105 protein-coding genes, 1 tRNA gene, 1 pseudogene and 1 riboswitch (1 of these 108 cut by a window edge) are annotated in these 112,423 nt (G+C 71.9%); of the genes and pseudogenes, 53 read left to right on the plus strand and 54 right to left on the minus strand.

Annotated features, from left to right (window positions below; all coding sequences use genetic code 11):
* Positions 1-102: 102 nt before the first annotated feature.
* Entirely contained in the window at positions 103-1,623 is a 1,521-nt protein-coding gene (locus tag ACZ4TW_RS17265; protein ID WP_465544611.1) for a glycosyltransferase family 2 protein, read from the minus strand.
* On the minus strand, positions 1,620-1,904 hold the full coding sequence (locus tag ACZ4TW_RS17270; RefSeq protein ID WP_465544613.1) for a hypothetical protein: 285 nt from the start codon (positions 1,902-1,904) through the stop codon (positions 1,620-1,622). The genes ACZ4TW_RS17265 and ACZ4TW_RS17270 overlap by 4 nt, the downstream gene beginning before the upstream one ends.
* 41 nt (positions 1,905-1,945) lie before the next feature.
* On the opposite strand from ACZ4TW_RS17270, the gene ACZ4TW_RS17275 reads away from it, so the two are divergent.
* Together ACZ4TW_RS17275 and ACZ4TW_RS17280 are read left to right on the plus strand one after the other, a co-directional pair.
* Positions 1,946-2,923 carry a glycosyltransferase gene (locus ACZ4TW_RS17275; protein WP_465544616.1) on the plus strand — a complete coding sequence of 326 codons (978 nt, stop codon included), beginning with the start codon at positions 1,946-1,948 and terminating at the stop codon, positions 2,921-2,923.
* Between the two features lie 88 nt (positions 2,924-3,011).
* On the plus strand, positions 3,012-4,148 hold the full coding sequence (locus ACZ4TW_RS17280; protein ID WP_465544618.1) for a glycosyltransferase: 1,137 nt from the start codon (positions 3,012-3,014) through the stop codon (positions 4,146-4,148).
* Positions 4,149-4,190: 42 nt separating this feature from the next.
* Here ACZ4TW_RS17280 and ACZ4TW_RS17285 read toward each other — a convergent pair whose 3' ends face one another.
* The 3 genes from ACZ4TW_RS17285 to ACZ4TW_RS17295 form a co-directional block, all read right to left on the minus strand.
* The gene (locus ACZ4TW_RS17285) at positions 4,191-5,555 is read right to left on the minus strand and encodes an LCP family protein (RefSeq protein ID WP_465544620.1); all 1,365 of its coding nucleotides are present in this window, start codon (positions 5,553-5,555) and stop codon (positions 4,191-4,193) included.
* A complete protein-coding gene (purE, locus tag ACZ4TW_RS17290; RefSeq protein ID WP_465544813.1) occupies positions 5,552-6,019 on the minus strand; it encodes a 5-(carboxyamino)imidazole ribonucleotide mutase in 468 nt (155 codons plus the stop codon). The genes ACZ4TW_RS17285 and purE overlap by 4 nt, the downstream gene beginning before the upstream one ends.
* A 113-nt stretch (positions 6,020-6,132) precedes the next feature.
* Positions 6,133-7,263 (minus strand): 5-(carboxyamino)imidazole ribonucleotide synthase, encoded by a 1,131-nt coding sequence (locus ACZ4TW_RS17295; RefSeq protein WP_465544621.1) that lies wholly within the window; start codon positions 7,261-7,263, stop codon positions 6,133-6,135.
* 80 nt (positions 7,264-7,343) lie between these two features.
* On the opposite strand from ACZ4TW_RS17295, the gene ACZ4TW_RS17300 reads away from it, so the two are divergent.
* A complete protein-coding gene (locus ACZ4TW_RS17300; RefSeq protein WP_465544623.1) occupies positions 7,344-7,997 on the plus strand; it encodes a GtrA family protein in 654 nt (217 codons plus the stop codon).
* On the opposite strand, the gene ACZ4TW_RS17305 is transcribed toward ACZ4TW_RS17300, so the two are convergent.
* The 3 genes from ACZ4TW_RS17305 to ACZ4TW_RS17315 all read right to left on the minus strand — a co-directional run bounded on the left by ACZ4TW_RS17305 (position 7,964) and on the right by ACZ4TW_RS17315 (position 10,298).
* The gene (locus ACZ4TW_RS17305) at positions 7,964-8,821 is read right to left on the minus strand and encodes a DarT ssDNA thymidine ADP-ribosyltransferase family protein (RefSeq protein ID WP_465544625.1); all 858 of its coding nucleotides are present in this window, start codon (positions 8,819-8,821) and stop codon (positions 7,964-7,966) included. The genes ACZ4TW_RS17300 and ACZ4TW_RS17305 overlap by 34 nt on opposite strands.
* 84 nt (positions 8,822-8,905) lie before the next feature.
* The gene (locus ACZ4TW_RS17310) at positions 8,906-9,451 is read right to left on the minus strand and encodes a PH domain-containing protein (protein WP_465544627.1); all 546 of its coding nucleotides are present in this window, start codon (positions 9,449-9,451) and stop codon (positions 8,906-8,908) included.
* A 7-nt stretch (positions 9,452-9,458) separates the two neighbouring features.
* Entirely contained in the window at positions 9,459-10,298 is an 840-nt protein-coding gene (locus ACZ4TW_RS17315; RefSeq protein ID WP_465544628.1) for a biotin--[acetyl-CoA-carboxylase] ligase, read from the minus strand.
* Positions 10,299-10,409: 111 nt separating this feature from the next.
* On the opposite strand from ACZ4TW_RS17315, the gene ACZ4TW_RS17320 reads away from it, so the two are divergent.
* Both ACZ4TW_RS17320 and ACZ4TW_RS17325 read left to right on the plus strand, forming a co-directional pair.
* On the plus strand, positions 10,410-12,035 hold the full coding sequence (locus ACZ4TW_RS17320) for an acyl-CoA carboxylase subunit beta (protein WP_465544630.1): 1,626 nt from the start codon (positions 10,410-10,412) through the stop codon (positions 12,033-12,035).
* 10 nt (positions 12,036-12,045) lie between these two features.
* On the plus strand, positions 12,046-12,279 hold the full coding sequence (locus tag ACZ4TW_RS17325; RefSeq protein WP_465544632.1) for an acyl-CoA carboxylase epsilon subunit: 234 nt from the start codon (positions 12,046-12,048) through the stop codon (positions 12,277-12,279).
* Between the two features lie 341 nt (positions 12,280-12,620).
* Here the strand turns inward: ACZ4TW_RS17325 and ACZ4TW_RS17330 are convergent, their stop codons facing one another.
* Genes ACZ4TW_RS17330 through ACZ4TW_RS17345 form a run of 4 tightly spaced genes read right to left on the minus strand, consistent with a single transcriptional unit; the run spans position 12,621 to position 16,954 of the window.
* Positions 12,621-13,643, minus strand: coding sequence for a hypothetical protein (locus ACZ4TW_RS17330; RefSeq protein WP_465544634.1), 1,023 nt, complete (start codon positions 13,641-13,643; stop codon positions 12,621-12,623).
* Positions 13,640-14,875 carry a sensor histidine kinase gene (locus tag ACZ4TW_RS17335; protein WP_465544636.1) on the minus strand — a complete coding sequence of 412 codons (1,236 nt, stop codon included), beginning with the start codon at positions 14,873-14,875 and terminating at the stop codon, positions 13,640-13,642. The genes ACZ4TW_RS17330 and ACZ4TW_RS17335 overlap by 4 nt, the downstream gene beginning before the upstream one ends.
* Entirely contained in the window at positions 14,862-15,569 is a 708-nt protein-coding gene (locus ACZ4TW_RS17340; RefSeq protein ID WP_465544639.1) for a response regulator transcription factor, read from the minus strand. The genes ACZ4TW_RS17335 and ACZ4TW_RS17340 overlap by 14 nt, the downstream gene beginning before the upstream one ends.
* Before the next feature lie 50 nt (positions 15,570-15,619).
* Positions 15,620-16,954, minus strand: coding sequence for a class I SAM-dependent RNA methyltransferase (locus ACZ4TW_RS17345; RefSeq protein ID WP_465544641.1), 1,335 nt, complete (start codon positions 16,952-16,954; stop codon positions 15,620-15,622).
* Positions 16,955-17,025: 71 nt separating this feature from the next.
* Between ACZ4TW_RS17345 and ACZ4TW_RS17350 the strand changes: the two genes are divergently transcribed.
* Complete coding sequence (locus tag ACZ4TW_RS17350; RefSeq protein ID WP_465544643.1) at positions 17,026-17,664, plus strand: Maf family protein; 639 nt, start codon at positions 17,026-17,028, stop codon at positions 17,662-17,664.
* Between the two features lie 139 nt (positions 17,665-17,803).
* On the plus strand, positions 17,804-19,573 hold the full coding sequence (locus tag ACZ4TW_RS17355; protein ID WP_465544645.1) for an acetyl/propionyl/methylcrotonyl-CoA carboxylase subunit alpha: 1,770 nt from the start codon (positions 17,804-17,806) through the stop codon (positions 19,571-19,573).
* A gap of 283 nt (positions 19,574-19,856) precedes the next feature.
* On the opposite strand, the gene ACZ4TW_RS17360 is transcribed toward ACZ4TW_RS17355, so the two are convergent.
* Positions 19,857-20,744: a hypothetical protein gene (locus tag ACZ4TW_RS17360; RefSeq protein ID WP_465544647.1), complete on the minus strand. Its 888-nt coding sequence runs from the start codon at positions 20,742-20,744 to the stop codon at positions 19,857-19,859.
* Between the two features lie 253 nt (positions 20,745-20,997).
* Positions 20,998-22,428: an NAD(P)H-quinone dehydrogenase gene (locus tag ACZ4TW_RS17365; RefSeq protein WP_465544649.1), complete on the minus strand. Its 1,431-nt coding sequence runs from the start codon at positions 22,426-22,428 to the stop codon at positions 20,998-21,000.
* 127 nt (positions 22,429-22,555) lie between these two features.
* Here ACZ4TW_RS17365 and ACZ4TW_RS17370 point away from each other — a divergent pair, with 127 nt between their 5' ends.
* Both ACZ4TW_RS17370 and ACZ4TW_RS17375 read left to right on the plus strand, forming a co-directional pair.
* A complete protein-coding gene (locus tag ACZ4TW_RS17370; RefSeq protein ID WP_465544651.1) occupies positions 22,556-23,380 on the plus strand; it encodes a purine-nucleoside phosphorylase in 825 nt (274 codons plus the stop codon).
* A gap of 84 nt (positions 23,381-23,464) precedes the next feature.
* Positions 23,465-25,183 (plus strand): phospho-sugar mutase, encoded by a 1,719-nt coding sequence (locus tag ACZ4TW_RS17375; RefSeq protein WP_465544653.1) that lies wholly within the window; start codon positions 23,465-23,467, stop codon positions 25,181-25,183.
* A 40-nt stretch (positions 25,184-25,223) separates the two neighbouring features.
* On the opposite strand, the gene ACZ4TW_RS17380 is transcribed toward ACZ4TW_RS17375, so the two are convergent.
* The 11 genes from ACZ4TW_RS17380 to ACZ4TW_RS17430 form a co-directional block, all read right to left on the minus strand.
* Positions 25,224-25,508 (minus strand): PTS sugar transporter subunit IIB, encoded by a 285-nt coding sequence (locus tag ACZ4TW_RS17380; RefSeq protein WP_465544655.1) that lies wholly within the window; start codon positions 25,506-25,508, stop codon positions 25,224-25,226.
* A complete protein-coding gene (locus ACZ4TW_RS17385; protein ID WP_465544657.1) occupies positions 25,505-25,993 on the minus strand; it encodes a PTS sugar transporter subunit IIA in 489 nt (162 codons plus the stop codon). The genes ACZ4TW_RS17380 and ACZ4TW_RS17385 overlap by 4 nt, the downstream gene beginning before the upstream one ends.
* Before the next feature lie 16 nt (positions 25,994-26,009).
* Positions 26,010-27,131: an adenosine deaminase gene (locus ACZ4TW_RS17390; protein WP_465544659.1), complete on the minus strand. Its 1,122-nt coding sequence runs from the start codon at positions 27,129-27,131 to the stop codon at positions 26,010-26,012.
* Between the two features lie 52 nt (positions 27,132-27,183).
* Entirely contained in the window at positions 27,184-28,485 is a 1,302-nt protein-coding gene (locus ACZ4TW_RS17395) for a thymidine phosphorylase (RefSeq protein ID WP_465544661.1), read from the minus strand.
* Complete coding sequence (locus ACZ4TW_RS17400; protein WP_465544663.1) at positions 28,482-28,901, minus strand: cytidine deaminase; 420 nt, start codon at positions 28,899-28,901, stop codon at positions 28,482-28,484. The genes ACZ4TW_RS17395 and ACZ4TW_RS17400 overlap by 4 nt, the downstream gene beginning before the upstream one ends.
* A gap of 13 nt (positions 28,902-28,914) precedes the next feature.
* The gene (locus ACZ4TW_RS17405; protein ID WP_465544665.1) at positions 28,915-30,198 is read right to left on the minus strand and encodes an ABC transporter permease; all 1,284 of its coding nucleotides are present in this window, start codon (positions 30,196-30,198) and stop codon (positions 28,915-28,917) included.
* A complete protein-coding gene (locus ACZ4TW_RS17410; protein WP_465544667.1) occupies positions 30,195-31,583 on the minus strand; it encodes an ABC transporter permease in 1,389 nt (462 codons plus the stop codon). The genes ACZ4TW_RS17405 and ACZ4TW_RS17410 overlap by 4 nt, the downstream gene beginning before the upstream one ends.
* Positions 31,580-33,097 carry an ABC transporter ATP-binding protein gene (locus ACZ4TW_RS17415; protein WP_465544669.1) on the minus strand — a complete coding sequence of 506 codons (1,518 nt, stop codon included), beginning with the start codon at positions 33,095-33,097 and terminating at the stop codon, positions 31,580-31,582. The genes ACZ4TW_RS17410 and ACZ4TW_RS17415 overlap by 4 nt, the downstream gene beginning before the upstream one ends.
* Before the next feature lie 166 nt (positions 33,098-33,263).
* Positions 33,264-34,361 (minus strand): BMP family lipoprotein, encoded by a 1,098-nt coding sequence (locus tag ACZ4TW_RS17420; protein WP_465544671.1) that lies wholly within the window; start codon positions 34,359-34,361, stop codon positions 33,264-33,266.
* Between the two features lie 180 nt (positions 34,362-34,541).
* Complete coding sequence (locus tag ACZ4TW_RS17425; protein WP_465544673.1) at positions 34,542-35,603, minus strand: BMP family lipoprotein; 1,062 nt, start codon at positions 35,601-35,603, stop codon at positions 34,542-34,544.
* Positions 35,604-35,624: 21 nt separating this feature from the next.
* The gene (locus tag ACZ4TW_RS17430) at positions 35,625-36,743 is read right to left on the minus strand and encodes a mannose-1-phosphate guanylyltransferase (protein ID WP_465544675.1); all 1,119 of its coding nucleotides are present in this window, start codon (positions 36,741-36,743) and stop codon (positions 35,625-35,627) included.
* 138 nt (positions 36,744-36,881) lie between these two features.
* Between ACZ4TW_RS17430 and sdhC the strand changes: the two genes are divergently transcribed.
* The 8 genes from sdhC to ACZ4TW_RS17470 all read left to right on the plus strand — a co-directional run bounded on the left by sdhC (position 36,882) and on the right by ACZ4TW_RS17470 (position 44,538).
* Positions 36,882-37,304: a succinate dehydrogenase, cytochrome b556 subunit gene (gene sdhC, locus ACZ4TW_RS17435; RefSeq protein WP_465544677.1), complete on the plus strand. Its 423-nt coding sequence runs from the start codon at positions 36,882-36,884 to the stop codon at positions 37,302-37,304.
* A 10-nt stretch (positions 37,305-37,314) separates the two neighbouring features.
* The gene (locus tag ACZ4TW_RS17440; RefSeq protein ID WP_465544679.1) at positions 37,315-37,761 is read left to right on the plus strand and encodes a succinate dehydrogenase hydrophobic membrane anchor subunit; all 447 of its coding nucleotides are present in this window, start codon (positions 37,315-37,317) and stop codon (positions 37,759-37,761) included.
* Positions 37,762-37,771: 10 nt separating this feature from the next.
* Positions 37,772-39,577, plus strand: a complete 1,806-nt coding sequence (gene sdhA / locus ACZ4TW_RS17445; protein ID WP_465544815.1) for a succinate dehydrogenase flavoprotein subunit — start codon at positions 37,772-37,774, stop codon at positions 39,575-39,577.
* A gap of 1 nt (position 39,578) precedes the next feature.
* On the plus strand, positions 39,579-40,346 hold the full coding sequence (locus tag ACZ4TW_RS17450; RefSeq protein WP_465544681.1) for a succinate dehydrogenase iron-sulfur subunit: 768 nt from the start codon (positions 39,579-39,581) through the stop codon (positions 40,344-40,346).
* Positions 40,347-40,471: 125 nt separating this feature from the next.
* Entirely contained in the window at positions 40,472-41,824 is a 1,353-nt protein-coding gene (locus ACZ4TW_RS17455; RefSeq protein WP_465544683.1) for a YihY/virulence factor BrkB family protein, read from the plus strand.
* A gap of 44 nt (positions 41,825-41,868) precedes the next feature.
* Complete coding sequence (locus ACZ4TW_RS17460) at positions 41,869-42,705, plus strand: exodeoxyribonuclease III (protein WP_465544685.1); 837 nt, start codon at positions 41,869-41,871, stop codon at positions 42,703-42,705.
* Between the two features lie 22 nt (positions 42,706-42,727).
* Complete coding sequence (gene trpS / locus ACZ4TW_RS17465) at positions 42,728-43,738, plus strand: tryptophan--tRNA ligase (RefSeq protein WP_465544687.1); 1,011 nt, start codon at positions 42,728-42,730, stop codon at positions 43,736-43,738.
* Between the two features lie 53 nt (positions 43,739-43,791).
* Positions 43,792-44,538, plus strand: a complete 747-nt coding sequence (locus ACZ4TW_RS17470; RefSeq protein ID WP_465544689.1) for an HAD family hydrolase — start codon at positions 43,792-43,794, stop codon at positions 44,536-44,538.
* Positions 44,539-44,632: 94 nt separating this feature from the next.
* On the opposite strand, the gene glpK is transcribed toward ACZ4TW_RS17470, so the two are convergent.
* From glpK to ACZ4TW_RS17485, 3 genes are all read right to left on the minus strand, one after another.
* Positions 44,633-46,147: a glycerol kinase GlpK gene (gene glpK / locus ACZ4TW_RS17475; protein ID WP_465544691.1), complete on the minus strand. Its 1,515-nt coding sequence runs from the start codon at positions 46,145-46,147 to the stop codon at positions 44,633-44,635.
* Between the two features lie 66 nt (positions 46,148-46,213).
* A complete protein-coding gene (locus ACZ4TW_RS17480; RefSeq protein WP_465544693.1) occupies positions 46,214-46,972 on the minus strand; it encodes an MIP/aquaporin family protein in 759 nt (252 codons plus the stop codon).
* Positions 46,973-47,091: 119 nt separating this feature from the next.
* Positions 47,092-48,840, minus strand: a complete 1,749-nt coding sequence (locus tag ACZ4TW_RS17485) for a glycerol-3-phosphate dehydrogenase/oxidase (protein ID WP_465544695.1) — start codon at positions 48,838-48,840, stop codon at positions 47,092-47,094.
* A 123-nt stretch (positions 48,841-48,963) separates the two neighbouring features.
* On the opposite strand from ACZ4TW_RS17485, the gene ACZ4TW_RS17490 reads away from it, so the two are divergent.
* The 7 genes from ACZ4TW_RS17490 (at position 48,964) to ACZ4TW_RS17520 (ending at position 55,416) form a co-directional block, all read left to right on the plus strand.
* Positions 48,964-49,959, plus strand: coding sequence for a sugar-binding transcriptional regulator (locus ACZ4TW_RS17490; RefSeq protein WP_465544697.1), 996 nt, complete (start codon positions 48,964-48,966; stop codon positions 49,957-49,959).
* 49 nt (positions 49,960-50,008) lie between these two features.
* The gene (locus ACZ4TW_RS17495; protein WP_465544699.1) at positions 50,009-51,208 is read left to right on the plus strand and encodes a hypothetical protein; all 1,200 of its coding nucleotides are present in this window, start codon (positions 50,009-50,011) and stop codon (positions 51,206-51,208) included.
* Positions 51,209-51,256: 48 nt separating this feature from the next.
* Positions 51,257-51,402: riboswitch (FMN riboswitch) on the plus strand.
* A gap of 72 nt (positions 51,403-51,474) precedes the next feature.
* Positions 51,475-52,539: a bifunctional diaminohydroxyphosphoribosylaminopyrimidine deaminase/5-amino-6-(5-phosphoribosylamino)uracil reductase RibD gene (gene ribD / locus ACZ4TW_RS17500; RefSeq protein WP_465544701.1), complete on the plus strand. Its 1,065-nt coding sequence runs from the start codon at positions 51,475-51,477 to the stop codon at positions 52,537-52,539.
* 1 nt (position 52,540) lies between these two features.
* Positions 52,541-53,194, plus strand: coding sequence for a riboflavin synthase (locus tag ACZ4TW_RS17505; RefSeq protein ID WP_465544703.1), 654 nt, complete (start codon positions 52,541-52,543; stop codon positions 53,192-53,194).
* Positions 53,191-54,495: a 3,4-dihydroxy-2-butanone-4-phosphate synthase gene (gene ribB, locus ACZ4TW_RS17510; RefSeq protein WP_465544705.1), complete on the plus strand. Its 1,305-nt coding sequence runs from the start codon at positions 53,191-53,193 to the stop codon at positions 54,493-54,495. Before ACZ4TW_RS17505 ends, ribB begins: the two co-directional genes overlap by 4 nt.
* Positions 54,492-54,962: a 6,7-dimethyl-8-ribityllumazine synthase gene (gene ribH / locus ACZ4TW_RS17515; protein ID WP_465544707.1), complete on the plus strand. Its 471-nt coding sequence runs from the start codon at positions 54,492-54,494 to the stop codon at positions 54,960-54,962. The genes ribB and ribH overlap by 4 nt, the downstream gene beginning before the upstream one ends.
* Positions 54,963-55,050: 88 nt before the next feature.
* Positions 55,051-55,416, plus strand: a complete 366-nt coding sequence (locus ACZ4TW_RS17520) for a hypothetical protein (RefSeq protein ID WP_465544709.1) — start codon at positions 55,051-55,053, stop codon at positions 55,414-55,416.
* Here the strand turns inward: ACZ4TW_RS17520 and ACZ4TW_RS17525 are convergent.
* Positions 55,376-58,051, minus strand: a complete 2,676-nt coding sequence (locus tag ACZ4TW_RS17525; protein WP_465544711.1) for an AMP-binding protein — start codon at positions 58,049-58,051, stop codon at positions 55,376-55,378. The two genes, ACZ4TW_RS17520 and ACZ4TW_RS17525, sit on opposite strands and share 41 nt — an antisense overlap.
* Positions 58,052-58,323: 272 nt before the next feature.
* On the opposite strand from ACZ4TW_RS17525, the gene ACZ4TW_RS17530 reads away from it, so the two are divergent.
* Both ACZ4TW_RS17530 and ACZ4TW_RS17535 read left to right on the plus strand, forming a co-directional pair.
* A complete protein-coding gene (locus tag ACZ4TW_RS17530) occupies positions 58,324-59,823 on the plus strand; it encodes an MFS transporter (protein WP_465544714.1) in 1,500 nt (499 codons plus the stop codon).
* 99 nt (positions 59,824-59,922) lie between these two features.
* Positions 59,923-60,471: a four-helix bundle copper-binding protein gene (locus ACZ4TW_RS17535; protein ID WP_465544716.1), complete on the plus strand. Its 549-nt coding sequence runs from the start codon at positions 59,923-59,925 to the stop codon at positions 60,469-60,471.
* A gap of 58 nt (positions 60,472-60,529) precedes the next feature.
* Here the strand turns inward: ACZ4TW_RS17535 and ACZ4TW_RS17540 are convergent, their stop codons facing one another.
* From ACZ4TW_RS17540 to ACZ4TW_RS17555, 4 genes and pseudogenes are all read right to left on the minus strand, one after another.
* Entirely contained in the window at positions 60,530-60,880 is a 351-nt protein-coding gene (locus ACZ4TW_RS17540; RefSeq protein WP_465544718.1) for a hypothetical protein, read from the minus strand.
* Between the two features lie 96 nt (positions 60,881-60,976).
* A pseudogene (locus ACZ4TW_RS17545) lies at positions 60,977-61,796 on the minus strand (ABC transporter permease).
* Positions 61,793-62,686 (minus strand): ABC transporter permease, encoded by an 894-nt coding sequence (locus ACZ4TW_RS17550; RefSeq protein ID WP_465544720.1) that lies wholly within the window; start codon positions 62,684-62,686, stop codon positions 61,793-61,795. Before ACZ4TW_RS17550 ends, ACZ4TW_RS17545 begins: the two are co-directional and overlap by 4 nt.
* A complete protein-coding gene (locus ACZ4TW_RS17555; RefSeq protein ID WP_465544722.1) occupies positions 62,683-63,609 on the minus strand; it encodes an ABC transporter ATP-binding protein in 927 nt (308 codons plus the stop codon). Before ACZ4TW_RS17555 ends, ACZ4TW_RS17550 begins: the two co-directional genes overlap by 4 nt.
* Before the next feature lie 42 nt (positions 63,610-63,651).
* Here ACZ4TW_RS17555 and ACZ4TW_RS17560 point away from each other — a divergent pair, with 42 nt between their 5' ends.
* The 5 genes from ACZ4TW_RS17560 to ACZ4TW_RS17580 all read left to right on the plus strand — a co-directional run bounded on the left by ACZ4TW_RS17560 (position 63,652) and on the right by ACZ4TW_RS17580 (position 69,104).
* Positions 63,652-64,584 carry a pseudouridine-5'-phosphate glycosidase gene (locus tag ACZ4TW_RS17560; RefSeq protein ID WP_465544724.1) on the plus strand — a complete coding sequence of 311 codons (933 nt, stop codon included), beginning with the start codon at positions 63,652-63,654 and terminating at the stop codon, positions 64,582-64,584.
* Positions 64,568-65,491 (plus strand): carbohydrate kinase family protein, encoded by a 924-nt coding sequence (locus ACZ4TW_RS17565; RefSeq protein WP_465544726.1) that lies wholly within the window; start codon positions 64,568-64,570, stop codon positions 65,489-65,491. The genes ACZ4TW_RS17560 and ACZ4TW_RS17565 overlap by 17 nt, the downstream gene beginning before the upstream one ends.
* 133 nt (positions 65,492-65,624) lie before the next feature.
* A complete protein-coding gene (locus ACZ4TW_RS17570; RefSeq protein WP_465544728.1) occupies positions 65,625-67,652 on the plus strand; it encodes an ABC transporter ATP-binding protein in 2,028 nt (675 codons plus the stop codon).
* A 148-nt stretch (positions 67,653-67,800) separates the two neighbouring features.
* Complete coding sequence (locus ACZ4TW_RS17575) at positions 67,801-68,598, plus strand: hypothetical protein (RefSeq protein WP_465544730.1); 798 nt, start codon at positions 67,801-67,803, stop codon at positions 68,596-68,598.
* Between the two features lie 35 nt (positions 68,599-68,633).
* Positions 68,634-69,104 (plus strand): 2'-5' RNA ligase family protein, encoded by a 471-nt coding sequence (locus ACZ4TW_RS17580; protein WP_465544732.1) that lies wholly within the window; start codon positions 68,634-68,636, stop codon positions 69,102-69,104.
* Between the two features lie 25 nt (positions 69,105-69,129).
* Here the strand turns inward: ACZ4TW_RS17580 and ACZ4TW_RS17585 are convergent, their stop codons facing one another.
* A complete protein-coding gene (locus ACZ4TW_RS17585) occupies positions 69,130-69,540 on the minus strand; it encodes a DUF1622 domain-containing protein (protein WP_465544734.1) in 411 nt (136 codons plus the stop codon).
* Positions 69,541-69,709: 169 nt separating this feature from the next.
* Between ACZ4TW_RS17585 and ACZ4TW_RS17590 the strand changes: the two genes are divergently transcribed.
* Complete coding sequence (locus ACZ4TW_RS17590; protein ID WP_465544736.1) at positions 69,710-70,225, plus strand: CHRD domain-containing protein; 516 nt, start codon at positions 69,710-69,712, stop codon at positions 70,223-70,225.
* 150 nt (positions 70,226-70,375) lie between these two features.
* On the opposite strand, the gene ACZ4TW_RS17595 is transcribed toward ACZ4TW_RS17590, so the two are convergent.
* Positions 70,376-72,244, minus strand: a complete 1,869-nt coding sequence (locus tag ACZ4TW_RS17595; RefSeq protein WP_465544738.1) for a phosphoenolpyruvate carboxykinase (GTP) — start codon at positions 72,242-72,244, stop codon at positions 70,376-70,378.
* Positions 72,245-72,372: 128 nt separating this feature from the next.
* Between ACZ4TW_RS17595 and ACZ4TW_RS17600 the strand changes: the two genes are divergently transcribed.
* The 3 genes from ACZ4TW_RS17600 (at position 72,373) to ACZ4TW_RS17610 (ending at position 75,301) form a co-directional block, all read left to right on the plus strand.
* Positions 72,373-73,815, plus strand: a complete 1,443-nt coding sequence (locus ACZ4TW_RS17600; RefSeq protein WP_465544740.1) for a helix-turn-helix domain-containing protein — start codon at positions 72,373-72,375, stop codon at positions 73,813-73,815.
* 164 nt (positions 73,816-73,979) lie between these two features.
* Positions 73,980-74,321 (plus strand): PadR family transcriptional regulator, encoded by a 342-nt coding sequence (locus ACZ4TW_RS17605; protein WP_465544742.1) that lies wholly within the window; start codon positions 73,980-73,982, stop codon positions 74,319-74,321.
* Entirely contained in the window at positions 74,318-75,301 is a 984-nt protein-coding gene (locus tag ACZ4TW_RS17610; RefSeq protein ID WP_465544744.1) for a permease prefix domain 1-containing protein, read from the plus strand. Before ACZ4TW_RS17605 ends, ACZ4TW_RS17610 begins: the two co-directional genes overlap by 4 nt.
* Before the next feature lie 56 nt (positions 75,302-75,357).
* On the opposite strand, the gene ACZ4TW_RS17615 is transcribed toward ACZ4TW_RS17610, so the two are convergent.
* The 4 genes from ACZ4TW_RS17615 to ACZ4TW_RS17630 all read right to left on the minus strand — a co-directional run bounded on the left by ACZ4TW_RS17615 (position 75,358) and on the right by ACZ4TW_RS17630 (position 79,445).
* Positions 75,358-76,146, minus strand: a complete 789-nt coding sequence (locus ACZ4TW_RS17615; RefSeq protein ID WP_465544746.1) for an SDR family NAD(P)-dependent oxidoreductase — start codon at positions 76,144-76,146, stop codon at positions 75,358-75,360.
* Between the two features lie 108 nt (positions 76,147-76,254).
* Entirely contained in the window at positions 76,255-77,430 is a 1,176-nt protein-coding gene (locus tag ACZ4TW_RS17620; protein WP_465544747.1) for a thiolase family protein, read from the minus strand.
* Between the two features lie 30 nt (positions 77,431-77,460).
* A complete protein-coding gene (locus ACZ4TW_RS17625) occupies positions 77,461-78,966 on the minus strand; it encodes a glyceraldehyde-3-phosphate dehydrogenase (RefSeq protein ID WP_465544749.1) in 1,506 nt (501 codons plus the stop codon).
* Positions 78,967-79,142: 176 nt separating this feature from the next.
* Positions 79,143-79,445 (minus strand): hypothetical protein, encoded by a 303-nt coding sequence (locus tag ACZ4TW_RS17630; protein WP_465544751.1) that lies wholly within the window; start codon positions 79,443-79,445, stop codon positions 79,143-79,145.
* 138 nt (positions 79,446-79,583) lie between these two features.
* On the opposite strand from ACZ4TW_RS17630, the gene ACZ4TW_RS17635 reads away from it, so the two are divergent.
* Entirely contained in the window at positions 79,584-81,023 is a 1,440-nt protein-coding gene (locus ACZ4TW_RS17635; protein ID WP_465544753.1) for an aldehyde dehydrogenase family protein, read from the plus strand.
* 105 nt (positions 81,024-81,128) lie between these two features.
* Complete coding sequence (locus tag ACZ4TW_RS17640) at positions 81,129-81,716, plus strand: TetR/AcrR family transcriptional regulator (protein ID WP_465544755.1); 588 nt, start codon at positions 81,129-81,131, stop codon at positions 81,714-81,716.
* Between the two features lie 140 nt (positions 81,717-81,856).
* On the opposite strand, the gene ACZ4TW_RS17645 is transcribed toward ACZ4TW_RS17640, so the two are convergent.
* A complete protein-coding gene (locus ACZ4TW_RS17645; protein ID WP_465544817.1) occupies positions 81,857-83,926 on the minus strand; it encodes a primary-amine oxidase in 2,070 nt (689 codons plus the stop codon).
* 78 nt (positions 83,927-84,004) lie between these two features.
* On the opposite strand from ACZ4TW_RS17645, the gene ACZ4TW_RS17650 reads away from it, so the two are divergent.
* The gene (locus ACZ4TW_RS17650; protein WP_465544757.1) at positions 84,005-84,586 is read left to right on the plus strand and encodes a hypothetical protein; all 582 of its coding nucleotides are present in this window, start codon (positions 84,005-84,007) and stop codon (positions 84,584-84,586) included.
* 5 nt (positions 84,587-84,591) lie between these two features.
* Here ACZ4TW_RS17650 and ACZ4TW_RS17655 read toward each other — a convergent pair whose 3' ends face one another.
* Positions 84,592-86,130 (minus strand): APC family permease, encoded by a 1,539-nt coding sequence (locus tag ACZ4TW_RS17655; RefSeq protein ID WP_465544759.1) that lies wholly within the window; start codon positions 86,128-86,130, stop codon positions 84,592-84,594.
* Positions 86,131-86,339: 209 nt separating this feature from the next.
* On the opposite strand from ACZ4TW_RS17655, the gene ACZ4TW_RS17660 reads away from it, so the two are divergent.
* Positions 86,340-87,302: an AraC-like ligand-binding domain-containing protein gene (locus ACZ4TW_RS17660; protein WP_465544761.1), complete on the plus strand. Its 963-nt coding sequence runs from the start codon at positions 86,340-86,342 to the stop codon at positions 87,300-87,302.
* Positions 87,303-87,450: 148 nt separating this feature from the next.
* On the plus strand, positions 87,451-89,118 hold the full coding sequence (locus ACZ4TW_RS17665; RefSeq protein WP_465544763.1) for a thiamine pyrophosphate-binding protein: 1,668 nt from the start codon (positions 87,451-87,453) through the stop codon (positions 89,116-89,118).
* A 192-nt stretch (positions 89,119-89,310) separates the two neighbouring features.
* Here ACZ4TW_RS17665 and ACZ4TW_RS17670 read toward each other — a convergent pair whose 3' ends face one another.
* Positions 89,311-89,538 carry a hypothetical protein gene (locus tag ACZ4TW_RS17670; RefSeq protein ID WP_465544765.1) on the minus strand — a complete coding sequence of 76 codons (228 nt, stop codon included), beginning with the start codon at positions 89,536-89,538 and terminating at the stop codon, positions 89,311-89,313.
* 285 nt (positions 89,539-89,823) lie between these two features.
* Between ACZ4TW_RS17670 and ACZ4TW_RS17675 the strand changes: the two genes are divergently transcribed.
* The 3 genes from ACZ4TW_RS17675 (at position 89,824) to ACZ4TW_RS17685 (ending at position 90,803) form a co-directional block, all read left to right on the plus strand.
* Complete coding sequence (locus ACZ4TW_RS17675) at positions 89,824-90,159, plus strand: hypothetical protein (protein WP_465544767.1); 336 nt, start codon at positions 89,824-89,826, stop codon at positions 90,157-90,159.
* Positions 90,160-90,300: 141 nt separating this feature from the next.
* Positions 90,301-90,549 (plus strand): type II toxin-antitoxin system Phd/YefM family antitoxin, encoded by a 249-nt coding sequence (locus ACZ4TW_RS17680; protein ID WP_465544768.1) that lies wholly within the window; start codon positions 90,301-90,303, stop codon positions 90,547-90,549.
* A complete protein-coding gene (locus tag ACZ4TW_RS17685; protein ID WP_465544769.1) occupies positions 90,546-90,803 on the plus strand; it encodes a type II toxin-antitoxin system RelE family toxin in 258 nt (85 codons plus the stop codon). Before ACZ4TW_RS17680 ends, ACZ4TW_RS17685 begins: the two co-directional genes overlap by 4 nt.
* 241 nt (positions 90,804-91,044) lie before the next feature.
* Here ACZ4TW_RS17685 and ACZ4TW_RS17690 read toward each other — a convergent pair whose 3' ends face one another.
* Positions 91,045-92,424, minus strand: coding sequence for an MFS transporter (locus ACZ4TW_RS17690; protein WP_465544771.1), 1,380 nt, complete (start codon positions 92,422-92,424; stop codon positions 91,045-91,047).
* Positions 92,425-92,574: 150 nt separating this feature from the next.
* Here ACZ4TW_RS17690 and hpaH point away from each other — a divergent pair, with 150 nt between their 5' ends.
* The 8 genes from hpaH to ACZ4TW_RS17730 all read left to right on the plus strand — a co-directional run bounded on the left by hpaH (position 92,575) and on the right by ACZ4TW_RS17730 (position 100,008).
* A complete protein-coding gene (gene hpaH / locus ACZ4TW_RS17695; protein WP_465544773.1) occupies positions 92,575-93,360 on the plus strand; it encodes a 2-oxo-hept-4-ene-1,7-dioate hydratase in 786 nt (261 codons plus the stop codon).
* Complete coding sequence (locus ACZ4TW_RS17700) at positions 93,345-94,163, plus strand: aldolase/citrate lyase family protein (protein WP_465544775.1); 819 nt, start codon at positions 93,345-93,347, stop codon at positions 94,161-94,163. Before hpaH ends, ACZ4TW_RS17700 begins: the two co-directional genes overlap by 16 nt.
* 64 nt (positions 94,164-94,227) lie before the next feature.
* Positions 94,228-95,757, plus strand: coding sequence for a fumarylacetoacetate hydrolase family protein (locus ACZ4TW_RS17705; protein ID WP_465544777.1), 1,530 nt, complete (start codon positions 94,228-94,230; stop codon positions 95,755-95,757).
* Positions 95,754-96,452 (plus strand): GntR family transcriptional regulator, encoded by a 699-nt coding sequence (locus ACZ4TW_RS17710; RefSeq protein ID WP_465544779.1) that lies wholly within the window; start codon positions 95,754-95,756, stop codon positions 96,450-96,452. Before ACZ4TW_RS17705 ends, ACZ4TW_RS17710 begins: the two co-directional genes overlap by 4 nt.
* A 12-nt stretch (positions 96,453-96,464) precedes the next feature.
* A complete protein-coding gene (hpaE, locus tag ACZ4TW_RS17715) occupies positions 96,465-98,000 on the plus strand; it encodes a 5-carboxymethyl-2-hydroxymuconate semialdehyde dehydrogenase (RefSeq protein ID WP_465544781.1) in 1,536 nt (511 codons plus the stop codon).
* Between the two features lie 44 nt (positions 98,001-98,044).
* Positions 98,045-99,211, plus strand: coding sequence for a 3,4-dihydroxyphenylacetate 2,3-dioxygenase (gene hpaD, locus ACZ4TW_RS17720; protein ID WP_465544783.1), 1,167 nt, complete (start codon positions 98,045-98,047; stop codon positions 99,209-99,211).
* 263 nt (positions 99,212-99,474) lie between these two features.
* Positions 99,475-99,726, plus strand: a complete 252-nt coding sequence (locus ACZ4TW_RS17725) for a hypothetical protein (RefSeq protein WP_465544785.1) — start codon at positions 99,475-99,477, stop codon at positions 99,724-99,726.
* A 117-nt stretch (positions 99,727-99,843) separates the two neighbouring features.
* A complete protein-coding gene (locus ACZ4TW_RS17730; protein WP_465544787.1) occupies positions 99,844-100,008 on the plus strand; it encodes a hypothetical protein in 165 nt (54 codons plus the stop codon).
* Positions 100,009-100,065: 57 nt separating this feature from the next.
* Here ACZ4TW_RS17730 and ACZ4TW_RS17735 read toward each other — a convergent pair whose 3' ends face one another.
* The 6 genes from ACZ4TW_RS17735 to ACZ4TW_RS17760 form a co-directional block, all read right to left on the minus strand.
* Complete coding sequence (locus tag ACZ4TW_RS17735; protein ID WP_465544789.1) at positions 100,066-100,572, minus strand: MarR family winged helix-turn-helix transcriptional regulator; 507 nt, start codon at positions 100,570-100,572, stop codon at positions 100,066-100,068.
* Between the two features lie 26 nt (positions 100,573-100,598).
* A complete protein-coding gene (locus ACZ4TW_RS17740; RefSeq protein ID WP_465544791.1) occupies positions 100,599-101,369 on the minus strand; it encodes an alpha/beta fold hydrolase in 771 nt (256 codons plus the stop codon).
* Positions 101,369-102,031, minus strand: a complete 663-nt coding sequence (locus tag ACZ4TW_RS17745; RefSeq protein ID WP_465544793.1) for an isochorismatase family protein — start codon at positions 102,029-102,031, stop codon at positions 101,369-101,371. The genes ACZ4TW_RS17740 and ACZ4TW_RS17745 overlap by 1 nt, the downstream gene beginning before the upstream one ends.
* 103 nt (positions 102,032-102,134) lie before the next feature.
* Positions 102,135-103,658, minus strand: coding sequence for a D-alanyl-D-alanine carboxypeptidase/D-alanyl-D-alanine-endopeptidase (locus tag ACZ4TW_RS17750; RefSeq protein ID WP_465544795.1), 1,524 nt, complete (start codon positions 103,656-103,658; stop codon positions 102,135-102,137).
* A gap of 40 nt (positions 103,659-103,698) precedes the next feature.
* The gene (locus ACZ4TW_RS17755) at positions 103,699-104,901 is read right to left on the minus strand and encodes a M20/M25/M40 family metallo-hydrolase (RefSeq protein ID WP_465544797.1); all 1,203 of its coding nucleotides are present in this window, start codon (positions 104,899-104,901) and stop codon (positions 103,699-103,701) included.
* Positions 104,898-105,887 (minus strand): Gfo/Idh/MocA family protein, encoded by a 990-nt coding sequence (locus tag ACZ4TW_RS17760; RefSeq protein ID WP_465544799.1) that lies wholly within the window; start codon positions 105,885-105,887, stop codon positions 104,898-104,900. The genes ACZ4TW_RS17755 and ACZ4TW_RS17760 overlap by 4 nt, the downstream gene beginning before the upstream one ends.
* 105 nt (positions 105,888-105,992) lie before the next feature.
* On the opposite strand from ACZ4TW_RS17760, the gene ACZ4TW_RS17765 reads away from it, so the two are divergent.
* Both ACZ4TW_RS17765 and ACZ4TW_RS17770 read left to right on the plus strand, forming a co-directional pair.
* A complete protein-coding gene (locus ACZ4TW_RS17765) occupies positions 105,993-106,811 on the plus strand; it encodes an SGNH/GDSL hydrolase family protein (RefSeq protein ID WP_465544801.1) in 819 nt (272 codons plus the stop codon).
* Between the two features lie 12 nt (positions 106,812-106,823).
* The gene (locus tag ACZ4TW_RS17770; RefSeq protein ID WP_465544803.1) at positions 106,824-107,768 is read left to right on the plus strand and encodes an SGNH/GDSL hydrolase family protein; all 945 of its coding nucleotides are present in this window, start codon (positions 106,824-106,826) and stop codon (positions 107,766-107,768) included.
* Between the two features lie 70 nt (positions 107,769-107,838).
* On the opposite strand, the gene ACZ4TW_RS17775 is transcribed toward ACZ4TW_RS17770, so the two are convergent.
* From ACZ4TW_RS17775 to topA, 5 genes are all read right to left on the minus strand, one after another.
* A tRNA-Thr gene (locus ACZ4TW_RS17775) sits at positions 107,839-107,914 on the minus strand.
* A gap of 93 nt (positions 107,915-108,007) precedes the next feature.
* Entirely contained in the window at positions 108,008-109,537 is a 1,530-nt protein-coding gene (locus ACZ4TW_RS17780) for an alpha/beta hydrolase (RefSeq protein WP_465544819.1), read from the minus strand.
* A gap of 5 nt (positions 109,538-109,542) precedes the next feature.
* A complete protein-coding gene (locus ACZ4TW_RS17785) occupies positions 109,543-110,727 on the minus strand; it encodes a DNA polymerase III subunit delta' (protein ID WP_465544805.1) in 1,185 nt (394 codons plus the stop codon).
* Positions 110,728-110,777: 50 nt separating this feature from the next.
* Positions 110,778-111,398 (minus strand): dTMP kinase, encoded by a 621-nt coding sequence (tmk, locus tag ACZ4TW_RS17790; RefSeq protein ID WP_465544807.1) that lies wholly within the window; start codon positions 111,396-111,398, stop codon positions 110,778-110,780.
* Positions 111,395-112,423, minus strand: the 3' portion of a protein-coding gene (topA, locus tag ACZ4TW_RS17795; RefSeq protein WP_465544809.1) for a type I DNA topoisomerase. The gene runs 1,758 nt beyond the window's last position; only the last 1,029 of its 2,787 coding nucleotides appear in the window; the start codon falls outside the window, past its right edge; the stop codon is at positions 111,395-111,397. Before topA ends, tmk begins: the two co-directional genes overlap by 4 nt.

Raw genomic sequence — 112,423 nt, forward strand, 5'->3', positions numbered from 1 at the left:
CCCCCCCCCCCCCCCCCCCCCCCCCCCCCCCCCCCCCCCCCCCCCCCCCCCCCCCCCCCCCCCCCCCCCCCCCCCCCCCCCCCCCCCCCCCCCCAGGCCCCGTCAGAGCATCCGGGAGTAGAGCTCGATCTGCATGCGCCGCGCCCAGCGGGCCTGCAGCGTCGAGATGTCGGTGTCGAGGATCTTCGGATCGCGCGTCTTGGACTCGAAGTGGTAGAGCCGCGCCCACGGCGAGAAGACCGCCGACCGGCCCGTCGCGCGGATCTTCATGTTGAGGTCGACGTCGTTGTAGTTGCCGGGGAAGGCGAGGCTGAAGCCGCCCACCTCGAGGAACAGGTCGCGGCGCAGGAGCGCGCACGCGGCGGTGACCCCGGACACCTCGTGGTCGACCGCGAGGGACCTGATCGGGTCGTCCCGGCCGCCCTCCCAGCCGAAGGCCGCGTGCCCGGCCACACCGCCGGTGTACACCTGGCCGGAGTGCTGCAGCGTGCTGTCCTCGAAGTAGAGCTGCGCACCCACGATGCCGACGCCGTCGCGCTGGGCGAGGCCGAGCATCGTCTCGATCCAGTCGGGCGAGACGATCTCGACGTCGTCGTTGAGCAGGAGCAGGTACTCGCCGCGGGCCGCGGCGGCCCCGCGGTTCATCTTGCCGCTGAAGTTGAACGGCGCGTTCCACGCGACGAGCCTCAGGCGGTCCCCGCACAGCCGTTCGAGTTCCTCGATGACGCCGACCGGCGTCTCCGCATCGGCGACCACGACGACCTCGACGTTCCGGTAGGTCGACTGCTCGATCACCCCGCGGACGGCCTCGACGACGAGCACACGCTCGACGCCGCCGATCTCGGCGCTGCTTCCGCGCGTGGGGATGACGACCGAGACCAGCGGATCGCCCTCGACGGCGAAGCGCACGCGGCGAAGGAACGGCTCGACATCCTCGACCTCGGCCCGGATGCCCCGGGCCTCGAGCTCGTCGACGACCACGCGGTGCTGCGCCTCGGACGTGCCCGCGAAGTCGCCTTCGGCGAGGTGCTCCACCGCGAGTTCCTGCGGGAGCAGCGCAACCGGCTCACCGGCACGCTCGGCCCGGAGGACCAGGTCGAGCACGTGGGCACGCCGTGCCTCGGACCGGAAGCCGCCGATGCGCCGCAGCGCCTCGACGCGGAACGCGACCACCGGCCCGAGGTAGTCGTTCCCGAAGAGCCGGATCGGGGAGAACAGCGGTCGGAGGAGCGAGGCCACGCCGACGGTGCTGGAATCGCCGTACGCGATGGAGATGCGGGGATAGCGGTCCAGGAACTCGGCGATGCGATCGAAGGCCCCGGGCACGACGCGTCCTCCGCGGACCACCACGAGTTCCCGCGCGGCGGTCGCGTCCACTGCGGCGTTCAATTCGTCGGATGCGGCATCCATGGTCTGCACGCCCTCGTCGCGGGCGGCCGCGATGAGCTCGGCAGCGTCCTCGTGCGCGGTCGCGTCGACGACGACGCGGACGGCGGAGGCGGAGATGCCGGCCCCCAGCACCGACTGCACGAGCGCCCGCACCTCGGCCGTGGAGCCTCCCGCGGCGTCGATCCAGACCTCGTGGCGAGCGGGCGTCGCGGCCCCGTCGACCGCTGCGCTCATCGGAGGAACCGGCGCTTGAACACGCGGGCGGCGCGGATGGGAAGCGTCACGACGCGGCCGGCGCGCCACGTGAGCGAGCTCTGCATCGCCGCGATGTTCCGTTCGGCGGCGACGGTCTCGGACGGCCCGAGCAGGTTGTCGGACTTGAGCTCCCTCACCTGCTGCTCGAGCCCGATGACGCGGTCGAGCAGCTCGAGCTGCTGCTCGACCAGCTGCTCCTCGCGGCTGAGTACGGCACCGGGGCGTCCGTCGGACCAGTTCGCTTCGGGGGCGACGCTCACGCTCGACCTCTTCCTCTCCTCGACCGACCTAAACTAGCCTAATGCCCCGAACGAGACCGCCCCGAGCGCGCCTGTCGACGGTTCCGTCCGAGTCCTCGACGCTCCACGCCAGGGTGGTCGGCGTCGTCCCGATCTTCCATCCCGACGCCGAGGTCGTCGACAACATGCGCTCGCTCGCATCGCAGGTCGACGAGCTGGTGCTCGTCGACGACGGGTCCGGCGCCGCGGCCGACGCGGTCCTCGACCGGATCGCGGCGGAGTTCGACGGGGTGCGCATCATCCGGCTCGAGCGGAACTCGGGCATCGCCCGCGCGCTCAACGTCGGGGTGCGCGCCGCGCTCGACGACGGCGCCGACTTCGTCGTGAACACCGACCAGGACACCGACCTCCCGGCGGGCTATGTGCGCGCCTGCCTCGACACGTTCGCGCGGGCGAACCGCGTCACGCGCCTCGGCATCGTGTGCGCCGACCGCGTGAACGGGCAGCCCTCCATCCCCACGTGGTACTCGCCCGAGGGCATCGGGCTGGTCCCGGAGGCGATCCAGTCGGGCTTCGTCATCTCTCGCGAGTGCCTCGAGCGGGCCGGGCTCTTCGACGAGCGCCTGGTCATCGACTGCGTCGACACCGAGTTCTGCCTGCGGGTCCGCGATCGGGGATTCCGGATCGCGATCGCGGAGGACACCGACATCGCGCACGCGCTCGGCGAGATGGTCCCGTTCCGCCCGTTCGGCCTGCGGCTGACCCATCGCGACGGCGGTCACCTCTACCAGTACCACTCGCCGTTCCGGCAGTACTACATCACCCGCAACAACATCGACCTCGTCTTCCGCAACTTCGTGCGCCGGCGCCGCTGGACGCTGGCGGTGATCAAGCGCCAGCTCGGACCGAGCTTCGACGCGATCGTGAGCGGCCCGAAGCGCACACGGCACGCCGTCGCCATCCTCGTCGGCGGCGTGCACGGGTTCCTCCGCATCCGGGGACCGATCCCGCCCGGCCTGCGGCGCTTCCTGACGAGCTGACGAGAACCTGTGGACAGCGGCCTCCCACGTCCGCGCCGCAGCTAAGGTAAGCGGTGGCCGGAAGGGGGTCGGCCGCGGAAGGAGCGACGTGACCACCACGCTGCGTCTCATCGTGGATCAGATCATCGCACCGGTGCCCGGTGCGCTCGGCAGGTACACCCGCGACCTCGCGCGCGCGGTCGTCGCCACGACGCCGCGCGGGTGCGAGGTCGAGGGCGTCGTCTCCTCCTCGCTGCCCGCCGACTACGATCGCGTGCGCTCGGAGGTCCCCGGCCTCGCAGGGCTCTACAAGTCCTCGCTCGCCCGCCGCGAGCTCGCGGCCGCATGGCAGTTCAACCTCACGACCTCGCCCGGCGGCGGCATGATCCACGGCACGAGCCTGTTCGCCCCGCTGCGCAAGCACGAGGCCGGTGCCGGCGATCAGGTCGTCGTGACGGTGCACGACGTGCTCGCGTGGACGCACCCCGAAGCGCTCAGCTCCGCCTCCGTGGCCTGGCAGAAGGGCATGATGAAGCGGGCCCGCCGCCACGCCGACGCCGTCGTGGTTCCGACCCACGCGCTCGCCGAGCGCCTGCAGATGGTCGCCGACTTCGGCGACCGGGTCCGGGTGATCGGCACGGCGCCGCGGTCGGGGCTCGCGATCGGGCCCGACGCCCCCGAGCGTGCGGCTCGGCTGGGCCTGTCGGCCGGCTACATCGTGGTGCCCGGCACCCTCGAGCCCCGCAAGGGCCTCGTCGACGTGCTCACCGCGCTCGGTCGGAGCGACGCTCCCGACCTGTCCGTCGTGGTGCTCGGTCCCGAGAGCTGGGGCGACCAGCACCTCGCGGCCGTCGCCGAGGAGTGCGGGGTCGACTCGCGCCGCGTCCGCCACTTCGAGGAGCTCGAGGCCGCCGACCTCGCGGTGGTCATCGCGGGCGCCGCGGCGTTCGTCGCCCCCGCCCACGACGACGACTCGGTCACCGAGTTGATCGAGGCCTTCAGCCTCGGCGCACCCGTCATCCACTCCGACACCGCCGCGTACCTCGAGGTGTCGGCCGGGTCGGGTCTGGCGGTGCCGATCGGGGCCGACGGCGCGTTCGCCGAGCGCCTCGCGACGGCGATCGCGCGTGTCGTCGAGGATCGCGAGCTCGCCGGCAGGCTCGCCATCGCGGGCCAGGACCGCGCCCGCGCCTACAGCTGGCGCGACTCCGCCGAGCGCGTGTGGTTCCTGCACGCCGACCTCTGACGACGGCGGCCACCGCGTCACCGCCGCGGCGCGCTCGGCCGACTAGCCTTCGGCCGGCTCCGTCGTCGGCGGCACGAGCGCGGCCTGGATCATCTGCCGGATCGCCTCGTAGTCGGGCTCGAGCGGATCCACCCCGTTGTCGGGCACGAGGGGCACGTCCACGATCGGCAGTTCCCTCGTCTTGCCGGCCAGGTCGACGAAGTAGCCGAGCATCGACTGCGGGACATCCGTCTTCACGACCTGGGATCCCGCGGCGGCGACGTCCTGGAACTTCGACAGCACGTTGGCGGCGTTGAACTGCTGCAGCACCGCCTCCTGGATCTGCAGCTGTCGAGCCATCCGGTCGTAGTCGCTGGTGCCGTGGCGGGAGCGGGCGTACCAGAGCGCGTGGTTGCCGTCGAGGTGCTGTTCGCCCGCCGGGATCCACTCGAGGACCGTCGTGAAGGTCTCGTCGGCGTGGATCGGGACGTCGTGCGGCACGTTGACCGTCACGCCGCCGAGCGCGTCGATCAGCTGCTGGAACCCCGCCATGTCGATGAGCACGTAGTACTGGATGGTCAGACCGGTGATGCCCTCTGCGGCGTCGCGCATCGCCTCGATGCCCGGCTCGCTGCCCTGCGCCACCGCGTCGGGGTAGAGCTCGGGACTCTTCAGCTCGACCTCGGTGTAGATGGAGTTGAGCTGGCACACGTCGACGTCGCAGACGCCGTCGGCGCCGTAGCCGTCGGGGTAGGTCTGCCGGAGCGGCGAGGTCTCGTCGAAGGGCACGTAGGAGAGGTCGCGCGGCATGCCGATCGTCACGGCCTGGCCCGTGTCGGCGTCGATGCTGACGACGCGGATGCTGTCGGGCCGGAGCCCCTCGCGGTCGGGGCCGGCGTCGCCGCCGAGCAGGAGGATGTTGTACCGGCCGTCGACCGGCGGCTCGCTGGGCCCGGCGACGAACACCGACGACAGGAAGCCGCTCGCGGTGGTCGCCACGTACGCGCCGTACGCCGCGGTGCCCGAGACCGCCACGAGGACGAGCGCGGCGAGCGCCGCGATGCCCGCGCGCGCGGCCGGCGCGGTCCTGACGAGGCGCACGAGCCGCAGCGTGTCGAGCGTGAGCACCACCCACAGCACGGCGTAGAACACGAGCCCGAGCGCGATGATCCACAGCGCGACGCTGTTCGAGGCGATGGTGTACAGCACGGCCGGGGCGACGAACCACGTGACGATCGCCGCGACCACCAGCGTCCAGAGCACGAGCGTCGCGCCGAGCCCGAACCGGCCGAGCCTGCGGTTGCCCGCGAGCACCTGGGCGGAGCCCGGGATGAGCACGTTGAGCACGACGAGCCACCAGCCGCGCCGCGTCATCAGCGGGCGCGACTGCGTATCGGGGTACCGGATCGGGCTCTGGGCGAGGCTCATCGGCTCGACTTCAGACGCTCGTTCTTCTCCTCGACCAGTGCCGCGAGCGACGCGGCGTAGTCGGCGAGCGCGTCGCGCAGCGCATCGTCGGAGGTTGCGAGGATCTTCACCGCGATGAGGCCGGCGTTCTTCGCGCCGCCGATCGAGACCGTCGCCACGGGCACGCCGGCCGGCATCTGCACGATCGAGAGCAGCGAATCGAGTCCGTCGAGCCGCGAGAGCGGCACGGGCACGCCGACGACCGGCAGAGTGGTGACCGAGGCGAGCATGCCGGGCAGGTGGGCGGCTCCGCCGGCGCCGGCGATGATGACCCGGATGCCGCGGCCCGCCGCCTCCTTGCCGTAGGCGATCATCTTCTCGGGCGTGCGGTGCGCCGAGACCACCTCGACCTCATGCGGCACGCCGAACTCGTCGAGCAGGTCGGACGCGTCGCGCATGACGTTCCAGTCGGAGTCGGAGCCCATGACGACGCCGACGAGGGGGGTGGGGTTGCCTGCGATCACCCGATCGATATTAGGGCTGGCGGCTGGAAGATCTCGGAGGGCGCTCCGCGCCGGCCCTGCGATGCCCTCCGGGCTCAGTCCTGCAGCGCGGCCGCCGCGGCGCGGGCCTCGTAGACGGCCTCGTCGAGGTCGGGCCCGATCGCGGTGACGTGGCCGACCTTGCGGCCGGGGCGCGGGGCCTTGCCGTAGTTGTGGATCTTCACGGTCGGGTGCCCGCTCAGCGCGTCGGCGTAGCGGTCGGTGAGCGAGCCCTCGGCAGGACCGCCGAGCAGGTTGACCATCACCGACCACTCGTCGTGGCATCCGGTGCCGCCGAGCGGGAGGTCGAGCACCGCCCGCAGGTGCTGCTCGAACTGGCTCGTGGTGGAGCCGTCCATGGTCCAGTGGCCCGAGTTGTGCGGGCGCATCGCGAGCTCGTTGACGAGCACCCGGTCGTCGGTGGTCTCGAACAGCTCGACGGCGAGCACGCCGGTCACGCCGAGCCCCTCGGCGACCGCGATCGCGACGTCGGCCGCGACGTCGGCGAGCCGGCCGGCCGCGTGCGGGGCCGGCGCGATGACCTCGCTGCACACGCCGCCGACCTGCACGGTCTCGGCGAGCGGCCACGCGGCGACCTCCCCCGAGGGGCGGCGGGCGACGAGCTGCGCGAGCTCGCGGCGGAAGTCGACGAGCTCCTCGACCAGAAGGGCTGGGTCGCGACCATCCTCCCCGGCCGCAGCGAACCACTCGGCGACCTCGCCCGCCCCGCGGACGACGCGGACGCCCTTGCCGTCGTACCCGCCCCGCGGCGTCTTGACCACGGCCGCGCCGCCGTGCTCGGAGATGAACGCGTCGAGCTCAGCCGGCGTGACGACGCGCGCCCACTCGGGCACGGGCAGGCCGAGCTCGTCGAGCCGGGCGCGCATGAGCAGCTTGTCCTGTGCGTAACGCAGGGCATCGGGCCCGGGCCGCACGGGCACGCCCGCGTCGACGAGGGCGCGCAGCACGTCCTGCGGGACGTGCTCGTGGTCGAAGGTGACCACGTCGACCTCGCGCGCGAATGCGAGCACGGTGCCGGCATCGGTGTAGTCGCCGACGCGGTCGGCGGCGATCGCCGCGGCCATGCCCTCGCCCTCGGCGAGCACCCGGAGCTCGACGCCGAGCTCGATCGCCGCGGGGATCATCATTCGCGCGAGCTGCCCTGCGCCGATCACTCCGACTCGCACCGGTCCGAACCGTCCGTTCCCGCAGCACCCCGTGCGCCGCGACACCCCAGTCTACGGCGCACGGTCGCTAGGATCGGGGGGTGTCCGCCACCCTCCGCACGCTCGCGTCCCGGGCCTGGCACGGGTTCCTGGCCTACCTCGTCAAGTTCGGGGTGGTCGGCCTCATCGGCTTCGTGATCGACATCGCGCTCTTCAACGCGCTGCGGGTCGGCGTCTTCGGCGAGGGCACGTGGGCGCAGAGCGCGATCGGCGCGAAGACCATCTCGACGAGCGTCGCGATCGTGTTCAACTGGCTCGGCAACCGGTACTGGACCTTCCGGCGGCACCGGCGCCGGCACGCCCTGCGCGAGTTCGCCGAGTACGCCATCGTCTCGGTCGGCGGCATGGCGATCTCGCTCGCGTGCCTCTGGATCAGTCACCACCTGATGGGGTTCACCAGCCTGCTCGCCGACAACATCTCGACGAACGTGGTCGGGCTCGCGCTCGGCACGGCGTTCCGGTTCTTCCTCTACCGGTACTGGGTCTTCGGCCACCACCGCGCCGACGGGCTCTCGAACCTCGCCCGGGTCGAGGAGGCCCAGCGCGCGCTGTTCGAGGAGCCGCCGCTCGAGCAGGCGCCGCTCGACCACGAGGCCCGGCGCGGCGACGCCCGGCCCGGCGACGCCGACCCGACCGACGCCGATCCCGCCCGTGTCGACGGCTACTCGGTGCCGCCGAGGAACCACGGCGGGTAGACCGCCACGCGCACCTTCGCCCCGACAGCCTGCAGCGCGGCCCGCACCCGATCGCGCACGCGATCGTTCGCGACCGCGATGAGCGCGATGCGCTCGAGGGGCACGCTGCCGCGCACCAGCACCTCGGCGGTGCGGAGGCCCGCGCCCTCGTCGGCGAGCGTGAGCCGAACGATCGCCCGCTCGGCCTCGGGCCACGTCGCGGCGAACGCGGCGCCGCCGACCGCGGCATCCGTCTCGCTCACCGCGACCTCGCCCGGCGCGTGCAGCCGCGCGCCGGCCGCGGCGGCGACCGAGGTCACGAGCAGCACGTGGTCTGCCGCGGCCCGGCGCACGGCCTCCTCGGCCAGGCGCGGGTCGGGCGTGCCCGTGCGGATCGCGTCCCACACGTGCGCGTCCGTGGAGAGCAGGAACGGCACGTACTCGGCCACGTGCGCGCCCGAGTCGCCCACCGTCGCGGTCCGGCGGTAGGCACGGGCGGCGGGCGCGGCGAGGTCGACCACGGGCGAGGCGGGCGGGTCGCCCGCGTCGGCGAGGAGCGCACCCGCGCCGAGGATGCGGCCGAGGTTCTCGATGTGCGTGACGTGGTAGAGGCGCGTGGCACCCGCGTCGACGGGCGGGGCCGAGGCGCCGGCGACCCGCGGCGAGCGAGCGGATGTCGCGGCGCGCGTCGCGCGCGCCGCGCCGGCCGGACGCGTCGCCGTGGTTGCGCTCGGGGCGCGGGCCGCCCTCGTGCGTGCGGCGCGGGGCGGCGCCTGGGGCTCAGGCGGCGGGGAGCAGATCGCGCAGAGACCCTCGTCGAACCCGTGGATGCATTCCTCGCCCAAGTGGTGGTGCCTTTCTCGCCCGACGCGCCGGGAGCGCGCCGCCCGACTACAGTACGCGCTTCGGCTGGTGCGGTCGTGCGCTCCTCAGCGCCCGCCCCACACGACGGTGTCGCCGTCGCCCGCCGCCGACGGCCCGACGGCCGGCCCGCCGAGCGCGTGCGCCTCCGCCATGAGCTCGTGGAGGGCGGCCTGCACGGCGAGCGGCGCGGGCACGTCGGGCACGACGACGGGCACCTCGTGCCCGGTCTCGAGGCGCACGTCGCCCGAGCCGATGACGCCCTGCAGCCACGACCGGCTCACCTGCACGTCGTACCCGCGACGGTGCCACAGCTCGCGGCGGACGCGCACGAACAGCCCGCGACGGACGATGACGCGCTGCGTCGTGATGGTCGTGCGCGAGGTCAGCCACGCGAGGTACGGCAGGGCGCAGCCGAGGACCACCACGAGCGCGGCGGCGATCAGGACCGCCAGTCGGGGCCAGCCCTCGAGCGCCGGCATGAGGTAGGCGACACCGCCCGCCGTGGCGACCAGCAGCAGCACGGGCAGGATGAGCGCGCGGCCATGGCGACGCAGTCGCGCCACGACGCGTTCCTCGGGTCCCGTCACGGGCGCGGTGCTCGCCTCCCCCATAGGCCCATTAATACCGCAGGTGCGTGACGTCGCCCGCGGCGACCGCCTGCTCCTCGCCGGTCTCGTGGTCGCGGACGACCAGCCGGCCGTCGGCGTCGAGCCGTTCCGCGGTTCCGAGGAGCTCCGCGCCCCCCGGCAGCTCGACCCGCACGTCCTGGCCGAGCGTGCCGCACGCGGCGTCGACCCGCGCGGCCACCCCGCTCGCGACGGCGTCGCCCCCGGCCGCGATGAAGCCGTCGACGAGGTCGAGCAGCCGCGACAGGTAGTCGGCGAGCACCGCGTCGCCGTCGGGACGCCGACCGGTGACGAGCAGCAGGGACGTCGAGGTCAGGGTGGGCAGGTCGTGCTCGTCGAGCGTCAGGTTGAGCCCGGCGCCGATGACCACCGTGCCGTCGGCCACGAGCTCCGAGAGGATGCCGCAGACCTTGTAGCCCGACACGAGCACGTCGTTCGGCCACTTGAGCTCGACCTCGAACCCGCCGGTGCCGTCGTCCTCGTCGTCGGGTTCGTCGGATCCCGCGGCGACGGCCTCGTGCACCGCCTCCGTCATCGCGACGCCCGCGATGAGCGGGAGCCACCCGTACGCGTCCAGCGGCAGCGCCGCGCCGGGAGCCCGCCCGGGACGCAGCAGCACGGAGATCGCGAGGGTCTTGCCGGTCGGAGCGAGCCAGGTCCGGCCGAGCCGCCCGCGCCCCCTCGTCTGGTCGTCGGTGACGACGGCCGCGCCGTGCGGCCATGCCGCGGCATGCGCCCCGGTCGCCGCCTCGCGCAGCACGTCGTTGGTGGACCCGGCGGTGTCGAGCCACTCGAACCGCGGCACGACCGCCCGCGACCGCTCCCACTCCATGCCGACCTCCCGTCCGTCGCCCTCAGGCTAGTGTCCGAGCGCTCGTCCGCGTGGCGATCACCACCACGAGCCGACGCCTTTTTGTGGGAATCCGTCAACGAACCGGCCCGGATGGGCGCCGGTAGAGTGAACCGCGTGACCGAATCGACGACCGACGGCCCCGACCTCTCGACCACCGCGGGCAAGCTCGCCGACCTCAAGCAGCGCTACCACGAGGCCGTGACGGCCTCCGGCGAGGCCGCCATCGAGAAGCAGCACGCCAAGGGCAAGATGACCGCGCGCGAGCGGATCGCGGAGCTGCTCGACCCGGGCTCGTTCGTCGAGCTCGACGAGTTCGTACGGCATCGCACGCACGCGTTCGGCATGGACTCGAAGCGCCCCTACGGCGACGCCGTCGTCACCGGCACGGGCACCATCCACGGCCGGCAGGTCGCGGTGTACTCGCAGGACTTCACCATCTTCGGCGGCTCGCTGGGCGAGGTCGCCGGCGAGAAGATCATCAAGGTCATGGAGCTGGCCCTGAAGACCGGGGTGCCGATCATCGGCATCCTCGACTCCGGCGGGGCGCGCATCCAGGAGGGCGTGGTCGCGCTCGGCAAGTACGGCGAGATCTTCCGCCGCAACACCGCGGCGTCCGGCGTCATCCCGCAGATCTCGATCGTGTGCGGACCGGCCGCCGGCGGAGCCGTGTACTCTCCCGCGCTCACCGACTTCGTGATCATGGTCGACAAGACGAGCCAGATGTTCGTCACCGGGCCCGACGTGATCAAGACCGTCACGGGCGAGGACGTCGGGATGGAGGAGCTCGGCGGCGCCCTGACGCACAACACGATCTCGGGCGTGGCGCACTACCTCGCGAGCGACGAGTCCGACGCGCTCGACTACGCGCGCACGCTCGTCTCGTTCCTGCCCGATAACAACATGTCGGAGGCCCCGGTCTACGACGCCGAGATCGAGCTCGAGGTCACCGACGACGACCGCAGGCTCAACACGGTCATCCCCGACTCGCCCAACCAGCCGTACGACATGCACTCGGTCATCGAGGGCATCGTCGACCACGGCGACTTCCTCGAGGTGCAGCCGCTGTTCGCCCCGAACATCGTCGTCGGCTTCGCCCGCGTGGAGGGCCGCTCGATCGGCATCATCGCGAACCAGCCGAGCCAGATGGCGGGCACCCTGAACATCGCGGCCGGCGAGAAGGCCTCGCGCTTCGTACGCTTCTGCGACGCGTTCTCCATTCCGATCGTCACCCTGGTCGACGTTCCCGGGTACCTGCCCGGCACCGACCAGGAGTGGACCGGCGTCATCCGCCGCGGCGCGAAGCTGCTCTACGCGTACGCCGAGGCGACCGTCCCGCTCGTGACGGTGATCACGCGCAAGGCGTACGGCGGCGCGTACATCGTCATGGGCTCCAAGCAGCTCGGCGCCGACATCAACCTCGCATGGCCGACGGCCGAGATCGCGGTCATGGGCGGCCAGGGCGCCGTGAACATCCTGTACCGTGGCGAGATCAAGCGTGCAGAGGAGGCGGGCGAGGATGTCGCGGCGGTGCGCACCAGGCTCGCGAACGAGTACACGTACAACGTCGCCTCGCCGTTCCTCGCCGCCGAGCGCGGCGAGCTCGACGGCGTGATCGAACCCGCGGCCACGCGCGTCTCGGTGACCAAGGCGCTTCGGGCCCTGCGCACCAAGCGCGCGAGCCTCCCGCCCAAGAAGCACGGCAACATCCCGCTCTAGGAGGCACCCGATGACCACCTCACCGGGCGAGCCGAACGGCGCCGAATCGCTCGACCTGAAGTTCCTGACCCGCAACGTGTCGGCCGAGGAGGCCGCGGCGGTGACCGCCGTGCTCGTCTCCGCGGTGCGCGAGGAGCAGGCGGTTCCGCCGCCACCCGGTCGCAGCGAGTGGGCGCACCCGCGGGGGGCGGTGCGCCCTGCCGTCGAGGTCGGGCCGCGGCGATGGGCGTTCTCCGCGCGCTGATCGCGACGCGTGTCCCCCGATCGCGGGACGCTCTGGTGGTCCGGGAGGCCCGATCCGGCTTCTCCGCGCTCCGTCGGTCCGCATCGGGTCCCCCGACTGTCCCCCGAAATGCTGACTTCGCCGAACGCGGCGGAGCCGTACCATGGTCGTACGGTCCTCTTCAGGAGGCCGTCTCGTCACCGGCTGGGTAACCGGTGGCGCTCTGGGGGCGAGTCAGGGCGATATTCGGGTTGTCGCCGTGACTCGGGCTTGCTGGGGGGTCGGTAGGGGCCGACCCCCCGCTTCCCTGTCCGGGCCGTCGCTGCCGGTCTGGGCCGTCGCGCCGCTCGGCCGTGAGCCCGTCAGCCCGTCCTCGGGATCTCCATCCAGAGCTCGACCTCGGCGTCCTCCGACATGGCCACCTCGTCGGCTCCGCGGCCCCGGAGCCCGACCACCGTGACCGCGACGGGCGAGCTCTCGGCCGCCGTCCGCGCGATCACGCGGTCCGCGCTCGTCGCGTCGAGCGCGTCGGCGAGCTGGGAGAGCACGCGGTCGCGGGCCGCCTCGTCGAGGTCGTCGATCCCGCCCTCGTCGAGCAGGGTCACGGTGGCCCCGCGGTCGCGGGCCCGCTTGACCGCCTGTCGCACGGCGTCGGTCAGCAGCATCCGCCCCCGGATCTCGTCGCGGATGGCCGCCTCGAGCGTGCGGCACTCGCGACGTTCGCCGTCGGTGAGCTCGCGGCCGGCCTCAGTGCCCGAGTCCGCGATGCGGCGAAGCATGGGCGCCGCGATGCGCTGGGTCTGGGCGAGCCGCATGCGGCCCTCGAACAGGTGCGCGTCCTGGGCGGCCTGCCAGGCCGCCGCCTCCCGCTCGGCCTGCGCGTAGCGTCGGGTGGCGCGCGCGGCGTTCGCGAGTGCGGCGGAGAGCATGTGCGCGATCGCCACCCACACGATGCTGCCCACGACGCCGAGCGTGCCGAGCGCGAGCGGGCCCGCCCACGCGACGGTCTGGACGGCGAGGGCGATGACACCCAGCCACGCCGCGACGAGATGGCGGCGGGCGGCGGTGATGGTCATGAGCGTGCCCACCGCGGCGACGTACCACGTGGCGTAGCCGAGGTCCTCATCGGTGGGGTCGAGCTGGCTCGTCACCAGCAGCGGCAGCACGATGCTCACCGCGAGGTTCGCCGCAGCGAGCCAGTCGGGCATCCGCGCATGCCCGGCGGGCCAGAGGCTGAGCGCCGTGGCGACGGCGTACAGCGCGAGGGCGACCAGGGTCGGCCACGGCGACCTCGGGGTGGCGAGCGAGTAGATGCCGAGGATCACGTGGTACGCGGAGAACATCGCCGCGAGGACCAGCAGCAGCCACCGGGGGACGGAGATCATGCGGGCCCCGCATCCGCACCGGCCGGCCAGGCCAGCGTCACGCGGGTCCCGCGCCCCGGCGTCGACTCGATCCTGGCGGAACCGCCCGCGTTGGCGACGCGCTCCTCGATCGAGACGCGGAGCCCGAGCCGGCCCGGCGGGACCTCGGAGGGCACGAAGCCCCGGCCGTTGTCGGAGATCTCGATCACGCAGCCGCCCGCGCCGACGCCCCGGATCTCGAGCTCGCGGCGAACGCGCCCGACGGGGCCGTCGGCGTGCTGCACGCTGTTGACCATCGCCTGGAGTGCGGCGGACGACAGGGCGTCCACGGCCTCGACGGGCAACTCCACGCCGCTCGTGTCGGCCACGTGCACGATGAATGGAGCCGAGAATCCGGTCACCGCCGAACGGAGCCTGCGCGCGAGCACGGACAGGTCGGCGCGGTCGGCCACGCCGGGCACCTCCACCGCGGCCTCGTCGAGCCGGCGCAGCGCGTCCGCCGCCATGCGGGACGCGAGCGCCCGCTCGGGTTCGGTCCTCGCCGCGGCCGCGGACAACAGCGTGGTGAGGACGCTGTCGTGCACGAGCGAGTCGACCTTGACGCGCTCGATCTCGTTCGCGTGCTGCCGCGCGACCAGGTCGTAGCGCTGCAGCGCCGCCTCCTGCGCGGCATCCACGGCCGCTGCGGCCTGTCGGAGCATCGTGATGATGATCAGCGTGACCGAGCCGAGGATGACGGCGTACAGCGTGTCGAGCACCGCGAGCAACGGCTCAGCCCCGCCGCCCGACGGGGTGAGCCGCACCATCCCGTACATCGCGGGCACGGCGATCGTGTACGCCGCGGCCGGCACCGTCGGCAGGCCGATCACGGAGGCCGTCGTGGCGACCGTGCAGAGCACGTAGAGCCACGGCGCCTCGCCCGCCATCGCGGCCTCGTCGACGACGAGGAACGGCCAGAGCGCGAGGGCGATCGCATACAGAGCCGCGAACGCGATCGAGGCGCCGCGCACCGCGATGCGCGTGAACGCGGCGGCCGCGAGCGTCGCGATGGCGCCGTACAGGACGGCCATCATCGCGACGCCCGCGCCCGGGACGAGCGCCTCGGACTGCGCGATCGCGTCGGGCACCGTCTGCGCGCCGAACACGAGCCCGAATGCGCCGACGGCGCGGCCCGAGACGGTCTCGACCTGAGCCCGGCTCACCGCCGTGCGACGTGGGACGAGCTGCCCCGCCGTCCAGTCAGCGGCGGCCATCACCGGCCTCGGCGTCGAGACCCGGCAGGATGCCGTCCTCCACCGCCCGGCGGAGGAGGTCGACCTTCGTCGGGGCGGGACGACCGACCTCGACGTACTTGGCGCGGATCCGGTCGAGGTACTCGCGCGCGGTGGAGTGCGCGATGCCGAGCTGTTGGGCGACGAGCTTGAGCGGCAGTCCGGACGCGTACAGGTGCAGCACGTCGCGCTCGCGCCGCCCGAGCTGCGCCTTCGCGAAGTCGCGGTCGGCCTCGATCGCGCTCGCCCACTCGACGTTGTTCAGCGCCTCGCCGCGGGCGACGGTCGCGATCGCGGCGATGACGGCCGAGGTCGGCGAGGACTTCGGGATGACGCCCGCCGCGCCCGCGGCGAGCGCCTCGCGGACCGCGGCGACCCGGTCGGCGATGCTGTGGACGAGCACCTGGCTGCCCGACGCCAGCACCGCCCGCACGTTGTCGGTCACGCTCGACCCGTCGCCGAGCGAGAGGTCGAGCAGGACGACCCGCGGCGGTTCGATCTCGGGGTCCTCGAACGCGGCCAGCAGCGTCGGCACGTCGGCGGTGTCGGCGACGACGTCGTAGCCGGCGTCGCGGCAGGCCGCGCGCAGCCCCAGTCGCACGGCCTCGTGGTCGTCGACGATCGCCACGCTCGTGCGCGGCCGGTCGACCTCGGCGGCTTCGGCGTGCTCGGTCACTCGGCCTCCCCCGTCATCGGCTCCAGGTCCATTCGGCTTCCCCGCCGTCCTCACACGATAGCCGCCAGTCGGGCGACCGCCTCGACGTGGTGCGTGTTCGGGAACAGGTCGAACGCCCGCAGCGCCTCGAGCTGGAAACCGTGCGCGCGGAACAGCCCGACGTCGCGGGCCAGCGCGACCGGGTCGCACGCGACGTAGACCACCTGCGCCGGCCGGAGCCCGGCGATCCGGTCGACCACGGCGCGCCCGGCGCCCGACCGCGGCGGATCGAGCACCACGGTGGCACCGCGGAGACCTCGTGTCGCGGCATCCGGCGCCGCCGCGAGGTCGTCGAGGTGACGGTCGACGCGGGCGGTTCGCGCGCGGGCGCCGACCCACTCGGCGAGATTCTCGCCGGCGTGCTCGGTCGCACGGGCGTCGGCCTCGACGGTCGTGATGCGCACCGACGGGCCGAAGCGGTCGCCGATGGCGGCCGCGAGCAGGCCGACGCCGCCGTAGAGGTCCTGGTTCTCGGCTGCCGGGTCGAATCGCGAGGGGTCGACGAGGTCCTGGACGGCGGCGGTCAGGGTCGCGGCCGCCCCGCGGTGCACCTGCCAGAAGCCGTCGCGATCGACGGTGAACCGGCGCTCGCCGACGATCTCGACGACGGTCGGGATGGCGCCGCGCTCCCGGCGATCGCCGACCGAGCGCACGACCGCCTGCGGCGCTCCCTCGGATGGCGCGACGAGGTCGACGGCCGTCGCCCCCTCGAGGGTGCGGTCGAGTGGCGCGATCGCCTCGAGCTCCGCGACGGCGAGCGGAAGCGAGGCCACCGGCACGACGGTATGGCTGCGCGCCGCGTACGGGCCCACGGTGCCGTCGGGCGCGACGTGCAGGCGCACGCGGGTGCGCCAGCGGGTGCCCGCATCGAGGTCGACGCCGGGCGAGACCGCCGCGTCGACCGGCTCCACGACCACGTCGACCTCGACCCCGCCCATGCGTGCGAGTGCGTCGCGCAGGACGTCGGCCTTCAGCGCGCGCTGCCGGACCATCGCGATGTGGCCGAACTCCGCGCCGCCGACCCGGTGCTCGGGTGCGCGGTCGACGGATGCCTCGGGCCAGACGTGGTCGCGACGGTCCGGGGAAGCCCGCAGCACGTCGACCGTCTCGGCGCGCCAGAAGCGCTCGCGACCCGCGTCGACGACCTGCGCCGCCACCCGCTCGCCGGGGATCGCGTCGGCGACGAACACGACGCGCCCCTCGTGGTGCGCCACGGCCACGCCGCCGTGCGCGATCCGCTCGACCTCGAGCTCGAGCCGGGGGCCAGGCTGGGCCGGCCGGGCAGCGGGACGGCGGGCGCCGGCCCCGGGACGGCGCGCCGGGCGGCCTCGACGTGTCTGTGCCATCACCCGAGCATCCCACACCGGGTCACCGTGGCCGGCAGGCGCGAGCGCCGCGGGGGCGGCAGGATGGGAGGATGCGCCTCTACCTCGCGTCCACGTCACCCGCGCGCCGCCAGCTCCTGCGACAGGCGGGCGTCGAGCCGGTGCTCGTCGCGCCGGGGGTCGACGAGGAGGCGGCGGTCGCCGAGCACGAGGCCGAGCACGGCCCGCTCGCGCCGCACGAACTCGTGCAGCTGCTGGCGCGCCGCAAGGCCGAGGCGATCGTCGGGCGCGAGGTCGACGGGGGGCCGATCGACGGGCTCGTGCTCGGTGGCGACTCGGCGTTCCTCGTCGACGGCGAGCTGTTCGGCAAGCCGCACCGGCCCGAGGTCGCGCGCGAGCGCTGGGACCGGCAGAACGGCCGGTCCGGGGTGCTCTGGTCGGGACACTGGGTCATCGACCACCGCGGCGGGGCGCCGCGCGCGGCCGCGGGTCGCCCGTCGTCGGCCGTCGTCGAGTTCGCCCGCCTCGACGACGCCGAGATCGACGCGTACGTCGCGACCGGCGAGCCGCTCGCCGTCGCCGGCGCGTTCACGGTCGACAGCCTCGGCGGACCGTTCATCCGCTCGGTGACGGGCGACCCCTCGACGGTGGTCGGGCTGTCGCTGTCGACGCTCCGCGAGCTCGTGCACGAGCTCGGGGTGCGCTGGACCGATCTCTGGGACCTGCGCTGACCGTCGCGGGAACCGCGCCGCGACCGGCCGAAACGCGCGGCGCGACATCCGCCCCTTGTCGCTGAACGACACCCTCTTCCCCCTTTTTTGTGGACCGCCCCCAAAGGCCGCTGGGAATCCGCCAATAGGCTTGGGGATCATGCGTCGCATCACGAAGGTCCTCATCGCCAACCGTGGAGAGATCGCCGTCCGCGTCATCCGCGCGGCACGCGACGCGGGTATCGGTTCGGTCGCGGTCTACGCCGATCAGGACCGCGACGCCCGCCACGTCAAGCTCGCCGACGAGGCGTACGCGCTCGAGGGCACCACGAGTGCCGAGACGTACCTCGTCATCGACAAGCTGCTCTCCGTCGCCCGCAGGTCCGGCGCCGACGCCGTGCACCCGGGTTACGGCTTCCTCGCCGAGAACCCCGACTTCGCCCGCGCCGTCATCGCCGCCGGCCTCGTGTGGATCGGGCCCTCCCCCGACGCGATCGAGCGCCTCGGCGACAAGGTCTCAGCGCGACACGTCGCCGAGAAGGTCGGCGCCCCGCTCGCGCCCGGCACCCTGAACCCGGTGGCGGATGCCGCGGAGGTGCTCGAGTTCGTCGACGAGCACGGCCTGCCCGTCGCCATCAAGGCGGCATTCGGCGGCGGCGGTCGCGGCCTCAAGGTCGCCCGCACGCGCGACGAGGTCGCCGAGCTCTTCGACTCCGCCACGCGCGAGGCCGTCGCGGCGTTCGGCCGCGGTGAGTGCTTCGTCGAGAAGTACCTCGACAAGCCGCGCCACGTCGAGACGCAGTGCCTGGCGGACGAGCACGGCAACGTCGTCGTGGTCTCGACGCGCGACTGCTCGCTGCAGCGCCGTCACCAGAAGCTCGTCGAGGAGGCGCCCGCGCCCTTCCTCACCGAGGCGCAGAACCGCCTGCTGTACGAGGCGTCGAAGGCCATCCTCAAGGAGGTCGGCTACGTGGGCGCCGGCACGTGCGAGTTCCTCATCGGCCAGGACGGCACCGTCTCGTTCCTCGAGGTGAACACGCGCCTCCAGGTCGAGCACCCCGTCTCCGAGGAGGTCACGGGCCTCGATCTCGTGCGCGAGCAGTTCCGCCTCGCCGAGGGCGGCGTGCTCGACTATCCCGACCCCGAGACGACCGGGCACTCCATCGAGTTCCGCATCAACGGCGAGGACCCGGGCCGCAACTTCCTGCCCGCACCCGGCCCGATCCACCAGCTGCGCTTCCCCGGCGGCCCCGGCGTCCGCATCGACTCGGGCGTCACCAGCGGCGACGAGATCTCGGGCGCGTTCGACTCGCTGCTCGCCAAGCTCATCGTGACCGGCGCGACCCGCAAGGATGCGCTCGAGCGGGCCCGCCGCGCGCTCGACGAGTTCGACGTCGCCGGACTTCCGACGGTCCTCCCCTTCCACCGCGACATCGTGCGCCACCCGGCCTTCGCCCCCGCCGGCGACGAGCCGTTCTCGGTCTACACGCGGTGGATCGAGACCGAGTACGACAACTCGCTCGAGCCGTGGACCGGCGAGCTCGAGCAGTCCAAGGGCCCCGCCGCGCGCACGAGCGTCGTCGTCGAGGTCGACGGGCGGCGGGTCGAGGTCTCGCTGCCCAAGCGCCTCGCCGGCGTGCCCTCGGGGTCCGCGACCGCGGGCCCGGCGCCGCGCCGCCGCGCCGTGCACCACTCCGTCGACACGGCCACGGGCGACGCGGTGACGGCGCCGATGCAGGCGACGGTCGTCAAGGTCGCCGTCGCCGAGGGCGACAAGGTCGTCAAGGGCGACCTGGTCCTCGTGCTCGAGGCCATGAAGATGGAGCAGCCCATCGTCGCCCACAAGGACGGCGTGATCGGCCTCGTCAACGCCGAGCCGGGCACGACCGTCTCGAGCGGCCACCTCCTCCTCTCCATCGCCGACGCCTGAGCCGGCCCCCTCCCCCTCCCCTCGTCGGGCTTTTCTCAGGCGTTATTCGGCGGGTCGCGCCATCCGTCGGCGTGTCGGCCTGAGAAACCGGCCACTGCAGCCGCTGGGGCCTGAGAACCGGTGCGGGTGTGGCTCCGGTCGGGCAGAGAGCGGATGGCGCGAGGCCGGGCAGAGAGCGGATGGCGCGAGGCCGGGCAGAGAGCGGATGGCGCGAGGCCGGGCGGGCGCACGCGGTGCCGGACGGGTCCGGTACGGGCGTCCAGGGGGTTCCGATCGTCCGTCGTCAGCCGAGCGCGCCGAGGGCGATGACCACCCGGAGCGCGGCTCCGCTCGGATCGGCGAGGACATCTGCCGCGGCCAGTCGCAGCGTCGGGATGCCCTGACGCAGCAACTCCTCGTCGCGGCGTCGATCCCGAACGAATGCCGCCGGGTCGGAGTGGTACGCGTAGCCGTCGGTCTCGACCGCGAGCCGGCCGGCCACGAGGAAGTCGATGGAACCGACCCGGTCGAAGAGTACCTGCTGGACGAACGGGACGCCGAGCGCCCGGAGCTCGACAGCGAGCAACGTCTCGACGCCCGACCCGTCGCGGCCGCCGAGCACGATCGGCAGGATCCGCTGTGGCGCGCTTGCATCGAGGAGTCGTTGGGCGGCACGGAGCTCGAGCAGCCCGAGCGTCACCGCGGATTCGAACGCGGCGATCACCTCGATCCGAGGACGGCACCGGGCCAGCTCCGCGAGGGCCCGCTCGGACGGCACCCGCCATGCGCACTGGTCGCTCCTCGCCCCGAACGGGACGTCACCCCAGTGGAGCTGCACGCGGTGAGCCGAGCGATCGGACGTGAGCGGTTCCTCGGTGTCGATGAGGACGCGGTTGGTGCGCAGGCGCGCGGCGTTGCCAGGGAGTGAGACGTGCACGACGGTCGCCGTCGTCGTCCAGATGCCGAAGGTGGCCGCCGCGCTCCCGCATCCGAGGCGACCGCCGACGCGGACCGCGCTCAGGGCATCGCCGGGTGCGTCGGGAAGCGCGTAGTGGGCCCGACGCACCCGTGAGAGCTCTCCCGTGCGGACGGCCCTCGAGATCTCGACGCCGCGCACGCCGGCCTCGATGATCTGACCGCGAGTCGCGATGCCGCCCATCGTGGCGACGGCGCTCGCCGGAGAGACGTTCATGCGTCGAGTCTGAATCGGACTCGGTCCGCCGCGCCGAGGGACCGGCGGGTCGGGCAGCACGCGCCGACACCCCCCTCGGTGGAGGACAGGTCGCAGCACGCGCCGACACCCCCCTCGGTGGCGACGCGCGCGACACGCGCCCATGCCCCGTTCTCAGGCGCCCCCGGCGGATTCCGGCGTTGCTCAGGCGGACACGCCGCGGAACGCGGCGACCCGCCGAATAACGCCTGAGAAAAGCAGAGGGGGGCGAGGGTCAGCGGACGATGTGCAGGGCGCGGGCGGCGTCGGTCAGGGAGCCGGAGAGCGACGGGTACACCGGGAACGCCTCGGCGAACTGGTCGACCGTGAGCCGGTGCTCGACCGCGAGCGCGAGCGGGAAGATCAGCTCGGACGCCTTGGGCGCCACGATGACGCCGCCGATGATGGCGCCAGACCCGCTCGAGGCGAACAGCTTCACGAAGCCGTCGCGGATGCCCATCATCTTCGCGCGCGGGTTCGACGACAGCGGCAGCTTGTACACGACGCCGGGCACGACGCCCTCGTCGATCTCGCCCTCGGTCCAGCCGACGGTGGCGATCTCGGGCTGCGTGAAGATGTTCGACGTGATGTTGCGGTTCTCGGGCGGGTTCACGATGTCGCCCATGGCGTGGAACACCGCGGTACGCCCCTGCATCGACGCGACCGACGCGAGCGGCAGGAAGGTCGTGCAGTCGCCCGCCGCGTAGATGTTCGGCATCGACGTGCGCGCGACCCGGTTCACGCGGATGTGCCCGGAATCGGCCAGCTGCACGCCCGCCTCCTCGAGCCCGAGGTCGCGCGTGTTCGGCACCGACCCGACCGCCATGAGGCAGTGCGAGCCGCGCACCTCCCGCCCGTCGGTGAGCGTCGCCGTCACGCCGTCGGCGTCGGCGACGACCGACTCGGCGCGGGACTTGTTCATGACCTTCATGCCGTTGCGCTTGAAGACCTTCTCGATGACGGATGCCGCATCGGCATCTTCGCCCGGGAGCACCTGGTCGCGGCTCGAGATGAGCGTGACCTTCGCGCCGAGCGCGCGGTACGCCGACGCGAACTCGGCCCCGGTGACACCGGAGCCGACGACGATGAGGTGCTCGGGAACCTGCTTGAGGTGGTACAGCTGCGTCCACGTGAGGATCCGCTCGCCGTCGGGCACGGCGGTCGGCAGCACGCGCGGCGTGGCGCCGGTCGAGATCACGAGCGTGTCGGCCTCGATGCGGTCGAAGTCGGTGCCGCCCTTCGCGGTCGCGACGATGATCGCGTTCGGCCCGTCGAGCCGGCCCTCGCCCTGCACGAGGTGCACGCCCGCGTCGATGAGGTTCGAGCGCATGTCCTCGGACTGCTGGGCGGCGAGGCCGAGCAGGCGCTTGTTGACGGCCTGCAGGTTGATGGCGACCTGCGGCTTGACCGCCTTGTCGTGCTCGCCCTTCGCGAAGAACTGCACGCCGAGGTCGGCCGCCTCCTTCACCGCGTTCGAGGCCTCGGCGGTCGCGATGAGCGACTTCGACGGCACGACGTCGGTGAGCACGGCCGAGCCGCCGACGCCGGCCCGCTCGACGAGCGTGACCTCGGCGCCCAGCTGGGCGGCGGCGAGCGCGGCCTCGTAGCCGCCCGGTCCACCTCCGAGAACGGCGATCCTCTGCGTGCGCTCGAACTCGGTGACCATGCGGACCATTCTTCCCCACGGGTGGCTGCCCGCGCGAACGCGAGCGGGCGAGCGGATGTCGCGCGCACGCGAGCACGGACGTGCGCGCGCCGCACCGAGGCATCCGCCCCTTGCGTACCATGAGGGGATGCAGCAGCAGAACCCGCTCGACGACCCCGCCGCCGACCCGTTCGCCATCGCCCGAGACGCGGCCGCGCGCATCGCGGAACTGACCGGCGTGGAGCGTCACGACCTCGCCCTGACCCTGGGCTCCGGCTGGGCCGGCGCCGCCGAGCTGATCGGCGAGACGACGCACACGATCCCCGCGTCCGAGGTGCCGGGCTTCTCCAAGCCCGCGCTCGAGGGCCACGTCGGCACGCTGCGATCGGTCGCGCTGCCGAACGGCAAGCGAGCGCTCGTCATCGGCGCGCGCACGCACTACTACGAGGGCCACGGGGTGCGCCGGGTCGTGCACTCGGTCCGCACCGCGGCGGCCGCGGGCGCGTCGACCATGATCCTCACCAACGGCGCCGGCGGCATCAAGGAGCACTGGGCAGGCTCCCCCGTCCTCATCAGCGACCACATCAACCTCACCGGCGACTCGCCGCTCGAGGGCGCCACGTTCGTCGACCTCACCGACCTGTACTCGTCGCGCCTGCGCGACCTCGCCCGTGGCATCGACCCGTCGCTCGACGAGGGCGTGTACGTGCAGTTCCGCGGCCCGCACTACGAGACGCCGGCCGAGGTGCAGATGGCCAAGATCATCGGCGGGCACATCGTCGGCATGTCGACCGCGCTCGAGGCCATCGCCGCGCGCCAGGCCGGCATGGAGGTCCTCGGCATGTCGCTGATCACGAACCTCGCCGCCGGCATCCAGACCACGCCGCTCAGCCACGAGGAGGTCATGGAGGCCGGCCGCAACGCCGAGGCGAAGATCTCCGACCTGCTCGCGAAGGTGGTCGCGGCCATCTAGGCCGGCCCCGCCGAGCGCAGCACCAGCACCCACCGGCACTCGCGGCGCATCGCAGCGCCGCCGCATCGAGAGAGAAGGCAACGGATGCCGCAGCCCACCGACGCCGACCGGATCGCCCTCGCCGAGGCGTGGATCGCGCAGGACCCCGACCCCGAGACCCGTGCGGAGCTGTCCGCGATCGTGGCGAGCGCGCGCTCGGGCGACGCCGCGGCGACGGCCGACCTCGCCGACCGCTTCGACGCGCGCCTCGCGTTCGGCACCGCGGGCCTGCGCGGTGAGATCGCGGCCGGCCCGAACCGCATGAACCGCGTGCTCGTGTCGCAGGGCGCCGCGGGGCTCGCGGCGTACCTGCTCGAGCGCGCGGCGGTCGGCACGACGCCGAGCGTCGTCGTCGGGTACGACGGCCGCCGCAACTCCGAGGCGTTCGCGCACGACGTCGCCGAGGTCATGGCCGGCGCCGGCGTCCGCGCCATCCTGCTGCCCCGGCTGCTGCCGACGCCGGTGCTCGCATTCGCCGTCCGCCACCTCGACACGAGCGCGGGTGTGATGATCACGGCCTCGCACAACCCGCCGAACGACAACGGCATGAAGGTCTACCTCGGCGGCGACCACGGGGGATCGCAGATCGTCGCCCCGGCCGACGCCGAGATCGCCGCGCACATCGGGCGCGTCGCCGCGACCACCACGGTGCCCGACCTGCCGCGCGGCGCCGTCGAGACCGCGGCGGAGTCGGTCGTCGACGCCTACGTCGCCGAGACGGCCGCGCTCGCCCCCACGCCGACGGCGCAGCCGCGCGTCGTCTACACGGCCATGCACGGGGTCGGCTGGGAGACCATGCGGCGCGTGCTCGAGACGGCCGGCTTCGACGTGCCCGCGCTGGTCGCAGCGCAGATCGAGCCCGACGGGCGCTTCCCGACCGTGGCGTTCCCCAACCCCGAGGAGCCCGGTGCGATGGACCTGTCGTTCGAGGCCGCGCGCGAGGCCGGTGCCGACCTGGTCATCGCGAACGACCCCGACGCCGACCGGCTCGCGATCGCCATCCCCGACCCGTCCGACGCGTCGGGGTACCGGCGGCTGTCGGGCAACGAGGTCGGGCTGCTGCTCGGCTGGCAGGTCGCCGAGCAGGTGGCCGGCGCGGATGGCGCGGCTCGCGGGTCCGGCGACGAGGCCGGTCGCGGCACCCTCGCGTGCTCGATCGTCTCCTCCCCCGGCCTCGAGGCCGTCGCCCGCGCCTACGGCCTCGGATTCGCGGCGACGCTGACGGGCTTCAAGTGGATCTCCCGGGCGCCCGGGCTCGCGTTCGGCTTCGAGGAGGCGCTCGGCTACCTCGTGAACCCGCGCACGCTGCGCGACAAGGACGGCATCTCGGCCGGGCTCGCCTTCCTCTCGCTCGCGGCGCGGGCCGCCGACGACGGCCGGACGGTCGCCGACCTGCTCGACGAGTTCATCGAGCGGTTCGGCTGCTTCGCCTCGTCGCAGGTCTCGATCCGCGTGACCGATCTCTCGCGGATCGCCGCGGTGATGGCGCGCCTGCGCGCCGAGCCGCCGACCGAGGTCGGCGGGGTCCCCGTCGAGCGCATCGACGACCTCGCCCTGGGCGTCGACGGCCTGCCGCCGTCCGACGTGCTCCGCATCGTCCTCGAGGGCGGTGCGCGCGTCATGGTCCGGCCGAGCGGCACCGAGCCGAAGCTCAAGGTGTACATCGATGCGGCGGCGACCGACGGGTCGGTCGAGGAGCGCCGCGCGGCGGCATCCGAGGTCGTCGCCCGTCTCGATGCGGGCATGCGGGCGCTCGTCGCCTGATCGGAGGCGGGGCCGCGCCGGCGCGCCGGCGCGACGAGGCTCAACCCAGGGACGCCTCGAGCTTGCGGCCGATCTCGTCGACGTCGAAGTAGTTCTCGACCTCGACGATCTCGGCCCAGGTGCGGCCGAGCGCCGTGCGCACCTGGCCGGCGAGTTCGGTCGAGGTGAGCACGACCTGGACGTCGGCGGCGGCCTCGCGCACTCCGGCGAGGTCGCTCGCGCTCACGTCGGCCTCGAGTCCGAGCCGGTCGAGCGCGCGCTCGGCGTTGGCCTTCAGGATGGCCGAGGTGCCCACCCCGAGCCCGCACACCGCGACGATCCTCATGCGCCGGCTCCCCCGGAATCGGTCGCGCCCGCGTCCGGACGCCCCGCCCCGTCGAACACGGCTCGCACGTCGTCGACCGAGTTCGCGCTCGCGAGGCGATCGATCGCGCTGCGCTCGTTGAAGACGTTGGCCAGGCCGGCGACGCTCGCCACGTGCTCCTCGGCGTTGGAGACCGCGAGCCCGACGACCACGCGCACGGGGTCGTTGTGCGGGTGGCCGAATGCGACCGGCTCGGCCAGCGTGACCACCGCGAGACCGCTGCGAAGCACGTCGGGGCCCGGCCGGGCGTGCGCGAGCGCCAGTCCGGGTGCGATGACGATGTACGCCCCGAACTCCTCGAGCACCTCGATCATGCGGTCGGCGTAGCCCTCGCGCGCGGCGCCGGAGCGCGCGAGCGCCCGGCCGGCCTCGCGGACGGCGGCGCGCCAGTCGGCCGCATCGGCCCGGAGGGCCACGGCGGTATCGGGGAGCGGAGGAAGCGTCATCGTGAGGCGGGGCCGATCAGGCTTCGTCGAAGCCGTCCTGGATCTGCTCGACCAGGTCTTCGCGGTCGTCGAGCGGGACGAACGCGGCGGCCGCGGCGTTGAGCTGGAAGACCTCGAGGTCGTCGACGTCGTAGCCGAACGCGTCGGCGAGCAGCAAGAGCTCGCGCGTGAGGCTCGTGGACGACTGGAGGCGGTTGTCGGTGTTGACCGTGACGCGGAATCCGAGCTGGTAGAGGAGGTCGAACGGGTGGTCGACCAGCTCGTCGCCCCACGCCGCGATCGCACCGGTCTGGACGTTCGAGGACGGACTCGTCTCGAGGGCGATCTCGCGGTCGCGCACCCACTGCGCGACGGGCCCGAGCGAGACGTAGGTGTTCTCGTCGTCCTGACGCTCGATCGTGAGGTCTTCGGCGAGGCGCACGCCGTGCCCGAGCCGCAGCGCGCGCCCATCGAACAGGGCGCTGCGGATCGAGTCGAGCCCGTCGGCCTCGCCGGCGTGCACCGTCACGGGCATGAAACGCGTGGCGAGGAAGTCGAACGCGGTGCGATGGCGGCTGGCCGGGAACCCGGCCTCGGCGCCGGCGATGTCGAACCCGACCACGCCGCGATCGCGATGCCGCACGGCGAGCTCGGCGATCTCGAGCCCGCGGTCGGCGTGCCGCATCGCGGTGATGAGCTGGCCGACTCGGATGCGACGCCCCTGGCGCCGCACGTCGTCGACCCCCTCGTCGAGGCCGGCCTGGACCGCCTCGACGACCTCGTCGAGCGAGAGGCCGCGCGTGAGGTGCTGCTCGGGCGCCCAGCGCACCTCGCCGTAGATCACGCCGTCGTCGGCGAGGTCGAGCACGAACTCGCGGGCGACCCGGGCCAGGCCGTCGCGCGTCTGCATGACGGAGGTGGTCAGGTCGAACGTCTTGAGGTACTCCACGAGCGAACCCGAGTTCGACTGCTCGGAGAACCAGGCGCCGAGCGACTCGGCGTCGGACGCCGGCAGCTCGAGGCCGATCTCGTCGGCGAGTTCGATCAGGGTCTGCGGCCGCAGGCCGCCGTCGAGGTGATCGTGCAACGAGATCTTGGGCAGCGACCGGATGTCGGTGCCGTCCCCCTCGAGTCGGTATTCGGTCGCGTGCGTGTCCACCCCACCACGATACCGGCGCGGGACCCGCCCGTCTCGGCGATTTCGCCCGGCGTCAGCGGCCGATGCGATCGGCGATGAGCGGGCCGCCGTCCTCGACCGGTGCGCCGGGGTCGGCGATCGTCCAGGCGCCGTCGACGGCCTCCAGCGCACGCGCGAACCGCGCCGGCTCATCGGCGTGCAGCGTGAAGAGCGGATCGCCCTTCCGCACGGCGTCGCCCGGCTTGGCGTGCAGGTCGATGCCGGCGGCGTGCTGCACCGGGTCCTCCTTGCGCGCGCGGCCCGCGCCCAGCCGCCACGCGGCGATGCCGAAGGGCAACGCCTCCTGGCGAACGAGCACGCCGTCGCGGTCGGCCGACACGACGTGCTGCTCCTTGGCGACGGGCAAGGGCGCATCGGGGTCGCCGCCCTGTGCGCGGATGGCGGCGCGCCAGGTGTCCATTGCGCGCCCGTCGTCGAGCGCGGCCTCGACGTCGGCATCGGGACGGCCCGCGAGCGAGAGCATCTCGCGCGCCAGCGCGATGGTCAGCTCGCGGATGTCGGCGGGGCCGCCGCCCGCGAGGACCTCGACCGATTCGCGCACCTCGTTGGCGTTGCCGATGGTGAGACCGAGCGGGACGTTCATGTTCGTGAGCAGGGCGGATGTCGCGACGCCGGCATCCTCGCCGAGCTCGACCATCGTGCGTGCGAGTTCCCGCGAGCGCTCGATGTCCTTGAGGAACGCGCCCGAGCCGAACTTCACGTCGAGCACCAGCGCGCCGGTGCCCTCGGCGATCTTCTTCGACATGATCGAGGAGGCGATGAGCGGGATGGCCTCGACGGTGCCCGTGATGTCGCGCAGGGCGTAGAGCTTCTTGTCGGCCGGCGCCAGGCCGGCGCCCGCGGCGCAGATCACGCCGCCGACCTCGCGAAGCTGGGCGAACATCTCGTCGTTGGTCAGCTCGGCACGCCAGCCGGGGATCGATTCGAGCTTGTCGAGCGTGCCGCCCGTGTGGCCGAGCCCGCGCCCGGAGAGTTGGGGCACGGCGACCCCGAAGGAGGCGACGAGCGGCATGAGCGGCAGCGTGATCTTGTCGCCGACGCCGCCGGTCGAGTGCTTGTCGCTCGTGGCTTTGCCCAACCCCGAGAAGTCCATCCGCTCGCCCGAGGCGATCATGGCCATGGTCAGGTCGCGGATCTCGCGCCGCGTCATCCCGTTGAGGAAGATCGCCATGGTCATGGCCGACATCTGCTCGTCGGCGACGTAGCCGCGCGTGTAGGCGTCGACGAGCCAGTCGATCTGCTCGGTCGACAGCTCGCCCCGGTCGCGCTTGGTGTGGATGATATCGACGGCGTCGAAGGCCTCGACGGCGCTCATGCGGACTCCCCCCGGAACTCGGCGAGCTGGCGCGGGCCGAACGCGTCGGGCAGCACGTCGTCGATGGTCTTGATCCCCGACACGGTCTCGAGGAGCATGCCGTCGGCCGAGTGCTCGTAGAGCAGCTGACGGCAGCGCCCGCACGGCATGAGCACGTTGCCGTGCCCGTCGACGCAGGTGAACGCCGTCAGCTTGCCGCCGCCCGACATGACGAGCGCGGAGACGAGCGAGCACTCGGCGCACAGCGTGACGCCGTACGACGCGTTCTCGATGTTGCATCCGCTGACGACGCGCCCGTCGTCAGCGACGGCGGCCGCACCGACCGGGAACTGCGAGTAGGGGACGTACGCCTTCGCCATCGCCTCGCGGGCGAGCTCGCGGAGGTGGTCCCAGTCGATCTCGTGCTGGGCGGTCATGGTGCTCCTCGGGTCAGGACTTGATGTACGGCTTGCCGGCGGCCGCTGGGCCGCGCACCTTGCCGACGAACCCGGCGACGGCGAGGATCGTCACGACGTACGGCAGCATGAGCATGAACTCGCTCGGGACGGGCGAGCCGATCACCGACAGCGTGTTCTGGAGGTTCGACGCGAAGCCGAACAGCAGCGCCGCGAGGGTGGCCTTGATCGGGTCCCACTGGCCGAAGATCACGGCGGCGAGCGCGATGAAGCCCGCACCGGCGGTCATCTCCTTGTTGAACGCGATGCCCGAGCCGATGGTGAAGAAGGTGCCGCCGAGGCCCGCGATCGCGCCGGCGAGCGCGACGTTCCAGAACCGGGTGCGGTTGACCTTGATGCCGACCGTGTCGGCGGCGGTGGGGTGCTCGCCGACCGCGCGGAGTCGCAGGCCCCACTTGGTGTGGAACAGGCCGATGTACACCAGCGCGATGACGACGTACATGATGTACACGACGAGCGTCTGGCGGAACAGGACCGGCCCGATGATCGGGATCTCGCTGAGCACCGGGATCGGCAGGCGGTCGAATCGCGGCGGCGTGTTGAGCGTGGCCGCGTTGGGCGCGAGCACCTGCGAGAAGAAGAAGCTCGTGAGGCCGATGACGAGGACGTTCAGCACGACACCGACGATGACCTGGTCGACGAAGTACTTGATCGCGAAGGCCGCGAGCACCATGCCCACGAGCATGCCGGCGATCATCGCCGCAACGAGGCCGAGGAGCGGCTGCCCGGTCACCGAGGCGACGATGGCCGCGGTGAACGCGCCGGAGAGCAGCTGGCCCTCGATCGCGATGTTGATGACGCCGACCCGCTCGCCGATCACGCCCGCGAGCGCGCCGTAGATGAGCGGCACCGCCAGGCTCAGCGAACCGAACAGCAGGCCGATCATCGGGATGGTGCCGCCGGCCGCAGCCCAGGTCAGGAAGCCGATCATGAAGAGGATCGCGAACACGACGACGAGCCAGAGCGGCACGCGACGCTTGCGCGACACGAGCCAGGCGGAGTAGGCCGTCGCGGCGGCGAGCAGCAGGATGACGACCCAGAGCGTGGGCAGGGCCGGAACGGTGATCTCCGGGAGCTGGATCACGTCGGCCTGCGTCGACAGGCGGAACGTCGTGTCGCCGTCGCGGGGCGCGAACACCGCCAGCGCGAGCGCGATCACGGTGAAGACCGCGAACGCGATCGGGCCCTTCCAGCTGGTGACCACCGTGGTGTCGAGCGCCTGGACCTCGGGCGCGGGGGTCTGGACGGTTGCGCTCACTTGGCCGTCACCTCCTTCGTCACGATGGGTCGCGGTCGCCTGGGGCCCGCCGTCGGATCGGGCAGGCGGAAGATCGTGCGGACCAGCGGCGGCGCGGCGATGAAGAGCACGATCAGCGACTGGACGACGAGCACGATCTCGATCGGCACGCCCTCGGCGGCCTGCATCGAGAATCCGCCGGCCTTGAACGCGCCGAACAGGATGCCCGCGATGAAGATGCCCCACGGCGTCGAGCGGCCCAGGAGCGCGACCGTGATGGCGTCGAAGCCGATGCCGGCGTCGATGCCCGCGGTGAAGCCGGTGGTCACGGTGCCGAGCACTTGGCTGACGCCCGCGAGCCCCAGGAGGGCACCGGCGATGAGCATGGCGTAGACGTACATCGACGGCACGTTGATGCCCGCGACCCGCGCCGCGTTCGGGTTCTCGCCGACGGCGCGGAACCGGAAGCCGAGGCTCGAGCGGTTGAGGATCCACCAGACCACCACGGTGGCGATGATCACCAGGATGAATCCGAAGTGCAGGTTGAACTGCGGCCCGAGCAGTGCGGGGAAGATCGCGGTGTCCTTCATCGCGGGCGTCTTCGGGTTGCTGGACCCCGGCGCCTGGAGCAGGCCGGGCGTCCGCAGCAACCAGGAGACGAGGTAGAACGCGATGTAGTTCAGCATGATCGTCACGATGACCTCGTGCGCGCCGGTCCTCGCCTTCAGCACGCCGGCGATGCCCGCCCACAGCGCGCCGCCGATCATGCCGCCGATGAGGGCGACGAGCATGTGGATGCCCCACGGCAGGTCGAACCCGAACGCGATCCATCCGGCCACGGAGGCGGCGATGAGCATCTGGCCGCGGCCGCCGATGTTGAACATGCCGACGCGGAAGGCGAGCCCCACGCCGAGGCCGCCCGCGATCAGCGGCGTGGCGAACGTCAGCGTCTCGGTCAGGGGCCGGATCCCGGCGATGAAGTCGTCGCGCCGGAAGTTGTAGACCGCGCCCTGGAAGAGCGCGGCGTAGGCGCCGCCCACCGATTCCCAGACCGCGATCAACATGTCGGACGGCCGAGCGAAGAAGTAGGCGCTCGTCTCCTGGACGCGCTCGTCGGTGAACGCGATCATGATGGCGCCGACGAGCAGCGCGAGCAGCACCGCGAACACCGAGATGATCGCGTTGCCGGTCGCGATCTGGTGCAGCATCGTGTGCCACCGCGACGGCGGGGGCACATCGGCCGCACCGCGGGCGTCGCCGGGCCCGCCGGCGGTGGCGCGCGCGTCGACGGCGGCATCCTGCGTCTCGGGCGAGGCGGCGCCGGGTTCCTCGATCGCGACGTCGGCGTCGAGCTCGCCGGACCCGCCGGTCGCGCCGGTGGCCTCGGGCTTCTGGGGGTCGCTCATGCCGCGGCTCCTTCTCCGGGGTGTTCTCCGGCCATCATGAGGCCGAGGACGTCGCGCGGCGTGTCGCCCGGCACGATGCCGACGATGCGCCCGCGATACATGACCATGATCCGATCGGCGAGTGCGGTGACCTCGTCGAGCTCGGTCGAGACCACCACCACGGGGACTCCCGTGTCGCGCGCCTCGACGATCTCCTTGTGGATGAACTCGATCGACCCGACATCGACGCCGCGAGTGGGCTGCGCTGCGACGAGCAGCCGCAGGTCGCGGCTCAGCTCGCGGGCGAGGACGACCTTCTGCTGGTTGCCCCCCGACAGCTGGCGTGCCTTGGAGTCGATGCCCTGGGTGCGGACGTCGAACTCCTTCACCTTCTCGCGGGCGAACTGCTCGAGCACGCCGCGCTGGATGTTGCCGGCACGCACGAAGGGCGCGCCGCTGCTGCGGTCGAGCATGAGGTTCTCGGCGATGGTGAAGTCGCCGACGAGCCCATCCTCGGTGCGGTCCTCGGGGACGAAGCCGATCCCGGCGTCGAGTCGCTGCCGCACGCTCGCCGAGGTGAGGTCGCGGCCGTCGAGTCGGATCGAGCCCCGCACCCTCGGCTGCAGGCCGAGGAGCGCCTCGGTGAGCTCGGTCTGTCCGTTGCCCTGCACGCCTGCAACGGCGAGGATCTCGCCGCGGCGGACGGTGAAGCTCACGTCGTTCACGACGAGCTGGCCGATGTGGTCGATCACGGTGAGGCCCTCGACGACGAGGGCGGGGTCGCCGAGCGTCGCCTCCTCCTTGTGCACGGTGAGCTCCACGGCGCGGCCGACCATGAGCGAGGCCAGCTCGGCGTTCGTGGCGGTCGGCGACGCCTCGCCGACCACCTTGCCGAGGCGGATGACCGTGATGCGGTCGGCGACCTCGCGCACCTCGCGAAGCTTGTGCGTGATGAACACGATCGAGGTGCCGGACTCCTTGAGCTGGCGCATGATGCCCATGAGCTCGTCGGTCTCCTGCGGTGTGAGCACCGCGGTCGGCTCGTCGAACACGATGACCCGGGCGTCGCGGGAGAGCGCCTTGATGATCTCGACCCGCTGCTGGACGCCGACGGGCAGGTCGTCGACGAGCGCGTCGGGGTCGACGTGGAAGCCGAAGCGGTCGGAGATCTCCTTCACCTTGGCGCGCGCCGCCGCGAGGTCGAGCACGCCGCCCGTCTTCGTGGCCTCGTGGCCGAGCATGACGTTCTCGGCGACCGTGAACACGGGGATGAGCATGAAGTGCTGGTGCACCATGCCGATGCCTGCGGCCATCGCGTCGCCGGGACCGGCGAAGTGCTGCACCTCGCCATCGAGGAGCACCTCGCCCTCGTCTGCCTGGTACAGGCCGTAGAGCACGTTCATGAGCGTCGACTTGCCTGCACCGTTCTCGCCGAGGAGGCAGTGGATCTCTCCTGCCTCAACGGTGAGGTCGATGTGGTCGTTGGCGACCAAGCTGCCGAATCGCTTCGTGATGCCGCGAAGTTCGAGCTTCATGTTCCCGATCCTACTGAGATGGCTGCATCCGTTGGAGGTGCTGCGCGTATGGTGAAGCGGCCGGGCGGAGCATGCTCAGATGTTGACGCACGCGCGCCTGTGCGCACCCGAACGCCGATCGGGGAGGCCGGCAGTCGCCGACCTCCCCGATCATGGTGTCCCGCCCTTACTGGGCCAGGTAGGACTCGACCTCGATGTCGCCGGCGATGATCGCGGCCTGGAGCGCCTCCAGCTCGCCCGCGAGCTCAGCCGGGACCTTGTCCTCGAAGTCGTGGAACGGGGCGATGCCCACGCCCTCGTTCTCGAGCGTGCCGACGAACGGGGTGTTGTCGAACTCGCCGTTGCCCGCGGCCAGCACGGCCTCCTCGGTGCCGACGTCGATGCCCTTGAGGATCGACGTGAGCATGAGGTCGGCGACCGACGGGTCGGTCTCGGTGAAGTCGGCGTCGACGCCGATCATCGCGATCTCACGGCCGGCCTCGCGGATGGCCGCAGCCGCCGACTGGTAGATCGGGCCGCCGACCGGCAGCAGCACGTCGACGTTCTGGTCGATGAGGGCCTGCGCCTTCTGGCGGGCGGTGTCGTTCGCCTCGAAGCCGCCCGTGAACTCGCCATCCTGTGCCGCGCGGTCCCAGCCGAGGACCTGGACGTCGGTGCCCTTCTCCTGGTTGTGGTACTCGACGCCCTGGGCGAAGCCGTCCATGAAGATCGAGACGGTCGGGAAGTTCTGGCCGCCGAAGGTGCCGACGACGCCGGTCTGCGAGTAGGCCGCTGCCGCGTAGCCGGCGAGGAAGGCCGCCTGGGCGGTGTCGAAGATGATCGGCTTGATGTTCTCGAAGTCGGTCGTGCCGTCGAAGTCGAGGTCGACCGTGTCGTCGATCGAGACGTACTCGACGTCGGGGTTGGCCTCGGCCGACTCGCCCGCAGCCGCGGCGAGCGCGAAGCCGACGGTGACGATGAGGTCGCAGCCCTGGTCGACGAGGTTGGTCAGGTTCGGGGCGTAGTCGGTCTCGGAGTCGGACTGCACCGTGACCGGCTCGACGCCGAGCTCGTCGGAGGCCGCGGTGAGGCCCTCGAAACCGAGCTGGTTGAAGGACTTGTCGTCGAAGCCGCCCGCATCGGAGACCATGCAGGGCAGGAAGTCGAGCGCCTCGCCGCCGCCGTCCTCGGTCTCCTCGGGGGCCGAAGCGCAACCCGCGAGCAGCGCGACCACGCCGACCGTCGCGAGGCCGCTGACCGCGGCCTTCTTGAACGTGAACGTCACAGTGTCCTCCAAACGACTGCACCCCGACCATGACCCGGGGATCGTGAGGTCACGTTACCCAAAGTTGCGCCGGTCGCCACCGGACCTTGGCCCCCCGTCGGGCAATGGTTATGAAGCCGCGACATTCTGCTCACATGAGCAGGCATCGTCACCCCCGAGCGGGGGTCGCGGCATCCGGGGTCAGGGCGCCGACGGCGAATCCACGACCAGCTCGCCGGCGATGATCGCCTGCCGCAGCCCCTCGATCTCGCCCTGCAACTCGGGGGGCACGAGGGACTCGAGGTCGTGGTACGGCGCGATCTCGACCCCGCCGTTCTCGAGCGTGCCCACGTACGGCTCGTTCGCGAACGCGTCGTCGACGACCTCGCCGACGATCTCGACCATCGCCTGCTGCGTGTTCTTCAGCACGCTCGTGAGCAGCACCGGCCGGAACTCCTCGGGGAGCGTCTCGTACCCGTCGCTGTCGACCCAGATGACCGAGGTGGCGCCTCGTTCCAGTGCGGCGGCGGCGGCGCCCTCGCCGACCTGCCCGGCCACGGGCAGGATGACGTCGGCGCCCTGGTCGATGAAGCCCTCGGTGAGCACCTTGCCCTTGTTGACGTCCTCGAAGTCGCCGGTGAACGAGCCGTCCTGCGCCTGCTTGTCCCATCCGAGCGCGCGCACCGCCGTGCCGTGCACCTCGTTGTACTTCGCGACGCCGTCGACGAAGCCGTCCATGAACAGGGTGACCGGGGGCTGGTTGCCGCCGCCGAACGTCGCCACGGCGCCCGTCCTGGAGACGCCCGCGGCCAGGTAGCCCGCGAGGAACGACGCCTGCGCGGTGTCGAACACGACCGGCTTCACGTTCTCGGCCTCGACCACCTCGTCGACGATCGCGAACGCGAGGTCGGGGTTCGCCTCCGCCTGCTCGCGCGTGGCGTCGGCGAGCTCGTAGCCGACCGTCACGATGAGCTCGCACCCGGAGTCGACCGCCTGCTGCACGTTCGGGACGAGATCGGTCTCGCCGGTCGACACGATCGCCTCGGCCTCGATGCCGTACTCCTCCTCGGCCCGCTGGAGGCCCTCCCAGCTCGACTGGTTGAAGGAGCGATCCTCGAGGCCTCCCGAGTTGGTGACCATCCGGACGCAGCCCTCGGCCTGCGCCCCGTCGTCGCCGCCTTCGGGCGCCTGCCCGCAGCCCGCGAGGGCGAGGGATGCCGCGACGAGCGCGACTCCGAACGTGAGTGGCCTGCGCACCGGCATCCGTCGACCGCCTTCCCGTGCCTAGAGCACGTCGCTGGATCCGCCGAGACGCAGTGCGTCGACGACGGCCTTCACCCGCTGGGCGTGCTCGCTCGTGGTGACGAGCAACGCGTCGGGCGTGTCCACCACGACGATATCGGTCACCCCGATGAGGCTGATGACCCGATTCGCACGGCTCACGACGATGCCGCTCGACGCGTCGGCGAGGACTCGCGCGTGCTCGCCGAGGATCGCCAGCTCGCCCGAGCGGCCGGCGGTGTTGAGCTTGGCGAGCGAGGCGAAGTCGCCGACGTCGTCCCACTGGAAGTGCCCGCGGACGACCGCGAGCCGGCCCCGCTCGGCGGCGGGCTCGGCCACGGAGTAGTCGATCGCGATCTTCTCGAGCGTCGGCCAGATCCGGTCGACGGCCGGTCCGCGCGTGGCGGGATCGTCCCACGCGGCGGCGAGCTCGACCAGCCCGGCGTGCAGCTCGGGCTTGGTCAGCGCGAGCTCCTCGAGCAGGCGATCGGCTCGCGCGATGAACATGCCCGCGTTCCAGAGGTGCCGGCCGCCCTCGAGGTAGCCCCTGGCCGTCTCGAGGTCGGGCTTCTCGACGAAGCTGGACACCGACGAGGCGTGCTCGGCACCGGGGATCTCGAGCGGCTCGCCGCATTCGATGTACCCGAACCCGACCGCGGGCTCGGTGGGCGTGATCCCGATCGTGGCGATGTACCCCGCGTCGGCGGCCGCCACGGCACCCGCGACGGCCTCGCGGAACAGCGTCGAGCCCGAGATCACGTGATCGGCCGCGAACGAGCCGATGATCACGTCGGGCTCGCGCCGGTGGAGGATCGCGGCGGCCAGGCCGATCGCCGCGGTGGAGTCCCGCGGCTCGCTCTCGAGCACGATGTTCTCGTCGGCGAGCTCGGGCAGCTGCGCCTCGACGGCCGCACGGTGCGCCCGTCCGGTGACGACCATGATGCGCTGCTCGCCCGAGAGCGGGGCCAGGCGGTCCCACGTGTCGCGCAGCAGCGTCTGCCCCGAGCCCGTGAGGTCGTGCAGGAACTTCGGGGCATCCGCCCTCGAGAGCGGCCAGAGCCGGGAGCCCACGCCGCCGGCGGGGATCACGCTGTAGAAGCGGTCGAGGGGAGCCTGTGCCATCCAGTCAGGATAGCGGTGGCCCGTACCCTCGCCACGGCGGCGAACGGAGCACCCTCGCGGCCGGGATAGACTCGGAGCCGGGCCATCGGTCCCGTCACGCCCACAGTCGGGCGACGCACACCGCCAGGAGGGTTGTCCATGTCCGCAACGACGACACGGACCCCGACCGCACCCGAGCAGCCGGCGAAGCAGAAGCCGGGCGGCACGCTGTACCGCGGCCGCGAGGGCATGTGGTCGTGGGTGCTGCACCGCATCACCGGGGTGGCGATCTTCTTCTTCCTCCTCGTGCACATCCTCGACACGGCGCTCGTGCGCGTGAGCCCCGAGGCGTACAACGCGGTGATCGGCACGTACCAGACGCCCATCATGGGCCTCGGCGAGGTGGCGCTCGTGGGCGCGATCGTCTTCCACGCCTTCAACGGCCTGCGCATCATCCTGGTCGACTTCTGGTCGTGGGCCACGCGCAACCAGAAGGTCCTCTTCTACGTCGTCGTCGTGCTCTGGGTGATCACCATGCTGGCCTTCACCCCGCGGCACCTGATCAACGTCTTCAGCCACTAGGAGCGCCGAGATGACCGCCATCGAATCCCCGCGCACCCCGGCCCGACCCGCGCCGCGGAAGGGCGTCAACCTCGAGAAGTGGGGCTGGATCTGGATGCGCGCCTCGGGCGTCCTGCTCGTCGTGCTCATCTTCGGCCACCTCTACGTGAACCTCATCGACGGCGAGGGCGTGAAGGCCATCGACTTCGGCTTCGTGGCCGGCAAGTGGGCGAGCCCCTTCTGGCAGGTCTGGGACCTCCTGATCCTCTGGCTGGCGCTGATCCACGGCGCCAACGGCATGCGCACCATCGTGAACGACTACACGGGCCCCGGGGCGGTGCAGAAGGTGCTGAAGGGCGCGCTGCTGCTGTCGACCGTCGTGCTGCTCGTGCTCGGCACGCTCGTGATCTTCACCTTCGACCCGTGCCCCGCCGGCTCGCCGGCTGAGCTCCTCCCCTCGTTCTGCCCCGCCGCATAGGAGACACGTGATCAGCGAGAACCACGTCGAGACGACGGTCGTCGACGGCGTCCACCACCACCAGTACGACATCGTCATCGTCGGCGCGGGCGGTGCCGGCATGCGCGCGGCGATCGAGGCCGGCCCGGGCGCGCGGACCGCCGTCATCTCGAAGCTCTACCCCACACGTTCCCACACGGGTGCGGCGCAGGGCGGCATGGCCGCCGCGCTGGCGAACGTCGAGGAGGACAGCTGGGAGTGGCACACCTTCGACACCGTCAAGGGCGGCGACTACCTCGTCGACCAGGATGCGGCGGAGATCCTCGCGAAGGAGGCCATCGACGCGGTCATCGACCTCGAGAACATGGGTCTGCCCTTCAACCGCACGCCCGACGGCCGGATCGACCAGCGCCGATTCGGCGGGCACACGCGCGACCACGGCAAGGCGCCGGTGCGCCGGGCGTGCTACGCGGCCGACCGCACCGGCCACATGATCCTGCAGACGCTGTTCCAGAACTGCGTGAAGCTGGGCATCGAGTTCTACAACGAGTTCTACGCGCTCGACCTGGTGATGACCGAGGTCGACGGCGTGCCGCAGCCTTCCGGCATCGTCGCGTACGAGTTGGCCACCGGCGAGCTGCACGTCTTCCAGGCCAAGGCCATCATCTTCGCCACCGGCGGCTTCGGGAAGATCTACAAGACCACGTCGAACGCGCACACGCTCACGGGCGACGGCGTCGGCATCATCTGGCGCAAGGGCCTGCCGCTGGAGGACATGGAGTTCTTCCAGTTCCACCCGACCGGGCTCGCCGGGCTCGGCATCCTCCTCACCGAGGGTGCGCGCGGCGAGGGCGCCATCCTGCGCAACGCCTCGGGCGAGCGGTTCATGGAGCGCTACGCCCCCACCATCAAGGACCTGGCCCCGCGCGACATCGTCGCCCGGTGCATGGTCCAGGAGGTCGCCGAGGGCCGCGGCGCCGGCCCGCACAAGGACTACGTGCTGCTCGACTGCACGCACCTCGGCGCCGAGGTCCTCGAGACCAAGCTCCCCGACATCACCGAGTTCGCGCGCACCTACCTCGGCGTCGACCCGGTGTACGAGCCCGTGCCGGTGATGCCGACCGCCCACTACGCGATGGGCGGCATCCCGACCAATGTCAACGCCGAGGTGCTGCGCGACAACACCACGGTCGTGCCCGGCCTCTACGCCGCCGGTGAGTGCGCCTGCGTCTCGGTGCACGGTTCGAACCGCCTCGGCACGAACTCGCTGCTCGACATCAACGTGTTCGGCAAGCGAGCCGGCCGCAACGCAGTCGAGTACGTCAACTCCGGCGTCGACTTCACGCCGCTGCCGGCCGACCCCGCGGGCGACGTGCGTCGCATGCTCGAGATGCTCCGCGACTCCGCCGGCACCGAGCGGATCGCCGCGATCCGCAAGGAGCTGCAGGACGAGATGGACAAGGGCGCGCAGGTGTTCCGCACGGCCGAGTCGCTCGCGCACGTGGCATCCGTCATCGCGGGCCTGCGGGACCGATACCGCAACATCGCCGTGCAAGACAAGGGCAAGCGGTTCAACACCGACCTGCTCGAGGCGGTCGAGCTCGGGTTCCTGCTCGACCTGGCCGAGGTCGTAGTCGAGTCCGCCGCGAACCGCGAGGAGAGCCGCGGCGGCCACATGCGCGACGACTTCCCCGACCGCGACGACGCCAAGTTCATGCAGCACACGATGGCCTACCTGTCGGGCGACCCGCAGTCGTCGATCGCGTCCGACCACATCCGGCTCGACTGGAAGCCGGTCACGATCACCCGATACCAGCCCATGGAGAGGAAGTACTGACGTGACGACCGCCACCCTCGAGACGTCGTCGACCGCGACGGCGGATGCCGCCACGCAGTCGTTCACGGTCACGTTCCTGATCCGCCGCTTCGACCCCGATGTCGACACCGAGCCGCGATGGCAGGACTTCGACGTCGAGATGTACGCGACCGACCGCGTGCTCGACGCGCTGCACAAGATCAAGTGGGAGCAGGACGGCTCGCTGACGTTCCGCCGCTCCTGCGCGCACGGCATCTGCGGCTCCGACGCGATGCGCATCAACGGCCGCAACCGCCTGGCCTGCAAGACGCTCATCAAGGACCTCGACATCTCGAAGCCGATCTACGTCGAGGCGATCAAGGGCCTGCCGCTCGAGAAGGACCTCGTCGTCGACATGGAGCCGTTCTTCGCGAGCTACCGCGAGGTCCAGCCGTTCCTCCAGGCGAGCACCGCGCCCGAGCCCGGCAAGGAGCGCGTGCAGGATGTCGCGTCGCGCGCTCGCTTCGACGACACGACCAAGTGCATCCTGTGCGCCGCGTGCACCTCGTCGTGCCCCGTGTTCTGGACCGACGGGCAGTACTTCGGCCCCGCCGCCATCGTGAACGCGCACCGCTTCATCTTCGACTCGCGCGACGATGCGGCCAAGGTGCGCCTCGACATCCTCAACGACAAGGAGGGCGTCTGGCGCTGCCGCACGACCTTCAACTGCACCGACGCATGCCCCCGCGGCATCGAGGTCACCAAGGCGATCGCCGAGGTCAAGCAGGCGATCCTGCGCGGCACGCCGTAGGCCCGCCCGTCTTCCGCGGAGGGGTCGGCGCCTGGTGCCGACCCCTCCGCCGTTGTGGTGACGACATGCGGATGCGGGCCCTTCGCCCCGTCGGTGTCGGCGCCTCCGCTCGCTAGGGTGAGCGTGTGAGCGAACGCGATCGGGGGCGCGGGAACGGAACGCCCGACGGTGCGCCGCGCGCGCCCGCCGCCGGAGGGTCGCCCGAGGCATCCGACGGCGAATCGACGGACCGGCCGCGGGAGACCGCCGCCGATGTCGCCGCAAGCATGCGCGAGCGCTTCGACGAGCCGATCGCGAAGGTGACCGAGCTGACCTACCGCACCATGGAATTCTTCCCGATCCGGGTCTGGCGCCACTTCCTCTCCCGGAACGGGTTCCTCCTGACGGCGGGCATGAGCTACCAGTCGTTGTTCGCCGTGTTCGCCGCGGTGTACGTGGCCTTCGCGGTGGCGGGGATCTGGCTGACGTCCAACCAGGAGACCCTGGAGGCGCTCATCACGCTCATCAACACGTATGCGCCGGGGCTCGTCGGGCCGAACGGCATCATCTCCACCGAGGAGCTCAACGAGGTCGCGACGACGAGCACGAGCCTGTTCGGCCTGACCGGTGCGGTCGCCCTCGCCGGCCTGATCTGGACGGCGACGGACTGGATCACCTACACCCGGCTGGCGGTCCGAAGCACGTTCGGCCTCCCGCGCGACGACCGGTCCTACGTGCTGCTGAAGACCCGGGACTTCCTCGCCGCGCTCGCGTTCGGCGTGGTGCTGCTGATCGCCGCGGCGCTGTCGATCGTCGCCACGACCCTGTTCGAGACCATGCTGGGCTGGTTCGGCGTCTCGGGCAACTCCGGTTCCGCCATCGCGTCCGACACGATCCGGGCGGGCTCGATCGCGGTGGTGTTCGTGATCGACACGCTGGCGCTCGCGGTGCTGTTCCGGTTCCTCTCCGGCGCCGCCGTGCCGTGGCGGCGGATGTGGGTCGGATCGCTGCTCGGTTCCGCCGCGCTGTCGGTGCTCCAGCTGCTCGGAGGCACCCTCGTGGGGCTGGCCACGCAGAATCCCCTCCTCGCGACGTTCACCGTCTTCATCGGCCTCCTGCTCTGGTTCCGGATCGCCAGCATCATCATCCTGGTCGCCGCGGCGTGGGTCGCGGTCGAGACCGAGGATGCCGCGGAGACCCTGCGGCTCGTGACCGACGCACAGCGCCAGGCGGAGGCGTCGCTCGCGCGCCGCCGGGCCGACACCTCGGAACGCCGGAGCGACGTGCGGGCCGCGGCCGATGCCCTCGAGAACAGCCCGTGGTACCAGCGCTACCAATCCCAGCGGCGGGTCGCTCGGGCGAAGGCCGCGCTCGCTGACGCCGAGCTGGCGGAGGCCGACGCGGAGCGCGACCTCGAGCGGGCCAATGCCGCCGCGGGGCAGCGCCCGCCGGGAACACGGCGTCCGCCGCGGCGGAACGCCGGCGGTCCGAGTACCTGACCGACCGGCGGGCGAGGTCGGAGGGCTCGCCTAGGATCGAAGGCATGCCCTCGACCTCCCCGCTCCGCGTCGCCACTGCCAACGTGAACGGGATCCGAGCGGCGTTCCGGCGCGGCATGGGCGACTGGCTCGCCTCGCGCGACGTCGACATCCTCGCCATGCAGGAGGTGCGAGCGTCGACCGACGACGTGGCGGCGCTGCTCGGCGACGAGTGGAGCATCGTGCACGACCCGGCCACCGCCAAGGGCCGGGCGGGCGTGGCGATCGCGAGCCGAGCGGGCGCGCACATCCACCGGGTCGAACTCGGCACCGACGACCACGACACCGCCGGTCGCTGGCTCGAGGCCGACTACGAGGTCGGCGACCGCATCGTCACCGTCGTGAGCTGCTACGTGCCCTCGGGCGAGGCCGACTCGCCCAAGCAGGATGAGAAGTACCGGTTCCTCGATGCCATGAGCGAGCGGATGGCGGAGCTCGCCGACCACGAACTGGCCGTGGTGGTGGGCGACCTCAACGTCGGCCACCGCACGCTCGACATCAAGAACTGGAAGGGCAACGTCAAGCGCGCCGGGTTCCTGCCCGAGGAGCGCGCGTACTTCGACCGCTTCATGGGCGCCGAGGGCGACGAGCGGTACAACGCCGGCGCCGGGTTCGGCTGGGTCGACGTGGGCCGTCGCGTCGCGGGCGACGTGCCCGGCCCGTACACGTGGTGGTCGTGGCGCGGCAAGGCGTTCGACAACGACAGCGGGTGGCGCATCGACTACCAGCTCGCCACGCCGAAGCTCGCCGACGCCGTGGCCTCGTACGTGGTCGATCGCGCCGACGCCTACGACCGGCGATGGTCCGATCACGCTCCCGTCGTCGTCGACTACGCCATCTGACCCCCCAAGGACACGAAACCGCATGAACTCCGCACGCCCCGTCGTCTTCTCCGGCATGCAGCCGTCGGGCGACTCGCTCCATCTCGGCAACTACCTCGGCGCCCTCGTGAACTGGGTCGCCCTGCAGGAGGACCACGACCCGATCTACTGCGTCGTCGACCTGCACGCCATCACCGTGCCGCAAGACCCCGCGGCCTTGCGCGATGCCACGCGCCGCACCGCCGCGCAGTACCTGGCGGCCGGCGTCGACCCCGAACGGTCCACGCTGTTCGTGCAGTCGCACGTACTGGCGCACACCGAGCTCGCCTGGGTGCTCGGCACGCTCACGGGCTTCGGCGAGGCGAGCCGCATGACGCAGTTCAAGGACAAGTCGGCCCGCTACGGCGCCGAGGCCACCACGGTCGGCCTCTTCACCTACCCCGTGCTCATGGCCTCCGACATCCTGCTCTACGGCACGCAGCTCGTGCCGGTCGGCGACGACCAGCGGCAGCACCTCGAACTCACCCGCGACCTCGCCGGCCGCTTCAACTCGCGCTTCGGCGACACCTTCGTCGTGCCTGATGCGCTCATCCCGAAGGAGTCCGCCCGCATCTACGACCTGCAGGATCCGACGGCGAAGATGTCGAAGTCGGCGTCGAGCCCGAACGGGCTGGTCAACCTGATGGACGATCCGAAGGTCATCGCGAAGAAGATCCGGAGCGCCGTGACCGACACCGAGCGCGAGATCCGCTACGACCTGCAGGCGAAGCCCGGCATCGCGAACCTCCTCGACATCTACGCGACGGTCTCCGGGCGCACGATCCCCGAGCTCGAAGCCGAGTACGACGGTCGCGGCTACGGAGACCTGAAGAAGGATCTCGCCGAGGCGGTGGTCGAGCGCGTCGCACCCATCCGCGAGCGCACGCTCGAGCTGATGGAGGACCCGGCCGAGCTCGACCGGCTGCTCGCGATCGGCGCCGACAAGGCGTCCGAGCGTGCCGAGCGCACGCTCGCGACCGTGTACGAGCGCGTCGGATTCCTGCGCCGCCGGTGAACGGCGAGGTCGCGGGGCCCCCGACCCGCGGGGCGTCCGATGATCGCGCCATCGTGCTGTTCGATCTCGACGACACGCTCATGGCGCATCGCGAGGCGGTGGCCGCCGGCATCGTGCTGCACCTGCGGGAGCGCGGCTACGACGCCGAGATCGCGGCGGCGCAGCGGCTGTGGCACGAGCTCGAGGAGCTTCACTACCACTCGTACCTCGCGGGCGAGCTGACGTTCGAGGAGCAGCGGCGGGCGCGCGCCGCCGACTTCGCACTCGCGCACGGCGAGGTGCTCGACGACGACGCGGCCGGCGCGTGGTTCGCCCGCTACTTCGAGCGGTACCGCGAGTCGTGGTCGCTGCACGACGATGTCGAGCCGGCGCTCGATGCGCTCGAGACCACCCTGCCCGGTGTGCGGTTCGGCATCATCACGAACGGCGAGGAGGAGTTCCAGCTCGCCAAGCTGGTCCGGCTCGGGCTCGAGGTCGGCCATCCGGGCCGGATCGAGCACCTGATCGCCTCGGCGTCCGAGGGCGTGATCAAGCCCGATGCGCGCATCTTCGAGGCCGCGGTCTCGCGGTTCGCCTCGGGTGCGCCGGTGTCGCGCGCGGCGTACGTGGGCGACCGGCTCCGCACCGACGCGATCGGGGCGGCTCGCGCCGGCCTCGTCGGCGTCTGGCTCAACCGAACAGGCGAGCGACCGGCCGAGGCCGAGGCCGCCGACGCCGCGGCGGCCGGTGTGCTCCAGATCCGCACGCTCGCCGAGCTGCCCGCCCTGCTCGCGGAGCGGCTGGGCCCGGTGGTCGAGTAGCGCGGCGGAGCCCGCACGCGGATCGAGACGCGCTGTGCGCGGGTTTCGATCCGCTCGGGCCCGCGACCGGTGCTCCTCGACCACCGGAGTGGAACTAGCTGACGTCGTCGTCGACCCAGTCGAGCGTCTTCGTGACGGCCTTCCTCCAGTTGCGGAGCAGCCGGCCCTGCTCGCCCGCGTCCATGGCGGGCTCCCAGCGGCGGTCCTCCTGCCAGTTCTTCGCGAGGTCGTCGAGGTCGGCCCAGAACCCGACGGCGAGGCCGGCCGCGTACGCGGCGCCGAGCGCGGTCGTCTCGGCGACGACCGGTCGGACGACCGGAACGCCGAGGATGTCGGCCTGGAACTGCAGCAGCGTGTCGTTGGCCGTCGCCCCGCCGTCGACGCGCAGTTCCGTGAGGTCGATCCCCGCGTCGGCGTTCACGGCGTCCACGACATCCCGGGTCTGGAACGCGATGGCCTCGAGCGCCGCCCGCGCGATGTGCCCCTTGTGCACGTAGCGGGTCAGGCCGACGAGCGCGCCGCGCGCGTCGGGACGCCAGTAGGGCGCGAACAGTCCGGAGAAGGCGGGCACGAAGTACGCGCCGCCGTTGTCGTCGACGGTCTTGGCGAGCTCCTCGACCTCGGCGGCCGAGGAGATGAGGCCGACGTTGTCGCGCAGCCACTGGATCAGCGACCCGGTGACCGCGATCGAGCCCTCGAGCGCGTAGTGCACGGGCTGGTCGCCGAGCTTGTAGCCGACGGTGGTGAGCAGGCCGTTCTTCGAGTGGACGATCTCCTCGCCCGTGTTGAAGATGAGGAAGTTGCCGGTGCCGTAGGTGTTCTTCGCCTCGCCGGCGGCGAAGGCCGCCTGGCCGAACGTCGCCGCCTGCTGGTCGCCGAGGATGCCCGCGATGGGCGTCTCACGGAGCAGGCTCGAGGGCTCGACCGTGCCGTACACCTCGGAGGAGGAGCGGATCTCGGGCATCATCGAGCGCGGCACGCCGAAGATGCCGAGGATCTCGTCGCTCCACTGGAGCGTCTCGAGGTCCATGAACAGCGTGCGGCTCGCGTTCGTGACATCCGTCGCGTGCACGCCGCCCTCGGTGCCGCCCGTGAGGTTCCACAGCACCCACGTGTCGGTCGTGCCGAAGAGCAGGTCGCCGGCCTCCGCCTTCTCACGTGCGCCGGGCACGTTCTCGAGGATCCAGACGATCTTGGTGCCCGAGAAGTAGGTCGCCAGCGGCAGCCCCACGGTGTGCTTGAAGCGCTCGACGCCGCCATCGGCGGCGAGGCGGTCGACGATCGGCTGCGTGCGCGTGTCCTGCCACACGATCGCGTTGTAGACCGGCTCGCCGGTGTTCTTGTCCCACACGACCGCGGTCTCGCGCTGGTTCGTGATGCCCACGGCAGCGATGTCGTGCCGGGTGAGGTCGGCCTTGCCGAGCGCCTGCCCGATGACCTCGCGCGTGTTGCGCCAGATCTCCATCGGGTCGTGCTCGACCCAGCCGGCCCTGGGGAAGATCTGCTCGTGCTCGAGCTGCCCGGTCGAGACGATCGAGCCCTTCTTGTCGAAGATGATCGCGCGCGACGAGGTGGTGCCCTGGTCGATCGCGAGGATGTGGTCAGCCATCTGAGAACTCCGTTGCTTCAGTGATTGGGTGAGGGGATGTCGGGGATCGGGCCGGATGCCGCGGCGTCAGCCGAGCAGCGGCAGCAGCGGGATCGCGGCCCAGCCGGCGAGCACGCCGCCGATGATCGGGCCGACGACGGGCACCCACGAGTAGGACCAGTCGCTGCCGCCCTTGCCCGTGATCGGGAGGATGGCGTGCGCGATCCGGGGGCCGAGGTCGCGGGCCGGGTTGATCGCGTATCCGGTCGGGCCACCGAGCGAGGCGCCGATGCCGACCACGAGGAGGGCGACGGGGAGGGCGCCGAGCGCCGCGAGGCCGGAGGCGTCGCCCTGTCGGCCGAAGCCGATGACGACGAAGACCAGCACGAACGTGCCGATGATCTCGGTGACGAGGTTCCAGCCGTACGAGCGGATGGCGGGACCGGTCGAGAACACGCCGAGCTTGGTGGCGGGCTCGGGTTCGGCGTCGAAGTGCTGCTTGTAGGCGAGCCAGGCGACGATCGCGCCGAGGAAGGCGCCGAGCAGCTGGGCCGAGATGTAGGTGAGCACCGAGACCGCGTCGACCGGCACGCCCTGCCCGAACTCGGTCGCGCCGTTGGCCACCAGTCCCAGCGTGACGGCGGGGTTGAGGTGCGCGCCGGAGGCGTACGCGACGATCACGCCGGCGAAGACCGCGAGGCCCCAGCCGAAGTTCACCATCAGGAAGCCACCGCCGTGGCCCTTGTTCTTCGCGAGCGCGACGTTGGCGACGACGCCGCAGCCGAGCAGCACGAGCATGGCCGTGCCGACGAGTTCCGAGAGGAACACGACACCGAGATTGTCCACATTGACCTTCTTTCGTTGAAGCGGGGATGCCGCATCCGCGCGGCCCCGATGAAACGTACCCGCGGAATCGGCCGGAAAGCGGCGGTCCGCGGTGCACGTCTGTGCAAGTTGGCAGCGGGTTACTCGACCAGCGCCGTCGCCCCGAGCACGACGCCGTGGCGGTCGGCGAGCACGCGCCGCGTCGCCTCGATCTCGGCGCGGCGGGTCGCGGCATCCCACCCGAGCTCGTCGCCGACGACCTCCGCGAGCTCATCGAGCAGCAGGGGCGTGAGCGCGCCGGTGAACGCGAGGCTCGTGCGACGGAGCACCAGGTCGGGGAGGTGCACGACGCGCTCGTTCCGGGCCAGCCACTCGATCTCCTCGCGGCTGTAGCCGTCGTGCCCGGCGAGCGGCGTCTCGGGTCCGCCCTCCACCTCGCGGACCAGCGCCTCGGCTCGGGTGCCGTACCGATCGAGCAGCGCCTCGGCGCGGGCCCGCCCGACCCCGTCGCCGTGTCCGGCGATCCACACGAGCCGCGCGTCATCCGTCGTCGGGTATCCGGCGCCGCCGCCGATCGCCAGGCCCTTCGTGGAGCGCACGCGCGGGCGGCCGAGGAGTTCGAGGACCTCGTCGGCGAGGTGCTCGGCGAGCGCGCGGAACGTGGTCCACTTGCCCCCGACGAGGCTCAGCAGCGTCGTGCCCGGGCGCTGCGCGACATCCGCTCGCTCGATGCGGTAGTCGCGGCTCACGAAGCCCGGCTGGGTGTCGTCGTGGCGCGGCAGCGGCCGCACGCCCGAGAAGCGGTAGACGATCTGCGTGCGGTCGACGCGGATGCCCGGGAAGACGTGCGCGACGAGGTCGAAGAAGTAGTCGACCTCCTCCTCGGTGCACACCGCGGGCTCGCGCATGTCGTGCTCGAGGTCGGTCGTGCCGACCATCACGCGTCCCTTGAGCGGGTAGATGAGCACGATGCGGCCGTCCTCGTGCTCGAAGAAGATCTCGCGGCCGCCGGTCGCCTCGAGCAGCTCGGGGTGGTCGAGCACGATGTGGGAGCCCTTGGTGCCGCCCATGAAGCGGGTCTCCCGGCCGAGCTGCCCGTTGGTCAGGTCGGTCCACGGGCCGGAGGTGTTGACGACGACGTCGGCGGCGAGGTCGAACTCGTCACCCGTGACCGCATCGCGAACCCGCACGCCGTGCGCACCGAACCCGACCGCCTCGAGGTGGTTCGCCGCGCGGGCGTGCGGGCCGGCCGCGAGCCCGTCGAACAGCACGTCGAGGGCGAGCCGCTCGGGATCGTGCATGCTCGCGTCGTAGTACGTCGCGGTGTACTTCAGGTCGGGATTCAGCGCGGGCAGTTCCTGGAGCGAACGCGTGCGGCCGAGGAACCGATGGCGCGGCACGCTGCCGCCGTCCCGCGAGAATGCGTCGTAGATCGTGAGGCCGGCCTTGATGAGGGCCGCGCCGCGCTCGGTGGGCGCGCCCTGCCGGTGCGTCAGGAACCGCAGGGGCGCGGAGAGGACGCCCGAGAAGGTCGAGAAGATCGGCACGGTCGTGCGCAGCGGCTTGACGTAGTGCGGCGCGATCCTGAGCAGGCCGTTGCGCTCCTGCACCGACTCCTGCACGAGACGGAACTCGCCGTTCTCGAGGTAGCGGATGCCGCCGTGGATCATGTGGCTCGACGCCGACGAGGCACCCGAGACGAAGTCGTCGCGCTCGACGAGCACGACGTCGACGCCCTGCAGGGCGAGGTCGCGGAACGTGGCGATCCCGTTGATGCCACCCCCGATGATCACGACCTCGGCGGTGGGTCGGGCGCGCAGCGCCGACACCTCGGCACGCGCGCGAGGCCGGCGGTTCGGGTGGGTCGTCGTCGACGTGGTGGGCGACATCGCTGTCCTTTCGAGCTTCGATCACGCCGGCTTGCGGAGGCGGGCCGGCTGTGGATGAATACATCGTGGGCATGAGCGCACATGCTTGCAAGCCGATTGAACATATGTGCAGAGGAGTCGACGATGACGGTGACGGATGCCGCGGGGCCGGCGCTCGACGGCGAGCTGCCCTCGGGCAAGACCCGCGACGCGCTGCGAGCGGCGCACCTCTACTACCTGCAGGACCTCACGATGGACGCCATCGCGAAGGAGCTGCACACCTCGCGTTCCTCGGTGTCGCGCCTGCTGAGCCACGCGCGCGCGACCGGGCTCGTCGAGATCTCGATCCACTCGCCGCTCGACCTGCCGAGCCGTCTGGAGCAGGAGATCCTGGAACGCCACGAGGTCTCGGGGCACGTCGTGCCCGTTCCCGACCACGCGAGCGACGTCGATCGGCTCGAGCGGGTCGCGCTCTCGGCTGCACGGATTCTCAGCCGCTTCATCGACTCGAACCAGACCATCGGCGTCGCGTGGGGCTCGACCATGAGCGCGATGAGCCGGCACCTGGCACCCAAGGCGACGCACAACTCCGAGATCGTGCAGCTCAACGGCGCCGGCAACCTGCGCACGACCGGCATCCTGTACGCGTCGGAGCTGCTGCGCCGGTTCGGCGACGCCTTCGGCGCGCGCGTGCAGCAGTTCCCCGTGCCCGCGTTCTTCGACGACCCCGCCACCAAGCAGGCGTTCTGGCGCGAGCGCAGCACGAGGCGGCTGCTCGACCTGCAGGCGGCGATGGATGTCGCGATCTTCGGCATCGGCTCGCCGTTCGCCGAGGTGCCGAGCCACGTGTACCAGGGCGGCTACCTCGAGCGGGCGGACTACGAGGCGCTCTCCCGCGACGGCGTCGTGGGCGACGTCGCGACCGTCTTCTACCGGGCGGACGGCTCGACCGACGGCATCGCGATGAACGCCCGCGGCACGGGGCCCGACTTCGCGACGCTGCGGCGGGCACCTCGACGCATCTGCGTGGTCTCGGGGCGGGCGAAGCTGCCGGGCCTGACCGGGGCGCTCGCGGCGGGACTGGTCACCGACCTGATCGTCGACGAGGGCACGGCGCGCGGCCTCGTCGATGCGGCGTGACGCGATCGTGACCCCGGCGCCGGGCGGCGCGAGGTAGCGTGACGGTCGGATGACCGACCTGCTCCGCCCGACCGCACCGGACCCCGCGCCGGCGTCCCCTCCTGCGCCGGCACCGGCGCCGCCCCGCCTCGGCACGGGCCCGATCGCGGTGATCGCGGTCGTCATCGGAATCCTCGTGGCCGGGATCGGGCACCACGTCCTCGCGGCCGAGCTGCACCGGCAGCTCTGGCCGGCCTGGGTCGCGGCCGACGCGCGGCACGACGGCGCGTCCGCGGCGCACGACGAGGCGGTCGCGAGCGGGACGTCGGCGGTCGCCGGCACCGAGGCGCTCGAGGCGGTGCTCACGCCCGACCTCGTGCGCGAGGAGGACCGCATCGCGCTGGCGGGAGCGCTCGAGGGGCTCCGGGCGGCGCTCGAGCCGGGCACGGCCACGGGCGCGGGCGCGGCGCCGCTCGGCATCGTCGACCTCGCGGCGCCCGACGCCGTCGTGCCCGCGTGGGAGCGCTACGCCGACCTGTGGGAGATCTCCGAGCTCGTGCCGGAACGCATCGCGGCCGCCGTCTCGAGCGAGGCGGCGACCGACGCCGTCGAGGACGCCCGCGACGAGGTCGACGCGGCCACCGCGACCCTCATCGACGGCGCCCGCGAGGTCGCGCGGGCCGAGCTCGCCGCGAACCCGTCGGCGACGTTCGACACCCGGCAGGCGCTGCAGCAGCTCGTCGACGGCACGGGCACGACCGGCGTGCCGACCACGGGCGCCGGCGGGTTCACCGCGCTCGCGACCGCGGTCGCCGACGTGCGGGCCTCGCACGCCGCCGAGGTCGCACGTGCGGCCGAGCACCCGGTCCGGGCCGAGATCGAGGCGTTCGCCCGGTCGATCGCGAACGGCGTCGCCCTCGACTTCGCATGGGCCTACGAGGTCGCCGGCGTGACGAGCGACGCCTGGTACGCCGGAACCGCGGAGTTCGGGGTCGACGGCGCGGAGTGGGGCCTCATCACGCTGAGCGAGAGCATCGAGGCGGCGTGGGCGTTCGACCCGAACGCGAAGGCCGTCGTCGTCCACGAGGTGGGGCACACGCAGGTGGTCCGCGAGGCGTGTCGAGGCCTCTTCGCCGAGTCCGGATCCGACCACGAGGCGTGGGCCACGGCGTGGGCGATCGGCATGGGGTACGACCTGCCCGGAGCCGGGATCGAGGCGTACGGTCGGCCGTCCGACGCGCAGATCGCCGTCGCGGCCCAGTGCCGCTGACGGCGGGAATACGTCCGACCGTTCGGCGTTGACCTAGAATCGAACACGAAACGTGCTCCGGGGTCGGTGCAAGTCCGAACCGGCGGTGAAAGTCCGCGAGCCGGGAGCGCGTGGCCGTCCGGTCGCGCGCGAGCGGTTGAACCGGTGGAACTCCGGTACCGACGGTGAAAGTCCGGATGGGAGGCGGCACGTGTCGGCGACGCCGTGGGCGTCGTCGGCGTTTCCGGCGCTGCCGGGAGTCCCGGAGCCTGGAAGGCAGGCGACCGATGTCCACGGCGACGCAGGCGGCGACCGACGCCGCGGTGATGCGCCGGGCGCTCGAGCTGGCCGAGCGCGGCCCGGCTCGAGGCGTGAACCCGCGCGTGGGATGCGTCATCCTCTCCCCCGCCGGCGAGGTGCTCGCCGAGGGCTGGCATCGGGGCGCGGGCACGCCGCACGCCGAGGTCGACGCGCTCTCGACGCTGCCGCCGGGCGCGGCGCGCGGAGCGACGGCGATCGTCACGCTCGAGCCGTGCAACCACGTGGGTCGCACCGGCCCGTGCGCCCACGCCCTCGTCGAGGCCGGCGTCGCACGCGTCGTGTACGCGGTCGACGATCCCGGCGACCACTCGTCCGGCGGCGCTCGCACGCTCCGCGCCGCGGGTGTCGACGTGACCGGCGGAGTGCTCGCCGACGAGGTCGAGGCGTTCCTCGAGGACTGGCTGTTCTCCGCCCGCAACCGGCGTCCGCGCATCACGGTGAAGTGGGCGTCGAGCCTCGACGGCCGTGCGGCGGCGGCGGATGGCACGAGCCGGTGGATCACGGGCGCCGAGGCGCGCGCCGACGTGCACCTGCGCCGCGCGGCATCCGACGCCATCGCGGTGGGCACGGGCACCGTGCTCTCCGACGATCCGGCGCTCACCGCGCGCGACGCCGACGGCGAGCTCTTCGACACGCAGCCGATCCCGGTCGTCTTCGGCCGCCGCGACGTGCCCGCCGGCGCCGCGATCGAACGGCACCCGCACGAGGCGATCCGGATGCAGGGGTCCGACCTCGCGGCCGACCTCGCGGAGCTCCAGCGCCGAGGCATCCGCTCGCTCTTCATCGAGGGCGGCCCGACGCTCGCGAGCGCGTTCCTGAAGGCCGGCTACGCCGACGAGCTGCTCGTCTACCTCGCGCCCGCGCTGATCGGCGGCCCGCGGACCGCGATCGACGACCTCGGCATCGCGTCCATCGCCGACGCGCTCCGCTTCGACTTCACCGACCTGGTGCGACTCGGCGACGACCTGCTCGTCGTCGCGCGGCCGCGCGCCGCCTCGCACGACGACATCCCCACCTCAGGAAGGGCCTGACATGTTCACCGGAATCATCGAGGAGCTCGGCGAGGTCGCGCGCGTCGAGTCGCTCGCCGACGTGCTGCGGCTGACCGTGCGCGGGCCGAAGGTGGTCGAGGGCGTCCGGCACGGCGACTCGATCGCGGTCTCGGGCGTGTGCCTGACCGTGGTCGACTCCGACGCCGCCACCTTCACCGCCGACGTGATGGCGCAGACGCTGCGGATGTCGACGCTCGACGAGGTCGCCGAGGGCCGACCGGTCAACCTGGAGCGCGCGGCGCTCGTGGGCGACCGGCTCGGCGGGCACATCGTGCAGGGGCACGTCGACGGCACCGCCGAGGTGCTCGAGGTGCGTCCGGGCGAGCAGTGGCGCGTCATCCGCTTCTCACTGCCCGACGCGCTCGCGGCGCTCGTGGTCGACAAGGGCTCGATCGCGGTCGACGGCGTCTCGCTCACGGTGTCGGGCCTCGGCGACGAGGCGGATGGCTCGTGGTTCGAGGTGTCGCTCATCCCCGAGACGCTCGCGGCGACGACCCTGGGCCGGCTCGAGCCGGGCGACCGGGTCAACCTCGAGACCGACGTGCTGGCGCGTCACGTGCAGCGGATGCTGCGCCTGGACGCGCACCACTCGTTGCCGTCGTCCGTGGCCGAGCCGATCGGGGGTGCCCGATGAGCCTCGCGACGATCCCCGAGGTGCTCGACGCGCTGCGCGCGGGCAAGCCCGTGATCGTGGCCGACGACGAGGGCCGCGAGAACGAGGGCGACGCGATCATGGCCGCCGAGTTCGCGACCCAGGAGTGGATCGCGTGGATGGTGCGGCACACGAGCGGCTACCTCTGCGCGCCGATGCCGAACGCGATCGCCGACCGGCTGGGCCTGCCGCTCATGGTGGAGCGCAACGAGGACTCGCGCGGCACGGCGTACACCGTGTCGGTGGACGCCGCGGATCGCATCTCGACGGGCATCTCGGCGTCGGATCGCGCGCACACGCTGCGGATCCTCGCCGACCCGGAGGCGACGCCCGAGCAGCTTATCCGCCCCGGCCACATCCTGCCGCTGCGCGCGGTCGAGGGCGGCGTGCGCGAGCGCGCGGGGCACACCGAGGCCGCGGTCGATCTCATGCGCCTGGCGGGGCTCTCGCCCGTCGGCGTCATCGGCGAGCTCGTCGACGACGACGGCGAGATGATGCGCCTTCCCCGCCTGATCACGTTCGCCGAGCGCGAGGGCCTGCCCGTCACGACGGTCGAGGCGCTCATCGCGTGGCTGCACGAGTGGCACGCCGGCCAGGACCTTGGCGCGGGCGAGGCGCCCGAGCCGATCGCGGAGTCGCCGCGCGTGCAGTTCGAGGTCGAGACGAACCTGCCGACGGTGCACGGCACGTTCCGGGTCCGCGCGTACCGCGACCGCAACACGGGCGCCGACCACCTGGCGATCATCGCCGGCGATCCGGCGAACGACCCGGCCGGCGCGATCGCGCGCGTGCACTCCGAGTGCCTGACGGGCGAGGCGATCGGGTCGCTCAAGTGCGAGTGCGGGCCCCAGCTCGACACGGCGCTCGCGACGATCGCCGAGCGGGGCGGCGTGGTCGTGTACCTCCGCGGCCACGAGGGCCGCGGCATCGGGCTCATCAACAAGCTGCGCGCGTACCGGCTGCAGGAGGGCGGGCTCGACACGCTCGACGCGAACCTCGCCCTGGGCCTGCCGATCGACGCGCGCGACTACACGGCCGCCAGCGCCATCCTCGACGACCTCGGCGTCGAGCGCGTGCGCCTGCTCACGAACAACCCCGAGAAGGTGCGCCAGCTCGAGTCGCACGGCATCCGCGTGGCCGACCGCCTGCCGCTCGTCGTGGGCGTCGGCGCAGTGAACGCGGGCTACCTCGAGACCAAGCGCACCCGCATGGGACACGCGATCGACGACGGGCAGCTCACCGAGGCGGCTGCCGACGAACTCCTGAGAGGACACGCATCATGAGCGGAGCCGGATCCCCCGAACTCGACGTCGACGGGCGCGGCCTGCGCGTGGTCATCGTCGCCGGCAGCTGGCACGACGAGATCACGAACGGGCTCATCGCGGGTGCGACCCGCACGCTCGAGTCGGCCGGCGCCTCGTTCGAGCTCGTGCGCGTGCCGGGCAGCTTCGAGCTGCCCGTCGTCTCGAAGGCGACGCTCGAGGCGGGCGCCGACGCGGTCGTGGCGCTCGGCGTCATCATCCGCGGCGGCACGCCCCACTTCGAGTACGTGTCGTCGGCGGCGACCGACGGCCTCACGCGCGTCGCGATCGACACCGGCAAGCCGGTGGGCTTCGGCGTGCTCACCCTCGACGACGAGCAGCAGGGCCTCGACCGCGCCGGCCTGCCGGGCTCGAAGGAGGACAAGGGTCGCGAGGCGGCCGAGGCCGCGATCGCGACGGCGAACCTCCTGCGCGGCCTGCGCGCCTGAGTCGCGGCATCCGACTTTCGATGGGTTTCCGCGGCAGAAGGGGCCTGCGGTTGGCGCCGGATGAGGCGCGACTCGTAGGCTCGGGGGCATGACCGCCTTCGACGTCCTCCGGACCATCCTCGTCATCCTGCACTTCGTCGGGCTCGCCTCGCTGCTCGGCGGGTTCCTCGTGCAGGTCAAGGCGGTGGCGGCGGGTCAGGGCAAGGTCGTGCCCGCGATGGTGCACGGTGCGCTCACGATGCTCGTGACCGGCGTCCTGCTGGTCGGCACCATCCAGCTCGGCGACATCTACGACGTGAACAACGTCAAGATCGCGGTGAAGCTCGCGGTCGCGATCGTGATCACCGTGCTCGTGTTCGTGTTCCGCAAGAAGGAGCCGGCGCCGTCGTGGGCGCTGTGGAGCATCGGCGGCCTCACGCTGCTGAACGTGATCCTCGCCGTCGCCTGGCGCTGAGCCATCCGCTCGCCCGGCCCCACGCCCACCACGCGGCGAGGCCCACGGCGAAGGACGCGGCGATCGCGAGCGGCGGGGACACCTCCTCGATCGGCGGGTACACCTGCCAGTGGGTCAGGTAGACGAACAGCGACGCGGATGCCACGGTGCCGACCGCCCCGGCCAGGAACGCCGGGACCGGCAGGCTCGCGACCCAGATCAGCAGCACCATCCCGACGATCACGATCGACTCGCGGACCGGGTCGCCGAAGAATCCCGGCACGGTCGCGAGCACGATCGCGGTCGCCGCGACGCGGCGGGTGGTCGTGGTCGATCGGGCGACGAGCCAGCCGAGCGCGATGAGCCACGCGATCGCGGGAAGCGAGTAGCGCAGCGGCGACGACGGTGCGATCCCGCCCGAGACCGCATACCGCCACGCGAGCGCGGCGCCCAGCACCGCGACGGCGAAGACGTACGGATACCGCCGCTCGAGCGCGTCGATGCGGGGCACGGCGAACAGCGCGGCCAGGCCGAGGATCGACCAGACCAGCGCCTCGAGGAACCAGAACTGCCACTGCTCGCTCCACGCGTCGGCGCCGGGCACGAGCCAGTTCGACAGCGCCACGGTGACGGGATCGTACGTGCCGGCGATGAGCGCGACGCCGCCGATCCACAGCACGGCGGGCACGACGAGCGCGGTGGCGCTCCGCAGGAGCCCGCGGACGCGGCGGGCGCGCGCGGCGCGCGCATCGGCGGACGGCGCACCCCTCCCGGTGAGCCGGAATCGCGCGAGGTTGAAGCCGGCGACCGCCAGCAGCAGGTGCGCACCGCCCTTCAGCTGCACCACGTCGGCGTGCGTGGCGACGATGAGCAGGATCGCGACGGCGCGGAGCACGACCGAGGTCTCGAGGCGGGCGATGCGTCGGCGAGGTCGCACGGGTTCCGGCGGGTCGAGGAGGACGTCCGTCCGTCTCGAGCCCGGCGGGTCGGGTCTCGAGGCGGCCGCGGCGGGCCTCCTCGACCCACCCAGTTCGCGGATGGGACGGCTCGGCCAGTCGGCGGGGAGCGCGCCGATGCGCGCCTCGAGTTGCAGTGCCAGCTCGACGTAGTTCAGCGAGTCGCCGTCGAGGCTGGTGAAGCTGTCGTCCTCGGTCGCGTCGGGACGGCCGAGCAGTTCGGCGTAGAGGTCGCGGAGGTCGGAGGCCGAGGTCCCGGCGTGGGATGACGCGCTCGACGCATCATCCGTCGCCGTGGCCCGCAGCAGCGATGCGTGCGCGCGCAGCGCCGCGTGATCGGGCTTGCCGTTCGCGGTGCGCGGGAACTCGGCGAGCGCGTGCACGTCGAACGCGTGCGGCGGCAGTCCGGTGTGCCGCTGCACCGCCTCGCGGGCGGCCGCCGCGAACCGGTCGTGCCGCACGAACACGGCGAGCCGCTCGTCGACGCCGACGGTGCGCGCCTCGAGGCCGTCGTCGGCGAGCAGCCGCTCGAGGCGGTCGAGGTCGAGGCGCAGGCCGAAGCTCTTCACGAACCGGCTCAGGCGCCCGGTGATCTCGTACAGGCCGTCGTCGCGTCGCCGCGCGAGGTCGCCGGTGCGCAGCTCGTCGAGCTCGGGTCCGCGCGAGAGGTCGTCGGGCTCCTCGGCGTAGCCCATCATGACGTTCGGGCCGGAGTAGACGAGCTCGCCCTCGCCCGGCGCGTCGCCGCCGACGGTCGTGTCGATCCGGAACGAACCGCCGGGGATCGGCACGCCGATCGCCCCCGCCGCACTCTCGGCGAGCGAGGGCGGCAGGTACGCCATGCGCGCGGTCGCCTCGGTCTGCCCGTACATCACGAACACGTCGAAGTCGCGCTCGCGTCCGAGCGCGGCGAGCGCCCGCACGCGGTCGGGCGCGAGCCGTCCGCCGGCCTGCGTCACGTACCGCAGCGTCGTCGGCGGACGCCGGGCGAACTCGGTCGACTCGAGCAGCTCGTACGTGTAGGGCACGCCTGCGAAGGAGGTCGCGCGAGCCTCGTCGAACTCGCTCCAGAACTCGGGTTCGACGACCGAGCGGTCGGTGAGCAGCAGGCTGCCGCCCGCCACCAGGTGGCTGTTGACGACCGAGAGCCCGTAGCAGTAGTGGAGCGGCAGCGTCGTCGCGGCGCGGTCATCGGGCGTGAGGCGCAGGTACTCGGCGATGCTGCGCGCATTGCCGAGCACGTTCGCGCGCGAGAGGCGCACGAGCTTCGGCGAACCGGTCGAACCCGACGTGCTCGCGAGCAGCGCCAGCTCGGGATGGAACGTGTGCCGACTCCCCGCGGCATGGTGCTCGATCGACGGCGAGGCGCCGTCGGCACCGGCCTGCACGATGACGTCCGGCCGGTACCGGGCGATCATGCCGTCGAGGCCGGCCGCGCCATCCGCCCCGCCCGCCTGCAGCAGGACCGGATGCCCGCCCGCGAGCGCCGCGAGATACGTCACCACTGTCTCGAGGGTGTTCGAGCCGGCGAGGAACACCAGGCGCCGACCCGTGCCGAGCTCGGCCCGTCGGTCGGCGACGCGCTCGGCGAGCTCGCCGTAGTCGAGCGACGAGCCGGGCGCCACGATCGCCGGTGCCCATGGCTCGCCGCCGAGCAGGTCGAGCGCGGCGGGCTCGGTCCTGGTCAGGATGGTGCGCATGCGGGGTGGACTCCGGTGTGTCAGCGGAAGGTTAGGCTTACCTTAGGCGACATCCGCTCGCCATCGAAATCGGATGTCACGCTCCGCATCGCACCCGGCCGACCGTTCGTCGCACGACCGGCACCGCTCGTCGCACCCGGCTCGCGAGCGCAGACCGGGCTGCGTAAGGTGTGCAGGTTGCCACAAGCAGCGGTTCCATCCGCCGACGCGGTGCGGCGCCCCACCGAGGCGCCCCGCGCCGGCCACGTCCATACCGGAAGTCCCGCCCTGCCATGACTGCAACCTCCTCCCCCGCCGGCCCGACCGCCACGGCGCCCGCCGCCCCCGCGAACTCGCGCGGCCGCGTCATCCTCGCCAGCCTCGTCGGCACCACCATCGAGTTCTACGACTTCTACGCGTACGCGACCGCGGCGGTGCTCGTGTTCCCGATCCTCTTCTTCCCGACCGGCAACGACACGACCGCGCTGCTGTCGTCGTTCGCGGTGTTCGGTGCCGCGATGGTCGCCCGCCCGATCGGCGCGATCGTCTTCGGCCACTTCGGCGACAAGCACGGCCGCAAGGCGACGCTCGTGGCCTCGCTGCTCACGATGGGGATCGCGACGTTCCTCATCGGCCTGCTGCCGACGCACGAGCAGATCGGCTGGTTCGCCGCACTGCTGCTGCTGGTCATGCGCCTCGCGCAGGGCTTCGCGCTCGGTGGCGAGTGGTCGGGCGCCGCGCTCGTCGCGACCGAGAACGCACCGAAGGGCAAGCGCGCCTGGTACGGCACGTTCCCGCAGCTCGGCGCGCCGATCGGCTTCATCATCGCCAACGGCGTGTTCCTGGCGATCAACCTGCTCGCGCCCTCGCGCGAGTGGTTCTTCGAGTGGGGATGGCGCGTGCCGTTCCTCTTCTCGGCCGTCATGGTCGTCGTCGGCCTGTGGGTGCGCCTCAAGCTCGTCGAGTCGAGCACGTTCACGAAGGCCGCCGAGAAGGGCGCCATCCGCAAGCTGCCGCTCGGCACCGCGTTCCGCCACAACTGGCGCGAGCTCATCCTCGGCACGTTCATCATGCTGGCGACGTACGTGCTGTTCTACCTGATGACGAACTTCACGCTCTCGTACGGCACGAAGGCCGCCGACCTCGAGACGGCGAGCGCCGCCGCCGAGGCCGCGGCGACCGCCTCCGGCCAGCCCTTCGACGCCGACGCGTTCGCCGCGGGCTTCTACCCCGGCCTCGGCTTCACCTACGCCGACTTCGTGACGATGCAGATCATCGGCGTCGTGTTCTTCGGCATCTTCACCCTCCTGTCGGGCCCGATCGCCGACGCGATCGGCCGTCGCCGCCTGCTCATCTGGGTGACCGTCGCGATCATCGTGTTCGGCCTGAGCTTCAACCTGTTCCTCATGCCGCAGCTCGACCCGAAGTTCACGGGCGCGCTCGTCCAGGCGTTCCTCGTCTTCGGCTTCCTCCTCATGGGCTCGACGTTCGGGCCGATGGGCGCGGTGCTGCCCGAGCTGTTCCCGACCAACGTGCGCTACACCGGCTCGGCCGTGGCGTACAACGTCTCGTCGATCCTCGGCGCCGCGGTCGCACCGCTCATCGCGGTCGCCCTGTGGGCGGCGGCCGACGGCCAGCCGTGGCCGGTCGGCATCTACCTCTCGGCGATGGGCGTGCTGACCCTGGTCGCGCTCCTCATCTCGAAGGAGACGAAGGACGTCGACTACGACGACGCCGGCGTCGGCGGTCGCGATCAGCTCGCCGAGGCCGAGGCCGAGGCGGCCTCGCTCTAGACGCGGTCGCGGTCACCGTCGACGGGGCGGATGTCGTGGGCTCACCTGCCCGACGGCATCCGCCCTGTTCCGTCTGCGTTCCACGCCCGTTCCAGGCCGATGACGGATGGCGCGACCCCCTTCTGGCGGCGCGGGGCGCGGCGTAGCATGTCGCCGACAAGGGTCGCCGGGTCCTCAGCCGGCAACGTCGACGCCCGGCCCCGAAGACGGCGAGGTGCGCGGATGAACATGACGATGGACATGATGAAGGGCGCGATGTCCGCGTCCGACATGCCCATGAAGGACATGGACATGTCGATGATGCAGGAGTGTATGGAGGCCCTCTCCGCGTGCATGCAGGCGTGCGTCATGTGCGCCGACGCGGACGCGGGCGAGGGCATGGGTCGGTGCGCGGCCATGTGCTCCAACTGCGCCGACGTGTGCGACACGATGATGCGCATGATGCTCCGCACGACCGGCTACGACATGCAGGTCATGATGTCGATGATGCAGACCTGCGTGATGATGTGCCGCGCGTGCTCGGCCGAGTGCATGATGCACGCCGAGATGAGCGAGCACTGCCGCATGTGCGCCATGGCGTGCGACCAGGCGGTCATGGCCATGGAGAAGATGATGGGCGCGATGAAGGAGATGATGCCCGCGAGCTGACGATCTCCTGATCACGTCGACGCGGCCGGCTCGGCCGCGTCACGTGCGTCCGGGCGCGTCAGACGGCCGCGACGCTGTACCGGTCGTCGCCGCGCGCGAGCACGCCGTACACGCCGTGCAGCGCGACGGGGTCGCCGACCGCGAGCCGCCCGGTGAGGGCACCGTGGTGCCAGACGCGGTGCACCAGGCCGTCGAGGTCGAGGAGCTCGACGAAGCCGTCGGCGCCCGACGCCGTCACGACCGCGTCGACCCACCGGCTCGCGGCGATGCGCGACAGGCGGTCCTGCATGGGGTGCAGCCCGTGGCCGGGTCGGTCGCTCGCGCAGGACTCGCCCTCGACGCAGCCGCGCATGCCCATCGCGAGGCCCGTGCGGGACTCGGCGGCGGCGTGCGGCTGGTGACTCGACATGGCTGGCTCCTGACGTGGTTCGTACCGTGCAGGCGACGATACGCCGGGGCCGAGCGGATGTCGCGGCGAGCCGTCACACGCGGAAACAGTCGACCGTCAGGCGAGGAAGAGCGCGCGGAGCCGCTTCGTGGTGAAGAACATGCCGAGCGCGATCATCACGACGTAGTAGCCCACGTGGACGAGCATGGCCGGGCCGACGGCGCCCGTCGTCAGCCCGCGCACGAGCTCGACCCCGTGCCACAGGGGCAGCGCCTGGATCACCCACTGGATCGGCTCGGGGTAGACCGTGAGCGGGTAGAAGGTCGCCGAGAACAGGAACATGGGCAGCATCACGAAGTTGATCCAGTCCATCTCCTGGAACGACTTCAGGTAGCTCGTCACCGCCATGCCGAGGCTCGCGAACCCGAAGGCGATGAGCAGCACCGCCGGGATCGCGAGCAGTGCCCACCACGAGAGCGCGAGCCCGAGCACCTGCATGACCGCCATGAAGCTGACCGCGTAGAGCCCGCCGCGCAGGAGCGCGAGCGAGATCTCGCCGAGCGCGACGTCGAGCGGGCCGAGCGAGGTCGCGAGCATGCCCTCGTAGAGCTTCGCGAACCGGATCTTGAAGAACACGTTCCACGTCGAGTCGTAGATCGCGCCGTTCATCGCCGCGACCGCGAGCAGCGCGGGGGCGATGTACGCCGCATACGGTACCTCGCGACCGTCGACGCTGACGGTGCCGACCCGCGCCGAGCCCGATGCCGAGCGAGAGCAGGTAGAAGATGGGCTCGAACACGCCGCTGAGCATCACGAGCCAGTTCGTCGAGCGGGTGGCGCGCCATCCGCGGTACATCACCGCTCGCGCGTTGCCGGCGTAGAGCGCCCCGACGCCGCGGCGGGTGCGGTGCTCGACGGCGTGGTCGACGACGCTCATGCGGTCAGCCTCCGCAGCGCGATCCGCCGGGCCCACAGCCATCCGGCCACGGTCATGCCGACGAGCACGACGACGTGCACGACCGTCAGCCAGATCGGCTCGGGGTAGCCGAAGGTGAGCACGCGCGAGAGCTCGGTGCCGTGCCACAGCGGCGAGAGCCATCCGATCCACTGGAGGAACCACGGCAGCTCGGAGAGCGGGAAGAAGGTGCCCGAGAACAACGTCAACGGCACCACGATCAGGCGCTCGACCATGGCGAGCTGTCCGGTGTCGTCGCGGATCGTCGAGGCGTAGGCCATGAGCAGCGTGCCGAACGCCATACCCGTGAGCGTCGCGACGAGGATCGCGAGCCACCCGGTCGACGACGGCACCGCACCGAAGAGCAGCATGAAGCCGAAGTAGACGACCATCGTCGCGACGAGCCGGATCACGACCGAGATCACGAGCCCGTCGACGATCTGGCCCGGGCGGATCGGACCGGCGTGCATGCCGCTGAACGTGGGATTCCACTTGTAGCCGAGCAGCACGGGGTACGAGAACTCGATGGTCGCCGTGGTGAGCCCGGCGCTGCACAGCAGTGCCGGAGCGACGTAGACGAGGTAGCCCACGCCCCCGGCCTCGACGCCGAGGTTCTGGTCGACGAGCGTCGCGAGGCCGACGCCCATCGCGTAGAGGTAGATGAGCGGCTCGCCGAACCCCGTCGCGAGGATGGTCTGCGCATACGACCACATGACCCGCAGCCGGTGCTCGGCGACGTACCACGCGCCGAACCGGCGCGGACGGGAGCCGCCCGCGAGCGCGCGGCGGGCGTCGTCGGTCGGCGGAGCGGATGTCGCGGGGGTCTCGAGACGGCCCTCCGGGCCTCCTCGCCCCGCGGAACCGTCGTTCATTCAATGAGGCTCCGTCCGGTCAGGCGCAGGAAGACGTCCTCGAGACTGGAGCGGCGGACGAGGCTCGTGAGCGGACGCATCCCCGCGTCGGAGATGCGCTCGAGCTCGGCCTCGCCGTCGGCCGTGTACACGAGGATGCGGTCGGGCAGCACCTCGATGCGGTCGCCCGAGCCCTCGAGGGCGCGCGCGACCTCCTCGTTGCGGTCGGAGCCGAACCGCAACTCGAGCACCTCGCGCGACGAGTGCCGCCTGATGAGCTCGGCGGGCGTGCCCTCGGCCATGATGCGTCCGTGGTCGACCACGATCAGCCGGTCGCAGAGCTGCTCGGCCTCGTCCATGTAGTGCGTCGTGAGCACGAGCGTCTTGCCCTGCTCCTTCAGCCGGAAGAGGCGATCCCAGAGGATGTGCCGGGCCTGCGGGTCGAGACCGGTGGTCGGCTCGTCGAGCAGCAGGATGCGCGGGTCGTTGATGAGGGCGCGCGCGATCGTGAGGCGACGCTTCATGCCGCCGGAGAGCGCGTCGACCTTCGTCGTCGCGCGGTCGGCGAGCTGGGCGAACCCGAGCAGCTCGTCGGCGCGTTCCGCGACGAGCCGCCGCGGCAGCCCGAAGTAGCGGCCGTAGACGAGCAGGTTCTCGCGCACCCGCAGTTCGGCGTCGAGGTTGTCGGCCTGCGGCACGACCCCCAGCTGCGAGCGGATGTCGGGACCGTGCCGGTCGGGATCGAGCCCGAGGATCGACAGCTCGCCGCCCGTGCGGGCGGACACGGCGCCGACCATGCGCATGGTCGTGGACTTGCCCGCGCCGTTGGGCCCCAGCAGGCCGAACGACTCGCCCGGCGCCACCTCGAACGAGAGCCCGTCGACGGCGGCGAACTCCCCGTAGCGCTTGACGAGCTGCTTCGCGACGATCACGGGCTGCGGCACGCTTCCCCACCCTAGACCCGGGCCCCGACATAGCATGGCGCCATGCAGCCCGACCCGTCCCGCGGCGCCGTGGGCGCCATCCGCATCGCCGACCGCGTCCGCGATGCCGTCGCCGCCGGCCGGCCCGTCCTCGCGCTCGAGTCGACGATCCTGACGCACGGCCTGCCGCGCCCGCGCAACCTCGAGGTCGGGCTCGAGGCCGAGGCGATGGTGCGCGAGGCGGGCGTCGAGCCCGCGACGATCGGCGTGCTGGGCGGCATCCCGGTCGTGGGACTCGACGACGGCGACCTCCGGCGCCTCTGCGCGGGCGAGGGTGTCGTGAAGGCGAGCACCCGCGACCTTCCGGTCGCCCGCGCCCAGGGCCTCGACGCGGGCACGACGGTCGCGGCGACCGCGTGGCTCGCGCATCGCGCCGGCATCCGCGTGTTCTCGACGGGCGGGCTCGGCGGCGTGCACCGCGGTGCGGGCTCGACGTTCGACGAGTCCACCGACCTGCCGACGCTCGCGGTCACGCCGATCACGCTCGTGAGCGCGGGCGTGAAGTCGATCCTCGACATCGCCGCGACGCTCGAGCGGCTCGAGACGCTCGGCATCACGGTCGCCGGGTACCGCACCGACCGCTTCCCCGGCTTCTACGTCGCCGATTCGGGATTCCCGGTGCCGGCGCGGATCGAGCGTGCCGCGGACGGCGCGGCCCTCGCCCGCGCGCGCGACGAGCTCGGCCTCGCCTCCGCGGTGCTGATCGCGAACCCGATCGCCGAGTCGGAGCAGCTCGACCCCGTCGTGCACGACCGCGTCCTCGTCGAGGCGCTGCGGGCGGCGGATGACGCGGGCGTCACGGGCCACGACACGACGCCGTTCCTCCTCGACTTCGTGCAGCACGCGACCGGCGGCCGAAGCCTCGAGGTGAACCTCGCGGTGTACTTCGGCAACGCGCGCCTCGGTGCGGAGATCGCGCGTGAGCTCGCCGGCTGACGCGCCGGGCGAGTCGCCCGTGACGGCGGTCGCGCCGGGCGTCCTCGTCGTCGTCGGCGACCTGCTCGAGGACATCGTCGTCTGGGCGACCGAGCCGATCCGCGCGGCGACCGACTCGGCCGCGCAGGTGTTCCGGTCGCGGGGCGGGAGTGCCGCGAACGTCGCGGCGCACGCGGCGGCGCGCACGTCCACGCGCTTCATCGGGCGGATCGGCGACGACGGTGCGGGACGCGCGCTCGAGTCCGCGCTCGCGGCGACCGGCGTCGACGTGCGCGTGCAGCGCAGCGGCCGAACCGGTGCGGTCGTGCTGATCGTCGCGCCCGACGGCGAGCGGACCATGTTCCCCGACCGTGCGGCCGCGGCCGGGCTCGACGGCGTCGACCCCGCCTGGCTCGACGGGGTCGCATGGCTGCACGTGCCGAGCTACGGCTTCGAGCACGAGCCCATGCGCGGCGAGGTGCGCCGGCTCCTGGCCCTTGCGCGCGAACGCGGCGCGCACGTGTCGGTCGATGCGTCGTCGACGGGCCTGCTCGACGGGCTCGGCGTCGAGCGGGTCGTCGGCTGGTACTCGGAGCTGCGGCCCGACATCCTGTTCGCGAACGAGACGGAGGGCCTGCTGCTCGGGGTCTCAGGCGGCGGCGAGCCCGCGGCATCCGTCGCCCGTCGGGTCGTGGTCAAGCGCGGATCCGAGCCGACCGAGGTGTTCGACGACGGAGTGCTGGTGGCGCGCGTGCCGGTGGCGCCGGTCGAGGGAGTGCGCGATCTCACCGGCGCGGGCGACGCGTTCGCCGCGGGCTACCTCGCCGCGGCACTGGCCGGTGCGGATGCCACGGCGTGCTGCCTCGCGGGGCACCGGCTCGCGGCATCCGTCATCGCCTCGCCCGGCGGCGACGTCGCATCCCGCTGAGCTCTCCGCGGCGTCTCTCCACAGCCCGGGTCGCACCCGGGCGCGGCTCCCAGCCGGGCGACGTATGCTGCATGGCGGCCCGCGAGCGCCGCGACGGATGCCGGCGACGTGGGCCGTGCGACAGGAAGACGACATGAGCGACATCGAGACCCGCCCGGCGACCCGTTCGGCGGCCCGCGCCGCGGAACGCGAGGCCGCGCGCGCCGCCCGCACCGGCGGCATCCCCTTGCCCGGCCGTCGTCCCGCGACGGGCGACGCATCGAAGCCCTCCGGCGGGCGGCCCGAGAACACCGCGCGCCGCAGCCCCTTCAGCCGTCGCGGCGAGACCCCGCCCGGCCCCCGTGCGACCTTCCGCCAGCTGCTCCCCTTCATCTTCGAGCACCGGCCCGTGCTGATCTGGGTCGCCGTGCTCTCGGTCGTGGGCGCGATCGCGAGCCTCGCCCAGCCGCTGCTCGTCGGCCGCGTCATCACCATCGTCGAGGCCGGCGACCCGCTCGACGGGATCGTCTGGGCGCTCGTCGCGCTCGTCGTCGTCAGTGCGATCATCACGGGCTACCAGCACTACCTGCTGCAGCGCACGGGCGAGGGCGTCGTGCTCTCGAGCCGCAAGCGCCTCATCGCGAAGATCCTCCACCTGCCGATCGCCGAGTTCGACACGCGCCGCACGGGCGACCTCGTCTCGCGCGTCGGCAGCGACACGACGATGCTGCGCGCCGTGCTCACGCAGGGCCTCGTCGAGGCGATCGGCGGCGCCGTCACGTTCGTCGGCGCGCTCATCGCGATGCTCATCATCGATGCCGCACTCCTCGGGCTCACCGCCCTCGTCATCGCCATCGCGATCACGACCGTGACCCTGCTGTCGGCCCGCGTGCGCGAGGCGTCGCACGCGGCGCAGGCTAAGGTCGGCGACGTCGCGGCCTCCGTCGAACGCGCGATCACGTCGGTGCGCACCATCCGTGCCGCCGGCGCCACCGAGCGCGAGGTCGCCGCGGTCGAGCGCGAGGCCGAGGGCGCGTGGAGCATGGGCGTGCAGGTCGCGAAGATCTCGGCGCTCATCGTGCCGATCGCCGGCATCGCGATGCAGGTCTCCTTCCTCGTCGTGCTGGGGGTCGGCGGGTTCCGCGTGGCGTCGGGCGCGATCACGGTGGCCGACCTCGTCGCGTTCATCCTGTTCCTCTTCATGATGATCCTGCCGCTCGGCCAGGCCTTCGGCGCGATCACCTCGGTCAACCAGGCGCTCGGCGCGCTCGGCCGCATCCAGGAGGTCCTCGACCTGCCCGACGAGGATGCGCACGACCGGCAGCTCGCGGCGCGGGCCGTCATCGTCGGCCCGGCCAACGAGGGCCTGCTGCCGGATGCCCCGGCGATCGAGTTCGACGACGTGCACTTCGCGTACGCGCTCACGCGCCCGTCCGACCCGGCCGACCCCGGCAACGACTCGCCCGACGAGCACCTGCCCGAGCCCGACGTGACCGATCGGCAGCCCGTGCTGCGGGGCGTGTCGTTCCGGGTCCCGCGCGGGCAGCGCATCGCCCTCGTCGGCCCGTCCGGAGCCGGCAAGTCCACGATCCTCGCGCTCATCGAGCGGTTCTACGACCCGAGCGTCGGCACCGTCCGGCTCGGCGGGCTCGACGTGCGCGCACTCGAGCGCGCCGAGCTGCGGGCGCAGATCGGCTACGTCGAGCAGGATGCGCCGGTGCTCGCCGGCACCATCCGCGACAACCTCAAGCTCGGCAGCCCCGACGCGACCGATGCCGAGTGCGAGCACGTGCTCCGCGCCGTCAACCTCGGCACCGTGCTCGAGCGCGACCCCGCCGGACTCGACGCGCAGGTCGGGGAGAACGGCATCATGCTCTCGGGCGGCGAGCGCCAGCGGCTCGCGATCGCCCGCGCGCTGCTCGCCGCGCCGCCCATCCTGCTGCTCGACGAGTCGACGTCCTCGCTCGACGGCGTCAACGAGCGCATGATGCGCGAGGCCATCGACGCCGTCGCGGCCGGGCGGACGCTCATCGTGATCGCGCACCGGCTGTCGACGGTCGTCGACTCCGACCGCATCGTGGTGCTCGACGAGGGGCGCGTGATCGGCGAGGGCACGCACCGGCAGCTCGTGGAGGCCGTGCCGCTCTACCGCGAGCTCGCCGAGCACCAGCTGCTGGTCTGAGTTCGCCGGTTCCGAACCCCACCACCGGATTCAGGGTTTTCCCCCATCCCGCCCCGGGGCGCACGCGGATGTCGCGTCGCCGTCACGTGCATAGCGTGGCCTCCATCGCAATCCCGGCGCGCTCGCGCCGCCCAGACGGAGGACCACCATGACGCTGCTCGATTCCCCCCGGACCGCGGGCCCCGCGGCACTCTCCGCGCGCGACCTCGTCGCGGCACTCGACGCCCCGCCCACCGACGACGCCGCGGTCGCGGCGCGCCCCGGGTTCGATGAACTCCGCAGCCGCCTGCAGACGTGGCTGCGCGAGTGGGACACCCAGCGCCTGCCCGCCTTCGAGCAGGCCCGCACCGTCAACCCCGACGGCGAGCGCACCAGCCCGCTGCGCGCGGCCGCCACCCGCGCCGACGGCGCCGTGCGCCTCACCGCGAGCCTGTACGACCCGCCGAACCGGCAGGGCGATGCGCTCTCGTGGTCTCGCAACTGGGTCACCGCCGCGGTGCTGCCCGCCGCGCCCGTCGACGGCCGCCTCTTCTACCGCTTCCGCGCCGGGAGCCGCCTGGTGCTCGACGGCCGCGCCGAGACCGCGCTCGCCTCGACGAGCGTGCACGTGGGCGTGTCCGCGGATGCCTCGACATCCAGCCCCTTCGACGCACCCGGTTTCGGCACGCCGGTGTGCCGGCCCCTGGTCGGGGTCGAGGCCCGCGACGACGTCGACGCGCGCGCCGAGCACGACATCGAGGGCTCGATCGACCTGCGCGCAGGCGACGCGCCGGCGATCGCCATCGTCATCGGCGCCGCCGTCGTCTTCCGCGACGGCTGGATGCGCATGCACGAGGGATCCGGCCTGTGGATCGGTTCCGCCGGCGGCGGACCCACCGGCTCGATCGAGGTGCGCTTCGCGCCGTCGGCCCTGCTCGACCTGTTCGGCCAGGCCGGCATCGCCTGATCGCCGCGGCGTCCCGTGCGGCGTACGCTCGCCGCATGGGACGCTTCGCGGTCGTGCTGCCGCTCGAGCCGCTCGCCGCGGGCGAGGCGTTCCCGGTCTCGGCGTGGCCGCTGCACGTGACCGTCGTCGAGCCGTTCGAGACCCGGCACGACGCCGCGTGGGTCGGCGACCTCATCACGCCCGTGCTGCACGGCCGTCGGCCGATCGAGACGCTCGCGTTCGACCGCGCGATGTTCGGCCCGAAGCGCGACGTGCCCGTCACGCTCATCCGCGATGACGGACCGCTCGGTGCGATGCGCACGCGCCTGCTCCGCGCCCTGCGCGACGCCGACGTCGATGTCGCACGGGCCCGGATCGACTATCGCCCGCACGTCACCGACGGCGTGCACGGCTCTATCCCGCCGGGACGCGCCATCCGGCTCGCCCAGGCCGCACTCGTCGACCTGCGACCGCCCGAGGGACGGGCGATGCGCACGGTCGTGGCGGTCTGGCCGCTCTCGGCCTGACGGCATCCGCTCGCGCCGGTCGGACCTACACGCGCTCGGCGGTCGGCGGGGGCTGCGGGGCGTCGGCCCCCGCGTCGGCGTCCTCGTCGATGGCGCCCGCGCGCGCCTTCTGCCACGGCCAACGCCCCGAGATCTCGACCTCGAGCGACCAGCTCAGGAACGTCCGGATGAGCACGATGAGGGCGAGCACGCTGACCGACTCGATGGTCGGCGTCACCGCGACGGTGCGGATGATGTCGGCCGCGACGAGCAACTCGAGCCCGATCAGGATGCCGCGGCCGAGCACCCGACGGAACCGGGTGTAGACCGGGCCGGTCCGCCGGAGCCGACGCACCGCCGCATCCACCATCGCGTAGAGCACGCCGACGACGATCGCGACCACGCCGATGATGTCGATGATCTCGCCGACGCGGGTGATGGCCGTCCCGAACTCCATGTGCCCTCCACGGCCCACGGTAGCCCCGCGGGACGATCCGGTAAGCGTGGCGGCGGGCGTGGCGTGAACGTGCCCCGGCCGGGGTCTTCCGGCGCCGGGCGCACGGGACGAGAATGCGGGCATCGGCCGACGACGGCGCCGGCCGAGCGTATCGACGAGGGGGTCGATCATGAGGTTTTCCAATATCCTGCTCGCCGCAATCCTGGCGGTCGGCGGGTCGATGGCCGCGGCTTTGCCCGCCCAGGCGGCCGGCACGACCTACACCGCCCACCTGACCGGGGCGAATGAACTGCCGGCCAACGAGTCACTGGCGCAGGGCCAGACGATCTTCAAGCTCTCAGCCGACGGAACCGAGCTCGAGTACCGCCTCATCGTGGCGAACCTCGACAACCCGTTCGCGGCGCACATCCACCTCGGCGCAGCTGACGAGAACGGACCCGTGGTCGCCTTCCTCTACGGGCCGGAGGCACCCGACGCCGGACGGACCAGCGGCGTGATCGCCACCGGCACGATCACCGGGGCTGACCTCGTCGGGCCGCTCGCGGGCCAGCCGCTGAGCGCACTCGTCGAGGCGATCGAGGCCGGCGACGCGTACGTCAACGTGCACACGAACGACGGCGACCCGAACACGACCGGCGGTCCCGGCGACATCCCGGCTGGCGAGATCCGCGGCCAGATCGACTGATCCGCTCGCGCGAAGAAGGGCGACGGATGCCGCGGGCGAGGCGCGCCTTCCCGTGCACGCCGCGCCCGCGGCATCCGTCGCCTTGCGCGCACCCCCATGCGCGCTGCGGCCGGCCGCCCCCGCCCGGGACGACCGGCCGACGAGCGGCCGCTACGCCACTTGCTGCTGCAGGTGGTAGCGGAGGCTGGAGAGCTCGGCGCGCAGCGCCGCAGGCACCCGGTCACCGAACTGGCCGAAGTACTCCTCGGTGAGGTCGCACTCGGCGAGCCACGTCTTCGGGTCGACCTCGAACAGGTGGCCGATGGTGTCCTGCGAGATGTCGAGCCCGTCGAGGTCGAGCGAGCCGTCGGCCGGCAGCAGGCCGATCGGCGTCTCGCGCACGTCGGCGGTGCCCTCGATGCGGCCGACGATCCACTCGAGCACGCGCGAGTTCTCGCCGAAGCCCGGCCAGAGGAACTTCCCGTCGTGGCCCTTGCGGAACCAGTTGACCTGGAAGATCTTCGGCGCGTTCGTGCCGAGGACGCGGCCCATCTTCACCCAGTGCCCCCAGTAGTCGGCCATGTTGTAGCCGCAGAACGGCAGCATGGCGAACGGGTCGCGGCGGAGCTCGCCGACCGTGCCCTCGGCTGCGGCGGTCTGCTCCGACGAGATCGTCGCGCCCATGAAGACGCCGTGCTTCCACGAGCGGGCCTCGGCGACGAGCGGCACGTTGGTCGCGCGGCGGCCGCCGAACAGGATCGCGTCGATCGGCACGCCGTCGTGGGCATCCCAGTCGTCGGAGATCTGCGGGCACTGCGCGGCGGCGACCGTGAACCGCGAGTTCGGGTGCGCGGCCGGGCGCCCGGAGTCGGGCGTCCAGTGGTTGCCCTCCCAGTCGGTGAGCTCGGCGGGCGGCGTGTCGGTCAGGCCCTCCCACCACACGTCGCCGTCGGGCCGGAGCGCGACGTTCGTGAAGATGGTGTTGCCCCACAGCGTCTGGACCGCGGTCGGATTCGTCGACTCGCCGGTGCCCGGCGCCACGCCGAAGAAGCCGGCCTCGGGGTTGATCGCGTAGAGGCGGCCGTCCTCGCCGGGGCGCATCCACGCGATGTCGTCGCCGATCGTCTCGACCTTCCAACCGGGGATCGTGGGCTGCAGCATCGCGAGGTTCGTCTTGCCGCACGCCGACGGGAACGCCGCGGCGACGTGGTACGCCTTGCCTTCGGGCGAGGTGATCTTGATGAGCAGCATGTGCTCGGCGAGCCATCCCTCGTCGCGGGCCATGACGCTGGCGATGCGCAGCGCGAACGCCTTCTTGGCGAGCAGCGCGTTGCCGCCGTAGCCCGAGCCGTACGACCAGATCTCGCGCGAGTCCGGGAACTGCACGATGTACTTGGTCTCGTTGCAGGGCCACTCCACATCCTCACGGCGGTGGCCGACGCCGTCGACGAGCGGGTAGCCCACCGAGTGGATGGTGCGCACCCACGGTTCGCCGGCCTCGATGAGCCGGTACACCTGCTCGCCCATGCGCGTCATGATGCCCATGGACAGCACGACGTACGGAGAGTCGGTGATCTCGACGCCGAGCTGGCTGATGTCGCCGCCGAGCGGGCCCATCGAGAAGGGCACGACGTACATCGTGCGGCCCTTCATCGAGCCGTCGAACACGTGCGCGAGCTCCTCGCGCATGGCGTGCGGGTCGCGCCAGTTGTTGGTGGGACCCGCGTCCTCTTCGTACGTCGAGCAGATGAACGTGCGGTCCTCGACGCGCGCGACGTCCGACGGGTCGGTGCGGGCGAGGTAGCTGTTGGGACGCCATTCGGGGTTGAGCTTGATGAACTTGCCCTCGGCGACGAGCTGCTTGGTGAGCACGTCGGCTTCGTGCTGCGAGCCGTCGCACCAGACGATCTCGTCGGGCTTGGTGAGGGCGGCGATCTCGGCGACCCACGCGCGCAGGGCGGGGTCGGTGGTGCCGCGGGGGCGGTCGCCCTCATCCGATGCGGATCCGGAGGCGCTGACCGAGAAGTCGGAGATGGTCATCGTCGTCCCTTTCGTGGAGGTTCGGGAGGCCCCTGTTCGGTGGCGTGTTTCCAGTGTGCGAGAAGACGAGCCATCCATTCGGCGATTTCTGGCGTTAAGATTCTGCGATCTTTCGATATTCTGAAGGCATGAAGCTCGGAAGCCCCGACCTGGCCACGCTCGGCCACCGCATCCGCCACTATCGCGGCGAGCGCGGCCTGACGCTCGACCAGCTCGGCGAGGAGGTGGGCCTCGCGGGCAGCCAGCTCTCGCTCATCGAGAACGGCAAGCGCGAACCGAAGCTGTCGACGCTCGACGCGCTCGCCGGCGCGCTCGACGTCGACCTGGCCGACCTGCTCTCGCGCGAGGCGCCGAGCCGCCGCGCCGCGCTCGAGCTCGAGCTGGGTCGCGCGCAGTCGAGCCCGCTCTACGCGTCACTCGGACTGCCGCACGTCAAGCCCACGCGCGGCATGACCGACGAGTCGCTCGAGGCCATCGTCGGCCTGCACCGCGAGCTGCAGCGACGGGCGAGCGAGGCCATCGCGACGCCCGAGGAGGCGCGGCGGGCGAACACCGAGCTGCGCGAGACCATGCGCGAGCGCGCCAACTACCTGCCCGAGATCGAGCAGCTCGCCGAGGAACAGGTGCGCGCGTCGGGCCACCGCTCGGGTGCGCTCACGCACCGCGAGGTCAGCGTCATGGCCGAGCGGCTCGGGTTCCAGCTGATCTACGTGAACGACCTGCCCGATTCGACGCGATCGATCACCGACCTCGCCAACGGCCGCATCTACCTGCCGCCGGCGTCGATCCCCGGGGGCCACGGCCTCCGGTCGATGGCACTGCAGGCCATGGCGCATCGCCTGCTCGGCCACACTCCCCCGGCCAGCTACGACGAGTTCCTGTGGCAGCGGCTCGAGATCAACTACTTCGCGGCGGCGTGCCTCATGCCGCAGGAGGCGTCCGTGGCCTTCCTGCAGGAGGCGAAGAAGGAGAAGCGACTCGCGATCGAGGACTTCCGCGACGCGTTCGGCGTCACGCACGAGGCCGCGGCGCTGCGCTTCACGAACCTCGCCACGACGCAGCTCGACATGACCGCGCACTTCCTGCGCGTCAACGGCGACGGGGCACTGCTGAAGGGCTACGAGAACGACGACCTGCCGCTGCCGACCGATGTCACGGGGTCGATCGAGGGCCAGTGGGTGTGCAAGAAGTGGAGCGCGCGCACCGCGTTCGAGCACACCAACCGTACGACCGAGAACTACCAGTACACCGACACCCCGGCGGGCACGTTCTGGTGCGCCACGCAGACCGGGCGAACGGATGCCGCGGAGTTCTCGATCACGGTCGGCGTGCCCTTCAACCAGGCGAAGTGGTTCCGGGGCCGCGAGACGACGCTGCGCGCGGTCTCGACGTGCCCCGACGAGGCGTGCTGCCGCCGCGCTCCCGCGGGGCTGGCCGAGCGGTGGGCCGGCCAGGCGTGGCCGAGCGCGCGGCTGCACGCGCACGTGCTCTCGCCGCTGCCCTCGGGCACCTTCCCCGGCGTCGACGACGTCGAGGTGTACGCCTTCCTCGAGGCCCACGCCGACGAGTAACCCCGTTCTCTTCTCAGGCGTTATCCGGCGGGTCGCGTCATCCCACGGCGTGTCGTCCTGAGAAACGGGCGGGATTGCGCGCGGCACCTGAAAACAGGATCAGCGGCGGGGGAACGTCGATGTGCGTCTTGCGATAGTGTGTGACACACAGTAAAGTGCATCACATGAGCATGGATGACAGCACTGCCGGCCACCTGCAGGAACTGCGGCGCGGCACGGTGGTGCTCGGTTGCCTGATCCGCCTGCGCGAGCCCGACTACGGGTACGCCCTGCTCGAGGCGCTCAACGGCATCGGCATCACCGTCGATGCGAACACGCTGTACCCGCTGCTGCGGCGCCTCGAGAAGCAGGGCCTCCTCACGAGCGAGTGGAACACCGACGAGGCCCGGCCCCGCAAGTTCTACCGCACCAGCCCCGCGGGCGAGCAGCTCGCGGGGGTCCTCACCTCCGATTGGAAGAACATCGACCGGGCGCTGACCCGGCTCACCTCTGGAGACGAACGATGAGCGCACCGACGCCCACCCTCACCGACCGCTACGTCTGGGCCGCCGCCCGCCAGATGCCCGAGACGCAACGCGACGACTTCGCGCGGGAGCTGCGCGAGCGGATCGGCGACGAGGTCGACGCCCGCCTCGCCGACGGCACGGCCCCGGCCGACGCCGAGCGCGCGGTGCTCGTCGAGCTCGGCGACCCCGGCGCCCTCGTCGCCGAGTACGCCGACCGGCCGATGCAGCTCATCGGCCCGCGCTACTTCCTCGCCTGGAAGCGGCTGCTCACCCTGGTCTACGCGATCGTGCTGCCGATCGCCGGCGCCGGCCTGCTCCTCGCCCAACTGCTCGCGGGAGCGACGCCCGGCGAGATCGCGGCGACCGTCGTGTCGACCGTGCTGGCCCTCGTCGTGCACCTCGCGTTCTGGGTCACGCTCGTGTTCGCCATCCTCGAGCGATCGCCGCGCCCGCAGGCGCTTGCCGCCTGGACTCCCGAGCAGCTGCCCGAGGTGCCCGACGCGGGCCGGTCGAGCCGGCTCAGCGACCTCATCGCGTCCCTGGTCTTCCTCGCCCTGTTCGCGGTGGTGATCGTGTGGCAGCAGGCCGAGCCGTTCACCTTCGGGTCGTTCGAGTCGATCCCCGTGCTCAATCCCGACCTGTGGTCGTTCTGGCTGCCGTACTTCCTCGTGCTGATCCTGCTCGAGATGCTCTTCGCGATCGCGGTCTACGCGTGGGGCTGGAACTGGTGGCTCGCCGCGGCGAACCTCCTGCTCAACGTCGCGTTCGCCGTGCCGGCGCTGTGGCTGTTCGCCACCGGGCAGCTGTTCAACCCCGAGTTCCTCGAGGTGATCGGCTGGCCGTGGGGCGAGGCGTCGGGCGTGACGACCACGATCTTCGTCGTCCTGTTCGTCGGCGTCACCGTCTGGGATGTCGTCGACGGCGTCATCAAGACCGTCCGCGGCCGCGGCGGCTCGGCCCTCGCGCTCGGCCGTATCTGACCGGGCCAGCGGATGTCGCGGGGTGCGTCGCCCCGCGACATCCGCTCGTCGCCGGTCTACTTGGGCTGCATGCGGATCGCACCGTCGAGGCGGATGACCTCGCCGTTCAGCATCGGGTTCGCGATGATCGAGCGCACGAGCGCCGCGTACTCGGCGGGGTGGCCGAGGCGCGACGGGTGGGGAACCTGCTCGCCGAGCGAGGCGCGCACCTCCTCGGGCATGCCTGCCATCATCGGGGTCTCGAAGATGCCCGGCGCGATCGTGACCACGCGGATGAGCAGCTTCGAAAGGTCGCGCGCGATCGGCAGCGTCATCCCGACCACCCCGCCCTTCGAGGCCGAGTAGGCCGCCTGGCCGATCTGCCCGTCGAACGCCGCCACCGAGGCGGTGTTGACGATGACGCCGCGCTCGGGCGTCGCCGGACCGCCGGGCACGCCCGCCGAGACCGGTTCGGTCACGGCCATCGCGGCGGCCGCGAGGCGCAGCACGTTGAAGGTGCCGATGAGGTTCACCCGGATGGTGCGCTCGAACGCCTCGAGCGGAGCCGGACCCTCGCGGCCCACCGTCCGGTTCGCGGTCACGATGCCCGCGCAGTTGACGGCGACCCGCAGCGGTGCGAGAGCGGATGCCGCGGCGACCGCCTCGGCGACCTGCGCCTCGTCGGCGACATCGGCCGGCACGAACCGCGCGCGCTCCCCGAGCTCGGCTGCGGCCTCGTCGCCGCGGGGACCGGGCAGGTCGACGAGCACGACGTGCGCGCCGCCGTCGACGAGGGCCTGCGCGGTCGCGCGCCCGAGGCCCGACGCGCCGCCCGTGACGATCGCGGATGCACTGCTGAGTTCCATGTGGGTCCTTCCTGTGAGGGTTTGGACGAGCGTTCCCGTTCGTCGCGTGGGCGGCCGCCCGAGCAGCCCGGTTCGCGTCGAACGGGACCGCTCGCGGCACGGCGCGGCTCAGAGCCGCTCGATGATCGTCGCGTTCGCCATGCCGCCGCCCTCGCACATGGTCTGCAGGCCGTAGGTGCCGTCGGTCGCCTCGAGCTGGTTCACGAGGGTCGTGAGCAGGCGCGTGCCGCTCGAGCCGAGCGCGTGCCCGAGCGCGATGGCGCCGCCGCGCGGGTTGAGCTTCGTGACGTCGGCCCCCGTGTCGGCGAGCCAGGCCAGCGGCACCGACGCGAACGCCTCGTTGACCTCGTACGCGTCGATGTCGTCGTGCGTGAGGCCGGCGCGCTCGAGCACCCGCTCGGTCGCCGGGATCACGCCGGTGAGCATGTACAGCGGGTCGCTGCCGACGACCGAGAAGGCGCGGAAGCGGGCACGCGGCTCGAGGTCGAGCTTCTCGGCGGCGTCGGCGCTCATGATGAGCGCGGCCGACGCGCCGTCGGTGAGCGGCGAGGAGTTGCCCGGCGTGACGTTCCACGCGACATCGGGGAACCGCTCGGCGAGCGCATCGGTGCGGAACGCCGGGTTCAGGCCCGCGAGCGAATCCACCGATGTGCCGGGACGCACGGTCTCGTCGACGAGACGGTCGACTCCGGGCACCGGCACGAGCTCGGTCGCGAACGCGCCCGACTCCCCCGCCTCGGCCGCGAGCGCATGCGAGCGCGCCGCGTACCCGTCGAGTTGCTCGCGCGAGAAGCCCCACTTCGCGGCGATGAGCTCGGCCGAGACGCCCTGGTTGACGAGCCCGTCGGGATACCGGGCTCGCACACGGGAGCCGTACGGGTCGGCGCCGGCCGCGCTCGACCCGAGCGGCGCCCGGCTCATCGACTCGACGCCGCACGCGATCACGATGTCGGCCTGACCGGCGAGCACCGCCTGCGCGGCGAACGTCGCGGCCTGCTGGCTCGACCCGCACTGGCGGTCGATCGTGGTGCCCGGGACCGACTCGGGGAAGCCGGCGGCGAGCACCGCGTTGCGGGTGATGTTGTACGACTGCTCGCCGACCTGGCTGACGCACCCGCCGATCACGTCGTCGAGGAGCGCCGGGTCGAGGTCGTTGCGGTCGACGATGGCGGTCAGCACCCCGGCGAGCAGGTCGACGGGGTGCACGCCCGAGAGCATGCCACCGGGCTTGCCGCGCCCCACGGGGGTGCGGATCACGTCGATGATCACGGCGTCGTGGCTCATGCCCTCAGCCTACGACCGCCGCCGACCGACTCAGCCGACCTCGGCGACCTCGGGCACGGCGGCCGCGACGACCTGCTCGACGCGCACCGGCTGCCGCTCGGGCAGCACGAGGGGGTGCGTGCCCGCCATGGCCTCGATCACCCGCACGACCTGGCACGAGTAGCCGTACTCGTTGTCGTACCAGACGTAGAGCACGACGTCGGTGCCATCCGCGATGGTGGCCAGTCCGTCGACGATGCCGGCGCGGTTCGAGCCGACGAAGTCGGTCGAGACGACCTCTGGCGACTCGATGTAGTCGACCTGCTGGCGCAGCGGCGAGGTGAGCGAGACCTTGCGCAGGTACGCGTTCAGCGTCGGCTTGTCGGTCGGCCGCGTCAGCTGCAGGTTCAGGATGGCGAGGCTCACGTCGGGCGTCGGCACCCGGATGGCGCTGCCGGTGAGCTTGCCCTCGAGCGCGGGCAGCGCCTTCGACACGGCCTTCGCGGCGCCGGTCTCGGCGATGACCATGTTGAGCACGGCCGAGCGGCCGCGACGGTCGCCCTTGTGGAAGTTGTCGATGAGGTTCTGGTCGTTCGTGAACGAGTGCACGGTCTCGACGTGGCCGCGCGCGATGCCGTAGGCGTCCTCGATGGCGGCGAGCACCGGCGTGATGGCGTTCGTGGTGCACGAGGCCGCCGAGAGGATGCGGTCGTCGGGGGTGATGGCGTCGTGGTTGATGCCGTGCACGATGTTCTTGATCGCGCCCTTGCCCGGCGCGGTGAGCAGCACGCGCGCGACGCCGGTCGACTCGAGGTGACGGGAGAGCCCGGCCTCGTCGCGCCAGCGACCGGTGTTGTCGACGACGATGGCGTCGGAGATGCCGTACGCGGTGTAGTCGATCGTGCCCGGGTCGTCGGAGTAGATCACCTGGATCAGCGTGCCGTTCGCGAGGATCGTGTTCGCCTCCTCGTCGACGGTGATGGTGCCCTGGAACGGGCCGTGCACCGAGTCGCGGCGCAGGAGGCTGGCGCGCTTCTGCAGGTCGTTCTCGGCGCCCTTGCGTACGACGATCGCGCGCAGGCGCAGGCCCTGGCCGCCGCCCGCATGGGCGATGAGGATGCGGGCGAGCAGGCGGCCGATGCGGCCGAAGCCGTAGAGCACGACGTCGGTGCCGGATGCCGCGGGCTGGGCGCCGTCGACGAGCACCGGCGCGAGCTCGGACCGCAGGAAGTCGACGAGCTCGGTGCCGGGCTCGGCCGTGTGGAAGCGCGCGACCAGGCGGGCGACGTCGATGGACGCGGGGGCCGGCTCGATCTCGGCGAGCGCCTCGAGCACGCGCATCGTGTCATCGAGCGCGAGCTCGACGTCGCCGGCCTGCCGGGCGAAGCGGTGCGCCTTCAGCAGGTCGACCGCGGAGGCGTTGATGAGCCTGCGGCCGTGGATGGAGGTCACCACCCCGTGGCGTCGGTAGAGTCCGCCGATGAGCGGGATCATCCGCTCGGCGAGCTCCTCTCGGGCGATCCATTCCTCGCGACGGGATTCGAACTCGTGGCTCACATCAGGCCCTTCCCGGCCGCGCGCGATGGTGGGCAGCGTCGACCGCACTCAAGTTGGGGGGTGTTCAGCATGGTATCGGCCCCAGTGAGCGGGAAGGGCGTACACGGTGGTACCTCGGGCCGCTGCCAGTGTACTCGACGTCGACGGGCCGGGCCGGCCCCGCGACGCGAGCCGGCTCAGCCGACGGCGTCGTCGACGAGCGCGATGTCGTAGATCGCGACGCGCTGCGGCACGCCGTCGAAGGCCGCCGCCCGGGCGTCCGACGTGAGGTACTCCTGCTCGCGCACGCGGAACGCGTCGGCGTCGCCGGGCGCGCTGACGGCCCACACGAACTGATCGGCCTCGCGGATGCCGTACGCGAACTCGATCGTGAAGCCCGCCTCGGAGCGTACGCGCGGCATCCACTCCTGCCACCACGCCACGAAGGCGTCGTATTCCCCGTCGACGAGCGTGTACCGGCGCAGCTGGATGGTCCTCACCCAGCCATTCTGCCGTGCGACGTCGTCGGATGACGCGGTGCATCCCTGCGCGGTCGGTCAACCGCGGCGCGCACCGCGACAAGCCCGCGCGAGCCCTCGTCCATAGCGTGGATGGCCACGACTCGATGTGGAGGAGACATGACCATCGACACCCCGACCGGCGTCCTCGAGGCGCCGTACGCCGACCTGCTCGACGCGATCACGCCCGAGGCGGGCGAGGTCCGCGACATCCTCGACCCGGCGACCGGCGAGGTCATCGGCCGGGCGCCCGTGCAGACGGTCGAGGACCTCGACCGCGCGGTCGCCACGGCCAGGGCCGCGCAGCAGGCCTGGGCGGCGCTGGGGCACGAGCGCCGCAGCGAGCTGCTGCTCGCGGCCGCCGACGCGATCGACGCGAACGCCGAGGCGCTCGCGCACCTGCTGTCGCGCGAGCAGGGCAAGCCGCTGAACGGCCCGAACGCGCGCTTCGAGGTCGGCGGGGCCTCCGGATGGATGCGCGCCGCCGCCGCGACGCCGCTCGAGACCGAGGTGGTCTTCGACGACGGGCAGACGCACGCCGAGCTCACCTACCGCCCCATCGGCGTCGTCGGCGCGATCGGCCCGTGGAACTGGCCGCAGATGATCACGGTCTGGCAGATCGCCCCGGCGCTGCGCATGGGCAACACGGTCGTCGTCAAGCCGTCGGAGTTCACGCCGCTCAGCGTGCTGGCGCTCGTGCACGTGGTCAACAGCGTGCTGCCCGAGGGCGTGCTCCAGGTCGTCAGCGGCGGCCGCGAGGTGGGCGCCGCGCTCTCCTCGCACCCCGAGGTCGGCAAGGTCATGTTCACGGGCTCGACCGCGACGGGCAAGGCGATCATCCGCAGCTCGGCCGACACCGTGAAGCGCCTCACGCTCGAGCTCGGCGGCAACGACGCCGGCATCGTGCTGCCCGACGTCGACCCGAAGGCCATCGCCGAGGGCCTCTTCTGGGGCGCGTTCATCAACAACGGGCAGACCTGCGCCGCGCTGAAGCGCCTCTACGTGCACGAGGACGTCTACGACGCCGTGTGCGACGCGCTCGTCGACGTCGCGCGCAGCATGCCGATGGGCGTCGGCCTCGACGAGCAGAACGTGCTCGGCCCGCTGCAGAACCGGCAGCAGTTCGACATCGTCGACCGCCTCGTCGAGTCGGCGAAGGCCTCGGGCGCCCGCGTGCTGCTCGGCGGCAACCCCGATCGCGAGCAGCCCGGCCACTTCTACCCGACGACGTTGGTCGCCGACATCCACGACGGCGCCCCGCTCGTCGACGAGGAGCAGTTCGGCCCGGCGCTGCCGATCATCCGGTACCGCGACCTCGACGAGGTGATCGAGAAGGCCAACGGGACCGACGTGGGCCTGGGCGCCTCGGTCTGGTCGTCCGACCGGGACCGGGCGCGCGCCGTCGCCGCGCGCATCGACGCCGGCACGGTGTGGATCAACTCGCACGGCGCGGTGCACCCGATGGTGCCGTTCGGCGGCGCGAAGCAGTCGGGCTACGGGCTCGAGTTCGGGGTCGAGGGCCTCAAGGCGCTCGGCGTGCCGCAGGTGATCAACGGCTGACGATCCGTCCGTTCCGACACGGCGGCCGCCCGGGATCCACCGGGCGGCCGCCGTCGTCGTTCGCCGTATCGTGGAGGCGAGCGCACCGACATCCGGGAGAGGCCAATGCCGAAGATCGTCGACCACGATGAGCGCCGTCTCTCGATCGTGCACGCGACGTGGCGGCTCATCGCCGCGAAGGGGTTCCGCGCGACGACGATGCGCGAGATCGCGAAGGCGTCGGGGGTCGCGAACGGCGGGCTGTTCCCCTACTTCCGCAACAAGGAGGAGTTGATCGGGGCGACGTTCGAGCACGTCTTCGAGGCGACCAACGAGCGCTTCGCCGCAGTGCGCGCCGACCTCGAGGGCCTCGCCGCGCTGCGCGCCCTCATGCTGCAGATCTTCCCGCTCGACGAGGAGCGGCTGCTCGAGGCGCGCATCGTCATCCCGTTCTGGGAGTACGCGGCCAACGAGCCCGAGCTGCTCGAGCTCCACGAGCGCACGATGCAGCAGTGGCGCGGCGAGATCGCAGACCACCTCGAGACGGCCAAGCGCCTCGGCGAGATCCGGGACGACGTGGATGTCGCGCGCGTGACCGACCTCTTCATGGCGCTGCTCGACGGCGTGCAGGTGGTCGCCGTGGTCTCGCCCGGCACATCGTCGCCCGAACGCCTCACGAGCCTGCTCGACGGCTACCTCGACCTGCTGCGCTGAACGCGGCGAGGGGCGGATGGCGCTCCTCGCGCCATCCGCCCCTGGTTCATCTCCGCGGATATACGATCCGGCGCACCGGTGATCCCTGCCGGGGACCGGCGCGCCGGATCGTATCTCCGCCGTGCTGGACGGGCGGGTGATCAGTGCCCGTGTGAGGAACCGCCGTAGGTCGGACCGTAGCCGTGATGCTCGTGCCCGTCGTGCCCGTGCCCGTGGTCGTGCGAGCCGTGCCCCGCGCCATCCGCGTGGCAGGCCATGCCCATCGACTCGGACGACGGCACGTTCAGCGTGGGGTTGCGGTCGAAGAAGCCGTACGGCTTGAGCGTGAACTTCGCGTAGTCGACCGGCATGACCGGCCAATCCTCGACGCGCGGGAAGTGCGTCGGGCCGAACGTGTGCCAGAGCACGAGGTCCTCGCCGTCGATCGAGCGGTCGGCCGCGGTGTAGCGCGGCAGGCCGTCGCCGCCGGGGTTCTGGTTCACGAGGTCGCCCGCGGGGTAGCGCTCGTCCTGCGCGTAGCGCGTGACCCAGAGGTGGTTGCGCGTGAAGCCGGCGCGTTTGGCGATGACCGACTCGGGGTCGGCCATGAGCGTCGGCAGCCCCTGCGCGAGCAGCTCGTAGGCGACGGGCTGGCCGAGCCGGTTCGTCTTCTCGGTGTTCACGATGTGCCATGCCCGGCCGACGCTGAGGTCGGCGTCGCGCACGCCCTCGGACTCGGTGCTGAGTCGGGTGCGGCGCTTCGTGAACGCGTTGCCGTACTCGTTGCCCTCGCCCATCGGCACGCGCACGGCGTCAACCTCGTCGACCGCGTTCGCGACGCCGTCGACCATCATGTCGAGGCGCGCGCTGAACAGGTGCTGGTGGTATGGGGCGCCCAGCCCGGGCGCGACCTGGCTGGCGTGGTCGCCCGCCTCGGGGTCGAACGCCGAGGTGAACAGCACGCCGGTGAGCTTCGCCTCGCACTCGATGGTGCCGTCGAGGTAGAGGTACCAGTAGAAGCCATAGTCGTAGTTGCCGACGGTCGTGAAGAAGCTGATCACGAGGCGGCGCTGGCGGCGCACCTCGTTCGAGCCCGTGTAGATGTCGGTGTGCTTCCAGAGGGTGCCGTAGTCCTCCTCGTGCATGCAGATCGCGTTCGGGATGACGCGGGGGTTGCCGAACTCGTCGGCGAGCGTCGCGTCGAAGTAGCGGATCTCGCCGAGGCAGTCGCAGCCGAGCACGAGCGAGTTGGCGTACCGGCCGAAGACGTACTCGCCGGTGTCGAAGTAGTTCTGCCAGAACCGCGCGGGCGACGGGTCGCCGTATGGCACGACCATCTCGGCGATCGAGGCGCGGTAGATGATGTCGCGCTCGGTGCCGCCCTGGTCGGCGTCGACGTAGCGGATGCGACGCAGCACGAGCCCTTCGCGCGCGTCGAACGCGATCGAGAACCGCCAGTTCGCCCACGACACGGCGTCGCCCTCGACCGTGAAGCTCGGCCCCTCGGGCTGGGTGATCGCGATGGGCTTGAGCGTGTCGAGCGGAGCGCCCTGCACCTCGGGGTCGTCGAAGTTGCCGCCCTCGGCGGGGATCTCGTACACCTTGTGGTCGACCAGCTTGAACATGCGGCCCTCGACCATGTCGACGTAGGCGCACAGGCCGTCGACCGGGTGCGCCCAGCAGTGGTCCTGCTCGTACTGCCGCATGAAGGCGAGCACGCGGATGACGCGGCGCCCGCGCTCGTCCTCGAAGCCGTACTGACCGGCCGACAGCGGCGCGAGCGCGACCTGGTCGTGCGTGATGCCGCGCTTGGCGAGCGCCGCGTGCCACTCCGTCTCTGCGCCGAGCAGGTCGGAGATGGCCTCGAACTCGACGTCGAGGATCGGGAGCTGGCCCTCGGCGCCGTCGATCTCGTCGGCGCGGAGCACGGCGCGGTCGGTGAGGGAGACGCGCGCGTCGTGCGCGGCGCCCGTGGCCTGGTCGAGCAGCAGGGCGCGGATGACGCGGGGCAGGTCGCCCCCGGCGAGCACGTCGGCCTTGTCGGGCTCGTCGACGCCGACGTAGACGAAGCGCGTGGTCTCGGCGACGAGTCCCGCGGCGGCGAGGATCTCGCGGGTCGCGACGATCTCGTCGGCGTCGAGGCCGCGGAGGGGATCGGCGGAGCCTGTCGCGGCAGCCGCGGCGGTCTGCGCGTGGTGCTCGTGGGAGTGGTGGGCCTGTTCGGCAGACATCGTCGTCATGCTGGATCCTTTTTTCTCTACGTTTGTTGAGTAATATAGCTCGCAATCACGAGACAGGGAAGTCCGGAGATGAGCGAACTCGCACACGGCGCGATGCTGGTCGGCGCACTGGGCGGTGCTGCCTGCGCGATCGGGGGCCGTCGCACGGCGCTCGACCTCGTGGCATCCGCCTGCATGCTCGCCGCGATGGTCGACATGGCGCTGATCCGGATGGTGCCGGAGCTCGGCTGGACGGCGGCCCTCGCCGGGTTCGGCATCGCGCTGGGCGCCCGCCTGCGGCCCACCCACGGCGCACACTCCGTGCGCTCGAGCGGTGCACGCCGGAGCGCGCTCCACCGAGCCCTCGCCTTCATCGTCGGGGCGTGGGGGCTCGCGGCCGCCGGCAGCGCGCCCGTCGCCGCGATCGAGGCCGGCGGCCACGTGCACCCCGATCCTGCCGGCGGCGGCCTCGCATTCGTCGCCGCGGCGATCGCGATGACCGCGTTCGGCGGATGGCTCGTCGCCGACGGGCTCCGCGCCGCCCGGCCCGCACGCGGCATCCGGCCCGAGCGCACCGTTCCCGGCGCGGCCCGCCACGCGGCCGAGGCGGCGAGCACGACCGTCATGCTCGCCGCCATGGCCGTTCCGGGCGTGCTCGCCGCGCTCGGCTAGCGTCGTCAGATCCCGCGGTGCGGCTCGTGGTCGAACGCGGCGGCTTCGGCCTCCTCGATGCCGTGGCCGATGCTGCGATACAGCTCGGGATCGCGGCGGCGCAGCACGAACGCCCAGATCACCCCGAGGATCCCGGGCACGATGAGCAGGGCCGGGAGCACGAAGGTGAGCGCCGACGGCTCGGCCTGGCCGAGCAGCACGTCGAAGTTCGCCACGATGAGACCGAACACCGTGAACAGCACGATCGCGGCGATGGCCGGCGCGACGACGGCCGCCCAGGTGCTCACGCCGCGTCGGTCGCGACGGAAGAAGCCGATCACGGCGATCGCGATGATACCCATGAGCAGCACGAGCCCCATGGCGCCGGTGTTGGTGAGCCAGGTGAACATCGTGAGCACCGGGTAGAGGAACTCGACGGGCGCGAAGTCGGCCTTGAGGCCGAGCCCCTCCCCCGCGATCACGAATGCGAGCGTCACGACGAGCGCGATGACGCTCTGGGCGACCGATCCGGCCCACGGTGCGCGCGATCCGGCCCGCACCGCGCCCAGTCCGCGATGCAGCACGCCCTCGCGGCCCAGCGAGTACAGGTAGCGCGCGACCGCGTTGTGGAACGACTGCAGCGCCGCGAAGAGGCTCGTCAGGAAGAGCACCTGCATGATGTCGCTGATGATGAGCGGGGCGTGCTCGCCCATGAACGCGAACATGAGGTCGGGTCCGGCGGTCGCCGACGCCTCGACGATCTGCGACGGGCCGATGCCGACCGTGAAGGCCCACGCGCTGAACGCATAGAAGACGCCGATGATCGCGACGGCCGAATAGGTGGCCCGGGCGACCGTGCGCTTCGGGTCCTTCGCCTCCTCGCCGTAGATGGCGGCCGACTCGAAGCCCATGAACGCGGCGATGCCGAATGCGAGCACCGCGCCGACACCGGGCACGAAGAGGTTCGACGGCTGCAGCGCTTCGGTGCTGAGCCCCTCGGGCGCCACCGCGAGTGCGACCAGGTCGAAGACGAGGACGGCGACGAACTCGAGCGCGACGAGCGCGCCGAGCACCTTCGCCGAGAGGTCGACGCGATTCACGCCGAGGATGCCGACGATCGCGATGCAGACGAGGATCCACAGCCACCAGGGCGTGACGATGCCGAGCTTGGCCTCGATGAACATCGACGTCTGGAACCCGAACAGGCCGTAGATGCCGATCTGCATGGCGTTGTAGGCGACGAGCGCGACGAGCGACGCGCCCACCCCGAACGGCCGGCCGAGGCCCTGCGCGATGTACGCGTAGAATGCGCCGGCGTTCGTGACGTACCGGCTCATCGCCGCGTAGCCGACGGCGAACACGGCGAGCGCGGCCGCCAGCAGGATGAACGACAGCGGCACGCCGATGACGCCGGTCACCGCGAAGGTCGTGGTCACGCCACCCGCGACGACGGTGAGCGGCGCCGAGGCCGCGATGATCATGAAGGTGACGGATGGCACGCCGAGGCGGCGATGACCGAGGTCACCGGTCGTCGTCGGCGGCGGCATCGTCGGCGCTGAGGTCATGGCAGGAGCCCTTCGTTGGGTCGGAGCGAAGCCGGGGCAGCCTCGCACGATGCCCGCCATCATCGTCTCGCACCTGCCCGGCCGGTTGTCCGAGCGCGAACGCCGCTTGTCCCCGGATGCACGTCGACCTGTCGCTTTTGTCCCTACAGGCGTAGAATTACCGGACTTGTGCCGGACGACGAGGTCCGGAGGAAGACCGAGGTCACGCCGTGCCCCACGTCACCGAGACATCCGCCGCCCCCGCCCCGACCGCGCCGCTCGACTTCACCCAGTTCAGCGCGGTCGTGTCGCAGTCCTTCGTGCCGCTGCGCGTGGAGTCCGATCGCCCTGAGCCGTTCCGCGGCGAGGTCCGCACCGCGGCATCCGACGACGTCCACCTCTCGGTCGTGACCGCCGACGCCCATGTCATCCAGCGCACGCGCGCACTCGTCGCCCGCAAGGAGCAGCGGTACTTCAAGCTCGGGCTGCAGCTCTCGGGCACGGGCCTGCTCATCCAGGACGGACGCGAGGCGGTCGTGCGCCCCGGCGACCTGGCCATCTACGACACGAACACGCCGTACTCGCTCGTGTTCGAGGAGCGCTTCAGCACGGCCGTGCTCATGGTGCCGCACCGCCTCATCGAGCTGCCGACCGAGGCGGTACGCAGCATGACCGCCACCACGCTGACCGGCGAGCACGGCCTCGCGCGCGTGGTCTCGGGATTCCTCGGCGGCCTCGCCGGGCAGCTCGACGAGCTCGACGGCCCGGTGGGCGCGCGGCTCGCGCGGAACGCGGTCGACCTCGTCACGACCATGTACGCGCAGCAGCTCGACCTCGCGCGTGACGCCGACAAGCCGCACCGTCCGATGCTGCGGCGGGTGCAGGCCTACATCGACGAGCACCTGCCGCTGCCCGATCTGAACCCCTCGACGATCGCGGCCGCGCACTTCATCTCGACGCGGCACCTGCACGCGATCTTCCACGAGGAGGGCCTCACGGTCTCGAGCTGGATCCGGGCGCGCCGACTGGACCGCTGCCGGCGGGAGCTGGTCGACCCGCTCGCCGCGCACCGGCCCGTGAGCGAGGTGGCCGGCCGTTGGGGCTTCCCGGATGCCGCGCACTTCAGCCGCGCGTTCCGCGCCGAGTTCGGCGAGCCGCCGTCGGCGGTGCGTGCGCGGGCGATCGCGGGCTGACGCCGCCGGTATACTCGTCGCGTCCAGGCGCCCTCCTCCGAGGCGGCGCCGGCGCTCGAAAAATGGGCGCGAAGCGTCGCCGATGCCGGCGTCGGCCGCGAGACACATACGGAACCCCGCCATCCGTCACGTCTCGAAAGGCTTCGCCATGCCCACCGTCTCCGCGCACGTCGCGCGCACCCTCGCCACCCACGTCGACCACGTCTTCGGCGTCATGGGCAACGGCAACGCCTACTTCCTCGACGCGCTCGAGCGCGAGACCGGCGCGACCTTCACCGCCGTGCGCCACGAGGCGGGCGGCGTCGTCGCGGCCGACGCGCACTTCCGCGCCTCGAACCGACTCGCCGCGGCGACCGCGACGTACGGCGCCGGGTTCACCAATACGCTGACCGCGCTCGCGGAGGCCGTGCAGGCGCGCGTGCCGCTCGTGCTCGTCGTCGGCGACGAGCCGACGTCGGGCCCGCGGCCCTGGGACGTCGACCAGATCGCGCTCGCGTCGGCCGTCGGGGCCCGCACCTATACCGTCGGGCGAGCGGATGCCGCGGCCACCACGGTCATCGCCGTCGAGCACGCCCTGACCTACCGCGTGCCGACGGTGCTCGCGATCCCCTACGACGTCGCCGCGCTCGAGGCGGGCGAGGTGCCGCCGGCGCCGGAGCCGCGCGTGCCCGCGCCGCTCGCGCCGCGCGGGGCGTTCGCGGCGCGCGCCGTCGCCGACCTCGCGCAGCGGCTGGCGGGCGCCCGGCGCCCGCTGCTCCTCGCCGGCCGCGGCGCGTGGCTCGCGGGCGCCGGCGACGCGCTCGGCGCCCTCGCCGACGCGACCGGAGCGATCACCGCGACGACGGCGCTCGGCCGCGGCGTCTTCCCCGACGCGCGGTACGACCTCGGCGTGACCGGCGGCTTCGGCGCCGAGGGTGCGATGGAGCTCATCCGCGAGGCCGACGTCGCGGTCGTGTTCGGCGCGTCGCTCAACCAGTTCACGATGCGCTTCGGCGAGCTGTTCGCACCGGGCACGAACGTCGCGCAGGTCGACGTGGGGCCGGCGGCGACGCACCCGAACGTCGGCGCCTTCATCCAGGCCGACGCGGCGGTCGTGGCGCGCGCGCTGGTCGACGAGCTCGCGGCGCTCGGCGCGTCAGGCTCCGGATGGCGCGACTCGGTCGCTCTCGCTCCGCTGCTGGCGCACGACGCCGGCGTCGGCGTCATCGAGGCCGACGGACGCCTCGACCCGCGCACCGTCGCCGCGCGCCTCGGCGAACTGCTGCCCGAGGACCGCGTGGTCGTCTCCGACGGCGGGCACTTCATCGGCTGGGCGAACATGCACTGGCCGGTCGCGTCGCCCGACCGCATGATGATGATCGGCACGGCGTTCCAGTCGATCGGCCTCGGGTTCCCGAGCGTCGCGGGCGCGGCCGCCGCGAAGCCCGAGGCCACCATCGTGCTGACCACCGGCGACGGCGGGGGCCTCATGGCGATCGCCGACCTCGAGACCGCCGTCCGCACCGCTGGCGGGCGGGGCATCGCCGTGGTCTGGAACGACGCCGCCTACGGCGCCGAGATCCACCTCTACGGACGCAGGGGCCTCGCCGAGCCACCGATGCGCATCCCCGAGACCGACTTCGCCGCGCTCGCGACGGCCGTCGGCGCCGAGGGCGTCGTCGTGCGGGAGCTCGCCGACCTCGAACGGCTCGCCGCGTGGGCGGCCGATCCGGTCGACCAGCGCCGATTCCTGCTGCTCGACTGCCGCATCTCCGACACGGTCACCGCGCCCTACCAGGAGGAGATCCTGCGCGTGAACTCGGCGCCGCGCGACTGAGGACCTCGCTCGCCATCGACCGAGCAGGGTCGCAACCGCCGTACCGAGATCCGCGCGCAGAAACGACCGCTCACCGTGCGATCCGTTCGCGGCACCGCCAACTTGCGTTTCACCGCGCGGGTCTTCCGTACCTCACCGTCTGCGTGGAGCCGGCGTTCGCCGCGGATCACCGAACGAACGTTGAGCGACCGGCTATCGGGCGAGGACGTAGCCGACCAGGCCGGCAACGAAAACGAAGGACAGCAGTAGGCCGAACAGGCCGACCGCCCGCAGCAGCCCGTTCGAGAGCATGACCCCCCGGCCCTGCCCAAGCACGCGGTGCTGGATCGCATCGAGCACGTCGTTTACCCGGCCGGGGGCAACTACGAGCAGGACTGAGACAACGAGATCGAAGACGGTGATCAGTGCGAAGAGGATCATCGCTTCGTCAGGCTATTACGGAAGCTCGGCTTCAAAGTCGCTGCAAGGAAAGCCCGGTCTGCGATCGAATGCACGTCGACGGACGGGTGGCGCGTGCGGCGCCGGCGGACCGGCTATTGGGCTTGCAGCATCGCAGTCGCCAATGATCGAACGTAGGGGTCGCCAGCGAGCGTGAGGCCTCCGGATCCGCCATGGTCGTCGATACTTAGTTCCTGTACTGCTTCCCGATTGACGAATGGACCTCGGTTGACGCTCCGGCGACCCACAGCCCACACGGCTTCGATCGTGGCGCTCTGCTTCATCGGCGCCGCGGCCGCTCAGGTGGTCCTCGCCCTACTCGGGTTGCTTCTTCTTCACGATGACGATGTGCCCTGGCTGTGGGTTGTGCCTTTGGTCGTTGGCGGCGTGATGCTGGGGTTGTGGATTTCCGGCGTCATGTTTGAACGCGCGGTGAAGCGCGAGACAGCGGCGGGCTATACAACCCTGCGCTTGGGCCGCCGCAATCTCGACGAGATCGATCCTCAGACCGGTGCAGTGCTGCGTCACGCCGGTGAGCATCGAATCCCGCGACAGGTTCGGCGACGTCGGCTCGAACGCGTCAGACGCGGAGAATTGATCTAGCCGACTGGAGATCCGACGTTGTTGCTGGGGCCTGCGCTGGCGCGCCGATCTGACTTCGATCATCAGGTGCTCACGTGAAGGATCCTCAAAGGCGACGGCACGGGCATGTACATCGCGGCGCTTGGAATGTACAATCGCGGTATGTCCAGTGTCAGCGTCGCAGACGCCCGCAGCCACCTGTCGGACGTGATCGCCCGTTCCCAGCATGAAGCGGTCTTCATCGAACGGCGCGGCCAGCGCGCCGCGGTCGTGGTGAGCCCAGAGCGATACGAGCGCATGCTCGAGGCGCTCGAAGACGCCGAGGACGCAGCCGCCTTCGATGAAGCGATGGCCGAAGAAGGCGAGAACATCCCCTGGGACCAGGTCAAGAAGGACCTGGGCTGGGAGTGAGCTACCGGATCGAACTCCGACCCGCCGCCATCCGAGCGCTCAAGCGCATCGACCACAAGGACCGCGATCGCATCCGCGGTGCGATCGCGCTGCTCGGCCAAGATCCGCGCCCGCCTGGAGCGAAGGCGCTCCAAGGCCGAGACGGCCTCAGGGTGCGCGTGGGCAACTACCGCATCATCTACACCGTCCACGACGACGTGCTGTTGGTCGTGGTCGTCACCCTCGGGCACCGCCGCGACGTCTACGACCGCTGAGCCGCCGCATCGTCCCACTGAGCGATCGTGCGTGGCTTCACACTTCGGCCCATAGCGCGTTTCCGTCATCTTGAGCACGCCGACCGGGCTCGAGTTCTGGGACGATCGTGGCGCGAGTCGGCCTGCTGCCTTCGTGCCATGGCGGATGGTCATGGGGTATCAGCGGGCCGGGGCCGGCCAGCACCGTCGGCGGTCTACGAGTTCGCGTTCGTCGTGGCGAACGTGCGAGAACCGCCCGGCGCTACGTCTCCCACATGAAGTGGCGCTCCGACTGCTCGGCCTCGTGATCGGGACCGAGCGGGATGCCGGTGCGGTCGCGCAGGAGGAGCGTCGCGATGAAGGCGATCACCATGACACCGGCGATGTAGAACGCCACCGAGGTCGCGGTGCCGGTCGACGCCACGAGCCAGGCCGCGATCGTGGGCGCGAATGCGCCGCCGAGGATGGCGCCGATCGCGTACGTGATCGAGACGCCCGAGTAGCGGATCGAGGCCGGAAACAGCTCGGTGAAGTACGCGGCCTGCTGGCCGTACGTGAAGCCGTTGCCGATCGCGAACAGCGAGACACCGAGGAAGAGCAGCCAGGGGTTGCCTGTGTCGGTCAGCGGGAAGAGCAGGAACACGGTCGCGAGGAACGCGATCCAGCCGATGATGTACGTGTTCTTCCGGCCGATGCGGTCGGAGACGGCGCCCGCCGCGAAGGTGGTGATGAGCCAGACGATCGACGCGCCCGCGACGGCGAGCAGCACGGGGGTGCGCTCCATGCCGACCAGACCACCGTCCTCGACGGGCATGGTCGCGTAATTCTGCAGGTACCCGCCCGTGGTCATGTAGCCGGCGGCGTTGTTGCCGGCGAAGGTGAGCGCCGCGAGCAGGACCAGCAGCCAGTGCTTGCGGAAGAGCGTCAGGATCGGGGTCTTCGCCTTCTCCTTCTTGGCGGCGAGCTCCTGGAAGACCGGGCTCTCGTCGACCGCTCGCCGCACGACGATTCCGACGATGATGAGCACGAAGCTCAGCAGGAACGGGATGCGCCAGCCCCACTCGAGGAACGCATCGCCGGGCGAGATGACGCCGGTCATGAGCGCGAGTACGCCCGAGGCGAGGAGGAGCCCGATCGGCACGCCGATCTGCGGGAACGCGCCGAAGCGGCCGCGCTTGCCATCGGGCGAGTGCTCGACGGCCATGAGCACGGCGCCGCCCCACTCGCCGCCGGTCGACAGGCCCTGGAGGATGCGGAGGAGGATCAGGAGCATGGGCGCGGCCATGCCGATCTGCTCGTAGGTGGGAAGCACGCCGATCAGCGTGGTCGCCGCGCCCATCAGGATCAGCGTGATCACGAGCATCGCCTTGCGGCCGATCCGGTCGCCGAAGTGCCCGGCGAGGAAGGCGCCCAGCGGCCGGAACAGGAAGCTGATGCCCACGGTCGCGAACGCGAGGATGGTCGCGAACTGCGGCCCGGCCGGCGCGAAGAACAGCGCGCCGAACACGAGGCCCGCGGCGCTGGCGTAGAGGAAGAAGTCGTACCACTCGATGGTCGTGCCGATCACGGTGGCGAAGGCGACGCGGCGCAGCTCGTGCGGTCGCGTCGTGGCGTGGAACTCGGTTCCGGATGTCGCGGTCATGGCGGGATTCGACTCCTCTGTCGGTCCGCGGATGGGTGGATGCCGCCCCGTGGGGCAGGTTCGGAGAGTATCGTATATGATTTCAGATACCAAATGTGATCAGGATTTCCCATAGGATCACCCCAGACCTCGACGACGGAGTGGAGAGACATGCTCGACCCAGCACGGATCGCGGAGATCGCCGACGAGTTGACCGCAGCCGATCGCGACCGCACGACCGTCCCGCTCCTCACCGCCCGCAACCCCGGCATGACCGTCGACGATGCCTACGCGGTGCAGCGGCTCTGGGCCGAGCGCGCGGTCGAGGGCGGCCGCCGCCTCGTCGGCCGGAAGATCGGGCTGACCTCGAAGGTCATGCAGGTCGCCACCGGCATCACCGAGCCCGACTACGGCGTGATCCTCGACGACATGGTCTACGAGAGCGGGTCGGTCGTCGAGTTCGACCGGTTCTCGAACGTGCGGATCGAGGTCGAGCTCGCCTTCGTGCTCGCGAAGCCGCTCCAGGGCCCCGGCACGACGATCTTCGACGTGCTCGACGCGACGGCCTACGTCGTGCCGGCGCTCGAGATCCTGAACTCGCACATCGAGTTGCAGGGCCGCACGATCGTCGACACGATCTCCGACAACGCGGCGATGGGCGCCATGGTCGTCGGCGGCACGCCCGTGAAACCCGACGCGGTCGACCTCCGCTGGGTCTCCGCGCTGCTCTACCGCAACGAGACCATCGAGGAGTCGGGCGTCGCCGGCGCCGTGCTCGGACACCCCGCCATGGGCGTCGCCTGGCTCGCCGACAAGCTCGCCCAGCACGACCAGTCGCTCGAGGCCGGCGAGATCATCCTCGCCGGTTCGTTCACGCGCCCCATGTGGGTCGAGCGCGGCGACACCGTCCACGCCGAGTACGGACCCCTGGGAGCGATCACGTGCCGATTCGCGTGAACCTGCCCGAGTCCTTCGCCGCGCGCCTCACCGCCGCCGACCGCCCCCAGGTGGGCCTCTGGGTGTGCTCGGGCAGCCCGATCATGGCCGAGATCACCGCCGGCAGCGGCGTCGACTGGGTGCTCATCGACGCCGAGCACTCCCCAAACGGGCTCGAGTCGATCCTCGCGCAGCTCTACGCGGTATCGGCCTACCCGGTTGCGCCCGTGGTGCGCGTGCCGATCGGCGACACGGTGATCATCAAGCAGGTGCTCGACCTCGGCGCGCAGAACCTGCTCGTGCCCATGGTCGACTCGGCGGCGCACGCGACCGAGCTCGTGCGCGCCATCCGGTACCCGTCAGGCGGCGTGCGCGGCGTCGGCGCGTCGCTCGCTCGCTCGTCGCGCTGGAACCGCGTGCCCGGGTACCTGGGGGCGGCGTCCTCGACCATCAGCCTCACGGTGCAGGTCGAGTCGGCTGCCGCGGTCGCGGCCGTCGATGAGATCCTGGCGGTCGACGGCGTCGACGCCATCTTCGTCGGGCCCGCCGACCTGGCCGCGTCGATGGGACGGCTCGGCGAGCCATCCCACCCCGATGTGGTCGAGGCCGTGCTCACGGCCCTGCGCGCGGCGGCCCGGGCCGGCAAGCCTGCGGGCGTCAACGCGTTCGTGCCCGAGGAGGCCGAGCGGTACCTCGCGGAGGGCGCGTCGTTCGTCGCGGTGGGCGCCGACGTCGCGATCCTGGCGCGGGCGTCCGAGGCGCTGGCCGACCGGTTCATCGGCGAGACCGGCCCGACGGATGGCGCGCCCCGCGCCTCCTACTGACGACCCCTTGCACCACCGGGCCAGATCGTATACGATTTCAGATACGAAGAGACGAGGACGCTCCATGGCCATCGACGGCATCGCCACGCCCGGCAAGATCATCGCCGTGCACCTCAATTACCCGTCGCGCGCCGCGCAGCGGGGCCGCACCCCGGCCGCTCCCAGCTACTTCTTCAAACCCGCCAGCTCCCTCGCGGCGACCGGCGGCACGCTCGAGCGCCCGGCCGGCACCGAGCTGCTCGCGTTCGAGGGCGAGATCGCGATCGTCATCGGCCAACCCGGCCGCCGCATCGCACCCTCCGACGCGTGGTCGCACGTGGCCGCGGTCACGGCCGCGAACGACTTCGGCCTGTACGACCTGCGCGCCGCCGACAAGGGCTCGAACGTGCGCTCCAAGGGCGGCGACGGCTTCACGCCGATCGGCCCCGCGCTCATCCCCGCGGCCGACGTCGCGCCCGACGCGCTGCGCGTGCGCACCTGGGTCAACGGCGAGCTCGTGCAGGACGACACGAGCGACACCCTGCTCTTCCCCTTCGCGCAGCTCATCGCCGACCTCTCGCAGCTCATGACGCTCGAGACCGGCGACGTCATCCTCACGGGCACGCCCGCCGGCTCGTCGGTCGTCGTCCCCGGCGACGTCGTCGAGGTCGAGGTCGATGCGCCGGACGCCGCGGGCTCCCCCAGCTCCGGCCGCCTGATCACGCGCATCGCCGAGGGCTCCACGCCGTTCGGCGACCACGGCACGACGCCGGCGGTCGACGACCTGCAGCGCGTCGAGGCGTGGGGCTCCGAGGAGGAGCTCGCGGCCGCGGTGGCGGCGGGGCGTGCGACACCGGCGAGCGTCGCCGACGCCGGGTCTCGAGACGGCGCTGACGCGCCTCCCGGACCCTCGCACGGCTTCGAGCTGAGCGACGACCTCCGCGAGCGACTCGGGCGCGTCGGCGTCGCGACCCTCTCGGTCGCGCTCCGCAAGCGCGGCTACCACGACGTGGTCATCGAGGGCGTGCACGCGCTCCGCCCCGGCCAGCGCCTCGTCGGCCGCGCGAGGACCCTGCGCTTCATCCCGTTCCGCCCCGACCTGTTCGCCTCGCACGGCGGCGGTTTCAACGCGCAGAAGCGCGCGTTCGACGCCGTCGAACCCGGTGAGGTGCTCGTCGTCGAAGCCCGCGGCGAGCGCCGCACGGGCACGGTCGGCGACGTGCTCGCCCTGCGCGCGAAGTTCCGCGGGGCGGCCGGCGTCGTGACCGACGGCGGCGTCCGCGACGCCGACGCCGTCGGCGAGATCGGGCTTCCCGTCTTCTCGCAGGGGCCGCACCCCGCGGTGCTCGGCCGGCGCCACGTGCCGTGGGAGACCGACGTGACCATCGCCTGCGGCGGCGCCGCCGTGCAGCCCGGCGACGTCATCGTGGGCGACGGCGACGGCGTCATCGTGATCCCGCCGGCTCTCGTCGAGGAGGTCCTCGCCGAGACCGAGGCGCAGGAGCGCGAGGATGCCTGGATCGCCGAGCAGGTCGCGCTCGGCGAGTCGGTCGACGGCCTCTTCCCCATGAACGCCGAGTGGCGCGCCCGCTACGAGCGTGAGGAGGGGCGATGAGCACCGAGAGCAAGTCGCAGCGGGCGTACCGGTTCCTCCGCGAGCGCATCGACGACGGACGGTACGTGCCGGGCTACCGGCTCGTGCTCGCCCAGATCGCGTCCGAGCTCGACGTGTCGGTCGTGCCCGTGCGCGAGGCCATCCGACGGCTCGAGGCCGAGGGGCTGGTGACGTTCGAGCGCAACGTGGGCGCGCAGGTCGCGCTGCAGAAGGAGGCCGAGTACCTGCACACCATGCAGACCCTCGCCCTCGTGGAGGGCTTCGCGACGAGCCTCTCGGCGCCGTACCTCACCCCCGAGCACCTCGCGCGAGCCCGTGAGGTCAACGAGCGGATGCGACGGACCCTCGACGACTTCGACCCGCACCGCTTCACGGAGCTGAACCTCGAGTTCCACGCGGTGCTGTTCGAGGAGTGCCCCAACCCGCACGTGCTCGACCTCGTGCACCGGGGCTGGAACCGCATGCGCGTGCTCCGCGACTCCTCGTTCAGCTTCGTCCCCGGGCGCGCACGCGACTCCGTCGCCGAGCACGCCCGAATCATCGAACTGATCGAGCAGGGCGCCGCCCCGCTCGAGATCGAGCTCGCCGCGCGCGAGCACCGCACCGCGACGCTCGACGCGGTGCTGGCCTACCAGTCGGCGCAGAAGCCGGCTGCCACCGAGACCGCCGGCACGCCCGTCGGCGTCGAAGCCTGAGAAGGACCACGCATGACCCAGCACATCCCCGAGGGCCTGCCCGACCGCATCCGCCACTACATCGACGGCGAGTTCGTCGACTCGGTCGGGGGCGAGACGTTCGACGTGCTCGACCCGGTGTCGAACGAGACGTACGTCCAAGCCGCGGCGGGCCAGAAGGCCGACATCGACCGCGCGGTCGAGGCCGCCTCGCGCGCATTCCGAGAGGGCCCGTGGCCCCGGATGCTGCCGCGCGAGCGTTCGCGAGTGCTGCACCGCATCGCCGACATCGTCGAGTCGCGCGATGCGCAGCTCGCCGAGCTCGAGTCGTTCGACTCGGGCCTGCCGATCACGCAGGCGCTCGGGCAGGCGCGTCGCGCCGCCGAGAACTTCCGGTTCTTCGCCGACCTGATCGTGGCGCAGGCCGACGACACCTACAAGGTGCCCGGCCGCCAGATCAACTACGTGAACCGCAAGCCGATCGGCGTCGCGGGCCTCATCACGCCGTGGAACACGCCGTTCATGCTCGAGTCGTGGAAGCTCGGCCCCGCGCTCGCCACGGGCAACACGGTCGTGCTGAAGCCCGCCGAGTTCACGCCGCTGTCGGCGTCGCTGTGGGCCGGCATCTTCGAGGAGGCCGGCCTGCCGAAGGGCGTCTTCAATCTCGTGAACGGGCTCGGCGAGGAGGCGGGCGATGCGCTGGTGAAGCACCCCGACGTGCCGCTCATCTCCTTCACGGGTGAGAGCCGCACAGGCCAGGTCATCTTCGGCAACGCCGCACCGTTCCTCAAGGGCCTGTCGATGGAGCTCGGCGGCAAGAGCCCGGCCGTGGTGTTCGCCGACGCCGACCTCGACGCGGCCGTCGACGCCACGATCTTCGGGGTGTTCTCGCTGAACGGCGAGCGGTGCACGGCCGGCAGCCGCATCCTCGTCGAGCGAGCCATCTACGACGAGTTCGTCGAGAAGTATGCCGCGCAGGCCAAGCGCGTGGTCGTCGGCGACCCGCACGACCCGAAGACCGAGGTCGGCGCGCTCGTGCATCCCGAGCACTACGAGAAGGTCATGAGCTACGTCGAGATCGGCAAGACCGAGGGTCGTCTCGTCGCCGGCGGCGGGCGCCCCGATGGCTTCCCCACGGGCAACTACGTCGCGCCGACGGTGTTCGCGGATGTGCCGAAGGACGCACGGATCTTCCAGGAGGAGATCTTCGGTCCGGTCGTGGCGATCACGCCGTTCGATTCCGACGAGGAGGCGCTCGAGCTCGCGAACGGCGTGAAGTACGGCCTCGCCGCCTACATCTGGACGAATGATCTCAAGCGCGCGCACAACTTCTCGCAGGCGGTCGAGGCCGGCATGGTCTGGCTGAACTCGAACAACGTGCGCGACCTGCGGACCCCGTTCGGCGGCGTCAAGGCCTCCGGCCTCGGCCACGAGGGCGGCTACCGCTCGATCGACTTCTACACCGACCAGCAGGCGGTGCACATCACGCTCGGCGCCGTGCACAACCCGACGTTCGGCAAGCAGGACCACCACGACGAGACCGACCTCGACGACCCGGACCCGCGCTGACGCGCCATCCGCTTCACCATCGCATCGAAGGCAAGGACGCTGACATGACCAACCGCGACGACAAGACCCTCACCTCATCGGGCTTCTACGTCTCCCAGGAGGCCCCGATCCGCACGGACGACCCGATCCCGACGCCCACCGCGCCGGCTCCCGACATCCTGCGCTGCGCGTACATGGAACTCGTGGTCACCGACCTCGAAGCGAGCCGCAACTTCTACGTCGACGTGCTCGACCTCACGGTCACCGAGGAGGACGAGGACACCGTCTACCTGCGCTCGCTCGAGGAGTTCATCCACCACAACCTCGTGCTCCGGAAGGGCCCGGTCGCGGCGGTCGCCGCATTCTCGTACCGGGTGCGCACCCCCGAGGACCTCGACAAGGCCGTCGCCTTCTACACCGAGCTCGGCTGCCGCGTCGAGCGTCGCGCCGAGGGCTTCACCAAGGGCATCGGCGACTCGGTCCGCGTCGAGGATCCGCTGGGATTCCCGTACGAGTTCTTCCACGACGTCGAGCACGTCGAGCGGCTCGCGTGGCGCTACGACCTGTACACGCCGGGCGCGCTCGTGCGCCTCGACCACTTCAACCAGGTCACGCCCGACGTGCCCCGCGCCGTGGCGTTCATGCAGGACCTCGGCTTCCGCGTGACGGAAGACATCCAGGACGACGAGGGCACGGTCTACGCGGCATGGATGCGCCGCAAGCCGACCGTGCACGACACCGCCATGACCGGCGGCGACGGACCGCGCATGCACCACGTCGCGTTCTCGACGCACGAGAAGCACAACATCCTGGCGATCTGCGACAAGCTCGGCGCGCTCCGGATGTCGGACCGGATCGAGCGCGGACCGGGCCGTCACGGCGTCTCGAACGCGTTCTACCTCTACCTGCGCGACCCCGACGGGCACCGGGTCGAGATCTACACGCAGGACTACTACACGGGCGACCCCGACAACCCCGTGGTCACGTGGGACGTGCACGACAACCAGCGCCGCGACTGGTGGGGCAACCCCGTGGTGCCGTCGTGGTACACCGAAGCCTCGCTCGTGCTCGACCTCGACGGCAACCCCAAGGAGGTCGTCGCCAGGACCGAGGCGAGCGAGATGGCCGTGACCATCGGCGCCGACGGGTTCTCGTACACCCGCCACGACGAGGGCGAGTCGTCGATGCCCGAGTGGAAGCAGGGCGAGTACAAGCTCGGCAACCAGCTCTGAATCGGGGCGGGACCATCGGGCACCGCTCGACCGGCGCGGGCTTCTGCGCGCTCGCAACCCGACCCGTTCGAGCGATGTAGCGTAGCGCACCGCGGCACTCCGGCGGAATGGCTAGACAATCTAACTACATTGTGGTCTTGTTGTTCCTGTGATCGCGGACAAGGGAACGACCGCTCAGCGGGCGATCACGACTGGGGGGAAGACCCCGGGGGGCCGAGGCCCCCCGGGTCTCCGCACAGGCGCCGTCGGCTACAGTTGCACCAATGGACAGCACGGACGGCGTGATCGGCATCGCCGGCGGCCGCGAACTCATCGACTTCGAGCGCCTGCTCGACCGCATGAGCCAGCGCTACCCCGGGATCCCGCGGGCCGAGATCCATGCGGCCGCGATGATCGAGCACGATGCCATCACGGGCGGCGAGCTCTACGCCGTCCCCGTCGAACTCGAGCAGGGTCTCAGTGAGGCGCTCGAGACGTACGGCGGAGCCGAATCCGCACCCACCACCGCAGCCTGAACCGGCCCTCGGCCGGGCCTCGACGACGCGCCGAGCGCGACGGGACCGCGAGGTCTCCCGTCATCACCCTGGAAGCACCGCGACCAGCGGTGTCATCGCCGACAGAAAGGCACTTCCGTGAACACCCTGCTCATCATCGTCGCCATCATCGCCGTCATCCTGCTCTTCACCGGCGGCTTCGTGCAGTCCCTGAACTTCCTGCTCTGGGTCGGCATCGTCCTGCTCGTCCTGGCGGTCATCGTCTGGCTCGTCAGGATGCTGACCGGCAACCGAAGCGCCTGAGCGCCTGAACCACGCCGCGCGGTCCGTCGCAAGGGGGCGACGGCCCGCACGGCCGGGTCAGTCGGCCTCGGCCAGCTCGACCGCCTCGATCATTCCCGCGAGGAAGCGCGCAACGGCGCGCAGCTCATCGGGATCGAGCGAGTCCGCGACGTCGATCATCGCGTGGTGCATGCGGCCCAGCGTCTGGCGCACCTCGTGGTCGCTCCCGGTCGTGCTCACGACGACGAGCGAACGGCGGTCGGTCGGGTGCGGCATGCGCGCGAGGTGCCCGCTGCGCTCCAGCCGGTCGATCAGCACGGTCGTCGAGGCCGTCGAGATGCCGATGCGCTTCGCGAGCGCGCCCGGCGTCAGCAGCTCGCCCTCGCGCTCGGCCTTGAGGACGTAGCGGAGCGCGAGCAGGTCGGTCTCGCCCATGCCCATCGAGTCGCGGGTGCGACGGCGCATCTCCTGGTCGGCGGCGCGGTAGCGGCGGAGCAGGTTCAGCACGTCCACGCTGCCGATGCGCGTGGCATCGGGTGCATACCAGTAGCCGCTCGATTCGAAGCCGGTGGAGGAACTCAGCACCCTGACACCCTAATCGGCGTTCCGGCTCATGCGAGAAACGCGATCGCCGCGTCCTTGAACGGCCGCGCCGTCAGGGTCGACAGGTGATCGCGGCCCGGGATGGTGACGAGGTCGCTCCCCCAGTCGAGGGCGAGCTCCTGCACGCCCCTCGGCACCGGGTCGTTCTCGCCCGCGACGAACAGCACGGGGATGCTGCCCGGAATCGCGAGCGGCGCGCCCTGCACGCCCTCGATGCACGCGAGCAGCGCGTCGCGGTCGGCCCCGGAACGGAGCGCCGGTCCGAGCACCTCCGCGATGAGCGGGTTCGACGGGGGCACGTCGTCGACGAGGTACGCCCTCGCCTCGTCGAGGCTCCACGTCGCGAACAGCTCGGAGGGGCCCGCGCCGCCGACCACGACCCGCCGGACCCGGTCGGGCGCGAGCTCGCACAGCGCCGACACGACGCGGTTGCCCATCGAGTAGCCGACGACGTCGGCGATCGGCACGCCCGCCGAATCGAGCACCGAGGCCAGGTCGGCGCCGAGCCGGTCGGGTGCGTAGGCGTCGCCGTCGGTGGGCTTGTCGCTCGCGCCGTGGCCGCGGAGGTCGACCGTGACGACCGCGCGTCCCGCGTCGAGCAGCGCGCGCACCCACCCTGTGCCCTCCCATGTGACGACGGAGTCGGATGCGAACCCGTGCACGAGCAGCACCGGTGGGAGGCCGTCACCGACCGCGACCTCGCCGTGGACGCGGTAGGCGATGAGGGCGCCGTCGGGCGCCTCGGCGTGCAGCACGGGCGCGGACGACGCCGCAGGCATCACGCCCGGGCTCCGGGCTCGTCGCGTCCCGCCGCCTCGTCGCCGCCTTCTGGCGCCTCCACGACCTCGGCGGTCGGGAGCGCCCCGGACTCCATGATCGCCGCTCCCGCATGGCCCAGCTCGGCGAGGGCCGCCTCGGAGGTCTCGGCGGCGACGCCCGCGATCAGGTCCTGCAGCACGCGGACGTGCTGGCCGTGCTCGAGCGCGTCGAGCGCGCTCGCGCGCACGCAGTGGTCGGTGGCGATGCCCACGACGTCGACATCGGTGATGCCGTGCTGCGCGAGCAGGTCGCCGACCGTCGCACCCGCGTCATCCGTGCCCTCGAAGATCGAGTACGCCGGCACGCCCTGGCCCTTCCGGATGTGCGCGTGGACGCGCGAGGTGTCGAGCGCCGGGTGGTACTCGGCCCCCGGCGAGCCGGCCGTGCAGTGCTCGGGCCACGTCGTGACGAAGTCGGGAGCACCATCCGTCGCGATGTGCCCGCCGTTGTCGTCGTCGGGGTTGTGCCAGTCGCGGGAGGCCACGACGAGGTCGTAGCCCTCGCCGTGCTCGGCCAGGTACTCGGTGATGCGAGCGGCCACCGCGGCGCCGCCCTCGACGCCGAGCGCACCGCCCTCGGTGAAGTCGTTCTGCACGTCGATGATGAACAGGGCCCGACTCATGATCGGCTCCTTCGCTCCTCGGGTCCCGGCGGTTCGGTCCGCCGTCCGTTCCATTCTGTCGCGGATCGGGGCGGTCCGGGCGGGCCCTCGGTCACCCGGTGGATCAGCCGTCGGCGAGCTCGTCGCCGCACCGGTAGAACCCGGTGGCGAGCGTGTCGATGGCCTGCTTGGCCGCATCCGTGACCTCGCCGAGCGCGTAGATGGCGAAGGTGAGCGTCGTGCCGTCCTGGGCGCGGATGATCCCAGCGAGGGTGTACCCGGTGGTGATCCAGCCGGTCTTGGCGAGCACGGCGCCGTCCGCGACCGCGTTGTCGCCGGCGAACCGGTCGGCGTACGACAGCGAGCCCTTCTGCCCGGAGACCGGCAGCCCGTCGAGGATGACGCCGAGATGGCCCTCACGGGCATCGACCTTCGCGAACAGCCGCGTGAGGTAGGCCGGCGGTACGGCGTTGTCGGGCGAGAGCCCCGAGCCGTCGACCACGCGGATGCCGCCCCGCGCGACGCCGTACGTCGCGAGCGCCTGCCGGACCGCCGGGTCGATCGCGGCGAAGGTGTTCCCGGTCCCGGACTCGATCGCGACGAGCCGGGCGAGCATCTCGGCGGCCGTGTTGTCGGAGACCACGAGCGACTTGTCCACGAGCTGCGCCACGGTCGGCGACCAGACCCTCCCGAGTTCGGCGGTGCCGGACGGCGCGGTGCCGCGCTCGACCGTGCCGATGCCGCCGAGCTCGGCCGCGAACGCCTGGCCCGCGCGGCCCACGGGGTCGGTGCCGCGGGCCGAGGTGTTGGCGTACGGGTCCTGCCGGTCGCCGTCGACCATGAGCGCGGTGATGTTCGGCATGAACCCGAGCTCGCGCTCGGCCCGGTCCCAGCTGGCGTGCCAGGTCTCGCCGCCGAAGAGCGAGCTGTCGAGGACGAGCCTCGTCAGCGGCGGGTTCGACGGGTCGGCGTTCCACGCCGCGCGCACCTGCCGGGCGAGGTCGTCGAGGTGCGCGGCGCCCGGGTAGACGGTCTCGCTGCCGCTCGGCGTGCGCGAGAGCGTGAGGTCGCCGCCGCCGACGAGCACGGCCGTGCCCGGCTCGGCGCCCTTGACGACGGTCGTCGCGAATCGGTGGTCCGGCGGGAAGACCGCGAGCGCGGCGGCCGCGGTCAGCACCTTCATGACGCTCGCGGTGCGCGAGGCGGTCAGGCCGCCGCGGTCGAACAGCACCTCGCCGGTCGCCGCGTTCATGACCTGGGCCTGCAGGTTCGCCAAGCGCGGGTCGGCGGCCTGCCCCGCGACCGAGCAGGTGCGGACCCGCGGCGGCGGCTCGGGGGTCGCGGGTGCGGCCTCGGGCAGCGGCGTCGGCGTGGGCGTCGGAGTCGGCGTGGTCGTCTCGGTCGGCAGCGGCGCGGGCGCGGCGGCGGGCGGGCCGGCCAGCGCGGAGCCGACGGCGACGGCTCCCCCACCGACGAGGGCGACGGCGACGAGCGCGGCCGCCGCGGCGAGCGCTCGATGCCGGGCGATGAGCGCACGGACGCCGCGCGGCGCGGCGTCGCCGGCGGCGGCGGGCGGGGCCGTCGGCCCGCCCGCAGCTGCCGCCCCGGTCGGGGTCGCGGCATCGGTCTCGTCGCTCACCCGCGGCATTGTACGGACCCAGTCCGGGCATGGACCGGGAGCCCGTGGGTCAGCCGCGGCCGCAGACGTCGCCGATGGCCGCGCGGATCACGGCGACGAGCGTGCGCAGCGACTCGGCCGTCACCCACTCCTCGTCGGCGTGCGCGCCGCCGCCCGTCGGTCCGACGAGCACCACCGGGATGCCCGCCTCGGCGATGAGCCCGGCGTCGGTCCACCACGGGTCGCCGCGGCGCACGGCCGAGGCACCGGTGACCCGTTCGACGGCGTCGAGCACGGCACCCGCGACGCGCGTGCCGGCGCCGGCCTCCATCGCGGGCCGCGACACGAGCGTCGTGATGCGGGCGGGGCGCGACGGCGCGAGTGCGCGTGCGAGCTCGTCGGCCGGGTCGGGTTCGCCGGGGAGCGTGCGGCGCTCGACGACGAGCACGCAGCGGTCGGCGACGGTCGCCGCATCCGCGCCGCCCTCGATCGTGGCGACGCGCACGCTTCCGGTGCCGAGCAGCGGATGGCGCGGCCGCGCGTCGATCTCGGCGCCGAGCCCGCGGAGCGCGACGAGGCCGTCGATTGCGCGGTCGATCGCATCCACGCCGAGCTCGGGCTGCGAGCCGTGCGCCGCGACCCCCTCGTACTCGACGCGGAACCATGCGAATCCCCGGTGCGCGAGCGTCACCTGCAGGTCGGTCGGCTCGAGCACGATGGCGCCGCTCGGCGCCGGATCGGGGTCGGCGGCGAGCTCGGCGAGGAGCTCCTCCATGCCGACGGAACCGAACTCCTCGTCGGCGGCGAAGGCGAGCACGACGTCGCCGGGCAGGTCCCTCGGAGCAGTGGCGGCGGCGACCATCGCCGCCGCGAGGCCGCCGGCCATGTCGTACGCGCCGCGGCCGACGATGCGATCGGAGGCGTCGCGTGCGCCATCCGGCCGCCCTTCTCCCGGACCGGAGCCGGAACCGGAACCGGAACCGGAACCGCCGACGGTGTCGAGGTGGCCGGCCAGCAGGAACGTTCGCCCGCCTCCGGTGCCGCGCCGCCGTGCCAGCACGCTGGGTCGGCTCGGATCGCCTCCGATGAGGCGTGTCTCGAACCCGTGCCCGTCGAGCCATGTCGCCACGACCTCCGCGAGTTCGCGTTCGCCCGCGCCACCGGACACGAGCGACGGATTGGTCGCGTCGATCGCGACGAGCCGGCGGGTCAGGGCGACGACATCCTCGGCGGCGTCGCGCCCGCCCGTGCCCCTCGCGGGGTCGGCGCTCATTCCTCGCCTGGGTAGCGGAGGCCGATCTCGGCTCGGACCCGGTCGAGCGTGCCCATGATCGCGACGGACTCCTCGGTGGACAGCACATCGCCGCCGTCGAGCCGCCCCGCCGCCACGAGCTGCTCGAGCGCGGCCGCCTGGAAGTGCATGCCGCGGCCGTTCACGTCGGTGCGGAACTCCTCGAGCACGGCGTCGTCGTGCGAGACGACGCGGAACGAGGTGTTGGAGTACCAGACGGGATCGATCTCGATCCGCCCCTCCGTGCCGAGGATGACCGCGCGGTTCGGCCCACGGGCGTCGCTCGCCGAGAACGTGGAGGCGATGCGACCCGCGTCGTACCCGAACTGGACGGCGATCTGGACGTCGGCGCCGGTGTCGCGGAACACCGCGGTCGACTGTATCGTGGCCGGCTCGCCGAACAGGTCCCAGGCGAACGACACGGGGTAGATGCCGAGGTCGAGCAGCGCCCCGCCGCCGAGCTCGAGGGCGTTGAGGCGATGGTTCGGATCGCTCGGCAGCTTCTGGGTGTGGTCGGCGATGAGCGTGCGCAGGTCGCCGATCATGCCGGCCGCGACGACCTCGCGGATGCGCTGCATGTGCGGCAGGTACCGCGTCCACATCGCCTCGAGCGCCAGCACGCCGCGCTCGCGCGCGGCGTCGGCCACGCGGCGCGCCTCGGCCTGCGTGAGCGTCATCGGCTTCTCGATGAGCACGTGCTTGCCGGCTTCGATCGCGAGCAGGGCGTTGGCGGCGTGCCAGGGGTGCGGTGTGGCGACGTAGATCGCGTCGACCTCGGGATCGGCGACGAGTTCGTCGTAGCTGCCGTACGCGGTCGGGAGGTCGAAGTCGCTCGCGAACGCCTCCGCCGACTCGAGCGAGCGCGATCCTGCCGCGCGCACGTCGAAGTCGTTCAGCTTCAGGTCGTTGGTGAAGAGGCGGGCGATGCCGCCCGTCGCGAGGATCCCCCAGCGAAGTCCGTCCGTCATGCGCGCCAGCCTATCGGCGCGAGCGGCGTCGGATCGCGGCACCGGTCTCGTGTGACACCCGTTCTGGGATGTGTGGATTCCTCGGCTTCCCGCTACGGTTCGGCCATGTCGGCACGTTCGATCCGAAGGAGCCGTTTCGCCGGCTCGACCGCCGCGGCCTTCGTCGCCCTCGTCGCCGTCTTCGGCGCCGCTGCTCCCGCCATCGCCCAACCGCCCGCACCCATCGCCCGCTACGTCGCGCTCGGCGACTCCTACGCCGCCGGCCAGGGCGCCGGCATCCCGCTCGACGGCTGCCTGCGCAGCTCCAGTGCGTACCCCGTGCTGCTCGATGCGGTTCCACGAACGAACCTGCTGCGGCAGGCGGCCTGCTCGGGCGCCACCATCGAGGATGTCGCGACGACCCAGTTGTCGCAGGTGAACCGCGGCACCACCCTCGTCACGATCACCGCGGGCGGGAACGACCTGGCCGTCGGCGAGATCTACGCCTACTGCGTCAATCCGGAGACCCCCGTCGAGTGCGCCACGGCCGTCGCCGCGGCGGGCGAGAAGCTGGCCACCGGGGAAGTGGGCGCGGATCTGCTCGCCCTGATCGTCGCGACCTCCGAGCGCGCCCCGAATGCGAAGATCATCGTCACCGACTACCCGATCCTGTTCGCGGGCGGCCTCTCTCAGCTGACCGACACCATCAACCTGTACACCGTGATGCTGAACGCCCAGATCGCCGGCGCTGTGGCAGCGGCCCAGGCGCAGGGGATCGATGTCGAACTCGCCAGCGTGGTCCAAGCGTTCGCCGGAAGCGAGTACCCGCTCGGCAACCCGCCCCTGCTCGGCCTCGACCCGAACGACGAGGTGGGCTTCCTGCACCCGACCGCCGCCGGACAGGCGGTCTACCGCGACGCGATCCTCGCCGAACTCGCCGATTGATGGGAGTCCGCCGTGTTCACCTCCGCCGCCGTGGCCGAATCCGGTGATACGCCCGCGGGCACGCCAAGTCGACGCCGCGCAACCGTGCTCGCGGCGGCGCTCCTCGCCGTGGCTGCGCTCTCCTTCACGACCGTCGCGGGCCCTGCGGAAGCCGCCTCCGCCTCGGTCTCGTCGGCGAAACCCGACAAGCCGCCGGGCGGCGGCGGGGGCGGGAACGGCGGCGGGAAGCCGGGTGGCGGTGGAGGGGGCACCACCGAGCTCGTCTACGCTGCGGTCGGCGACTCGTTCGCGGCGGGCACGGGTGCCGGCAGCTACGAGGGCGGCTCGTGCTACCGGAGCTCCAGGAGCTACCCGAGGCTGCTGGACGCCGACGCGAACCTGCGGCTCGATGCGTTCCCGGCGTGCTCGGGAGCGTCCACGGTCGCGGTGCGCGACCTCCAGGTTCCGTCGATCCCGACGAACGCGACCCGCGTGACGCTGACCGTCGGGGGCAATGACACCGGGTTCGCGACCGTCATGCAGAACTGCTTCGTCGCCGTGTCGGCCACGTGCGCCGCCGATATCGCCAATGGCGTGGCCATCGCCGAGAGCCAGGCGTTCAAGGACAGCGTCGCCGCGACGATCGCCGCCATCACGGCGCGGGCGCCGGGAGCGAAGATCGTCGTGGCGGGGTACCCGTTGCTCTTCCACGAGCCCAACGGCAAGTACGAGTGGGCCGATGAGGTCAACGCTGCAACGCCGAAGTTGAACAGCGCGGTCAAGGCGGCGGTGGAGCAGAACGGCGCGGTGTTCGTCGACGTGACGGGCGTCTTCGCCGGGCACGGCATCGGAAGCCCGAGCCCGTGGGTCAACGACTTCGTGCTCTGGCAGTACCTGCTGGGGTCACCCGACGCGTTCCACCCGAACGCGACCGGCTACGCGGCCTACGCTGCCGAGATCCGCAAGGTGATCGGCTGACGCACGGCCCGCAGGGCCGCGAGCGGCCCCGGAACGCGAGGGTCGGACGTTCGTTCGGTGTGGCATTGGATGGAGCCGCCTGTGGGAATCGAACCCACGACCTATTCATTACGAGTGAATCGCTCTGCCGACTGAGCTAAGGCGGCGTGACCTCGTCGCGGTGAACCGGACGGGCACGAGAGACCATGTTAGCGGGTTTTCCGAGTGCTCATGACCACTGCGGCGCACGCGCCGGGCGCTCAGCATTGCGGGTCGGCGGCGGGAACCGTGCCGTCGATGAGGAACGCCTCGACGGTGTCGTCGACGCACGCATTCGACTTGCGGTACGCGGTGTGCCCCTCGCCGTCGTACGTCACGAGCACGCCGCTGTCGAGCTGGTCGGCGAGCGCCTCGGCCCATTCGTACGGGGTCGCCGGGTCACCGGTCGTGCCGATCACGAGGATGGGCGCGGCGCCCTCTGCGGTGATCGGCGCGCGCTCCGCCTCGCTCGCGACGGGCCACGCGGCGCAGCCGACGTCGCCGAAGCCGAAGTACGGCCCGATGATGGGCGCGGCCTCGGCGAGCGCATCGGCGTTCGCACGCATGCTCGCGGCATCGGCGTCGTACGTGTAATCGAGGCAGTTGATCGCGCGGAACGCCTCCGTGGAGTTGTCGCGGTACGTGCCGTCGGCCTCGCGGCCGTTGTAGCCGTCGGCGAAGAACAGCGCGGTGTCGGCCTCGCCGAACATGACCGACTCGAACATGTCGCTGAGGTAGGTCCACGACTCTGGGCTGTAGAGGGGGTAGATGATCGCGGTCACGAGTGCGTCGGGGCCCAGCTGCCGGCCGTCGCTGCCCTGCAGGGGGCTCTCCTCGACGGAGGCGATGAGTCGTGCGACCTCGTCGGCGGCGGCGTCGACCGACCCGGAGAACGGGCATTCCGGCCCGGCGAGGCAGTCGGCGAGGTACGCGCGCAGGGCCTCCTCGAATCCGATGGCCTGGGCGATCGTGACCTCGTCGTCGCTCGCAGCGGGATCGATGGCACCATCGAGCACCAGGCGGCCGGCCTTCTCGGGGTAGAGCCCGGCGTACGTCGCTCCGAGGAACGTGCCATACGAGTAGCCGAGGTAGTTCAGCTGCTCGTCGCCGAGGATGGCGCGGAGCAGGTCGAGGTCGCGCGCGGCGCTCACCGTGTCGACGTTCGCGAGCAGCTCGCCCGTGCGCTCGGCGCACGTGGCGCCGAAGTCGCGATTGGCCGCGTCGACCTGGGCGATCCACTCGTCGCTGCCGCGGTCGGCGGGGACGATGCCGTACAGGAACTCGTCCATCTGCTCGGCCTCGTAGCACTGCACGGCGCTCGATCGACCGACTCCGCGCGGGTCGAATCCGACGATGTCGAAGCGCTGACGCAGTTCGGGTCCGACGGCGTAGTCGATGGACTCCGCGATGAAGTCGTAGCCCGACCCGCCGGGCCCGCCCGGGTTGACGAGCAGCGATCCGATCCGGTCGCCGCGTGCGGGTTCGCGGACGAGGGCGAGTTCGATCTCGCCGGCGGTCGGATCATCCCAGTCGAGCGGCGCGACGGCGGTCGCGCACTGCTGTTCGCCGCATGCCTCCCATTCCAGCACCTGCGAGTAGAAGGGCTCGAGCTCGGCGGAGACCTGCTCGCCCGTCGGCTCGGATCGTGCGGACCCGCCGCCGATGCCGAGGAACGACGGCATGGCGCACCCGGTCATGGCGAGGGCGCCGGCCGCGGCGATCATCGCGACGGCGCGGCGCACGCGCGCCATGCCGCTCACGAGCGCACCTCCCGCACCGGTTCGGGCCGACGGATCGCGCTGATGAGCATCGCCTCGATGGCGAGCGCGGGCTGGACGTTGCCGTCGATGCGGATACGTGCCTCCTGGATGGCGTCGAGCGTCTCGAGCGTGCGCGCGGGCGTGGCGGCTCGGGCTGCCCGGGCGACGTCGTCGGCGATCTCGAGGTTGACGAGCTCGACCTCGGCGCCCAGTTGGGTGACGAGGATGTCGCGGTAGAGCGAGGCGAGATCGACGAGGATGCGGTCGATGCCGTCGCGCAGGCTCCGGGTGGCGCGCCGCTTCTGGTCCTCCTCGAGGGCGCGCAGTTGCGACCGAAGCGCGGCGGGCACCGACTGGCCGGGCGCCACGCCCAGCGAGCGGAGGGTGTGCTCGCGCTCCTCGGCATCGCGGAGCTCGGTGATCGCCTTCGCGTCGTCGCCGGCGATCTCGAGCAGGCGCGCGGCCGCCGCGACCGCGCCCGGCGTGGACCGCACGCCGAGGGCGAGGCGCAGGGTCTCGGCCCGGCGATCGCGCGCCTCGGCACTCGTGGCGAGGCGGTGCGCCATGCCGATGTGGCTCTGCGCCTCGCGCGCGGCCCGCTCGGCGACGGAGGGGTCGACGCCGTCACGGCGCGCGAGGAGGTCGGCGACATCGGCGATGCTCGGCACCTGGAGTCGCACCGAACGCACGCGCGACCGGATGGTCGGGATCAGGTCGGCCTCGCTCGGCGCGCACAGGATCCAGACCGTGCGCTCGGGCGGCTCCTCGAGCTCCTTCAGCAGCACGTTCGACGTCTGCTCGGTCATGCGATCGGCATCCTCGACGACGATGACGCGATGGCGACCGACGGATGGCGCGTAGTGCGAGCGCTCCACGATCTTGCGCACGTCGGCCACCTTGATGATCACGCCCTCGGTCGCGAGCACGTGGAGGTCGGGATGGCTGCGGGCGGTGACCTGCGCGCGTGTGGCCTCGTCGCCGTCGGGCCGGCCTGAGAGCAGCGCCTCGGCGAACGCGTAGGCGAGGTTGGAACGGCCGGAGCCGGGCGGACCGGTGATGAGCCAGGAGTGCGTCATGTCGGACGATGCGGGCGCACCGTGTGCCGCCGTGGACGCGGCTGCCGCCGCGCGCAGCACGGCGATCGCGGCATCCTGGCCGGTCAGGTCGCTCCACACGGTCACGGTTCCACGCTACCCGCGGCCGCCGACGGGGGCGCCGCTCCCCGGTGCACTCACAGGAGGGGCTCGACCCGCTCGCAGATGCGGGCGGAGATCTCGTCGACGGGCAGCGTGGCGTCGACCACGACGAAGCGCTCGGGTTCGGCCGCCGCGAGGTCGAGGTACGCCCGGCGGACGCGCTCGTGGAACTCGCCCGCCTCGGCCTCGAGCCGGTCGTACCGGGTGCGCGCGCCGTCGAGGCGCCGGCGCGCGACCTCCCACGGCAGGTCGAGCAGCACCGTCAGGTCGGGCGCGAGCCCTTCGGCGGCCCACTCGGAGATCGAGCGCACCTCTGCCGGGTCGAGCACGCGGCCGGCGCCCTGGTAGGCGACGGAGGAGTCGATGAAGCGGTCCTGCACGACGACCTCGCCGCGCGCGATCGCCGGCCGCACGACCTCGGCCACGTGGTGGGCCCGATCGGCCGCATACAGCAGCGCTTCGGCGCGCGGCGCGATGTCGCCCCGGTGGTGCAGCACGATCTCGCGGATCTCGACGCCGACGGGAGTGCCGCCCGGCTCGCGGGTGCGCACGACGGTGCGGCCGTGCTCGACGAGCCACCGCTCCAGCAGGCTCGCCTGCGTGGACTTGCCCGAACCGTCGCCGCCCTCGAGGGTGAGGAACAGCCCGCGGCTCACGCCGAGCTCTTCTTCGCCGATCGGGTGGACGTCGAGCGCTTGGCGGGGGTCTTCGCCGTCGAGGTGCGCTTGCCGGGCGGTGCCGCCGGCCCCTTGTCGCGCTTGGCCTGCAGCAGCTCGACCGCGCGTTCGAAGGTGATCTCCTCGACCGACTCGCTGCGCGGGATGGTCGCGTTGGTCGTGCCGTCGGTCACGTACGGGCCGAACCGGCCGTCCTTCACCTTGATGGGCTTGCCGCTCACCGGGTCCTCCGCGAACTCCTTCAGCGCGCTCGACGCGCGACGGGCGCCGTACTTCGGTTGCGCGAGCAGCTCGAGCGCCCCGGCGAGGTCGATCTCGAAGATCGCATCCTCGCTCGGCAGCGTGCGGGTCTCGGCGCCCTTCTTCAAGTACGGGCCGTAGCGCCCGTTCTGCGCGGTGATCTCGTCGCCGGACTCGGGGTCGGCGCCGACCACGCGCGGCAGGTCGAGCAGCTTCAGCGCGGTGGCCAGGTCGATCTCCTCGACCTGCATGCTCTTGAACAGCGACGCGGTGCGCGGCTTCGGCGCCGCGGCCTTCTTCGCGCCGCGCTTGGGCTTCGGCGCCTCGACGACCTCACCGGTCGAGGGGTCGACGCTCGGCGCCGGCTCCTCGGGCGCCGGCTCGAGCTCGGTCACGTACGGGCCGAACCGGCCGTCCTTGACGACGACCTCCTTGCCGTTCTCGGGGTTCACGCCGAGCACGCGATCGCCCTGCACGGGCGCCTCGATGAGCTCTCGCGCCTTCTCGGCAGTGAGCTCGTCGGGCGCGAGGTCCTCCGGGAGGTTGACGCGACGGGGAGCCGCGTCGGGCGCGGCCTCGGGTTCGATGGCCTCGAGGTAGGGACCGTACTTGCCGATGCGCAGCGTGACGCCGGGAGCGATCTCGACCGAGTTGATCTCGCGGGCGTCGATCTCGCCGAGGTTGTCGACGACCTGCCGGAGCCCGCGGTGCCGGTCGCTGCCGAAGTAGAACTCGTTCAGCCAGTCGACCCGATCGGCCGCGCC

The sequence above is a fragment of the Agromyces sp. NPDC029043 genome (assembly GCF_055564615.1).

What these genes read in the sequence shown, in the direction of transcription:
- ACZ4TW_RS17640 (WP_465544755.1), top strand. Translation starts at nt 81,129, where the DNA reads ATGCCGAAGATCGTCGACCACGATGAGCGCCGTCTCTCGATCGTGCAC.
- ACZ4TW_RS17495 (WP_465544699.1), top strand. Translation starts at nt 50,009, where the DNA reads ATGACCGACCTGCTCCGCCCGACCGCACCGGACCCCGCGCCGGCGTCC.
- ACZ4TW_RS17530 (WP_465544714.1), top strand. Translation starts at nt 58,324, where the DNA reads ATGACTGCAACCTCCTCCCCCGCCGGCCCGACCGCCACGGCGCCCGCC.
- ACZ4TW_RS17585 (WP_465544734.1), bottom strand. Translation starts at nt 69,540, where the DNA reads ATGGAGTTCGGGACGGCCATCACCCGCGTCGGCGAGATCATCGACATC.
- ACZ4TW_RS17590 (WP_465544736.1), top strand. Translation starts at nt 69,710, where the DNA reads ATGAGGTTTTCCAATATCCTGCTCGCCGCAATCCTGGCGGTCGGCGGG.
- hpaE (WP_465544781.1), top strand. Translation starts at nt 96,465, where the DNA reads ATGACCCAGCACATCCCCGAGGGCCTGCCCGACCGCATCCGCCACTAC.
- ACZ4TW_RS17550 (WP_465544720.1), bottom strand. Translation starts at nt 62,686, where the DNA reads ATGAACGACGGTTCCGCGGGGCGAGGAGGCCCGGAGGGCCGTCTCGAG.
- ACZ4TW_RS17320 (WP_465544630.1), top strand. Translation starts at nt 10,410, where the DNA reads ATGGGCGCCGGTAGAGTGAACCGCGTGACCGAATCGACGACCGACGGC.
- ACZ4TW_RS17385 (WP_465544657.1), bottom strand. Translation starts at nt 25,993, where the DNA reads ATGACGCTTCCTCCGCTCCCCGATACCGCCGTGGCCCTCCGGGCCGAT.
- ACZ4TW_RS17645 (WP_465544817.1), bottom strand. Translation starts at nt 83,926, where the DNA reads ATGTCTGCCGAACAGGCCCACCACTCCCACGAGCACCACGCGCAGACC.
- ACZ4TW_RS17570 (WP_465544728.1), top strand. Translation starts at nt 65,625, where the DNA reads ATGAGCGACATCGAGACCCGCCCGGCGACCCGTTCGGCGGCCCGCGCC.
- ACZ4TW_RS17680 (WP_465544768.1), top strand. Translation starts at nt 90,301, where the DNA reads ATGTCCAGTGTCAGCGTCGCAGACGCCCGCAGCCACCTGTCGGACGTG.
- purE (WP_465544813.1), bottom strand. Translation starts at nt 6,019, where the DNA reads ATGGGCTCCGACTCCGACTGGAACGTCATGCGCGACGCGTCCGACCTG.
- ACZ4TW_RS17330 (WP_465544634.1), bottom strand. Translation starts at nt 13,643, where the DNA reads ATGATCTCCGTCCCCCGGTGGCTGCTGCTGGTCCTCGCGGCGATGTTC.
- ACZ4TW_RS17410 (WP_465544667.1), bottom strand. Translation starts at nt 31,583, where the DNA reads ATGAGCGACCCCCAGAAGCCCGAGGCCACCGGCGCGACCGGCGGGTCC.
- ACZ4TW_RS17335 (WP_465544636.1), bottom strand. Translation starts at nt 14,875, where the DNA reads ATGGCCGCCGCTGACTGGACGGCGGGGCAGCTCGTCCCACGTCGCACG.
- ACZ4TW_RS17485 (WP_465544695.1), bottom strand. Translation starts at nt 48,840, where the DNA reads ATGTCGCCCACCACGTCGACGACGACCCACCCGAACCGCCGGCCTCGC.
- ACZ4TW_RS17710 (WP_465544779.1), top strand. Translation starts at nt 95,754, where the DNA reads ATGAGCACCGAGAGCAAGTCGCAGCGGGCGTACCGGTTCCTCCGCGAG.
- ACZ4TW_RS17265 (WP_465544611.1), bottom strand. Translation starts at nt 1,623, where the DNA reads ATGAGCGCAGCGGTCGACGGGGCCGCGACGCCCGCTCGCCACGAGGTC.
- ACZ4TW_RS17425 (WP_465544673.1), bottom strand. Translation starts at nt 35,603, where the DNA reads ATGCCGGTGCGCAGGCCACTCACGTTCGGAGTCGCGCTCGTCGCGGCA.
- ACZ4TW_RS17380 (WP_465544655.1), bottom strand. Translation starts at nt 25,508, where the DNA reads ATGAGGATCGTCGCGGTGTGCGGGCTCGGGGTGGGCACCTCGGCCATC.
- ACZ4TW_RS17705 (WP_465544777.1), top strand. Translation starts at nt 94,228, where the DNA reads ATGGCCATCGACGGCATCGCCACGCCCGGCAAGATCATCGCCGTGCAC.
- ACZ4TW_RS17760 (WP_465544799.1), bottom strand. Translation starts at nt 105,887, where the DNA reads ATGACGGACGGACTTCGCTGGGGGATCCTCGCGACGGGCGGCATCGCC.
- ACZ4TW_RS17505 (WP_465544703.1), top strand. Translation starts at nt 52,541, where the DNA reads ATGTTCACCGGAATCATCGAGGAGCTCGGCGAGGTCGCGCGCGTCGAG.
- ribD (WP_465544701.1), top strand. Translation starts at nt 51,475, where the DNA reads ATGTCCACGGCGACGCAGGCGGCGACCGACGCCGCGGTGATGCGCCGG.
- ACZ4TW_RS17690 (WP_465544771.1), bottom strand. Translation starts at nt 92,424, where the DNA reads ATGACCGCGACATCCGGAACCGAGTTCCACGCCACGACGCGACCGCAC.
- ACZ4TW_RS17635 (WP_465544753.1), top strand. Translation starts at nt 79,584, where the DNA reads ATGACCATCGACACCCCGACCGGCGTCCTCGAGGCGCCGTACGCCGAC.
- ACZ4TW_RS17610 (WP_465544744.1), top strand. Translation starts at nt 74,318, where the DNA reads ATGAGCGCACCGACGCCCACCCTCACCGACCGCTACGTCTGGGCCGCC.
- ACZ4TW_RS17430 (WP_465544675.1), bottom strand. Translation starts at nt 36,743, where the DNA reads ATGGCACAGGCTCCCCTCGACCGCTTCTACAGCGTGATCCCCGCCGGC.
- glpK (WP_465544691.1), bottom strand. Translation starts at nt 46,147, where the DNA reads ATGGCTGACCACATCCTCGCGATCGACCAGGGCACCACCTCGTCGCGC.
- ACZ4TW_RS17670 (WP_465544765.1), bottom strand. Translation starts at nt 89,538, where the DNA reads ATGATCCTCTTCGCACTGATCACCGTCTTCGATCTCGTTGTCTCAGTC.
- ACZ4TW_RS17605 (WP_465544742.1), top strand. Translation starts at nt 73,980, where the DNA reads ATGAGCATGGATGACAGCACTGCCGGCCACCTGCAGGAACTGCGGCGC.
- ACZ4TW_RS17395 (WP_465544661.1), bottom strand. Translation starts at nt 28,485, where the DNA reads ATGAGCGCCGTCGAGGCCTTCGACGCCGTCGATATCATCCACACCAAG.
- ACZ4TW_RS17490 (WP_465544697.1), top strand. Translation starts at nt 48,964, where the DNA reads ATGACGGTGACGGATGCCGCGGGGCCGGCGCTCGACGGCGAGCTGCCC.
- ACZ4TW_RS17780 (WP_465544819.1), bottom strand. Translation starts at nt 109,537, where the DNA reads ATGGCGCGCGTGCGCCGCGCCGTCGCGATGATCGCCGCGGCCGGCGCC.
- ACZ4TW_RS17620 (WP_465544747.1), bottom strand. Translation starts at nt 77,430, where the DNA reads ATGAGCCACGACGCCGTGATCATCGACGTGATCCGCACCCCCGTGGGG.
- ACZ4TW_RS17615 (WP_465544746.1), bottom strand. Translation starts at nt 76,146, where the DNA reads ATGGAACTCAGCAGTGCATCCGCGATCGTCACGGGCGGCGCGTCGGGC.
- ACZ4TW_RS17740 (WP_465544791.1), bottom strand. Translation starts at nt 101,369, where the DNA reads ATGCCTGCGGCGTCGTCCGCGCCCGTGCTGCACGCCGAGGCGCCCGAC.
- hpaH (WP_465544773.1), top strand. Translation starts at nt 92,575, where the DNA reads ATGCTCGACCCAGCACGGATCGCGGAGATCGCCGACGAGTTGACCGCA.
- ACZ4TW_RS17755 (WP_465544797.1), bottom strand. Translation starts at nt 104,901, where the DNA reads ATGAGCGCCGACCCCGCGAGGGGCACGGGCGGGCGCGACGCCGCCGAG.
- ACZ4TW_RS17725 (WP_465544785.1), top strand. Translation starts at nt 99,475, where the DNA reads ATGGACAGCACGGACGGCGTGATCGGCATCGCCGGCGGCCGCGAACTC.
- ACZ4TW_RS17285 (WP_465544620.1), bottom strand. Translation starts at nt 5,555, where the DNA reads ATGAGCCTCGCCCAGAGCCCGATCCGGTACCCCGATACGCAGTCGCGC.
- ACZ4TW_RS17375 (WP_465544653.1), top strand. Translation starts at nt 23,465, where the DNA reads ATGCCGCAGCCCACCGACGCCGACCGGATCGCCCTCGCCGAGGCGTGG.
- hpaD (WP_465544783.1), top strand. Translation starts at nt 98,045, where the DNA reads ATGACCAACCGCGACGACAAGACCCTCACCTCATCGGGCTTCTACGTC.
- ACZ4TW_RS17575 (WP_465544730.1), top strand. Translation starts at nt 67,801, where the DNA reads ATGACGCTGCTCGATTCCCCCCGGACCGCGGGCCCCGCGGCACTCTCC.
- ACZ4TW_RS17415 (WP_465544669.1), bottom strand. Translation starts at nt 33,097, where the DNA reads ATGAAGCTCGAACTTCGCGGCATCACGAAGCGATTCGGCAGCTTGGTC.
- ACZ4TW_RS17560 (WP_465544724.1), top strand. Translation starts at nt 63,652, where the DNA reads ATGCAGCCCGACCCGTCCCGCGGCGCCGTGGGCGCCATCCGCATCGCC.
- ACZ4TW_RS17400 (WP_465544663.1), bottom strand. Translation starts at nt 28,901, where the DNA reads ATGACCGCCCAGCACGAGATCGACTGGGACCACCTCCGCGAGCTCGCC.
- ACZ4TW_RS17345 (WP_465544641.1), bottom strand. Translation starts at nt 16,954, where the DNA reads ATGGCACAGACACGTCGAGGCCGCCCGGCGCGCCGTCCCGGGGCCGGC.
- ACZ4TW_RS17600 (WP_465544740.1), top strand. Translation starts at nt 72,373, where the DNA reads ATGAAGCTCGGAAGCCCCGACCTGGCCACGCTCGGCCACCGCATCCGC.
- ACZ4TW_RS17595 (WP_465544738.1), bottom strand. Translation starts at nt 72,244, where the DNA reads ATGACCATCTCCGACTTCTCGGTCAGCGCCTCCGGATCCGCATCGGAT.
- ACZ4TW_RS17580 (WP_465544732.1), top strand. Translation starts at nt 68,634, where the DNA reads ATGGGACGCTTCGCGGTCGTGCTGCCGCTCGAGCCGCTCGCCGCGGGC.
- ACZ4TW_RS17655 (WP_465544759.1), bottom strand. Translation starts at nt 86,130, where the DNA reads ATGACCTCAGCGCCGACGATGCCGCCGCCGACGACGACCGGTGACCTC.
- ACZ4TW_RS17370 (WP_465544651.1), top strand. Translation starts at nt 22,556, where the DNA reads ATGCAGCAGCAGAACCCGCTCGACGACCCCGCCGCCGACCCGTTCGCC.
- sdhC (WP_465544677.1), top strand. Translation starts at nt 36,882, where the DNA reads ATGTCCGCAACGACGACACGGACCCCGACCGCACCCGAGCAGCCGGCG.
- ACZ4TW_RS17440 (WP_465544679.1), top strand. Translation starts at nt 37,315, where the DNA reads ATGACCGCCATCGAATCCCCGCGCACCCCGGCCCGACCCGCGCCGCGG.
- ACZ4TW_RS17365 (WP_465544649.1), bottom strand. Translation starts at nt 22,428, where the DNA reads ATGGTCACCGAGTTCGAGCGCACGCAGAGGATCGCCGTTCTCGGAGGT.
- ACZ4TW_RS17745 (WP_465544793.1), bottom strand. Translation starts at nt 102,031, where the DNA reads ATGAGTCGGGCCCTGTTCATCATCGACGTGCAGAACGACTTCACCGAG.
- ACZ4TW_RS17275 (WP_465544616.1), top strand. Translation starts at nt 1,946, where the DNA reads ATGCCCCGAACGAGACCGCCCCGAGCGCGCCTGTCGACGGTTCCGTCC.
- ACZ4TW_RS17360 (WP_465544647.1), bottom strand. Translation starts at nt 20,744, where the DNA reads ATGAACGTCTCTCCGGCGAGCGCCGTCGCCACGATGGGCGGCATCGCG.
- ACZ4TW_RS17350 (WP_465544643.1), top strand. Translation starts at nt 17,026, where the DNA reads ATGCGCCTCTACCTCGCGTCCACGTCACCCGCGCGCCGCCAGCTCCTG.
- ACZ4TW_RS17520 (WP_465544709.1), top strand. Translation starts at nt 55,051, where the DNA reads ATGACCGCCTTCGACGTCCTCCGGACCATCCTCGTCATCCTGCACTTC.
- ACZ4TW_RS17355 (WP_465544645.1), top strand. Translation starts at nt 17,804, where the DNA reads ATGCGTCGCATCACGAAGGTCCTCATCGCCAACCGTGGAGAGATCGCC.
- ACZ4TW_RS17310 (WP_465544627.1), bottom strand. Translation starts at nt 9,451, where the DNA reads ATGGGGGAGGCGAGCACCGCGCCCGTGACGGGACCCGAGGAACGCGTC.
- ACZ4TW_RS17325 (WP_465544632.1), top strand. Translation starts at nt 12,046, where the DNA reads ATGACCACCTCACCGGGCGAGCCGAACGGCGCCGAATCGCTCGACCTG.
- ACZ4TW_RS17535 (WP_465544716.1), top strand. Translation starts at nt 59,923, where the DNA reads ATGACGGATGGCGCGACCCCCTTCTGGCGGCGCGGGGCGCGGCGTAGC.
- trpS (WP_465544687.1), top strand. Translation starts at nt 42,728, where the DNA reads ATGAACTCCGCACGCCCCGTCGTCTTCTCCGGCATGCAGCCGTCGGGC.
- ACZ4TW_RS17765 (WP_465544801.1), top strand. Translation starts at nt 105,993, where the DNA reads ATGTCGGCACGTTCGATCCGAAGGAGCCGTTTCGCCGGCTCGACCGCC.
- ACZ4TW_RS17665 (WP_465544763.1), top strand. Translation starts at nt 87,451, where the DNA reads ATGCCCACCGTCTCCGCGCACGTCGCGCGCACCCTCGCCACCCACGTC.
- ribB (WP_465544705.1), top strand. Translation starts at nt 53,191, where the DNA reads ATGAGCCTCGCGACGATCCCCGAGGTGCTCGACGCGCTGCGCGCGGGC.
- ACZ4TW_RS17460 (WP_465544685.1), top strand. Translation starts at nt 41,869, where the DNA reads ATGCCCTCGACCTCCCCGCTCCGCGTCGCCACTGCCAACGTGAACGGG.
- ribH (WP_465544707.1), top strand. Translation starts at nt 54,492, where the DNA reads ATGAGCGGAGCCGGATCCCCCGAACTCGACGTCGACGGGCGCGGCCTG.
- ACZ4TW_RS17540 (WP_465544718.1), bottom strand. Translation starts at nt 60,880, where the DNA reads ATGTCGAGTCACCAGCCGCACGCCGCCGCCGAGTCCCGCACGGGCCTC.
- ACZ4TW_RS17750 (WP_465544795.1), bottom strand. Translation starts at nt 103,658, where the DNA reads ATGCCGCGGGTGAGCGACGAGACCGATGCCGCGACCCCGACCGGGGCG.
- ACZ4TW_RS17315 (WP_465544628.1), bottom strand. Translation starts at nt 10,298, where the DNA reads ATGGAGTGGGAGCGGTCGCGGGCGGTCGTGCCGCGGTTCGAGTGGCTC.
- ACZ4TW_RS17525 (WP_465544711.1), bottom strand. Translation starts at nt 58,051, where the DNA reads ATGCGCACCATCCTGACCAGGACCGAGCCCGCCGCGCTCGACCTGCTC.
- ACZ4TW_RS17650 (WP_465544757.1), top strand. Translation starts at nt 84,005, where the DNA reads ATGAGCGAACTCGCACACGGCGCGATGCTGGTCGGCGCACTGGGCGGT.